A 111,663-nucleotide genomic window follows, 5' to 3' on the forward strand; every position below is an offset into this window, starting at 1 on the left:
GCCGACGAGATCCGCGCCCGCCGCGTACGCGACCGGGGAGCCCTGCTTCCCCCGGAGCACGGCGGCGCGTACGACAACAACTACGGGCCGATCTCCCTCTCCTTCCTCGCGCAGGCCCACCGGATCAGCGGCGAGGAGATCTTCGCCGAGGACGGGGACGCGCTCGCCCGCTACATCGACGCGCGGCTGACCGTCGGCGGCTACGACAACGGCGGCCCCCGCTACAGCGAACAGCACTCCGGCTTCGAGTCCGTCCTCGGCCTGCGCTACTTCGGCCACCGCATCGCCGCCGACCTGGGCCGCTACCGGGGAGACACCCGCTGGGGCCGGCACGCGGTGAACCGGGACGGCGGCATCGACGGCCACTTCGCCTTCATGCTGGTCTGGCAGATCCAGGACACCACGCGCTGGCACCGCACCCCGTCGCAGGACCCCGTACGCCACCAACTCCGCGCGGGCACGGTCTCGGTGGCCTTCGACGACAAGCTGACCCCTTCGCTGGTCGAGGCGGCGGGCACGTACTACCTGCCCGCCGCGGTGGGCCGCCAGCACGGCTTCGGCCCGGTCGTCGACGGCTTCCTGCTCTGCCGCCCCATGGGCGAGACCCGCGTACGCGACCTGCGCACCGACGCGCTGACCGCCAAGCTCGTCACCAAGCCGGTCGTCGGCCGCGACCACGTCCTGCGTCACATCCGCTCTCTGTACGTCACGGACGGCACGCGCCTGTGGATGACGGTCACGGTGGAACGGCTGGACGGAACCCCGTACCTGCTCGCCGGGATGCCGTACGCCACGGACGACGGCGACCGGGTGCGCAGAACCGCGGAGCCGGATGTGACCTCCGCCGGTGCCCTGCGGCTGACGCACCCGCCGGCGGACGGCGTGGACCACTTCGACGCCCGCTCCGAGACGACCCAGGAGCAGGCGGCCTTCGCTCTGGCCGCCGACCCGCGCGGCTATGGCAACCCCGACGAGGGCTGGCGCCACCTCGTCGCCTCCACCGCCCTCGAAGTGGACCCGGCTCCCGGCGCCCCGCAGGACCTGCACGTCTTCGCTGTGCGGTACGGCCCTGGCGGTCCCTTCACCCCCGCTTTCGAGCGGGCCCCGGCAGGACTGACCGTCCGCACCGAGGCGTTCACCGCGCTGATCGGTGATCCGGCGGGCGATGCGCGAGGGGAACCGGAACTGGAGCTCCACCCTCACTGATTGCCGCCTCGACGACCAGGTCGGCGCGGTCCCGTGTCGCGGCGACCAGGTCGGCGTTGCGCTGATCCGTGCCGAGCACCCACGCGACAGCCGTGTCGTGATCCTTGCCGAACTCCTCGTGGCGGGCGACGAGACGGCGTACGCGTTCGGCCTCGTCGAGCTCGCAGAACCAGACCTCGTCCAGCTGAGCCCGCGCGCGAGCCCAGGCGGCGTCCCGAAGGAGCAGGTAGTTGCCCTCGGTGACGACCAGGCGGGCGGTGCGGGGCACGGGGACGGCGCCCGCGAGGGGCTGTTCGAGGGTCCGTTCGAAGCCGGGCGCGTAGACGAGGTCGTCCTCGTCCTCCCGCAGCCGGCGCAGCAGCGCCGCGTACCCCGCCGCGTCGAAGGTGTCCGGAGCCCCCTTGCGGTCGCGGCGACCGAGGCGGTCCAACTCGACGTCCGCGAGATGGAACCCGTCCATCGGCACCTGCGCCACCCAGGCGGGCCCCGCACCGTTCAACCGCCGGACCAGCCGCTCGGCGAGCGTCGTCTTACCCGCCCCGGGGCTGCCGGCGATGCCGAGGAGAGCGCGCCGCCCCGGACGTACGAGCGATGCCGCGCGCTCCAGCAGATCGTCGAAGGTCATACGCGCCCCGTGCCCCCCGACTTCCTGTTCCACTTCCACCGGCGCCGCCCCTACCGATCGGCCCATGGCATACGGATGACCGCCGTCCCGCCGTCCAGATCGACCGTCGTCCGGTTCGGCGGCGCCCCGTCCTCCTCGTCGTCCCGCATCAGCAGCGCCGACTGCCGCTCCTTGAGCTCGTTCTGCTTGCCCGGCGACAGACTCGCGTGCAGCTGTTCGAACCCGGTCGCCGAGATCTGACCCTGCCGCGCACCGTTCCGCCAGGGCAGCACACCTGCCCGCCCCGCCCGCAGCAGCAGCTGATCCGCGAAGGCCACCAAGGTCAGCAGGATGACCAGCCCGGGCAGGGTCATGAAGACGGCGAATTCCATGGCCCAAGTATCCGTGCCGAGCAGCGGTTGAGAAGTCCCGGACGGGACGGGGCATGCATGGACCATGAACAACAATGACCAGGAACAGATCCGTACCCTGATCAAGCGCTGGGCCGCCGCCGTTCACCAGCGCGACCTCGACGGCGTGCTGGTGGACCACACGGACGACATCGTGATGTACGACGTGCCGCCGCCCTACGAGGGGGTTCGCGGCATCGACGCGTACCGCGAGACCTGGCCGCCCTTCTTCGAGTGGCAGGCGCAGGGCGCGTCGTTCGAGATCGAGTCCCTCGACGTCACCGCGGGCGACGACGTGGCGTACGCGCATGCCCTGCTGCGCTGCGGAACCGCGAAGGAGTTCGCCGAACAGCCCGACCTTCGCCTGCGGCTCACGCTCGGACTGCGCAAGGAACAAGGGCGTTGGAGGGTCGCCCACGAGCACCATTCGTACCCGCACGACTGACCTGACGCAATGTGGTGTGGCACTCGCCACCCGCTGGCCGCGAGCCACCGGGGGAACACTGCTCGTATGACAGAGCTCGGTCTTCCGAAAGAAATCGCGGCCTGCCTCTTCGACCTCGACGGGGTCATCACCAAGACCGCCGTCGTCCACGCGGCCGCCTGGAAGCGGACGTTCGACGACTTTCTGCGGCAGCGCGACGGCGACGCGTTCCGTCCGTTCGACGACGTCGTCGACTACGACGAGTACGTGGACGGGCGCCCGCGCGCCGACGGCGTCCGTACCTTTCTCGCCTCGCGCGGGATCGAACTGCCCGAGGGGACACCGGAGGACCCACCGGACGAGAGGAGCGTCCACGGTCTGGGCAACCGCAAGAACGCCCTGCTCCTGGAGATGATCCGCACCGGTGGCGTCGAGGCCTACGACAGCACGCTGCGCTACGTCGAGGCCGTACGCGCCGCCGGCCTGCGGACCGCCGTCGTCTCCTCCAGCGCCAACTGCCGGGACATCCTGCGTGCGGTGGGAGCGGAGGCCCTGTTCGACGTACGGATCGACGGGGTGGTCGCGGCGGAGCGACACCTGCCCGGCAAACCGCGCCCCGACACGTTTCTGGCCGCCGCGAAGGACCTCGGGGTCGAGGCGTCCGAGGCCGCCGTCTTCGAGGACGCGCTGGCCGGCATGGACGCGGGCCGCTCGGGCCACTTCGGCTACGTCGTCGGCGTCGACCGCACAGGACAGGGCGCCGCCCTGCGCGCCCACGGCGCGGACATCGTCGTACGGGATCTGGCGGAACTGGGGGAGCGGGAGTGATCACCCACACGTCGTACGCCGTCGAGCCCTGGGCCCTGCGCGAGAACGTCCTCCACCTCGACGTCCTGCCGCAGAGCGAGTCCGTGTTCGCCCTGTCCAATGGCCATGTCGGCTGGCGCGGAAACCTCGACGAGGGCGAACCCCACGGCCTTCCGGGCTCTTATCTGAACGGCGTCCACGAAGTCCACCCGCTGCCCTACGCCGAGGCGGGATACGGCTACCCGGAGTCCGGCCAGACGGTCATCAACGTCACCAACGGCAAGATCATCCGGCTGCTGGTCGACGACGAGCCGTTCGACCTGCGCTATGGACGGCTGCGCTCCCACGAGCGCGTCCTCGACCTGCGCACCGGCCTGCTCACCCGGACCTGCGAGTGGACCTCCCCGGCCGGCTCCACGATCCGGGTGCGCTCCACCCGGCTGGTGTCGTTCACCCAGCGGGCGATCGCCGCCGTCGCCTACGAGGTGGAGGCCCTCGACACCCGGGCCCGCGTGGTCGTCCAGTCGGAGCTCGTGGCCAACGAGCAGCTGCCCGGCCGAGGCGGCGACCCGCGGGCCGCGATCGCCCTCGAGGCGCCGCTGGAGGCGGAGGAGCACTTCGCGGCGGGCAGGCGGCTGCGGCTCGTGCACCGCACCCGGCGCAGTGGACTGCGGGTCGCCACGGCCGCGGACCATGCCGTCCACGGGCCCGAGCCGACGACCTTGAGCAGCGAGAGCGGCGACGACGTCGCCCGCCTCACCGTCACCTCCGTCCTGGCACCCGGCCAGAAACTGCGCCTGGAAAAGGTCGTCTCCTACGGCTGGTCGAGCACCCGGTCCCTGCCCGCCGTACGCGACCAGGTCGACGCGGCGCTCGCGGCGGCCGAGCACGGCGGCTGGCAGGGGCTCGTCGACGAACAACGCGCCTACCTGGACGACTACTGGGCGCGCGCGGACGTCGAGGTGGACGGCGACGAGGAGATCCAGCAGGCCGTCCGCTTCGCCCTGTTCCACGTCCTGCAGGCCGGTGCCCGCGCCGAACAGCGCGCGATACCCGCGAAGGGGCTCACCGGATCGGGCTACGACGGCCACGCGTTCTGGGACACGGAGACCTTCGTGCTGCCCCTGCTCACCTACACCTCGCCCGGCGCCGTCGCCGAGGCACTGCGCTGGCGGCAGAACACCCTGCCCGCCGCACGCGAGAGGGCCGCCCAACTCGGCCTGCGGGGCGCCGCGTTCCCCTGGCGGACCATCGAGGGCTCGGAGGGTTCGGCGTACTGGCCGGCCGGTACCGCCGCGTTCCACGTCAACGCCGACATCGCCGACGCCGTGGTCCGCTACACCGCCGTCACCGGCGACGAGCACTTCGCACGCGACACCGGGGTCGAACTGCTGGTCGAGACGGCACGGCTGTGGCGCTCGCTGGGCCACCACGACCACCAGGGGACGTTCCACATCGACGGGGTGACCGGGCCCGACGAGTACAGCGCCGTCGCGGACGACAACACGTACACCAACCTCATGGCCCGTACGAACCTCCTCGCCGCCGCGGACATCGTCGAGCGCCACCCCGAGCGGGCCGCGGACCTCGGCGTCGACGACGAGGAGAGCGCGGCCTGGCGCGACGCCGCCGACGCCATGCACATCCCCTACAACGACGAACTCGGCGTCCACGAACAGCACGCCGGGTTCACCCGCTACCAGCGCTGGGACTTCGCCGCCACCCGGCCCGACCAGTACCCGCTGATGCTGCACTTCCCGTACTTCGACATCTACCGCAAGCAGGTCGTCAAACAGGCCGACCTGGTGCTCGCCATGTACAAGTGCAGCCCCTTCTTCGACGAGGAGCACAAGGCCCGCAACTTCGCCTACTACGAGCCCCTCACCGTCCGGGACTCCTCCCTGTCGGCCTGCTGCCAGGCCGTGATCGCGGTCGAGGCCGGGCATCCGGGCCTCGCCTACGACTACTTGGTGGAGGCCGCGCTGATGGATCTGGAGGACCTGGAGCACAACACCCGCGACGGTCTGCACATCGCCTCGCTCGCCGGCACGTGGATGGCCCTGGTCGCCGGGTTCGGGGGCCTGCGGCACCATGGCGACACGCTGGAGTTCGCGCCCCGGCTGCCGGAACGGTTCCACCGCCTGGCCTTCTCCCTGGAGCTCCTCGGCCGCCGCCTGCGCGTGGAGATCGAGCGGGCCACCGCCACGTACACGCTGATGACCGGAGAACCCCTGGAGATCCGCCACTACCGTGAATCCGTCACGGTAGACGGCGACAAGCCCCAGGGCCTCCCCATCCCGGCGCCGAGGCTGCGCCCGGCCCCCGATCAGCCGCCGCACCGGCGGCCGAACCGTCAGGAGTGAGGCGCGGCCCGGGCGCTCAGTCCCGGGCGGTGCCCGGTGCGATGTCCTCGTGCCGCTCCACGGCCGCCACGCTGCGTGGGGCGGCCGTGGTCGCCGGCTTGCCGCAGAACGCGGATTCCAGGGTGCGGTACATGGTGTTCAGCACCGTGGTGTTGTTCGAGGTGTTGGCCAGCGCGGTGAGGCTGCGCTTGCCGTCCTTCGAGGTGAACGCGTAGGTGTAGAAGCCCTGCACGGTGCCCGTGTGCCCGTACACGGAGACCCCGCACGACAGGTCACGGCGGCGCAGACCGAGACCGTACTGCGTGGTGCTGTTGACCGGCGTCCACTTCTGCATCTGTGTCAGCTGGGCGGCGGACATCAGCTTTCCGCGCAGCAGCGCGGAGAAGAAGGTGTCCAGATCGTGCGTGGTGGAGATGATCGCGCCCGCGCTCTGCGCCCAGGAGACCGTCTGCCGGGTGGAGTCCACCAGGGCGGCGCCGGCCTCGTCGGGGGTGAGATAGCCGTGGGCGTGGCGGCCCGGGATCGCGGTGCCCGGGTGGATGTAGAAGGTGTTGGTGAGACTCAGCGGCGTGAAGATGCGGTTCTGGTACTCGGTCGCCACGGGGTGGCCGGTGAGCTTCTCGATGAGCATGCCCGCGACGACGAAATTGGTGTTCGAGTACGCGTAGGCCGCGCCCGGCGCGTTGGTGCGCGGCTTCTTCAGTGACAGCTTCACCAGGTCCCGGTAGCTGAACACCTTGTTGCGGACGGCCTCGAAGCCGGGGACCGTCTTGGCGAACATGTCGTCGGTGTAGTCGTACAGACCGCTGCGGTGGCTCAGCACATGGCGCACGGTGATGCGGTCGTCGGGCAGCAGCCCGGGCAGATAGCTGTTGACCGAGCGGTCCAGCTTCAGCCTGCCCTCGTCGACCAGTTGCAGCAGCACCACGGCGGAGAAGGTCTTGGTGACGCTGCCCACGCGGAACCGGTCGCTGGTGCTGATGGCCCGCCCGGTGGCCCGGTCGGCGAATCCCTCGGACAGCAGGTGCACCGCGCCGTTGTCGTCGATCCGCGCCATCGCGCCCGGGGCTCCCTGCGTCAGTGCCGTGCGCAGCACCTTGCGCAGCCCCGCGTCGTCGGGCGGCGCCAATGCCCCGGCCGCCGCGACCCGTTCGATGCCGGGGCCGCCGGTGGCCGTGGTGGCGGCCTGCGCGGGGGCTGCCAGGAGGGATACCAGGACCACGCCCAGTGCCGTACCCGTGCCCACCGTTCCTGAGACCATCTGATTTCTCTCCCGAGTTCCTTCTGCCGGTGCGCATGCCCGGCACGAACCGCGCCGCGGATGCGGGGCGTTGGCACCATCTGTACGCGCTGGACACGCGGGCGGGTTGCATTGGAACAGGGTGAATTCGAGGGTTGACGAACGAGCGGGCCGTGCGCGGACGTCGGACGAGCGGGCCGTGCGGGGGCTTCAGCCGCCGAAGAGCTGTGTCCAGTAGGTTCCGGCCTTGCCGCCTCCGGCGAGGCCTATGCCTATGTGGGTGAAATCTGGCTTGAGGATGTTGGCGCGATGGCCGGGACTGTTCATCCAGCCACGGACGACCTCGGCGGGGGAGCGCTGCCCGCAGGCGATGTTCTCGCCGATGCTCCCGTGCGTGCAGCCCGCGGCGGCGGCCCTGTCCCAGGGTTGGCTGCCCTCGGGGGAGGTGTGGGAGTAGAAGGCGCGGGCCACCATGTCGGCGCTGTGCGCCTGGGCCGCGGTGGTGAGCAGGGGGTCGACCGACAGGGGACGCAGGCCGGCCGTGGTCCGCTCGGCGTTGGTGAGTGCGACGACCTCGGTGGCGGTCCGCGCCAGGCCGGCTGAGCTGAGGGGCCGCGCCCACAGCGCCGTCCAGTACAGGTCGCCCGAGCGGCCGTCGGCGACGTACGCCAGACCCGCCTGGCTGAACACGGGGTCGCACAGGGTGCGCCGGGACTGCTCGGCGGACAGGCAGTACTCCACGAATTCGGCCGGCGTGCGCGGGCCGGAGACCAGATGCTCGCCGACGGTGAGGTACGGGTATCCGGCCGAGGTGACGCGCTGGTAGACGGAGAAGCCGTCCGGACTCTCGGAGCCGAGAAGTCCCCGAGCGGCCATGGCGGAGGCATGGGCCCGTGCCGCGGCCGCCAGCCGCGCGTCGAGGGACACGGGCGGGGAACCGGCCGCCGCGCGGGCGGAGTTCACCAGGCCGAGGAACCCGTCCGTGTCGGGCACTCCTCCACTCGGAATCGCACCCGGTGTCCCACCTGGCGTCGCACCTCGTATCGCACCCGGCGCGGCAGTCGGCGTCGGGTCGTCCTCGGTGACCTCGACCCCGAAGTCCCGTGCGATGCCGGCCAGTCCGTCCGCGTACCCCTGGCCCAGGGCGCGGAGTTTCCATGTGGTGCCGCGCCGGTACAGCTCGGCGAGCAGCAGCAGGGTCTCCCGCTGCGGACGGGGCGGGGTGAAGCGGGCGAGCGGACGATCGCCGGGTGCGGTGACGTGCAGGGTGGGCGGGGGCAGATGGCCCAGGGGTGTCGCGGGGTCGGCGGGGCTGACGACCACCGTGACGCGGCTGGCTCCGGCCCGCAGCCCCAGGAGATCGATGGTCAGGTGCTCGCCCTGGAGGCGGGCGCCGGGTGCGGTCGGCTGGTTGTAGAACACGAAGTCGCCGTCGCCGCGCACTTTTCCGCTGTCGTCGGTGATGAGCGCGGACACGTCGAAGGGGCCCGGCACCCTGAGGGTCAGGATGCCGCCCGGCAGGGGCATGTTGCCCCCGGGAACCAGCTCGCTCATCGTGCCGCCCGTCGACGTGGTGCTCGGTACAGACGTCAACGTCCTGCCGGGGCACGCGGGTTCCCGCGCGCCGTGGGCAGCGGCTCCTTCGGTACGGCGCGCAGTGAGCGCAGAGCAAGCAGCAGAACGCCGATGTCGTCGAGGTAGACGGGGTCGGGCAGCAGATCGGTCGGGAGCACGAGGTAGACGACGGCGCCCCAGAAAACCCAGCGCGGCCCGGACGGGAGTCCCGCCCGCCGCAGGTCGCGGCGGGCACGGACGAGCCGGACCAGAAGGGCGAGCGCGACTGCGAGGGCGGCGGCACCCAGCACCGCGACGACGAGGATCAGCGTCCACGCTGTGGAATTCATGAGACCGTCCAGTCCGCTCGTCGGGCTGTTCGCTCTCCGTCTTCCCGGCCACGCCGTTTCCTATCGCGCCCGCTTGGGCCATTCGTGTGGGCCCTCAGTCCTAGTCTCCGCCCGGAGTGTCGCGGCGGCAGATCACGAAGTCGTCGAACTCATGGCGTCCGGGCCGGTCGCCGACGGTCTCGATCGCCGCCCGGATGTCACGGAGCTGATCCGTCGTCATCTGCAGGGCCGGCTCGTCGGGCTGATACGTGGTGCGCACCGGGTAGTCCCGGCCCGGCTGCCGGGTCATCTCGATATGACAGCCGAGGACGTGGGTGACCGGCCGGGCGGCACAGAAGGCGATCAGGCGGTCCACGGTGCGGACGAAGGCCGGCCAGTCCTCGACGTACAGGCGGCCGGGATAGACCGTGTCGCCGGTGAGCAGGAACCCGGTCCAGGGGTCGAAGAACGTCACCGCCGCCTCGTGATGCCCCGGCGTCGCCAGGCATTCGAGGACGCGGCCACCCAGGTCGACCCGAGCGACGCCCTCGGGATCGTCACCGAAGCCGAAGAACTCCCAGGCGCTGTCCAGGGCCGCGTCCACCACTCGGGTGTGCGGACGGCCGGTGAACTGAGCGTCCCCCGCGACATGGTCGCCGTGCGGATGCGTGTGCAGCACCAGCAGCTCGTAGCCGTCCCGGGGATGCGCCGCGAGCCAGGTCTCCATCACTTTCTCGACCACGCGACGCAGCGGGAAGTACTCGGCCGAGGCCGTGGCACCGGTGTCGATCAGCACGGCCCATTCCTCGCCGAACAGCAGGAACATGAACGGCGCTTCGTAGTCGATCGCCATGTTCTGCCGAAGGATCACCGTGTGTGCGTCGTACGCGTGGACCTGGATGTCGGGATCGGTGTTGTGCTTGGCCGACGGCGACCCGTGAATCCACCGGACGTCGAGGGTCCCCGCCGGTGCGGATCCCTTCGCTTCGTCCGCTCCACCCCTGACTATCTGCGGCGGCCTGTGCGTGTCCACGACATCTCCTCGGCGACGGTCCTGCCGGGAGCCTCACACAGGCCCCGGGACCTCAGTTTCGCGCGACGGCGTTGTCCGCCAGCGCCTGGGTCACCGCGCGGATGCTGCGGGCGATGTGCTGGAGCTGCAGGACCTCGGCGGCGTACAGCTTGATGGTGTGCTCGATGACCCCCTCGTGCAGGCCGAGGGAGGGCAGCTCGGCCCGGGCGGTCTGCAGGGCGGTCCGGGCGACCCGTATCTCGTGCTGCACCTGGATCTGCGCGTGTCGGCCGAGCAGCACGGGGTGCTTGAGCAGGACGGGGTAGCTCGCGTAGCGGGTGGGCACCAGCTCGCGCAGCCACTTGACCGCCGATCGCTCCCAGTCATAGCTGCCGGGGGTCTTGACCTGGCACGGCCAGTCCGAGGTGATCGGTGAGTATGTCAGGGCCATGTTCATCGCTTCCGGGTTACGTCGGCGGGAAGGGTCGTGGGGGATTCTGGGGCGGCCCCGGTCTAGGGGATGGCCGGGGCCGCCACCACGGGCGCTCGCGCAGGCGGGGCCCGTCTGAACACCCGGGACCCGATGCGGGTAGGAGCGGACGGTCCCGGGTGGTCGTCGGTCGTGACCCGGAGGCCTCCTGGTCACGATCCGCGAGAAGTATTTATATATACCGCCGGATGCGCAAGAACATGAAAACATTCATGCGCGAATTGATGTGAATCATCCCGTGATGCCGTGGTGACAGGCGGTACGGGAAAGGGGTTTCTGCTGGCCTCAGTCCTTGAGGAAGAACTGGTGCTGATCGGCCACCTGCTCGTACTCCTCCAGACGGGCCTGCGTCCGCTCCGGGTCGGCGTCGGTCATGGCCTGAAGCAGCGCCGCCGACATCACGACGGGCGCGGCGTAGGAGTCGAAGACAAGACGGGAACCGGTGCCGGTGGCGAAGGTGACGTCGGCCTCGTCCGCCAGCGGCCCGAGCCCCAGGTCGGTGATCAGGGCCACCCGCAGGCCCGCGCTGTGCGCGACCCGCAGAGCGGTCAGCGTCTCCTGGGCGTGCCGGGGCATCCCGAAGGCCAGCACCCAGGTGCCGCCCGCCTCGCGCGACTGGAGCAGCGCGTCGTAGGCGACGCTGCCGCCCCGGGTCACCAGCCGTACGTCCGGGTGGATGCGGCGCGCGGCGTACGCGAAGTACTCGGCCAGCGACACGGAGATCCGCAGCCCCAGGACCGTCAGGGGTGCCGACTTCGACAGCGCCCGGCCGACGCGGATCACCTCGTCCGGGTCGGCGAAGTCGCGCCGCAGGTTCTCCAGGTTCTCGATCTCGGCGTCCACCGCCGCCTGCAACTCGTTGCTCGTGGCCTCCGCGGGCGTGCCCGGCGCGCTGCCGAGGGTGCTGAGCGCGATCGACTGGAGCTTCTCCCGTAGCGCGGGGTAACCGCTGAAGCCGACCGCCGCGGCGAAACGCGTGACCGAGGGCTGGCTCACGCCCACGCGCTCGGCCAGGTCGGTGATCGACAGGAACGCCGCCTCGGTGATGTGCTCGATCAGGTACTGGGCGATACGCCGCTGCCCCGGGGAGAGCCGCGGCCCGTCGAACAGCTCCCTGAGCTGGGACGTGGGTGCCGCGCCCGCCTCCGGGGCGGTCTTCCCCGAGGTGATCGCAGATGCCTGCGCGCGTGCCTGCTGCGGCGATGGCACCGGAGCGCCTCCTTCGTGTCCCACAAGAACTCAACATAGCTCACGGACCGTGTTGGCCTGGGGCTGTCTCACCACAGGTGGGATGCGCGCGCGGCCGTTTCACCCGTGCCTGCGGGGTACCCGCGACAGTGCGACGACTTGCCTGCTCGAAGGCGAGATTCCCGGGCGTGAGGACTCGGGCAAGAGGATCCCCGGGTGAGAGGGGAGAGGATTTCCATGAGCGAGCATGCACTGCCCGCATCGCAGGTCCAGGTGGTGCTCAGCGACTGCTCCGCGGCGGACGCCGGGCAGCTGTTCGCCGTCCTGTGCGGTCGCTTCGCCTCGGACCGGTGTGCCGAGGACGAGCCCCGGGAGGCCAAGGGGCACCCGACGGTGTGGACCGGCACGTTCGACACGGCCGAGGAGCCCGAGGGCGCGGCCGTTCCGCCAGGCCGACTGTCGGGACCGGTGACGGCGGAAGTGCAGGGCACACCTTTCGCGGTGCAGCGCCTGCGGCACACCCTGGACGAGACCTTCGCCGTGCAGGAACTGGGCAAGGACGCGGGTGATCAGGAGGTCCAGGTCAAGCTGCGACTGGAGGCGCGCCCGGCGCACGTGTCCGGAGCCGTGTGAACGAGTTTTCATGAACGAGTCTTCGTCCCCCTCCCCGGAGAGCCGGGGGTCCCTCCTCTCCGGAGAGCCAGAGGGCCCCTCCTCTCCGGAGCGTCAGGAGTCCGGATTCCGCAACCTGAACAGGGTCCGCTGAGCTGAACTCCTCCCGGTTCGCCCGGTTCGCGACAAGGTGACGACTGACCACGCCGGAAGGTTGCCCGCGCCGCGTACGTGTGGCGCGGGCACCCTTCCGGCATATCGATCAGGGCTGAGCGGTGAGCGTGAAGCTCTGCGCCGCGGAGCCGTCGCAGGAACGCTGGGTGAGCTGGACGCTGTTCGCCGACGAACTCGCCGCGCTCAGACACTTGCCGCTGTGCCGGGCGGTGAAGTGATAGCGCCCGTTGCTCTCCTTCACGGGTTGCCACTGCTGGTTCTGGCCGCCCGAGTAACTCCACAGCTGGAGCGGGGCGTTGTCGGCGGTCGAGCGGTCGGTCACATCGACGACCTGCTGCGGATTGCCACGGATGGCGATCCGCGTGTAGCCACTGTCTGTCGAGCGGAACTGGAACTGCTGGGCCTGAGTGCCGTTGCAGGCGTACTGCTGGATCGCGGTCCCGTTCGCCGTGACGGCGGAACGGGCGTCCACGCAGGTGCCGTTGGCGGCATTCGTCAGCGCGTACCAGGCGGTCTCGGAGATCGGGTCCGCCGGCGGCACGGAACTGCCGCCGCCGCCCAGCCACTTCAGCCCGTCCAGCAGGAACCGGTTCTGTGTCTCACTCGCGAAGGTCGACGACAGGGGGGTGTTCGTCGCGTAGTCCATCGCGTTGTGACCGAAGTTCGCGTACAGCATCTTGTACTTCGTGTTGGTCCACAAGATCGGGTAATAGCCGCTGTACCAGGTCTGGTGGGGATCCGTTCCCAGCGGGAAGCTGCTGGGGTCGATCGAGGCGAGGATCTTGATGTCCGGGTTCTGCCGCAGGTCGTTCGACCAGCTGTACCACTCGCTGACCGACGAGGTGAAGGTCGCGGGCAGGTTCGTGGTGGCGGGGTGGGTGCGGTCCTCGACCTTCAGGACGGCGGTCGTCGGACCCCAGGTGTTGGACTGGAAGGTGCCGCTGCCGAGGAACTGGTTGTGGTACCACGGCCAGCCCTGCGCCTCGGTGGTGAAGGCGGCAACATGGAAGCCCATCCAAGCGCCGCCACCGCGCATGTACTGCTCGAAACCCGCCCGTTGGGCGGCGGTCTGCGGCAAGTCGTCGAGGAACAGCACGACTTGGTACGCGTTCACGCCGCCATTGCTGAGCAGGTCCCAGTTGTTGCTGGCCGTGTACGTGAAGCCGTTCTGCGCGGCCTGCCTGGGGAACCAGTCGTTGGCCTCGTGGACGAAGCTGATGTGCGCGGCGTCCCACGTGCCGTTGTAGAGGGCGAGCACCTTGAACGGGGTCGCCGTGGTGCCCGCGTGGGCAGCTGGTGGTGCCGCCAGGCCGAGCAGGGTCGCCAGCAGTACGAGGACCCGCAGGGCCGCGCGCGCCGGACCGGATCTGCTGAAGCGCATCGGACGTTCCCTTCCGTACGGGTCAGGGGTAGCTGACGAGGTTGGCGACATTGGTGGAGGAGTTGGACGGGCCGCCCCGGTCGTTGATGACGTGCCGGATCGTGCCCGTGCCGCCCAGCGAGACCGTCACCATGTCCTTGAAGCGCACGTTCGCGTTGCCCGGCGCCTCGATGGCATGCTCGGCGGCGACGCTCGGGTTGACGTTGAAGTAGCAGTAGCTGCCGAAGCCGTACACCTGATGCGTCGTCACCGAGTTCGCCACCTTGTAGGCGGCGTAGCCCTGCGTGGAACCGTTCATCCAGGCCGCCTGGTTGGGCGGGTCGTACGGCATCTCGTTCTGGTAGAAGTACGTGCGGCCGCCGTTGCCGTTCCAGAGGGTCTGGTGCTTCTGGTAGTGCTCGACGAACAGGCCGTACATGGTGACGTCGTCGCCGTTCACGACGAGCCCGGTGTCGGCGGTGTTGCTGGTCCAGCCGACGCCGCTGCCGTGGTCGGCGCGCCACAGCCACAGGTGATCGCCGATCACGTCGTCACTGTTGATCGTCAGGCTCGTGGTGGCCTTGCCGACGCCCGCGCCGCCGATGCGGAAGAACACGTCGTGCAGGGAACTCGGGTTGGCGCTGTGGTCCGCCAAGGAGCCGCTCGGGCCCATCTCCAGCAGCTGCGCCGAATTGGTGGTACCCGCGTCGATCAGCAGTCCGGCCAGCTGCACGCCGTCCACGTCGGCGACCGTCATGGCGGTGATGCCGTTGTCGGGGATGAGCGTGGCCAGGCCGAGGCCCAGGACGACGGTGTCGGGCCGAGTCACCCTCAGCGTCTGGTCGAGGTGATAGATGCCCGGTGTGACCAGCAGGTTCTTGCCCTGCGCGAGCGCGTCGTTCAGCTGCGTGGCCGTCGCGCCCGGCTTGACGATGAAGAAGTCCGAGAGGGGCAGGGACGTGCCCGCGGGCGTGCCGCCGCTCCATGTGGTGCCGCTGGAGTTGGTGCGCACGGAGGGCACGAACACCTTCCAGGCGCCCGCCGAGTCGACGTACAGGAAGGGCTTCTCGCGCGATACCGGGGTCTGGTCGACCGTGGTGTACGGCGGGCTCGGGAAGCTGTTCGCGGGAGCGTTCCTGGCGCCGACGAAGACCATGTTCCAGTTGGAACCGGTCCAGCCCGACCACTCGGTGTTCCGCGACAGCCACTGCTGCTGCGAGCCCGACCTGACCTGTCCGTCCACCTTCGTGTCGGCCATGTAGCCGCCGCTGGACCAACCGCCGTCGTCCAGCGCGAGATTGCCGCGCAGATGCATCCGCCGGTACGGCGCCGCCTGCGACACCGCCCAGCGGTCCGTGCCGGAGGCCGGGGTCACCGACAGGTTCTCCGCCGAGCGCCAGAAATTCTGGGTGGCGTTGCCCTGGAACCAGTCGGCCTCCGCGTGCACCGCGCCGCGGATGGTGACGTCGTCGGGGGAGAGGCCGAGCCCCGCGACCTGCGTGTAGAAGCCGACATTGGCATCCGCGTCGTAGGTGCCCGGCTTGAAGAGGAAGGCCTTGCGGGCCGTGCCGAACTGGTTGGTCTCCTGCTGGGAGAAGGCCGAGTTGAGGCTGCTCTGGATGGTGGCGGCCGGCGTCGACGGGTCGAAGACGGTGACGTTCGGGCCCAAGTCCGGTGTACCGGGCGGCTGTTGGGCGTCCACGGCGTTGACGTAGAAGGACTGGGCCGCCGTGCCGTTGCACGTGTACTGCTGCAGCTGCACGCTGTCCGCGGTGGAGGCGCTCGGCACGTCCAGGCACTTGCCGCTGTTGCGGTTCACGAAGTGGTACGCGCCACCGGACTCCGCCACGGCCTGCCACTGCTGGTTGGTGCCGCCGCCGTAGGCCCACAGCTGCACGAGTGCGTTGTCCGCCGTGGAGACGTCGGTGACGTCCCAGGCCTTGGTGGCGTCGGCTCGGTTGTCGACCTGGGCGTATCCGCCGGAGGTGGCGGCGAACCGCCACTGCTGGGCCTGGCTGCTGTTGCACGCGTACTGCTGGACCGCGGTGCCGTTCGCCGTCCCGGCGGCGCGCGCGTCGACGCACTTGCCGCTGCCCGCGTTGACGACGCTGGCCCAGCCGGTGGGCAGCGCGGCGGCCTGCGCGGACGCCTTGTCCTGCGCGGCGATCGCCACGCCTGACACCGTTGTCGCCACGAGGGCGATCGCGGTCAGCGCTTTCGGTATCCGGCGGCGGCCGGACTCTCTGCTGAATCTGGACACGGGGCTCTCCTGCGCTGGTGGGGGTGGGAAGGTCAGCCGGTGTACTGCGTGAACACGCGCGTGTAGTCCCAGTCCTGCTGGCCCACTCCGTGGGGCGGCACGCTCAAAGCATTGGCGGAGAGGGCGAGTACGGCGGTGGGGCGCGCGGGGGATTGTCTGGCCATCAGAGGGATCACAGCCCTTCGCAGGTGGCTGGTGGGGGGGTCACGCGACATCACGCACGTTCACGTCCATGAACATCGAGCGCATTCATGGAGCGCTGGTGATCGGTGAACCTAAAGGTCTGAACCAGACACGTCAAGATGTGAAGCAGTAACGCCCTTCAAACGCTCGGTCAGTACGAGGAGTTGAAGCCATGATCCTGTGACACCGCCCGCTCGGCTCAGGTGAACGGCCTTCGCGAAAGGTCGTTGTCGTACACCCGGTGCGGGTCGAGCCGGTCCAGGATCGCGGCCGTCGCTGCCCAGTCCGGCCCCGATCCGTCGTCGAGCGTGGCCGGCTCTCGCCCTCGGCCGGTACAAGGGTCACGGCCGGCACCCCACTTGTACGGTGGCGGGCTCGGTCGGCTCCCATGACGGACCGGTCAGCCGGGCGGCCGTGTCGACCAGCAGCACGTGGGCGTCGGCCCCGGTCCCGGCGGGGATCGTCAGCGGCAGTGCCCAGCCGTGCGCAGCCCCCTGCGTGAACCGTCCAGCCCTGCCCCAGGTCCAGTTGACCACCTGGGCGACCTGGTCCGCAGCGCGACCAAGCCGGTCGCCCTTCACTTCTTGAATGGTCGGCCATGTGCCGCACGCTTGGGGTAGTTGACACGAATCAATCATTCGTCGAAGCGCTTCACTCTTATGAGTGGCAAAGCCTCACAGAAGGTTCTTTGCGGACGCACAGGCGTGCCGCGGTGGGTGGCGTCCTGCGCGAGGGCGCGGAAGTGTCAGACTGACGGCATGGACGAGCGCGCATTCGGCAGGTCAGGTCAGCAGGCTTCGGTCATCGGTCTCGGCACATGGCAATTGGGAGCCGACTGGGGCGACGTGAGTGATCGGGACGCCCTGGCCGTCCTGGAGACGGCGGCCGAGTCGGGAGTGACCTTCTTCGACACGGCGGACGTGTACGGCGACGGGCGCAGCGAGGAGACCATCGCCACGTTCCTGCGCGGCAGGCCGGACCTGCACGTGCTGGTCGCGACCAAGATGGGCCGTCGCGTCGAGCAGATCCCGGAGAACTACGTTCTCGACAACTTCCGCGCCTGGAACGACCGTTCCCGCCGCAACCTCGGCGTCGACCGCATCGACCTGGTCCAGCTGCACTGCCCGCCGACGCCCGTCTACTCCTCCGACGAGGTGTACGACGCCCTCGACACCCTGGTCGAGGAGGAGCGCATCGCCGCGTACGGCGTGAGCGTGGAAACATGCGACGAGGCGCTGACGGCGATCGCCCGCCCGAACGTGGCGAGCGTCCAGATCATCCTCAACCCCTTCCGCATGAAGCCCCTGCGGCAGGTGCTCCCGGCGGCCCAGGAGGCGGGCGTCGGCATCATCGCCCGCGTGCCGCTGGCCTCCGGCCTGCTCTCCGGCAAGTACACCAAGGACACCGTCTTCGCGGAGAACGACCACCGGACGTACAACCGGCACGGAGAGGCCTTCGACCAGGGCGAGACCTTCTCCGGTGTCGACTTCGCCACGGGCGTGGAGGCGGCGGCCGAGTTCTCCGCCCTCGCCCCGGAAGGCTGCACCCCGGCCCAGCTGGCCCTGCGCTGGATCATCCAGCAGCCCGGCGTGACCACGGTGATCCCGGGCGCCCGCTCACCGGAGCAGGCCCGCGCCAACGCGGCGGCCGCGAAGCTGCCGGAGCTGTCGCAGAAGACGCTGGACGCGATCGACGACCTGTACGAGCGGCGGATCAAGGAGCAGGTGGAAGGGCGCTGGTAAGCGTGTACACCGGGCGGTCCTGGTCGGGCCGTCCCGGTCGGGCCGCGACGGCTGCCCGGCGCTGACGGCTCGAGGACCCGGAGCCGATGCGTGAGGCGCTGGTCGCGTACCTGTCCGCGACCACGCCCCGCGAGGAACAGGCCGCCGACAGCGCGTTCCACCGGGCCGGCGAGGGCCACACGGCCCTGTACGAGGCCATCGCGGCGGGCGAGCCCGAGCGCGCGGAGGAGAGCGCCGGGGAACACTTCATGATCAGCGCCGAGATGATCCGTGACGTACTGGCCCGTGCCCGTGCCGCGGAGCCGACCTGACGGCCGTGCTACCGCAGCAACCGCTTCTCCTGGGCCACCGCCACCGCGCCGGCCCGCGTCTCCACCCCCAACTTGCCGTAGATCCGCCCGAGATGGGTCTTGACCGTGGCCTCGCTGATGAACAGGGCCCGGGCGATCTCCCGGTTTCCCAGGCCGCGGGCAAGCTGCCCGAGGATCTCCTGCTCGCGCGCGGACAGCGCGGGGCGCGGACTGCGCAGCTGGGTCAGCAGCCGGTCGGCCACGGGGGCCGACAGGGTGGTGCGGCCGTACGCCGCGTCGCGGATCGCCGTGAACAGTTCGTCGGGTCGTTCCGCCTTGAGCAGATAGCCGGTGGCACCCGCCTCGATGGCGCGGGTGATGTCGGCGTCGGTGTCGAACATGGTGAGCACCAGGACCCGGGGACTCTCGCCACCGCCGTCGGAGGTCAGGTGCCGGGTGGCCGTCACACCGTCCATGCCGCCGTCGAGCTGGAGGTCCATCAGCACGACGTCGGGGCGCAGACGGGTGGCCATGGCGAGCGCCTCCTCGCCGGTGCCCGCCTCACCGACCACCTCGATGCCGTCGGCGCTCGACAGCAGCGCGCGCAGTCCGGCACGCACCACGGCGTGGTCGTCGCACAGCAGCAGCCGGACGGGGGACGAGGGCGTCGACGTACTCACAGGACGGGCTCCCTGGAGGTGTCCGGAACAGAGAGGAACGAGGGAGCCGGAGGTGCCAGAGGCACGGCCACCGATACGACGGTGCCCTCTCCCGGCGTGGACTCCACGGTGAGCGTGCCGCCCGACTGCCGGGCCCGGATGCGCATGGCCGGCAGCCCGTGTCCGCGTGACCGGCCCGGTTCCCGGGCCGCCGGGTCGGTCCGAGCGGAGGCACCGGGTACGCCGCCCGCCTCGAAACCGCGGCCGTTGTCGGCGACGTCGAGCGAGATCTGGTCGTCCAGACAGGTCAGGGTCACCGCGGCCCGTGTCGCCGCGGCGTGTTCGCGCACATTGGCCAGCGCGCCCTGGGCGATGCGCAGGAGCGCCGCCTCGAGCCGCTCGGGCAGCGGGCCCGGTTCGCCGTCGAGCCGGAACTCCAGGGTCAGGCCCGGGCCGGTCTCCCGCTCGGCGAGTACGGCGAGCGCGTCGGAGAGCGAGCGCTCGGCGAGGTCGGCCGGCGCCAGGTCGTGTACGAACCGGCGGGCCTCCGCGAGGCCTTGGGAGGTGATCTCGGCCGCTCTGCGGACGTGCTCACGGGCCGCGTCCGGGTCCGTCCGCCAGACGCGTTCCGCGGCCTGCAGCAGCATCTGCTGGCTGGAGAGCCCCTGCGCGAGAGTGTCGTGGATCTCCGTGGCCAGCCGCTGGCGTTCGTCCAGGACGCCCGCCCGCCGTTCGGTGGCCGCGAGGTTGCGGCGGGTGCGGACCAGGTCGTCGATCAGGACGCGCTGCCGGGCCCCTTGACGTTGCAGATGGACCAGTACGGCGGTGGCGACCGCGGCGACGGCCGGCGGGGCCACGACCATGTTGGGGTTGAGCGTGCCGTCGGCCACGCGCACTTCGGACGCGACGACCAGCGCCGTGAGCACGGCCGCCAACGGCACCGCCCACCGCGGGGGCAGCGCGTGCATACCGGCGAACAGCAGCGGCATGGCACACCACGTGGCGCTCGGCGCGAGGACGAGGAGGACGACCCAGACCGCGGACACGGCGCCCAGCCAGGCCAGATGACGGGTGGCCGGCGGAGATCCCGGGCGAGGCGCCGGGGCCAGGAAGTGCCCGAGGACGTACAGCAGACAGAAGACCGCGAACAGCGCCGCCACCCCACCGGTCCGAGCTCCGCCGTGGTCACGGGTCAGGAAGCGGGCGAACGAGGAGCCGAGCAACAGGAAGAAGGCGGCATGAACGATCGTGACCAGCCAGCGCTCATCCGGGTCGGTGTGTTCCATCCTCCCGTGTCTAATGCCTCCGACACGGGACCGCATCAACCGATCGGCCGACATGTGCGTCACCACACCGCCTCCGAACCGCATCCTGTTGACCGAGCCGGATGCACCGCCAGTGCACCGAGGCTGACATCAGGTCCCGCACCGCCCGGGACACGGCACTCGGAAAGGCAGGGACCACATGCCCGCCAAGAACCTCATCGCCAACCGGTCCGCCCTCGGCCACCGCCTCGGGTACGCCCTGCGCCACCCCGACCGGGTGCCCCGCCATCTGGCCCGCACCGCCCGGGACATGTGGCTGCGCCACCGCCACCCGGACCACATCTCCTACTACCGCGCGGTCATGCGCTCGGACACCCGGGCCAACCCGGACGCGGCCGTCGGCAGCCGCAGCCGTGAGCGGTGGCTGGCGCTGGGGGCGATGCAGTTCGACTACCTGCTCGGCCACGGCCTGCGCCCCGAGCACCGCATGCTGGAGATCGGGTGCGGCAACCTGCGGGGAGGCTGGCGGTTCATCCGGCACCTGGAGCCCGGCCACTATTACGGCATCGACATCTCACCCGACATCCTCATGGCCGCGCAGGACACCGTCGTGGAGATGGGCCTGCAGCAGCGGCTTCCGGTGCTGACTCCCGTGCGTGACCTGACGCTGCGGTTCCTGCCCGAGGCACACTTCGACGTCGTACACGCGCACAGCGTCTTCTCGCACTCGCCGCTCCCGGTCATCGAGGAGTGCCTGGCCAACGTCGGCCGGGTCCTCGCACCGGGCGGCTGGTTCGACTTCACCTTCGACCGGACCGCGGGCGAGGAACACCACGTACTGAGGGAGGACTTCTACTACCGCACCGAGACGCTGGTCGCCCTCGCCGAGAAGCACGGCCTGCGAGCCCGCTTCATGGAGGACTGGGAGGAACTCCCGCACGGCCAGTCCAAGATTCGCGTCACCCACGGGAACGCGGACCGGCCATGACCTACAGAAAGGGCGTGCCGGCGTCGAGCCCGGACAGGACCCGGCCGTACAGCTCCAGGTTGGTGGCCGGGTTGACGAACGAATGCAGGCTCAGGGCGTGCAGATCACGTACGGTCCGCTGGATGGGCACCTCCCGGTGCAGCGAGGACGCACCGGATGCGGAGCCGATGAGGTCGACGGCCTCCGTGCACAGCCGCGTCACATAACCGCTCTGCGCCCGGATCCGGGCGCGCTCCTCCTGCGTGTACGGATCGCCGGTCCCGGCCCGGGACTCGATCCGCTCGACGAACTCGGCGGTCAGTAACTCGGCGCAGGAGAGCTTCATGGCCGCCTCGGCCGCCTGCAGATGGGTGACGGCCGCCTCATGCTGCCGCTCGTGGAAGGTGTACGTGATGCCCCGTCGATGGACCCGCTCGGTGAACTCCGCCAGGGCCGATCGCGCCAGGCCGAGGGCGTTCGGCGCCGTCCAGGCACAGAACATCAGCAGTACGGGCATCCGGTAGAACGGGTCGTCGGCGTTGGTCTTCGACGGGAAGTCGCCGCCCAGCAAGGGCCCGAGCGGCAGCACGCGGTGAGCGGGTACGACGACGTCGCGGGCGACGACGCTGTTGCTGCCGCTGCCGGCCAGCCCCGAGACGTACCAGTCGTCGAGGATCTCGAGATCGGCCATGGGTACGGCGGTCCACAGCATCTCGGGCGGTCCGTCACCGGATTCGACTCGTACCGTCAGGAGGTGCCAGTCGGCGTCCTGGCAGCCGGTGGCGAAGGCCGAGGTGCCGTTGACGACGTAACCCCCGTCCGTCGCGACCGCCGTGGCATCCGGGATGAGCGTGCCGCCGACCCGTACGTCGGGGCTGGTGAAGATCTCCTCCTGCGCCTCGTCCGGGAAGAGCGCCGCGATGTAGGAACAGCCAGCCTGGATCAGGGTCTTGAAGGCGGTCGAGCCGCCCTCCGGATCCTGCGTTCATCCGTGTCGGCCGACCTCGAGTGACCGCCGCCCCGGGCTCGTACACGGTGGATGCCTTCGCGCCGTACTGAAGGACGTTGGCATGTTCGGCGGCGAGTTCGATCCCGCTTGCGCGGGCGGTCGGCGGCTTGAGGGCGGCGTGGAATTCGAGACGGCTCTGACCCGTCATCCGGCTCGCGGTGACGAACATGTTCGTGCCGTACTTGTTCGTGACGAACATGTTCGTTACCGTGGAGAGGTGACAGCACACCCCACCCCCCGTCCAAGCCGTCGCGAGCGCCCGGCGAAACCGGCCCTGACCAGGGACGGCATCATCGAGACCGCGGTCGCGCTGCTGCGTGCCGAAGGCCTCCAGCGCGTCACCATGCGCCGTCTGGCGCAGGAGCTCGACACCGGTCCGGCCTCGCTCTACGTGTACGTACGCAACACCGCCGAGCTGCATGCGGCGGTGCTCGACGACCTGCTCGGCGCCGTCGACCTGAGCCCGGCGGGCGAGGACGGCGACTGGCGCGAGCGGCTCGTACGGGTTCTGGACTCCTATACGGCCGTGATGTTCGAGTACCCCGGCCTCGCCCGCTCGGCGCTGGTGGCCCGCCCGTCCGGCGAGCACTACCTCGACCTTCTCGAAGCGCTGCTGTCCCTGCTGAGCGACGGAGGTGTTCCTGAGGACCTAGCGGCCTGGGCGGTCGACCTGCTCCTGCAGTTCGCCACCGCGACCGCCGCCGAACACGCCGCCGGGGACAAGAGTCCCGCCGACACCGAGGGGGAGTGGGCCGCGCTCGCCGCCGCGCTGCGCGGCGCATCCGACGAGCGCCATCCGCACATCGCCCAGCTGGGCGCCGAACTGCTCTCCGGACCCGGCGAGGCCCGCCTGAACTGGGGCTTCCACGTGCTCATCAACGGAGTCCTGCACACGCCCAGGCCGCGGACGTCCACGCCGGACGCGCCGGGCACACCCTGACCGTCAACCACCCACGAGGAGTACCCGCCATGTCGACACCCCACCACCACCCCATAGCAGTGATCGGCGCCGGTCTCGGCGGCCTCACACTCGCCCGTGTCCTGCATCTGCAGGGTATCGACGCCGCCGTCTTCGACCTCGACGCCTCACCGACCGCCCGTGCCCAGGGCGGCATGCTGGACATGCACGAGGAGTCCGGCCAGGCCGCGTTGCGGGCCGCCGGCCTCTACGAGGAGTTCCGTGCGAACATCCACGCCGGCGGCGAGGCCCTGCGCATCCTCGACAAGGACGCCGACGTCCGGATGGAGGACGACGGCGAGGGAGGCGAGCGCCCCGAGGTCTCCCGGGGTGCCCTGCGCGACATCCTGCTCGGCTCCCTGCCCGAGGGCGCCGTCCGCTGGGGCGCCAAGGTCACCGGCGTACGGGCGCTCGACGACGGTCGCCACGAGGTGACGCTCGCCGGCGGGGAGACGTTCACCACCGATCTGCTGATCGGCGCCGACGGGGCCTGGTCGAAGGTGCGGCCCCTGGTCTCGAACGCCACCCCGATCTATTCGGGTATCTCCTTCGTCGAGGTGCACCTCCTCGACGCCGACATCCGGCACCCGGAAAGCGCCGCCGTCGTCGGACGCGGCATGCTGTTCGCCCTCGCCGAGGAGAAGGGCTTCCTCGCCCACCGCGACCCCGACGACTCGCTGCACGTCTACATCGCCCTCAAGACGCCCGCCGACTGGGCCACTTCCGGCCCCATCGACTTCGCCGACACCGAAGCGGCCAAGGAGAGCCTCCTGGCGCACTTCGACGGCTGGGACAAACGTCTGCGCGCGCTCATCGCCGGCGCGGACGGCGCACTCGTCCCGCGCCCGATCCACGCCCTGCCCATCGGCCACCGCTGGGACCGCACCCCCGGCGTCACCCTGCTCGGCGACGCCGCCCACCTGATGTCCCCGTTCGCGGGCGAGGGCGCCAACCTCGCCCTGCTCGACGCCGCCGAGCTCGCGACCGCCATCGCCACCCACCCCGACGACATCGAGAAGGCGCTGACCTCGTACGAGGAGGCCCTCTTCCCGCGCGCCGAGGCCGCCGCGACCGGTTCGGCGGTCAATCTCGACATCTGCTTCAGCCCCGACGCCCCGCAGAGCCTGGTCGCCCAGATGAACTCCTACCGCACCGAGTCCCACTGACGTACGGGGCGCACGTCACGGCTGCGCACTGCGGCGATGCATGGGGGGCCGATCGATTACTTCGATGTACATGATCCGGCCGTCCACGACGTCCAGGCACAGCATGCCTTCCGAGGGCAGGAGCGGCACGCACCGATGGCCCGTGCCATACGGCTGCCCCTGCGGATGATCCGCCGTCCGGAGGCTCTGGCAGAAGTCGTCGCCGCAACCGCACTCGCCGACCAGCCGAAGATCCCGCGCGCTGACCGCCAGCTCGCGCTCCCCTTCATCCTCCAGGAGGGTGGTCAACTCGGCGACGAGGTCGGGGAAGACGTCGCGCACGAGGGGGTGGTCCTGCTCCATGGGGGGAGAGTAGCCGGAGCGGCCGGTCACCGTCTGCACACCCGGCGCCGACCTGACGGCCAGGGGCACCACCCTCACCTTCTGGTCCGCCGGACATCCCGACCCCCAGGGCGCCCTACCCGGACAACCCCGCGGCCTCCCGGGAACCAACCGCTCCCGCGAGGCCGCCGGACCCGTCTCACTCCCGCGAAGCCGCCCCGCGCAGCGCCGCGATGGCGGAGCCGATCGCCTGCTGGAGTTCCTCCAGCCGCTGCACCATGTCGTCCTCGTAGATGTCGTCCGCGTCGTCGAAGGTGAGCTCCTCGAAGACTTTCGTGGCCTTCTGGAGGCTGTTGTAGAACTTCGTGCGGCGTTCCTGGACGCGGAGTTCGGGGTCGGCCTCGACGGTCTCGACGACGAGGTTCTTCATGGTGTCGTACGCCTCCGTCGCCCACTCGCCGGAGTCCTCGCCCTCGTCCAGCTCGTCGAGGAGGGAGAGGTGCCGCTCGGCCTCGGAACGGAGCTCGGCCGGAGCGTCCAGGGTCTGCCCGGCCGGCGTCTTGATCTGGCCCTTCTCCGCGATCTGGCGCACATAGCCGATCCGGTCGGCCGCCCTGCTCTCGGTGGCGACGGCCTTCTTCAGCTCGTCGGTACGGGCGATGTCCCGGGCCAACTCGGCCTGCAGCGCCGGGTCTTCCTTCACCCGGTCCAGAAGGGCGGCCCGGGCCGTCTGAGCCGTGGAGGGGTCGGCGAGGATCGCGGCCCGCAGCGCGGTCGGGTTCTCGGCGACCTCCAGGGCCTTGGTGGGGCGGATGCCCTCCGCCTCGGCGGCCTCGGCGATGGCGGCGCCGCGCTCGGAGGCGGCGCTGGAGCGGGAGACGTAGTAGGTGAGCCACACCTCGGCGTCCGGCAGCTCGATGTCCTCACCGGGGACGAGGATTTCGAAGTGCGGGACGAGACCGTCGTCGGCGGCCCTGTCCCACGCCTTGTAGTAGCGCATGACGCGCTCGGGCGAGCATCCGGCCAGCTCGGCGAACTCCTTCGCGGACACCTTGGGCGTCTCGTCCGCGGACTGCCCGCCGGGACGCACACTGCGCGCCACCTTCAGGCCGAAGGCCCAGCCGCCGGTCCGCGCGTAGGCCCCGAAGTCGTGCGCGTCGCGCGTGACGGGGTCCTGCGCGCCCGGGCGAACGGCGGATTCTTCGGATGGGGCGATGGCTACGGTCACCGGGAACTCTCCTGGGATGGTGCGGCGTTGACGTCACGAAGGATGAAGCATTGGCCTAAGCTTCGGCCGGAATCAAGCAGACACACGACCAATACGGCAACAAGCAAACTGGAAACGACGCGATGTGATGACCTTCACCCCGATGTGGCGGAAAGTGATGAATTCCTTACGGTCATGACACGTACGGGTGGGCGTAGAGCATCGTGAGACCAACGGGAGGATCTTTCGTGCGACCGTTCACCCTCAACTACGCCTTTCCCACGGGGCAGTCGGCCGCAGTGCCCCCGTACCACTTCGATGTGTCCTTGCAGTTGAACGTGATGCCCGACGGCCGCCCCGCCGTCAGCGACCGCGCGCTCCTGATGGCCACCGGCACCACGACGTCCACGGCCGGCTCCCAGACGCACTTCGACGACTGACGGCCGCCCGCGCGCATGACGGTACTCATTCTCACGGCCGAGCAGGACGTCACCGCCGACATGGTGGTGGCCAAGCTGCATGAGCGGGGCGTGCCCATGGTGCGCCTCGACCCGGCCGACCTGCCGGGCAAGGCGGTGCTGTCCGCCGACTACGCCCACGGTGACTTCGACGGCTATCTGTCGGTCAACGGCCATGTGCTCAGCATGGGGGGCCTGCGATCCGTGTGGGTGCGCCGGCCGGGCGAGCCGGCCGCTCACGCCGCCGAGCCCTCGCCGTGGCTCACCGCCGAGACCCGGCAGGCCCTGTTCGGCATGCTGTACTCCGCCTCGACCCGCTGGATGAACCATCCGCGCCGCGCCGAGCAGGCCCGGCACAAGCCCTGGCAGTTGCGGGTCGCCCACAGCAGTGACTTCGCGGTGCCGCCCACCATCATCACGACGGCTCCCCGGGTGGCCCAGCAGTTCGTCGAGGAGTACCGGGACGTGGTGGTGAAGGCGGCCTCGGGGCCACCGCCCGGCGAGCCCCCGGTGGCCCTGCCGACCACGCTCATCGGACCGGACGCGGACTTCTCCGGCGTCGCGGCCGGCCCCGCGCTCCTCCAGCAGTACATTCCCAAGCGCGCCGACATCCGGCTGACCAGCATCGGCACCCGCCTGTTCGCCGCCCGGAAGGCCGCCGATCCCGGGCAGGTCGACGGGCGGTTCGGCGACACCGGACACGTCTGGGAGACCGCGGACGTGCCCGACCGTATCGCCCGCTCGGTCCACGAGTACCTCGCCTTCACCGGACTCGCGTACGCCGCCTTCGACTTCGCCGAGGACGAGGACGGCGTCTGGTGGTTCCTGGAGTGCAACCAAGGCGGCCAGTTCGGCTTCGTCGAGCTGGAGACCGGGCAGCCCATCGCCGACGCGGTCGCCGTCTGGCTGTCGCAGCGAAGACCCCGTCACCGCATCCCGGAAGGCCACTGACACTCCTCCAGCACACCCGCGGGACCGGCATGCGGCCGTACCCGATTGGCGTGAATGGCGTTGTTGCTCAAGGGCTTTGCGATGCGTAAGCGTGCTCTGTCATGGAACGTGACAGGAGCAGCACCGCCCTTCCCCTCTCCCGCCGTCAACTGCTCGCCGCGGCAGGCGTCGCGGGGGCCGCCACCGCCCTCGGCGCGGCCCCCGCGACGGCCCGCACCGATGCCGGCCTCTCCCTGTCCTTCACCCAGGCCACCAACGGCTCGGCGACCCTCTCACCCGCGGGCGACCGGCTGATCGCCGAGCTCCAGAACGTCCTGTGGTCGCTCCCGCGCGCCGGCGGCCGTGCCGTCCCCCTCACGCCGGCGGACCTCGAACCGAACCGGCCCACGCACTCCCCGGACGGCAAGCTCATCGCGTTCTGCGCGTACCGGGGCGGCGGCTTCCACGTGTGGACCATGCGTCCCGACGGATCGGACGTACGGCAGCGCACCGACGGCCCCTGGGACGACCGGGGCCCCGCCTGGTCGCCCGACGGCACCCGGATCGCCTTCGCCTCCGAGCGCGGCGGCGACCCGGTCGCGGGCAGCCCGTACCGCATCCACGTCCTGGACCTCGGGAGCGGCGAACTCACCCGCGTCACCGGGCTCTCCGGGCAGGACGGCCCCCTGCAGGACGGTTCCTGGGAGGACTTCGACCCCACCTGGTCACCGGACGGCCGGCGCATCCTGTTCGTGCGGGCCAAGGCGGTCACCACGCCCTCCGGACCCGGTGTGGAGGCCCGGACCCTCGCCGCCGTCCCGGCCGACGGCGCGGGTCCCGTCGCCGTCGAACACACCGAGACCGAGGCCGCGCAGGTCATGACACCGTCCCTCGCCCCGGACGGCCGCCGCCTGGCCTATCTGCGGACCACGGCCTCGCCCAACGGCTCGTGCACCCTCGTGGTCGACGGCAAGCCCGTCGCCGTGTCCGGAGACATCGCGCCCGTACCCCCGCGCTGGACCGCGGCGGGAGAGCTGCTGCTGACGGTGGACGGCCACTTCACCCTCGTACGCCCCGACAGGCCGGGAGAACCGGAGCCGATCCCCTTCGAGGGCGTGCTGCCCGTGGAGCGGCCGCGGTACCAGATCAAGGAGTACGACCTCGGTGACGCGCGTGTGCGCCCGGTACGTGGAATCCACCTGCCCGCGCTGTCCCCCGACGGACGGCGCATCGCCTTCGCCGCCCTGAACTCGCTGTGGCTGGCGGACACTTCGGGCGGACACCCGCCCGAGCGGCTGCGGCAGTCCGCGTCCTCCCGCTACCTCCTCGCACCGGTCTGGGCGCGGGACGGACGGTCGCTCGTGTACGCCGACGACCGCGACGGACTGCTCGGCGTGTACCGGCGGGATCTCGCCACCGGTGAGGAGACCGCGCTCGCGACGGGCGGGCGGGTGTATCCGGCCCTGTCGCCGGACGGCGAGCGGCTCGCCTGTCTCGACATGACGGGGCGGCTCGTCGTTCGCGAGCTGAGGACGGGCGAGGAACGCGTGCTGGTGACGCCGCTCGGCGGGGGCGGGCTGCCCGGCCGTCCGAGCTGGTCACCCGACGGCCGGCACCTCGCGCTGTGCGACCGCAACCGCCTCAACTTCCGCTTCCGCGAGGGCTACAACGTCATCCGGATCGTCGACGCCACGACCGGTGCCGACCGCCTGCACGCCGTCGCACCCCATGTCTCCCTCGCCGACCGCTACGACTCCGGGCCCCTCTGGTCGCCCGACGGGCGCTGGATGGCGATCGTCGTCGAATCCGCGCTGTGCCTGCTGCCCGTCGCCCCCGACGGCACCCCGCGGGGCGAACCGCGCACCCTCACCACCGAACCCGCCGACCACCCCTCCTGGTCCGGCGACTCCAAGACGCTGCTGTATCTGTCGGCCGGCCGCCTCAGACTGACCGGCGTCGACGGCCGGGATGCCCGCACCGTGCGCGTCCCGCTGGACCGGCGAGGGCCCGTTCCCGCCGACACCGTGGTGCACGCCGGGCAGCTGTGGGACGGCACGGGCGAGGCGGTGCGCGACGACGTCGACATCGTCGTACGCGGTGGGCGCATCGCCTCCGTCGAACCGCACCGTGCCCGCCGGGGCGCGCTGCGGAGGATCGACGCCTCGCAGCGCACCGTCGTCCCCGGGCTGTGGGACACGCACACCCACCCGTGGCAGAGCACCTACGGCGGACGCCAGACCGTCGGCCAGCTCACCTACGGGATCACCACCGCCGTGTCCCTCGGCGGCTTCGCGTACGAACAGGCCCGTATTCGCGAGGCGGTGGCGAGCGGCCAACTCGCCGGACCCCGGCTGCTGACGACCGGCGAACTGCTCGACGGATCCCGTGTCGCGTACAGCATGGGGCGCGCCCACCGCACCGAGGAAGGTCTGCGACGCTCCCTCGAACGAGGTGCCGCACTCGACTGGGACTTCGTCAAAACATATGTGCGGGCACCGAGTTGGGTGATGGAGGAGGCGGCGCGGTTCGCTCACGAGCGTCTCGGGGTTCGCTCGGGCAGTCACCTCCTGTCGCCCGGCGTCCAGCTGGGGCAGGATCTGACGACCCATCTGCAGGCCACGCAGCGCGCCGAGTTCGGGCACGCGACCACCGCCACCTGGCACGCCTACTCCGACGTCGTGGAGATCTACAGCGCCCGGGGCGTCAACTTCGCCCTGATCGCCACGCCGTTCGGCGCCGCCCCGCTGATCGGCGCCGATCCCGGACTCGCCGACGACCCCCGCGTCACCGTCGTGATGCCGCCCTGGGACTCCGCCGCCGTACGACAGGCGGCGGGCACAGCGCCGACGGCCGCCCAACTGGCCACGCTGCGCACGGAGACCGACATCTACCGGCGTGTGCTGGCCGCGGGCGGTCTCGTCGCCCTCGGCACGGACCAGCCGCTCGTGCCCGTCGGGCTCGCCCTGCATCTGAGCCTGCGCGCCCTGCACCGCGGCGGGCTGTCCCCGGCGGGGGCCCTGCGCACCGCGACCGTGCTGCCGGCCCGGCTGTTCGGCGTGGACCGGGACCTCGGCACCGTACAGCCGGGGAAGCTCGCAGACCTGACGGTGGTGGACGGCGACCCGTTCACGGACTTCGACACGCTCGTACGGACGGTGTCGGTGCTCAGGGGAGGGACACCCTACGAGACGGCGGACCTGGTGGCCGCGTTCGAGCCGGCGTCGCGGCGCGCGGCGACGCGCGACGACTGGCTCGAGGTGGGGCGGCTCATGCGCAGGGACGGCTGCTGCGACTCGGGGCACGGTGAGGTCGGCTGACGGGAGTGGACTTGGGTTCATTTGAAGTGGGCTGACAGGAGTGAGGGAATCCGGGATCACTCAGACGTCGGCTGGAAGGACTTGAGGAAGACGTCCAGCGCCCGCCGGTTCGCGGAGGCGTCCCAGTCGTCGGCCGGGGTCGTCCACCGCAGTGAGAAGCCCCGCTGGTCGCCGATCAGGAAGCCCCGGCCGAACGTGCGCTCGCGCACCCCGTCGGACACGGAGTACCACTCCATGTCGGCACCCTCATAGCCGCGATAGTCCACCGCACGGATGTCTCCCACCCGCTCGTAGCCGACGGAACCGGCGCGCAGGGACGGCTCCAGCGCGCTCCAGACCGCGACGGGATCCGGGCCCAGCCGCGTGCTGTAGGTGACGGCCAGCGTGCGCGGATCACCGCTCGCGCCGAAGGTCACCCGATAGGACAGGTCCGTGGAGCCCTTGGTCCGCAGGGGTTTCCAGCCCTTGGGGAGGTCGACGGAGAAGCCCTGGGGTGCCTGATAGCGGTAGAAGCCGGACGGCTCCTTCGCGCCGCTCGTGGAGGAGGGGGAAGGGGTGGGCGACGCCGACGGTGTCCGCTGGGGAAGTGTGGCGGGATCGGTGGGGTCGGCGGTGCGGCTGCCGGAAGCGGTCGGTGAGGGAGCCGCGCCGGATGCGGACGTGTCCCCGTCGGGCAGTCCGCCCGCCGCGGTGAGCACGGCGAAACAGACGACGGTGACGGCGAGCGCCCCGCCCAGCAGGACCGGGCGGCTGACGGGCCGCCCGCCCCAGGTCCGCCCCGCGCGCCGGGCGGCGCCGCCCAGGTCGCGGAAAAGCGGCAGGGGCGCCGTGGACGTCGCGTCCTCGAGGTCCTCCTTGAGGATGCGCGTCAGAGCCTCGCGCACGACCGGCTCGGGCACGCGTTCCAAGGGATCCCTGCGCAGGAGCCCCTGAATGGCCGGTGCCAGCGGTCCGGCGCTCATCGGGGCCCGGATGGGCAGCCGGTCCACGGCGCGGAGCGTGGCGTCGAGCCGTCCACGGTCCCGGATGGGCGGCCGGCCCTCGACCATCGCGTACATCATCGCGCCCAGCGCCCACAGGTCCGCCGCCGGTCCCGTGCCCTCGCCACGGGCCTGCTCCGGGGAGGCGTACGACGGCGCGGTGACACGCGGCGAGGCGGTGCTCCCCATGAGGCCGAAACCGTTCACCGTGACATCGCCCCGCTCGTGCACGCACACCTGACCGGGGCTGAGATCGCCGTGCGTCACCCCCGCGCGGCGGGCGGCCGTGAGCACATCGAGAAGGCTGAGCCCGATGCGGGCCGCCCGGACGTAGTTCACCGGACCGCGGCCGAGGAGCTCGGTGAGCGGGATGCCTGGGGACCGCTCCGTGACCGTCCACACGACGTCGTGCTCCTCGATCACGTCGACGACCGTGGCCACCGGGCCGGGACAGACCAATCCCACGCGCTCGGACTCGCGCAGGATCCGGGCGGCGATACGGTGCCCCGCCTCCTCGCGCCGATGCTCCGGAAGCCGCGAGCGGATCAAGGTGACCGGCCGCTCGAAGTCGACGTCCTGACCGTGCCAGCCGACGCGGCCCTCTTCCCGGTGGGCGACTTCGAGCAGTCGGTATCTTCCGGCGACCAACTCGCCCGTGGATTCTTGCACCTTGACCATCGTCATCCCTCGCTGCGCCCGGGCTCTCACCTTTCCCGGAAGTACGGAGGGTGTGACGTTGAGTGCTCAACGGGAGACGGTTCCCGAGGCCTGTTTTTCCTCGACTCCCTGACAGTCGCCCGCACGTGCGAAAGGTTCAGGCCAGCGACCCGCGGCGGTTCAGCGCACGGTGTCCTTGCCGCTGTAGGAGTCCGCGAACGTGGCCGCCGCGACGGGCGAACCCAGCAGCCGCCGCAACCGTGCACCCGCGGACCCCGCCCGGAAGGGATCGCCCGACGACGGCCCGTGCAGCAACTCCGCGAACCACTGCGAGAATTCCTGGTACTCCCACACGCGCCGCAGATAGGCCGCAGAGTAGTCCCGCAGCCCGCTGCCGTCGCCCGACCCGAAGTAGGCGATGAGCGCGTCCGCCAGGAGCAGCGCGTCGTACAGCGCCAGGTTCATGCCCTTCGCGGCGATCGGCGCCACAAGGTGGGCGGAGTCGCCCGCCAGGAACAGCCGCCCGTACGTCATCGGCTCCACGACATAGCTGTGCATGTCGAGCACCCGCTTCTCGACCAGCCGTCCCTCGGTGAGCGGCGGAGCACCCGTCACCGACAGCCGGGCACGCAGCTCCGACCACACCCTGTCGTGCGGCCAGTTCTCCGGGTCGTCGCCGGGCGTCACCTCCAGGTAGTAGCGGGTGACCTGGGGGCTGCGGGCCATGTGGGCGGCGAATCCGCTCGGGTGAATACCGAAGACGACACAGTCGGAGGACGGTGGGGCCTCGGCGAGCAGCGCCAGCCAGCCGACGCCGTAGTCGTAGCGGGCGAGGGAGCCGCGCTCCGGGGGCACATAGGTGCGGGTCACTCCGCGAGCGCGGTCGCAGCCGGCGACGACCTCGCACTCGATGCGCCGGCGCTCGCCCGTCGCCGGGTCCATGTACAGCACCGCGGGCTGGTCCCCTTCGAGGCCGTGCAGGGCGACATCCCGTACGCCGAACCGGATGTCGCCGCCGCGGACATCGGCGTACTCGCGCACCAGGTCGGTCACCAACAGCGGCTGCGGATAGACGAAGTGACGGTCCCCGGTCAGCTCGGCGTACCGGAACCGGTGGCGTTCGCCGTCGATCCGGAACTCGCACTCGCTGTGCGGCTGCGCCCGCTCCACGAGCCGGTCGGCCAGCCCCCGCTCCCGCAGCGCGCGCACCGCCCATTCCTCGATGAACCCGGCCCGGGGCCGCTGTTCGATGAACTCCCGGCTCTCGGTCTCCAGGACCACGCAGTCGACGGACGCGGCGCGCAGGATGTTGCCGAGGGTGAGACCGGCCGGTCCCGCGCCGACGATGACGACGGGGACGCGCTGAGGGGGGGGTGGGGGAGGGGGTGATCACCTCAGCATTATGACGGTGCTCCGTCAACACCGGCCAGCTGCCGGTGGGTTGATGTCATGACACCCCCGAGATACCTCAGCCCCCGGCCGACAGAGCAGTACGTGCGCCTCCCCGCCTCGGCCTCATGCGTGGACAGGCAGGAGCCCGCACGGGAAAGATGCGGTATGCACACGGTGTCCGTCCGCCGTGTCCTGGCCACTGTCCCGAGCCGCCCGGAGGCTGCCCGTATGAGTACCCGTCCCCTGCCTGTCAGCACACCGGGTGAGCAGGGCGTCGACGCGTCGGGCCTTCACTCGTTCCTCGATGCCGTCGAGGCCGCCCCGGACATCGAACCGCACAGCCTGATGATCCTGCGCCACGGTCACGTCGTGGCCTCCGGCTGGTGGGCGCCGTACACACCCGAGCGCCTCCAACTGCTCTACTCGCTGAGCAAAAGCTTCACCTCCACGGCCGCGGGGTTCGCCGCAGCCGAAGGGCTGCTGCGCCTCGACGACCCGGTGATCTCGTACTTCCCCGAGTTCGAGGCCGACATCACCGACCCGCGCAGTCGCGCCATGCTCGTACGGCATGTCGCGTCGATGGCGAGCGGCCACCTCACCGAGACCTACACCGAGGCGTTCCGGCTCGACAAGAAGGAGACCGTACGCGGCTTCCTGCTGATCCCGCCGGACCGCGACCCCGGCACCGTGTTCGCGTACAACCAGCCCGCCACCTACACGCTCGGCGCGATCGTCCAGCGCGTGACCGGCCAGTCGATGACCGCGTATCTGCGGCCCCGGCTGCTCGACCCGCTCGGCATCGGCGAGGTCGCCTGGACGCAGCACCCGGCCGGAGGCGACCTCGGCTTCAGCGGCCTGCACGCCACGACCGACGCGATCGCCCGGTTCGGCCAGCTGTACCTGCAGGACGGTGTGTGGGAGGGGCGCCGGCTGCTCCCGTCCTCGTGGATCGCGGAGGCCACCCGCGCGCACATCTCCACCGCGGACGGTACGGCCGAGGGGGCGCTGTCGGACTGGCAGCAGGGGTATGGATTCCAGTTCTGGAGGTCCCGGCACGGGTACCGCGGCGACGGGGCGTACGGGCAGTTCTGTCTGGTCCTGCCCGAGTACGACGCGGTGATCGCGACGACCGCGGCGACCGAGCAGATGCAGGACCTCCTGAACCTGGTGTGGCGCCACCTGCTGCCCGCGTTCGGCACCACCCCGCTCGTCGGAGCGGAGGACGGCGGATTGCGCCGACGTCTCGCGCGGCTCGCCCTGGCCCCGGTCGAGGCGAAGCCCGAGCCGCCCGCGTCGGGTAACACCTGGGCGGGCGTCGAGTTCGTCCCGCAAGGCGGTGCCTGCGCGGATCAGCGGACACTGACGGGAGTCGCGGTCGCCGCGGGTGAGCAGGGCTGGCGCGTGTCGTTGACCGAGGGGGACAGGCGACTCGACCTGCGGCTCGGCGCGACCGGCTGGAGTGTCGACCCGGGCCCGGTCCCCACGGCGGTGAGCGGGGGATGGACCGACCAGGAGACCCTGCGCGTCGACGTGCTGTTCCTGGAGACCCCTCACCGTATGACCGTCACCTGCTCGCTCCCCGACCGTACGTTCACGGCGCGATGGCACACGAACCCGCTGCACGGCGGCCCACTGCGCTCGCTCCGCGCGCCGTCGCGCCTGCCGTAACCGGCCGACGGAAAACGCCAGGCCGCGCCACCCCTTCCACCACGTAGAAATATCTACCAACATTCATGTGCCGAGGGGTCGATGGGCCGTCGCAGGCCCCGCTGGCTGTGTCGTTCTCCGCGCCTGCCGAGCGGAGTGGAATATATCCGGAGGGCCATGACGAACGCGATGTGGTTGCAAAGTGTGGAGTGGCTCGCCGCGGCCGCCACGGACCCCCGGGCGTGCAAACGGGAGTGGGATCAGGGCAGCGGTGGTGTGCTCCTGGAAGCAGGGCGCTTCTGGGACGTGCTGAGCGTTCCCGAACAACTGGGTCTGCTCGCCCTGGACATCCTGTGGTGCGACCCGCTCCAGGTGCCGGGGCCCACGCTCGTGGACTCCGCGGCCCACCGCGTCGGCTTCTTCCTGCCGCCCGATCCCGCCAGCCTGTGGGTGGGGTCCGGGCTCCGCCACCTCGGCAAGGGCTCGTGGGTCGCCGTACCGCCGCCGTACCGGTCCGCGGGATCCCTGGAGTGGATCATCCCTCCGGACGGGACCGGTGCCCTCCATCCCGCCGCATCCCTGGAACTCGCGCTGCGTCAGGCCAATGGAACGCTCGCCGTCCTGGCCCCCCTCAGCGAGGAGTAGTCCTCACCAGCCGGGGAGACCGCGGGGAACGGGAACCGCCGGCACGGGTTCGGCATCGTCCGCGTCCGGAGCCGGAGCGGGAGCGGGGGCGGGAGCCGCGAAGGAGGCCCACAGCACCTCACGGACATCGCGACGCTCCGGAACCACGCGGCCCTTGGCCCGCCACTCCGCGACGAGTTCGGCGTAGATCGGCGCATTGCTGCGGTAGTCATTGGTCAGTTCGGCGTACGGGCCGCCTGCACGCGTGCGGATCGGCACGCGGCGCAGCGCTGTGCGAGTGATGTCCATGTCGGAGCAACGCTCGCGTGCGCGCCCGTGGTACGCGCGGCTGCCGTCGCCCACCGGGTTGAGTGAGCGCCGCCCCCCGTTCGGAGTAACGGGGAACCCACTCACCGGTGCGCGATCCGGCCCATGATGAGCTTGATCGCGCCGATCGTGAGGTCGGGGTCGTGGACCTGCACATAGTGGTCGCTCCCCGTGGCGAGCAGGTGAGGGGTCTGGGGCGCAAGGTCCACCAGCGTCCGCTGTACCTGCGGCCAGGCTCGTTCCAGTCGTGTCAGGAGCGATTTCGGGGTTCCCTCGGGGGCGGCGAAGGGTTCTGTCTTGCTGAGGACGGCGAGCGGTACCTTCGGCAGCGGACCGGCACGGTCGACCGCCGCGACGGCCCCGTCGATGTCGACGTTCTCGAATGCCGGGTCGTCGTCGAAGGGCGTGCCGGGATGGTTGAGCAGCCGCACGTACCCGGCCCAGTCCGTACCGAAGAGCGGCTTGATGTCCGTACCGAACGAGTCGACGAAGACGAGGCCGCTGGTCCGCTCCGGATGCCGCTGCGCGTACAACCGCGTGATCATTCCGCCGAAGGAGTGGCCCACCAGCAGGTAGGGACCGGGCACATGCCCCGCCGTCAGCACCTTGTCGAGGTCGTCCACCATGTCCGGGAGCGAGCGCGTACCCGTCACCGGGGTGCTCCGCGTGGTGAGGGCCGGCGGGTTGGTGTAGCGGACAGCTCCGGGCCGGTCGTAGGTGCAGACACGGGTGAACTGCGCGACGCCCGGGAAGACCGCGGGCGTCTTCGGCACCGGCGGGCGGGTGTCCGTGATGCTCCAGGTGTCGGACGAGTCGTGGAGCCCCGACGCGAGGACGACGGTCGCGCTGCCGCTTCCCCGGCAGTGCAGATAGATCTTCCGGCCACCGCCGATGTCCACCTGCCGAGCCACGTCACCGGTCGCCGGGGTCGCTTCACCGGTCGTCACGGTCGCCGTCGACACCGCGGCTGCCGCCGTCGCCCGCCCGGCGCCGGCGGCCGGGCCGGCATGACAAGCGGGCAGCAGCATCAGCGCCACCGCGGTCGGACCCAGCGCCCCGATGGCCATACGTCGTCGCATGGGGCCAGCCTGATCGGAGGAGTGGGTGCTCGCCACCGCGTACGGCGGCCACCGCGGGCCGGAGCCCTTGCCAGTCCTCGCCGGGAGATGCGCCAGGGTCCGGTCGCAGTTCACCGGGAGCCGGCATGCCCCCGCACGGAATCGCTACGCGGCCCCGTAGTAGTGCGCCTGACCCCCACGCCACTTCACCCACGCGGGATCGTCCAGGAGATCCTCCGCGTCGGGCAGGCCCGCCCGGCCCAGGAACTCCAGCAGGTCTTCGTCTGAGAACGCCACGCCGAGGTTCTCGCCTCGCGCGGTCACCTCGCGGCCGCCGGTGTCCAAGGTGGGATGCACGACCAAAGGAGCCCGTCCGGACATGTCTCCAGCATCGTCCTGAACGCCCCGCCGCGCATCCCGGACGAGGAAATTTTCACGTCACGAACGCCGCCGGTTCGCGATCTGCATGGCCACGTCGTACGCCATGCAGCCCAAGGTCGGAGTGACGGCCGGCCAGACCCACGCGCTGTCGACGTGAACTGTGTCGTGCCTGGCCAGCACTGAGCTGAGTCCCCAACTGCCGACCGTACCGACCGTGGCGGCGACTCGCACACGGGCGGTACGGGCAGCCGGACGGAGACCACTTTCCGACGCCAGCGGTGCCGCGCGCCATGGTGGGTCGGCGGAAACGGAAGCAAGGGACGGCACGGCGGAGGTTGCGGGAGGTGGCGGCCGGCTGTGGCTGGGCGGCAGGATCGACGCCCACCGCCGACGACCGGTCGGCCGGTTCCACCATCCGGCTGATGATGCGGTCGAGGTCCCGCACGAGTCCGGTTCACGCGGTGGCACCGCCCACGAATCCGGGCCGCACCCGCAGGGCATCGCGCTTGGCGTCGACGAGAGCGAGAGCGAGGGCGCGGCGCGGATAAGTGCGGCCGCCCGACCGATGGGCAGGCGTGCGGGTCCGCGGGATGCTGGGTGGATTCCGGCTCAGGCAGACCTGAACAGGGGGAGAGATGGAGGAGTGGCGGGAGAACGCCGAACGTCGGCGGCTGGCCGATGCCGGCGGTTCCGGGGTGCCCTGGCGCCGCTGGGGTCCCTATCTGAGCGAGCGCCAGTGGGCCACCGTCCGGGAGGACTACAGCCCGGACGGCGATGCCTGGTCGTACTTCACCCACGACCAGGCACGCTCCCGCGCCTACCGCTGGGGCGAGGACGGCATCGCCGGCATCAGCGACGACCAGCAGCGGCTCTGCTTCGCCGTGGCGCTGTGGAACGGCCGCGATCCGATCCTCAAGGAGCGGATGTTCGGCCTGACCAACGCCGAGGGAAACCACGGCGAGGACGTCAAGGAGTACTACTTCCACCTCGACAACACGCCGACCCACGCCTACATGAAGTACCTCTACAAGTACCCGCAGGCGGCCTACCCGTACGCGGACCTTGTGACGACCAACGGCAAACGCGGCCGCCACGACAGCGAGTACGAACTCCTCGACACGGGAGTCTTCGACGACGACCGCTACTTCGACGTGTACGTCGAGTACGCCAAGGCCACCCCGGAAGACCTGCTGATCGAGATCGCCGCGCACAACCGCGGCCCCGACGAGGCGACCCTGCACGTGCTGCCCACCCTGTGGTTCCGGCACACCTGGTCCTGGGCGGGCGGCAGCGCCGTACCGAGCCTGCGGCAGGAGGCGGGCGGCCGGATCCGCGCCGAGCACGAGGAGCTCGGGCGGCGATGGCTCCATGCCGCCACCGGCGCTCCGGCCCTCTTCACCGAGAACGACACCAACAACGCACGCGTCTTCGGCAGCCCCAACCCCTCCCCGTACGTCAAGGACGGCATCGACCGCTACGTCGTCCACGGCGAGACCGGGGCCGTCAACCCCGAACGGATCGGTACCAAAGCGGCTGTTCACCACGTCCTGTCCATCCCCGGCGGGCAGAGCGCCACCGTGCGCCTGCGCCTCAGCGGCACCGAACAGGCCGACTGGGACGCCGAGTTCGACGCGATCATGGACCGGCGCCGGGCCGAGGCCGACGAGTTCTACGACGGAATCGGCGCGCCCGGGATGAAGGACGACGAACGGCTCGTCGTGCGGCAGGCGTTGGCCGGAATGCTGTGGAGCAAGCAGTACTACTCCTATGACGTCGAACGCTGGCTCGAAGGGCACGGCGTCGACCCGCTCGCCGCCGACCCCGAGGTCCGCAACAGCGGCTGGTACCACATGGTGGGCGGCGACATCCTGTCCATGCCGGACACCTGGGAGTATCCGTGGTTCGCCGCCTGGGACCTGGCCTTCCACACCATCGCCCTGTCCATGGTCGACATCGCCTTCGCCAAGGGGCAGTTGGACCTGCTGCTGCGCCGCCTGTACCTGCATCCCAACGGGCAGATCCCCGCGTACGAATGGAACTTCGGCGACGTCAATCCGCCCGTGCACGCCTGGGCGACCCTCTTCGTCTACGAGCTGGAGAAGCAGCGCACCGGCCGCGGCGACCGCGCCTTCCTGGAGAACGCCTTCCAGAAGCTCATGAAGAACTTCACCTGGTGGCTCAACCGCAAGGACCCCGACGGCAACAGCGTCTTCCAGGGCGGCTTCCTCGGCCTCGACAACATCGGCGTCTTCGACCGCAGCGCGCCCCTGCCCGCCGGCGGCCACCTCGACCAGGCCGACGGCACCGCGTGGATGGCGCTGTACTGCCAGAACCTCCTGGAGATCGCCATCGAGCTGGCCCTCGACAACCCCGTCTACGTCGAGCAGGCGCAGGCTCTCTTCGAGCACTTCGCGTGGATCGCCGTGGCCATGAACCGGATCGGTGCCGCCAACGACAGCCTCTGGGACGAGGAGGACGGCTTCTTCTACGACCTGTTGCGGCTGCCCGACGGCACCGCGACCCGGCTCAAGGTGCGCTCCCTCGTCGGTCTGATCCCGCTCGCCGCCACGACCGTCATCGGCGACTGGGCCGACCAGCGATTCCCTCAACTGATCGCGGGCGCCCGCGAGTTCGTCGAACGGCACCCGGCCGTCGAGGCGGTCGTCGCCTCCCACCGGCCCTTCGACGACAGCGCGGGCGGACGGCACCTGTTCGCCCTGTTCGGGGAGGACCGGCTGCGCCGGATCCTGTCCAGGATGCTGGACGAGGAGGAGTTCCTCGGCCCGTACGGCATCCGCTCGCTCTCCCGCCACCACGACCGGCACCCGTACGCATTCGACCTGCACGGCGAAGTCCACCGCGTCGCCTATCTGCCCGCCGAGTCCGACTCCGGCATGTTCGGCGGGAACTCCAACTGGCGCGGACCGGTCTGGTTCCCCGTCAACCTGCTGATCATCCGCGCTCTGCTGAACCTGTACGCCTACCACGGCGACCGTTTCACGATCGAGTGCCCGACGGGATCCGGCCATCAACTCACCCTGTACGAGGTCGCCCGCGAGATCGCCTCCCGGCTCACGGACACCTTCCTCGCCGACGACAGCGGCCGCCGTCCGGTGCACGGAGCGCAGCGAAAGTTCCAGACGGATCCGCACTGGCAGAACCTGCCGCTGTTCTACGAGTACTTCCACGGCGACAACGGCGCCGGCATCGGCGCGAGCCACCAGACGGGCTGGACCGGCCTCGTCGCGGTCACCGCCACGCTGTTCCACCTGGTCGACCCCGAACAGTGGCCGACGCGCAGCCGCGACGGTCTGCGCATGGCGACGGACCAGGAGGAGCCGTTGTCCTGAAAAGACGCCCTTGACCGGGAGGAGGAGAGGTCTAGAGTAGGCACAAAGTGGTTGAATCCAGTACCAACCGTGTGGCTACCGACCCTTCTGAGGAGCTCCCGATGCAACCGGTGGACCTGGCAGCGATCGAGGCGGAGCGTCAGCGGATCCGGGACGCGTATCTGGCCGAGGAGAGACCGGCGAGCTCCGCCCGCGGCGTGCACCATGTCGCGCTGCTCTCCTCGGACGTGGAGCGGACCGTGCGCTTCTACCACGGCGTCCTGGGGTTCCCGCTCACGGAAATGATCGAGAACCGCGACTACAAGGGCTCGACCCACTTCTTCTTCGATCTCGGCAACGGCAACCTGCTGGCCTTCTTCGACTTCCCCGGCCTCGACCTCGGCCCCTACGCCGAGGTACTCGGCGGACTGCACCACCTGGCCATATCGGTCGACCCCACGACCTGGCGGCGACTGCGCGAGCGGCTGGATGCCGCCGGCGTCGAGTACGCGGAGGAGAGTGACTCGTCGATCTACTTCCGCGACCCCGACGGCGCCCGCGTCGAACTGCTCGCCGAGCCGCTCGGGGAGATGTACGGCAGGTCGGTGCGCTGAGGAAGCGCTCCTCAGCGCATGAGGGCGCCGCGCAGCGTCAGCCCGTAGTTGACACGCAGACGTCGTAGTTCCCAGAGGCCCACCGCGTTCACCGACAGCGGGGCGCCGAGCACGAGCACGATCCGCAAGGGTCCCGGGATTCCCTCGTAGGCGCCGGTGAACAGGTCGATGAGTGCCATCTCCCACACCAGTGTCATCGCGAGCAGGGGCGGCACCGTCTCGTGGATGTCGGCGGTGCGGAAGACGTGGACCAGGGACAGGCCGATGCCGTAGATGACGAACGGGAGGATCCAGATGAGCGTGAACAGCGTGACGACAGAGGTGATCACCGTCATCGCGGGATTCGTGGCGAACCGCCCGTCGACGAATCCGGTGAGCACGGAGGCGGGGAACACGGCGACGCCCGCGATGATCGCGAGGATCGAGCCGAAGGGTCTGGCCGCGCGGCGCAGCAGCTCCCGGCGGGCCGGCGGGCGGGCCGCGGCGATCAGCAGCCCCACGATCAGCGGGAAGGTCACCGACAGCACGAGGACGTTGATCCAGGACTGGTTGAGCCGGTCGTCCGCCACATCCCGCACGGACTGGGCCAGTTTGTAGGAGATCGACACTCACACAACGGCACCCAGACCGACGATGGTCCGGATGGTCTGCATCCGGGCGACCAGGGCGTCCTCGACCCGGCCGGGCCGTGACGGCCTGAAGACCTTGCGTCCGATCGCGATGGGGCCAACGGCGCGCCACAGCCGACGGATCGGTCCCACGCGCCGCACGGCCGGACCCGGGTGGGGAGGATACGGGTACGGAGGCTGCGGCGGGTAACCCCCGTTCTGCGGCGGCGTGTGGGGCGGATAGGGGCCCGGCGGCGGAGGAGGCACGGGGCGACCGTAAGGGTCGTAAGGCGGCTGTCCCTGTGGATTCCAGGCGTTCATCTCAGTGGTACCCCGATTGGCGACTGCTGCAACGGCTGTGCCGCCGCAGTGTATTGGGAACCTGTGGAGATGATGTGTCCCCCGCTGCGGGCAGCCCGGTCAGCGGGACGAACCCGCGGTGAACGTCGCGGAACTCGGCGGCGCCGGCAGGTCAGCGCAGCATGCTCGTCCAGTTGGCGGGGACGCGTCCCGCGGGCCCGGGCGTGGGCTGGTCGGCCGGGTGGCTCAGCGGGGGAGCAAGCTCGGGGCCCGATTCGTACAGCTCGGACGTGTCGTAGTTCCAGAACCAGCTCTCGCCCGGTTCGAAGCTGCGGATGATGGGATGCCCGGTGCTCTGCGCGTGCGCGGTCGCGTGCTTGGACGGCGAGTCGTCGCAGCAGCCGATGTGACCGCACTGGGCGCAGCGCCGCAGATGGAACCACCACCCGCCGACGGCATCGCACTCGCTGCAGCCGGTGCCGCTCGGCGAGGCGGAGGGGTCGATTCCGGTGGGCGTGGTCATGACGGCTCCTCGGAGGTGTCCGTGGCGGTCAGCGGAAGGCGTACCTGGAAGCGGGTGTTGCCGGGCACGGACTGCACCTGGAGGCTCCCGTGGTGCTTGTTGACGACGATCCGCCACGAGATGTCCAGGCCGAGCCCCGTACCCTCACCGACCGGCTTGGTGGTGAAGAACGGGTCGAAGATACGGTCGCGGATCTCCGCGGGCACGCCGGTCCCGGTGTCGCGGAACTCGACGAGCAGATGGTCGTGGTCGAGCGCGGTGCGTACCGTCAGCGTCCCCTCGCCGTCCATCGCCGAGACGGCGTTGTCGATGAGGTTCGTCCACACCTGGTTCAACTCGCCCGGGTATGCGGGGATCTTGGGGAGCGTACGGTCGTACTCCTTGACGACCTTGATGCCGGAGCCCATCTTGCCCGAGAGCATCATCAGGGTGCTGTCCAGCAGTTCGTGCACGTCGGCTACCTGGTAGGGCGCCCGGTCGAGCTGCGAGTACTGCTTGGCGGCGTCCACGAGGTGCGAGATACGGGTCGTGGAGTCCTCGATCTCGTTCATGAGGAGCTCGGTCTCCACGGTGTAGTTCAGCCACCGGACCGCGCCTTCGAGGGTCTGCTCGTCCACGGCCGCCGCGACCTGGTCCAGCCAGTCCGTGTCGAGCCCCGCCTGCACGAACGTCGGTGCCAACTGCCAGCCGCCCGCGATGTCGTGGTCGTCGAGCCAGTCGGCGAGGGCGTCCTCCCGGTCGGAGGCTTCGAGCGGGCTGAGCGGCGTGGCCTTGGCGACCTGTTCGGCCGTACGCTCCTGGATCTCGACGAGGGTCTCCAGGGCATCGCGCGCGTACGGGCCCGCCGCGATCATGCCGAGCTTGTGCCGCATTCCGGCCACCCGGTCCCGCAGCGCGGACGTGGCCCGCACCGCCGCGGCGGCGGGGTTGTTGAGCTCGTGCGTCAGCCCCGCGGACAGTGAGCCGAGAGCCAGCAGCCGCTCGCGCTGGCCGATGGCCCGCTGGATGTTCTGGCTGCCGAAGAACAGCCCCTCCAGCAGATGGACGGCCATGGGGAACCAGTCCCGCAGGACCGCCGCGAACGTCTCGGCGGGCAGGATGAAGAACCGCGAGGGCTCGGTGACCCGCAGGGAGCCCTTGTAGAACGCCTGATCCGGTCCGGGGTTCAGATAGGCCTGCATGGCCCCGGCGTACACCCCGCGCTGGGAGGTGCGGCTGATCTCCACGTCGTCGCTGCCGACCCGGCGCGACATCACGACCGTGCCTTCGAGGAGCACGAAGAAGCAGGTGGCCGGCTCCCCCTCCTGGTAGACGAAGCCGGGCTCGAACAGCTCCACCCGGCCTTCCTGACACAGCCGCTCGAGCTGTTCCGTGTTCAGCTTCTCGAACAGGAACAGCGTGCCGAGCTCCGCCATGTCGCACGGCATCGGCCGCCCGCTCACGACTGCTCCAGATAACGGTGGACGAGCATGACGGCCATGGCTCCCTCTCCGACCGCGGACGCGACACGCTTCGCGGACTCGGCGCGTGCGTCCCCGGCCACGAACACGCCGGGCACATTGGTCTCCAGGTGGTACGGCGGCCGGTCCAGCTCCCAGCCCGTGGGCGGCTGCCCGTCGGGCGTCATGTCCGGGCCGGTCAGGATGAATCCGCGCTCGTCCCTCGCCACGGTCCCCTCCAGCCAGTCGGTGAGCGGGGCCGCGCCGATGAACACGAACATCCACTGCGCGTCGACGAGTTCGGTGTGCCCGCTCGTCACATCGCGCAGGGTGAGCTGCTCCAGATGGTCCGAGCCGTGCGCGGCCTCGACGACCGTGCCGGTGCGCACCGTGATGTTGGGCGCGCTCTCGATCTGCTGGATCAGATAGTGCGACATCGACGCCGACAGCGAGGAGCCGCGTACCAGGATGGTGACCGACTTCGCGCCCCTGGCCAGGTACATGGCGGCCTGCCCGGCCGAGTTCGCCCCGCCAACGATGTACACGTCGTGGCCCTGGCAGGCGGCCGCCTCGGTCAGCGCCGAACCGTAGAAGACCCCGCATCCGGTGAGATCCGCCAGACCGGGCGCCTCCAACTGCCGGTAGGACACGCCGGTCGCCAGGATGACCGAGTGCGCGGAGATCGCGGAACCGTCCGAGAAGCGGATGGTGCGCGACGCGCCGGTGACCTCAAGGCCGGTCACCTCGCGCGCGGTGAGGATCTCGGCACCGAACTTCGACGCCTGCCGCCGCGCCCGGTCGGTGAGCTGCGCCCCGGACACGCCGTCGGGGAAGCCGAGGTAGTTCTCGATCCGTGAGCTCTGTCCCGCCTGTCCGCCGGTCGCCGACCGCTCCACGAGGACGGTCCGCAGCCCCTCGGACGCGCCGTACACGGCCGCTCCGAGCCCCGCCGGACCGCCGCCGATGACGACGAGGTCGTAGAACTCCTCCGTCGGCGTCGTGGCCAGCCCCACCCGCGCCGCCAGATCCGGATCCTCGGGCTCCACCAGCGGCGTACCGTCCGGCGTGATCACCAGCGGCAGACGCTGTCCGTTCTGCCCGGCGGCGGCCAGCAGCCGCTGACCCTCCGGGGTGTCGGACGAGTACCAGCGGTAGGGCACCTGGTTGCGGGCCAGGAACTCCCGGACGCCCGAGGAACGCGGCGACCACCGGTGCCCGACCACCTTGCAGGTCGGCACGGGCCGGTAGTCGCTGGCCCGCCACGCGTCCAGCAGATCGTCCACGACCGGATAGAGCTTCTCCTCCGGCGGATCCCACGGCTTGAGCAGGTAGTGGTCCAGATCGATCACATTGATCGCGTCGATCGCCGCGTTCGTGTCCGCGTACGCGGTCAGCAGCACCCGCCGCGCGCCGGGATACACGTCGAGCGCCTGCTCCAGGAACTCGATGCCGTTCATCTGCGGCATCCGGTAGTCGGCGAGGATCACCGCCACCTGGTCACCGCGCAGCTTCAGCTCGCGCAGCGCGTCCAGGGCGGTCTCCCCGGACTCGGCGCGCACGATCCGGTGCGACTCGCCGTAGCGGCGCCTGAGGTCGCGGGCGACGGCGCGCGACACTCCGGGATCGTCATCGACGGTCAGAATGACGGTCCGCGCTGCAGTGGCGGCCTGTGCCATACGTCTCCCACCCCGAGCAGGTCAGTGTCGTGCCGGCCGTAGCGACTCCCAGGGGCGCCGCCGGGCCGGTACGCCCAATCGTATGTACGATCGGTCACCTTTGCTCTGGAACCGGGTACTCATGCGGCGACCCGGGGGAGTCCGCCCGGGGCGGCAGGGCGTCGCGCACCTTGGGGAGGATGTGCGTGACGTAGTCCTCGACGGCCGTGTCCAGGCCGATGTCGTGCTGGGCGCGCTCGGACAGGAACCAGCGGTGTTCGAGGAGCTCGTGATAGAGCTCGGCCGGGTCCATGGAGCCGCGCAGGTCAGGCGGCACGGCCCGGACGGTCGGCCGGAATACGTCCCGTACCCAGCGGTGGGCGAGCACCTCCGGGCGGGCGGCGAGGGGGTCACCGGGCGCGTAGTCGTCCTGGGTGGCCATCCAGCTCTCCAGGTCGTTCAGGAGCCGGCGCGCCTGGTTCTCCTCGGTGTCCAGCCCCGTCAGCCGCAGCAGCTGGCGCTGATGGTGTCCCGCGTCGACGACCTTGGGCACGAAAGTGACGGTGTCACCGTTGGCAGAGTGCGCTATCTGCATCTCGGCGACGTCGAAACCGAGATCGTTGAGGCGGCGTATGCGGCGGTCGATGTAGTGGTACTTGCCCGCCGGGTACACGGAGGTACGGGTCAGCTCCTCCCACAGTCCCCGGTAGCGCGCGCAGATCTCCATGCCGAACTCGATGGGGTCCACCGAGGGGTGCAGGGCTCCGGCCGCCTCCAGGTCCAGCAGTTCGCCGCTGATGTTGACCCGGGCGAGATCGAGGTCGTACTCGCGCTGCCCGTTGCTGAGCTGGGGGTGGAGATCACCGGTCTCGGCGTCCACCAGATACGCCGCGTACGCTCCGGCATCGCGCCGGAACAGCGTGTTGGACAGCGAGCAGTCGCCCCACGCGAACCCCGCCAGATGCAGCCGCACCAGCAGCACGGCCAGCGCGTCCATCAGCCGGTGCATGGTGGCCGGCCGCATCGTCGTCTCGAACATCGACCGGTACGGCATCGAGCCGCCCAGATGCCGGGTGATGAGTACGGGCTCCAGCGGCGCACCCGCCGCGTCGGTGCGCCCCGTCACCACGGCGAGCGGATCGACCGCGGGGATACCGATCCGGTCCAGGCTGCGCAGCAGCTCGTACTCGCGCACGGCGGGCCGCTCGGCGAGCTCCTTGACGGCCACCACCTCGTCCCCGGCGCGCGCGTAGCGCACCACGTGCCGCGAGATGCCGCGCGGCAGCGGTACGAGGTGGTGTTCGGGCCACTCCTCCAGGGGCAACTGCCAGGGCAGTGCGAGCAGGAGCGCGGGATGCTCCGGATTGGTGGCGCTGATCTGCAAAGCCATCGCTGGGCTGCCCTCACCTCAGGGTTGAACGCTGTCCGGGCCTCGGTCTCGACCGATGTCCGGCTCAAGCATCTACGAATGATCCCCGAGGTGGAAGACGCGGCGGGCGTTGCCCGACAGGAACAGTTCGGTGGTCTCCTCGTCCAGGCGCAGGTCGGCGAGGTGTTCCAGCGCCTGACTCGGCGTGATCATGGGGTAGTTGGTGCCGAAGAGGACCTTGCGCCGTCCCCGGCCGCGCAGATACTCCACCAGCTCGGGCGGGTAGCGGCGCGTGGTGTACGCGCTGGTGTCGATGTGGACGTTCGCGTGCTTGTCGGCCACCGCGATCATCTCGGTGGTCCACGGGTAGCCGATGTGCCCGCAGACGATGGTCAGTTCGGGGAAGTCCAGCGCGACCTGGTCGACGTACGGGATGGGCCGGCCGGTCTCGGAGGGGCGCAGCGGACCGGTGTGCCCGACCTGCGTGCAGAAGGGGATGCCGAGTTCGACGCAGGCGGCGTACAGCGGATAGTAGAGCCGGTCGGTGGGCGGCAGCTGCCACAGCCACGGCACGATCCGCAGGGCCACGAAGCCGAGCTCCTCCACGGCCCGCCGCAGCTCTCGCACGGCCGCGACGGGCTTCGTCAGATCGACGCCCGCGACGCCGCGCAGCCGCCCGTCGGACAGGGCGACGAACTCGGCGACCTCGTCGTTGCTGATGAGCGGCCCCTGCGGCCCGTACCAGGCCGCGGACAGCCCGATCTCCACGTCGGCGGCCGCCAGCGCGGCGACGGTGACCTCGACCGGCAGGGGCTCCTCCAGCAGTGCCATGCCCGTCCAGCGGCGCAGCGACTCGAACATCTCGTGGCGGGAGTGACGGAGTGTGGGGTGCTGCATCCACGCGTCGACGACCGGCATGATCCCGTGGCCTCCCTGTGTCCTGGCTAAGCGCTTGCTTATTCAGAGTCTAGGGGTTCCCGCGCTCCCCGGCCAGCTGCCCAGGGCGTCGACGAGAGCCGTCAGCGCCGAGGCGACGCGCGAGAAGCCCGGGCCCGCCGGGCCTCCCGGTTCGGTCATGTACGTGTCCCGCCGGATCTCCACCATCAGAGCGGTCACGCGCGGCTCTCTCTCGTAGTACCGCAGCGGGACGTACGCCCCGGAGAACGGGCTGTCGATCCCCACACCCCCGACGCCCGCGAACGCCTTCTCCGCGAGGGCGACCAGCTCGGGCGGCGTGTGAAAGGCGTCGGTCCCCAGACAGATCGGCGGCCGCGGACCGTCGCCGTGCAGCTCGTAAGGCAGCCGAGCCGTCGGATACGAGTGGACGTCGACGACCACGGCCCGCCCGGTGACGGCCAGCCGGTCGGCCACTGCCGCCGTCATCGCCCCCGCGTACGGGTGGAAGTAACGGTCGATCAGCGGCCGCGGGTCGACGTCCGCGGGACGGAGCGGCGTTCGATCCGTGGTCCGCGTGTAGACCGCGCCCATCCCCACGGCCAGCATTTCCTCCCGTTCGTCCGGAAACCGCTCGGGATCGATCACCAGCCGGGACAGCCGGTTGACGAACCGCCACGGCGTGACCCCGGCCTCCGCGGCCACGACTTTCGCGAACTCCGCGGTGTGCGCGTCCGTGATGTGGTCCAACTCGCGTTCCAGCGCGGCGTCGTCGAGGACGATGCCGTCGCGCACCGGCGTCGGTATCCGCCGCGAGGAGTGCGGGACATGCAGGATCACGGGCGAGTCCACCGCGCCGGGCAGGAGCTCGAAGGAATCCGGGGAATCCAAGGTGTCGTCCATACGAGATTCCTATCCCAGCCGGCTCGCGCATGCGCGAGCCCGGGGGAGCGCCCTCACCCACCCCCGCCGTGGCGCGCATAGTGCTCGATCAGCGCCGCCCGCGTCGTTTCGAGCCGGTGGGCCAGGATGGCGCCGACCGTCCGGGTCAGGGACAGCTCGAGCGTCGGATCCGCATCGAAGAGGGCCCGCACCTGAGCGGCGTCGAACTCGTAGGCGCGTACGGGGCTGAAGGCCTCGGCGCCGAAGTCCCACGTGTGGGGCCGGAACAACCATGACCAGCCGAGCAGATCACCGGGCCCCAGCGTCGCGACGGAGATCCGTCTGTTCGCGATGACCTGCTGGTACAGCGAGACCGTGCCGGAGCGGATCACCCAGAAACGGTCCGCCTTCCCCCCTGCCTCGAAGATCCCCGCGTCCGCGGGGAACGAGACCTCGCGGGCCACGTTCATCAGCCGTTCGCGATGGTCGGGGGAGAGGGCGGGCAGGAGCCGGAGAGCAGTGGGCATCGCGGACCTCCATCGCGCCGCCGCCAGGCCGCGGGTTCGGCGGCACCTGTCGTACCGGTTGTATCCTGTCACCCTCTATTGGAGCCCGATCCGCGGATTCCGTCGCGTCGTGGGCGAGGCGACTTCGTCCGGCCGCGTCCCCACGGGCCACGTCAGCACCGCCAGCGCCCCGAGGGTCAGCACCCCGCCGACCAGGAAGGTGCCGCGCACCCCGACGGCGGACAACAGGGCGCCCCCGGTCAGCGCGCCGGCCGCGACGCCCGCGTTGAAGGCCGCCGAGTTCGCCGCCAGCGCGAGCTCCGTCCGCCCGGGCGCGAAACGGAGCACCTGACTCTGCGTGGCCATGAAAACGGGGCCCACCGAAGCACCGAGCAGCATCAGCAGGGCGATCGCCACCACCTGGCTGCGCCCGCCGCCCGCGTACAGGCCGAGCAGGGCCACGGCCTGGGTCGCCACCGGGACGGTCAGGGTCCCGCGCGGGAAGCGGTCGAGCAGCGGCCCCGCCGCGCTGACGCCGGCGATCCCCGCCACCCCGAACACCAGCAGCAGTGCGCTGACCGAGCCCCGGGAGAAGCCGCTCACCTCGTCGAGGAAGGCGACGACGTACGTGAACCCCGCGAAGGCCCCGGTCACGGACAGCGCGGTGGTCGCCAGCACGACGGCGAACCGGCGGGCGTCGGGAGCGGCCCCGTACGCGGCATGCCCCTCCTCCGGACGCGAGGTCGGCAGCAGAACGGCGATCATCACGAGCGATACGAGACCGAGCGCGCCCAGCACCAGAAAAGGCGTCCGCCAGCCGCTGTGCCCGCCCAGCCAGGTGCCGGCCGGAACCCCGAGCACCGAGGCGAGGGAACCGCCGGCGGACAGCAGACCGATGATCCGGCCGCGCCGCTCGGGCGGGAACAGCCCCACCGCGACCGGGCCCATCACCGCCCAGAACAGTGCCTGGGCGAGCGCCGTCGCGACCCGGGCCGCGAGCAGCGGGCCGTAGGAGAGGGCACCGAGTGCCGAGACCCAGCTGGCCAGCACGAGCAGCCCCAGCAGGCCCGCCAGCACATGACGGCGCGGGACCGACCTGGTGACGTGCGCGACGGGCAGCGAGACGACGGCCACGGTCAGGCCGTAGCCGGTGACCAGCAGGCCGACGGACGCCAGCGACACGCGCAGGTCGTCCGAGATGAGGGAGAGCAGCCCGACGGGGAGGTTCTCCGTGGTGTTGAAGGTGAAGGCGGCCAGCATGAGCGCCGCGACGACGGCGGCCCTGCGCCGGGCGGTGAGACGTACGCTCCCCATCCACGAGCCTTTCTGCGACGGGCCGTTGAGGGTGTGACCGGGTGCGGTCAGGCGGCAAGCGTGCGGGGCTCTGGCGCGGCCTTCTACTGTTTCGGGTGCAGCCGAATCACTCGTGGACGGCGCGTCGAAGACACACCGGAGGCCCTCTTGCCGCTGACCCTGCATCTGGGCACCGACGACCTGACCAGGTGCCGGTTCGCGGTGTCCCCGCTCTGCCAGACGCACGAGGCGCTGCGCATGCTGCGGCGACCGGCACGACACGCCTTCCACCGCGACTGGCTGCGCCGCGTACGCGAGGTCGTGGCGCGCCTGGACCTGTCCGAGCTGTGGCTGTTCATCCCCCGCAAGGGCGGATACACCCCGGACTTCCTGGGACCCCCGCCCGAGACGCCGCACGCCTCCTTCGAGGAGGAACTGGCGCGGATGCGGGCCACCGACCCGGCCATGGCGCATGCGGAGCTGGCGCGTTCACTGGCCTGCACGCCGGGGGCGGCCCGATCGTCGTACGGCCGGCCGGCGTTGGACGATCCCGCGGCCACCGTGCGACGCCTCGCCGACCTCACCGAGCGCGCCTGGCACGCGCTGCTCGCACCCGACTGGCCGCGCCACCGGGCCGTGCTGGAGGCCGATATCGCCCACCGCACACGGCAGTTGGCGGACGGCGGCCTCGAAGCGCTCTTCGGCGACCTGCACCCCGGAATCGACTGGGCGGACGACACGCTCACCCTGCGTATGTACGCCGACCACAAGGAGGCGCAGGGTGCCGACGGCCGGGGCATCCTGCTGATGCCCAGCGTCTTCGTCCGGCCGGACGTGGTCAGCGGCTTCGCCCGGCCCTGGCAGCCGACGGTGATCTATCCGGCGCGGGGCACCGGCGGCCGTCCGCACACCTCCGCCGCCGAGGCGCCCGCGGCTCTGGCCCGTCTGCTGGGCCACCACCGGGCCGCCATCCTCACCGGCCTGCACACCCCCGCCTCGACGACGGCCCTGGCCGACCGGCACGGCCTGGCTCCCTCGTCCGTCTCGGCCCATCTGTCGGTACTGCGCGAGGCGGGGCTGCTGGCCTCGCACCGGCGGGGCCACTACGTCCTCTACGGGCGCACGGCACTGGGCGACGCACTGGCAGCCGGGGCCTGAACTAGACGGCGATCTTGGACGTCACGGTGAAGTGCGCCCCGTCGGGGTCGCTGAGGACCGCCTCCGTCGAGCCGACCCCCTGCTGATGGGCCGTGCCGCCGTGCGCCCGCGCGGCCCGGGCGCAGGCCTCCACGTCGGAGACCGCGAAGTGGATCTGCCAGTGCGGCCTGATGGTCGGATCGGGCGCAGCCTCCACGGCGCCCGAGTGGATCCGGGCCACCACCTCACCCTGGCTGCGCAGCACGACCTCGTTCTCCTCGTAGTCGACTTCGCAGCATCCGGGGGCCGAGGACGCCCAGCCCAGGACCTCTCCGTAGAACATGGCGGCGTCGAAGGCGTCGCGAGTGTGCAGCCGTACGAAGACCGGTGCCGCGCGGCGCCATGCCTCCCAGCCGGCCACCAGCTCGCCCTCCCAGATGCCGAAGACCGCTCCGTCCCGGTCGGCCAGCAGAGCCGCCCGGCCCGGCGGCAACGAGATCGGCCCCACCGCGGTCGTACCGCCGCGTTCCTGACTGCGGGCCACCGTCTCGTCCGCGCTGGCCACGGCGAAATAGGGTGTCCAGGCGACCGCTGTCTGCGCCACGAAGGTCGCCTCGTTGAGCCCCGCGACGGGGACTCCGTCCGCGCGCGCGATCCTGTACTGGTCGCCCATCTTGGTGTCCGAGCGCCATTCCCAGCCCAGCACGGCATGGTAGAAGTCCTCCGCGGCCCGCAGGTCCCGGGTGGTCAGGCTGACCCAGCAGGGGGCGCCGAACACCGAGTGGCTGGTGACGACCTCACTGTGGCGCGTTTCGTCGCTCTTCATCGCCGTACCGTCCTGACCTCACTGGCCGGCAGCGGTCGCGGGCGCTGCCAGGTGCTCTTGGGGGCCTCGGGCACCAGCCCAGCCGTCAGGGGCCTCCCGGGCCGGAAGGCCTCCGACGGCATCAGTAAGACCTGCGGATCCGCTGTCCTTTCAGCTCAAGCATCCCCCGCCTCGGCGTCGCGCGCACCACACGCGCTGGACAGGGCCTAGCGGCGCGGCCGCTCCAGCGTCAGGAGCAGCCCCTCGACCGCGCCGGGACCTATGCGGCCCTTGACGTCGGCGGAGGTGATCGCCTTGAGCTGCCACCCGTCCTCGGCGTGCTTGTTCAGGACCTTCTCCAGCTTGCCGCTGTCCAGCGCGTCGCCGATCAGCGACTCCCGGAAGGTGACGACCTTGTACTCGTACGTGTAGGTGCTGCTCATGGCTGCGAGGTCTCCTGCGGTTCGATGGGCGTGGCCGGGCCCACCCAATCACCTCTCGGCGCCGTGGCACAGGGCAGGGGCCCGTCCTGACGCAGGGCTTTGTTGAAGCTTCAGGGGTTGTTGGGAAAGCCTGTCGCGCGAACCGTCGGGACGGATGATGAGGGCCTGGCGGCAGCCGGTGCGCCGGACCGAGCCGGGACCGTACGGGCGGAGGGGGAACGATGGGCAAGACACGGACCAGCGGGCACACAGGCGACGTCGGCGACACCTCCGGCAGTCACAGGGCGGGCGGCTTCGCCGAGCTGCGGGCCCACGAGTTCGGCTACCTCGACGAGGGCGGGCACACCTACCTCGACCACACGGGAGCCGGACTTCCCCCGCGCTCGCTCGTCACGGGAAGCGCCGCGCGGATCACCGGCGGGTTATTCGGCAACCCGCACTCCGAGAGCCCGGCCTCCCGCGCCTCGGGACTCCTGCTCGCCGAGGCCCGCCGAGCGGTCCTTCGGCACTTCAACGCCGATCCCGCCGAGTACGCCGCGATCTTCACGCCCAACGCGACGGGCGCCCTGCGCCTGGTCGGCGAGGCGTATCCGTTCGCGCGCGGCAGCAGACTGGTGATGTCGCTGGACAACCACAACTCGGTGAACGGGCTGCGCGAGTACGCGCGGGCGCGGGGAGCCGCGACGGCGTACGTCCCGGTGAGCGGGCCCGGCCTGCAGATGGACGAGAAGCGGCTGCGGGCCGCACTGTCAGCGCGCGACAAGGGGCTCGGCGTGCTGAGAGGGCGTGCCGGCGGCTCGCGTGGACTCGTACGGGGGTGTGGGGGCGGCGGCTTGAGCGGACTCGTACGAGGGCGGGTGGACGGCCGGCGCTCGCGTGGACCGGGGCGGGACCAAGGCGGTCGCCCGCGCGGGCTGCTGGCCTACCCGGCGCAGAGCAACTTCACCGGAGTCCAGCACCCGCTGGAGTGGATCGAGCAGGCCCAGGAGCACGGCTACGACGTACTGCTCGACGCCGCCGCCTTCGTACCGACCAATGCCCTGGACCTCAGCCGGTTCCACCCGGACTTCACCGTCGTCAGCTGGTACAAGGTGTTCGGCCACCCCACCGGTGTCGGCAGCCTGATCGCCCGCCGGGAGGCACTCGCCACGCTGCGCCGCCCCTGGTTCTCGGGCGGCACCATCTACGCGGTCAGCGCCCAGGCGCAGTGGCACGTCCTCGCGGACGACGAGGCGGCCTTCGAGGACGGCACGGTGAACTTCCTGTCCATACCGGACGTGACCGCCGGACTGGAGTGGATCGACCGCATCGGCATGGACCATGTGCACGCCCATGTCACCGCCCTGACCGGCCAACTGCTGGCAGGTCTCAGGACGTTGCGCCACAGCGACGGCTCCCCGATGGTCCGGGTGTACGGCCCCGAGGGCGGCGGCGGGGCGGCCCGCGGCGGCACGGTCGCGCTGAACCTGCTCGGCGCGGACGGCAGGATCGTCGACGAACGGATCGTCACACGGGACAGCGCCGCGCGCGGCATCTCCCTGCGCACCGGCTGCTTCTGCAATCCCGGCGCAGGGGAGGCGGCGTTCGCCCTGCCTCTGCGTCGACTGCGCTCCGCCGCGCACAAGCAACTCGGCTCTCTGGAGGACTACTTGGAGCTGCTTCGACTGCCGTCGGCGGGCGCCGTCCGCGTCTCGCTCGGCCTGTCGTCGCAGCCAGGGGACATCGAGACGTTCCTGAGGTTCGTGACGGAGACCTACCGGGACCGGGTGCCGGCGGCGGCGGGACTGGCCGCGCGAGTGGGCTGCTGAGGCGGAACACCAGGGGGACCCCATTTCTGTTCATGCCGGACGTCGACGATCCACGCGAGTGTCGGTGATCCGGATGGCTCTGACGTGGGAGATCTTGTGTCGAGAGCCAGACCTTCATAGGTTGATCCAATGGGCCTCTTCGACAAACTGACCGGCACGAAGCACCCCAGCAGTGGCGTCGCACCGTGTTCCGCCGAGGAGGTCCGGGCGGCACTGCTCGGGCTCAACCAGCCGGACGTGCCCTACGTCGTGCGCGACGGCGCCCCGGAAGGTGCCGAGTTGGTGGCGGAGTGGCGGATCTCGGAGCCGGCCTGGCAGACCTTCTTCGCTCGGACCCAGGTGAGCCGGGTCCTTCAGGTCCGGATGCGCTTGGTCCCGGCGGACCACGAGGTCCGCGCCCTCGACCGGCAGTGGGAGGTCACATGGGTCGGAGGCACGCCGAGACTGTCGCTGTCGGCTGAGTACTCCCGTGGGCCGGCGAAGACGGTGTCCCGGCAGTGGACGGTCGGGCGGGGGGCCGGGGGCGGCCTGGAGGCGACGGAGACGTTCCGCTTCGACAGCTCGGAGATGAAGGATCCCCTGCGGGACGCGGTCCTCGGGGCGGGATGGACATGGCGCGGAGCAGTGTTCGGCAGGCTGTGACCGGCCGGTGAGACACGGGACGGGGCGAAGGGTTCCGCGGCCGTCGGCTCCTGCTCGGTGACCGGCGCCGGCCCCGGCCGGGCCGACGCCCGTCCCCGCTGCCCCGCCTGGCGGGTGTTCAGCGCCCGTCCCGGCTCCGTACCGCCCCCTCCCGGCACTTGCGCACCAGAACCACACACGTCACGGCCAGGAAAACCAGCGCGAAGCCCGCCAGGATCACCCAGCCGCGGCTCGCCGGATGACCGAACGAGTCCCCGTATGCGTCCAGCAGCGGCGGACCCAGCGGCGAGCCACCCCCGCGCCACAGCGACTCCAGGCCGACCCCGCTGCCCAGCGCCTCGAACGCCCAGCGGTTGGTCATCGCCCAGCTGATCGTCTCTCCGGCACCCGTCATCCGGGGCACCGGCACGAAGGCACCCGAGAACAGCACTTGCGGGAAGCAGAGCAGCGGCAGCATGAGAGTCGCCTGCCCCGGCTCGGACACCGCCGCCGATGCCAGCAGCCCCAGCGCCAGTGCGGCCGCCGAGGCCAGCACGCTCGACACGAACAACGAGCCGTACGTGCCCCACCCCGCCGCGGGCAGCCGGTCCAGAGCCCGCAGTACGACCAGCAGCAGTGCGTCCGCGACCGCGAGTACCGGGAGCGTCGTGGTGAGCTTCGAGGCGACGTACGGTCCGATCCGCAGCCCCGCCAGCCATTCGCGACGCAGTACGGGCAGTTCTGTGCAGATCTGCAGCAGCCCGTACGTCAGCCCGAAGAAGAAGGCGCCGAACGCGATCCAGAACATGATCATCGCGGTCGACCCGGGGTCGGGCGCAGCCGGATCGAACGCGCCCGCGCGGAACAGCACCGCGAACATCGCCGCGATCATCACCGGTGAACCGGCCAGGACCGCGACCGAGAGCCGGTTGTGCAGCAGCAGCGCCGCACCCCGCCGGGTCAACAGCGCCCACTGGCGTACGGCACCAACACGCCAACTCGGCGGGGGAGTTGCCGAGGACTCCGATCGGCAGACCTCCTGAGGTGCGGTCCGCTCGACGCGTACGCCGTCGGCCACCGCCTCGTACACCTCCTCGACCGTGCCGACCCCGAACGCGCCGCACAGGGCGTCCGGTTCACCGGCGAAGGCGATCTCGCCGCCGGGGGAGAGGAAGACGACCTGGTCACAGCGGAGCAGATCGGCGAGGACATGGGTGGTGAGCACGACGGTCGTGCCGTCCTCGGCCAGAGCCCGCAGGGTTCGTAGCAGGGCCGCCCCGGTGACCGGGTCGAGCCCGGAGGTCGGCTCGTCGAGGAAGAGCACACGCGGCCGGGAGAGCAACTCGACCGCGATACAGGCCCGTTTACGCTCCCCGCCGCTCAGCGCGCGCACCGGCGTCGCGGCCCGGGCGGACAGGCCCAGGGTGTCCAGGACCCGGTCCACGCTCGCGGCGACGGCCTCGGCCGGCGTACCCGGAGGCATACGCAGGCCCGCCGCGTACACCAGCGTCCGGCGCAGCGGGAGCTCACGGTGGATGATGTCCTCCTGCGGCACGAACCCGAACTCCGGCCCGGGCGGCCCGGGTTGGGCTCCGTCGTGCAGTACCTCACCCTCGGCCGGGGCGCGCAGTCCCGCCAGCGTCTGCAACAGAATCGTCTTGCCCGCACCGCTGCTCCCGGCGATCACGGTGAGCCGCCCGGGAGCGACGTCGAACGACACCTCGCGCAGCACACGTCCCGCCCCGCGCACCTGCTGGCTCACCCGACGCACCTGTACGCGGAGGCCGTTGACCGGGGTGACGGGGCTGTGCGCGGCGGCGGCGGACGGGCTCGGGCGCATGGGAGTCGGCATGGGGGCAGCATGCCAGGGGGACGGTCTGCGTGACCCGGTGTGCCGATGGAACGCGACGAACGCGAATGAGTTCAGGATGAACGCGGTCCTGGAGGCTTCGTGTCCATGACGGGCATCGCTCCGCGGCGCCGTAGCGTTGTGCACTGCAAGGGCGGGATCTCGTGACGGCGGACCCATGGGGACGCGATGTGTTGGAGTGCCACGGCCGATCTGGCAGCCGGTGCCGGGATCGCCGCTGTCGGGGTGGCCTGTGTGACGCAGGTGCGCAGGGCGGGGGATCTCCCGCTGGCCGCGCTGCCGTTGCTGCTCGGCGCCCACCAGATCGTCGAGTCCGTGGTCTGGGACTCTGGCGGAGGGAGGGGCCCCGCGACGGTCGCCTGGGCCGTGATCGCCCTTCCGCTGCTCGCGGTGTGGGTACCGGTGGGTGTGGTGTGCGCGGCGCCGCGGCACGCCCGGCGCCGGTTGGCGCTCCCTCTCGTGCCGGGCCTCGCGACCGCGGCGGCGCTCGCGTACGCCCTCGCCACTCGTCCCGTCACGGCCGACATTCGCGGCCGCACCGTCGGCTACGTCGTCGACCTGTCCCACGCCGAACTGCTCGTCGCGGGCTACCTTCTCGCCACCGTCGGCGCCCTGTTGCTCTCCGGCGACCGCGGACTGCTGCTGCTCGGTGTCCTGGTAGCCGTGGGGGCGCTGATCTGCTGGGCGCTGTGGGAGTTGGAGTTCGTGTCGACGTGGTGTGCGTTCGCGGCGGTGTGCTCCATGGCTCTTTGGGGGTGGGTGCGCGGACGCCCACGGGCAGGGGGCGGCGTCTAGCGGTACCGCCCCGCGAGCATCGCAGGCGAATGTGAGGAAGGTGTCAGGGTGTGGCAAGCCCCTCTCACCCGCGCTTTTCCCGGCCCTGTGCGCCTAGCATCGGCCGCGTGTGCGCATATGTGCTGGTCGCGGAGGACGACGAGAAGCAGGCGGAGCTGATACGCCGCTCGCTGCTGAAGGAGGGACACACCGCCACCGTGGTCCATGACGGCGGGGCCGCGCTCGAGGAGGCCCGGCGCCACCGGCCGGACCTCGTCGTCCTGGACCTGATGCTCCCCGTGGTCGACGGATTCGGGGTGTGCCGGGTGCTGCGGCAGAGCGACGACATTCCCGTCCTCATGCTGACCGCCCGCTCCACGGAGGACGACGTACTGCTCGGCCTGGAGCTCGGCGCGGACGACTACATGACCAAGCCGTACAGCCCGCGCGAGCTGATGGCCCGCGTCCGCACCGTGCTGCGGCGCAGCGGACGCCCCGCCTCCGAGCGGCGCGACGATCCGGTCGTACGGGCCGCGGGAATCGCGGTGGATCCGACGCGGCACGAAGTGGCCTGCGACGGCGTGCCCGTGGACTGCACGCCGGCGGAGTACGAGATCCTGCTGGCCATGGTCGCCGAACCCGAGCGGGTGTTCTCCCGCCGGCAGTTGCTGCACCACACCCGGGGTATCGACCGGGCGTCGACCGAGCGGGCCATCGACGTGCACATCATGAACCTGCGCAAGAAGATCGAGGCGGACCCGCGCAGACCGGTCCGCCTGCTGACGGTCTTCGGCGTGGGATACAAGCTCAAGGGCGACCGGGCGTGAGCCGCGGCATACCCCTGCGCAAGAGCCTCCTGGTGCGGCTGCTGATCACCTCGGTGCTCATCGCCGTGTGTTCCGTGGCGGCGACCGCCTGGCTCGCGGTGCAGACGACCACCCGCGCCCTCCAGCAGGAGCAGGGCCAGGTCCTCGCCGACGACATGGACATCCTCCAGCAGCTCAGCGGCTACGCGGCCACCCATCCCGACTGGTCCGGCGTCGAGAAGACCGTACGGACGCTGTCGGACCGGACCGGCCGTCGTATCGCCCTGACCACCTCCGACCGCAGGACGATCGCGGACTCCGCGGCGCGGCAGACCGCGCTGCCGCCGCGGGCCGCCGCCACGGTCGATCCGCTGCACACCGACACCTTCACGCAGCCCGGAGCACAGCTCAGCGGCATCGATCCGCGTGCGGTCGGTCCGTACCGGCTGACGGCCACCCAGCGGCGCCGCGTGGCCAAGCTGGCCCTCGTGCGCCAGGCGTGCTTCGCACGCAACAAGATCGACATGGACATCACGCTCACGCCCAGCGGCCGTTCCGTCCTCACGAACCCGGACGGGAGCGCCGAGTCCGGCTATCTGCCGACGGAGTGCGCGGACGGGAAGCTCTACGCCTCCACCGCGACGGAGAAGAAGGCGCTGGACGGCCTGACCAGCCGCGTCGCAGCATGCCTGGGCCGCCATGATGTGCACCTCGCCACGCCCCTGCCCCTCACAGTCGACCACACGGCCACGAGCATCAAGTTCCGCTATGTGCTGGGAAAGACCGGAAACGATCAGCGCGACGCGGCGACCGCGACGGTGAGCAGGTGCATCGACAGCGCACGCCGGGACCAGCTCGCGCCCTATGCCGCCCCGGCCGCCGAACTGTTCCTGGGCACGGGGGAGAGCCCCGTCCCGCGCTTCGACATGTCCGCGGCCAACAAGGCCAAGGTCGTGGGTGTCGCCGGTCTCGTCCTCGCTCTGACCGTGGCCGTGACCGCGCTGGTCGCCACCAGGCTCGTACGCCCCCTGCGCGCGCTGACGCAGGCCGCACAACAGCCGCCGGAGCAGCACGTACGGGTGCCCGTCACCACGCAGGACGAGACCGGCATCCTGGCCGTCGCGTTCAACGAACTGACCGAGCGCCGCGAACGCATGGAGGCGCAGCGCAAGGCGATGGTCAGCGACATCGCCCACGAACTGCGCACCCCGCTCACCAACATCCGCGGCTGGCTGGAGGTGACCCGCGACGGCATCGTCGACCCCGACCCGGAACTGCTCGCCTCCCTGCACGAGGAGGCGGTCGTCCTCCAGCGCGTCATCGACGACCTGCAGGACCTCGCGGCCGCCGACGCGGGCGTCCTCGGACTGCACCGCGAGGACGTCCGCGCCGACGAACTGCTCGAACAGGTCGCCGCCGCACACCGCGTGGGGGCGGAGGCGGCGGGCATCCGCCTGCTCACCTCGGTGGACGGCATGCCGTGGCTCGACGCGGACCCGGTGCGGATGCGGCAGGCGCTCGGCAACCTGGTGTCCAACGCGGTACGCCACACCCCGGCCGGCGGCACGATCACCCTGTCCGCCCGCGGCCAGGACGGTCAGGTCGTCTTCGAGGTGGCCGACACCGGCACCGGCATCGCCCCGGAGGACCTGCCCTACGTCTTCGACCGGTTCTGGCGGGCCGAGAAGTCCCGCAGCCGACGCACCGGCGGCAGCGGGCTGGGCCTTCCCATCGTCCGCCAACTCGTCGCCGCCCATGGCGGAACCGTCACCGTGACCAGCGAACCCGGTGCCGGCTCGGTCTTCACTCTGCGGCTACCCTGCACGAAGGCGCCCGCCTCTTCCGCCGCCGAGAACGACTGACAGCGACCGGCGTATTCCCACCGACCGTGGTGGAGTCGGTACCAGGACCAGCAGTCCTGCTCACGGGAGGGATCTGGTTGCCCCGGCTCCCTCGGCGCAAGGTGTACCCATGAACACCACCACCAAGCAGCCGGAAGTCAGGAGCCGCGTGACGCCTCTGAGGTCCCTCCTGGGAGGCACGTACGTCCCGCGTCGCGACGGCGCCCGACCGGGTCACCGGAGGAATACGTTGTCCGAGTCCTCCCAGAGCGAAGGCTCATTGCTCGCGTACTCCCGCGGGACCCGCGACGACGTCTGATACATCGCCTCGATCTCGGCGGCGAACCGCCGGGCAATTGCATCCCGGCGCAACTTCATCGAGGGCGTCAGCAGGCCATTGGCCAGATCGAAGGGCTCCGGGAGGACCCGGAACACCCGAATGGATTCCGAGCGGGACACCGTGCTGTTGGCCGCGGCGACCGCGCGTCTGACTTCCTCCCGCAATTCGTTCTCCTCGCGCGCGTCCCGGACCGGCGTTTCCCCCTTGGCCCGGGACGCGCGCCAATGCCCGACGAATTCGGGATCCAACGTGATGAGGGCACCCACACAAGGCCGGTTGTCACCCACCACCACCGCTTGATGGACGAGCGGGTGGACCCGCAGACGCTCCTCGAGAGCCGCGGGAGCCACACTCTTTCCACCACTCGTGATGATGATGTCCTTCTTGCGGCCGGTGATGGTCAGATACCCCTCGGAGTCCAGACGCCCGATGTCCCCCGTGGCCAGCCAACCGTCCTGGAACGAGTCCTGCGTGGCTCGGGTGTCGTTGATGTATCCCTGGAACACCGAAGGCCCCCAGACGAAAATCTCCCCGTCGTCGGCCACGTGAATGTCCGTACCCGGCAGCGCGCGTCCGACCGTTCCGAACTTCGCACGCCCCACGGGCTGTGCGGTAATTCCTCCGCTGGTCTCCGTCAGCCCGTATCCGTCGTGCACGAAGATCCCGATTCCCGCGTAGAAGAGGGCAAGTTCACGATTGAGCGGCGAGCCGCCCGACACTGCGCCGCACACCCTTCCGCCGAGCGCGGCGCGCAGCTTCCTGTACACCGTCTTCTCGTAGAGGGAGTGCTGCAGTCGCAGATCGAAGCCGGGGCCCGGGCCCGTGCCCAGCCGATGACGTTCTTCGGCCAGGGCGAAATCCTGTGCGGTGCGCACGGCACGCTCGAACAGCGCGCCACGGCCCGTCTGCTGTGCCGTCCGCAGGAAATTCTTGTAGATCTTCTCGAACACGAACGGAACGGCGTACAGAAACGTCGGCCTGAAGGACAGCAGGGCCGCGGTGAGCGCCTCCTCGCGCAGATCAGGTTCGTGCCCCATCAGGACGCCGCCCCGCAGACACAGCCCCTGGATCATCAGGCCGTACACATGGGAGAAGGGGAGGAACGCGAGGATGGCCGGCTGTACTCCCGCAGGGGCCGCCGTGTGTCTCCAGCCTTCGAGCAGCGTGTCGCAGGGGCTCGCCAGATTGCGATGCGTCAGGGCGCAGCCCTTGGGATGTCCCGTCGTGCCGGAGGTGTAGGCGATGACCGCGGTCGAGTCGGGCAGCACGATCCGGCGCAGCGAGTCGACCGTGGTCGCCGGAATCGCCCGGCCCCGCTCGGCCAGGTGCGCCAGCGCCCCGGTGTCCAACTGCCAGACGTGGCGCAGGAACGGGAGCGCGGCACACGCCGAGCCGACGGTCATGACGCCCTGTTCGTCCTCGACCACGACGGCGACGCACTGCGCGTCCTTCAGGATCCACGCGACCTGCTCGTGCGACGACGTCGGGTAGATCGGCACGATCTCGGCGCCCACCGACCACAGCGCGTAGTTGAGCACGGTCCACTCGTAGCGCGTACGCGCCATGATGGCCACACGGTCACCCGGGCGTATGCCGGACGTGACGAGGCCCCGCGCCAGGTCGACCACCTCGTCCCACAGCTCGGCGGCGGTCACCGTTGTCCACTGCGTGGAGGGGGCGTCGGGACGGCGCGCGATCTGCGGAAGGCCAGGGGTGCGGCGTGCCGTTTCGAAGAGACTGTCGGCGAGTCCCCCCTGCATCAGTGCGGTAGCGGGTGGAGAAAGGTCGGACTGGTGCATTCGCCGCTCCGGAATTCTCCTCAACGTGGCCTCACCCCAGAGGCGCCGGTGTCGAGGATTCCCGAATGTAGCCCACACCGGCGACGACCGTGCACGATTCTCCCCGCAGCTCGCTCGCCGCTCGGTCTCCGTTCCACGGGCCGTCGCTTTCGCGGGCCACCCGGCCGGAGAAAGCGGACCGCGAGCCGCGTTCCCGACGGTCATCGGTGGTCACGACAGAGTGGACGTGTGCGTGGCCGGGGGAGCGCCCGCAGCAGCTCCCACAGCGGCTGCGATCCCGCCGCCCAGGTGGCGAGCAGCCGACGGTCGACGAGATGGAGCCGCTGCTGCCTCGCGAAGTCCTGTGCGGGGCCGGTTATGCGGCCGTTGGTCACCATGACCCACACCTGAATTCCCAGGGAAGCCGCTGGTCACGTGCGGGTTCATCGGACCGTGCCCGGCGTACAGTGAAGACACCGGGAGTACTTCGCGCACCGGCTCCCACGTCGATGTCGTTCTCGGCGAGCAACAACACCGGGACATGAAGATATGCCCGGGGACAGGTCCGCGCCATGACCGCGACCATCGACCGTATGACTGTTAGTGAGCGCGTGACCTCACCACCGGCCCGCCTGTGTCTGACCCCGGCGGGGTCGGTTCCAGGTCTGCTGGACGGTGCCTGGTGGCCTCGCTCTCGCGATCTTTCGCGTGAACTCCCCGCCCTCATAGATGTGCTGGACGCGTGCTGGGGCCGGATCACGCGTGTCGCGGTGAACCCGGCCCACTGGCCCGTGATCCCGCACAAGGTGCCCATGGCGGGGCACACGGTGCACGTGGGCTGGTTCGCCGACGAGCAGGACCCGCACAAGCTGATCCTCCTCTCCTACACCGCAGGCCGCTGGGACCTGCTGGTCATCCCGCCGGAGACCGGTGCGGCTGCCGCCGCCCGGCTGATGTCCGCCGCAGCCGCCCCAGGCGAGCTCGCCACCGCCAGCGGTCTGATGGCGAGCGAGGACATCGCCCGTGATGCGAGGGAGACGCTGAATCGGGAAGAGGAGTGGGAGACCGACGGCGGGCACCCCTCAGTGGCGGCCGATAACCCGAACCCGCCCGGACCCATGAGCTCCGCCCGAGGGAAGTGAGGACGTGGAGACCGCCATCACCGTATCCGTCATCGTCGCCGTGATCATGATAGGAGTGCTGCTGATCCATCTGCTCAATGGCCAGCACGACGAGCGGATAGCAGCGTTCCACTATGGCGATGCCATGCCGGGAATCGGCCGACGGAGCCGGAAAGGCCGACGGCCGGCAAGGCTCGCCGGATCACCCGTCGTCCCCTCAACTCAACGCGAGCACGCCAAAGGCGGCCAGGGATGACGCAGACCTACTCCTGACCCGGGGCAGTGGGCGTGGCGCGACGGCGCCCGCCCACCGGCGTGTCGTCCTGATCAACGAGGTCACCATGAAACAACCGGAACCACTCACGGCCGGGCGTGCTGAGGTGCGCAGCGTCGCCGCGTCCCCCTGCGTCGCAAGTCGGGTCGCACAGATACTCCGTCATTGCTTCGCCGCCACCGAACAGCGCAGCTACCCCGCCGGCAGCGACGGCGGAACCCGCCTTCACCTCACCGTGGACACCACGCACATGGCAGAGCGGGCGCGGTCCTGGCTGGCAGCCAGTCGGTCCTCCGGGCGGGACCGCACACAGACACACGAAGTCTGAGACAAGGGCCCTCGTCGGTGCCCGGCACGAGTGGGCGGCAATCATGGCAACACTCCACGAGCGGAAGCACTACCGCGAAGCGATCATGAAGACCCTGTACGAGGCCACGGAAGGCAATCGCCTCCTCGGCGTCACCGGGGCGAAGCTGCGCGACGACCTCCACATGCCTGAGCAGGACCTGGCTGCAGCCTGCGCATATCTTGTCGGCGAGGGGCTCATCACAGTCGACTGGGCACAGGGAAATACACCCGCGATGGTCACGTTGACGCATCAGGGAATCCGGCTCATGGAGGCCGAAGAGGAGGAACGCGGCTGACGCGGCGCTGAGCCTCTCCGGTCAAGGGCCGTATTGCCCAAAAAATCCCTTATGACGGATAAGCGGCACAGGCATAACATGGTGAATGGGCAGGTGCACTCTCACGTGCAACCGGCCCGGAAGGGCGGTCCCGGTGTGTATACGCCGGGACCGTTGCGCACTGTCGGCGCGACTGCAGGGAACGAGCGGATCCTGCGCGTATGGCGGCCGAGGAATGCACCGAAGCCAAGCACGCGGCCGCCCTGTGACCCACTCGTTGGAGACCGCTGGCTCGCCAGGTGAAGGCGAAATCAGGCTGGTCGGGTGAAAGGGCACGGCTATGGCGGAGGGTGATCGGCAGCCTGGCAAGGACACGGTGGACCGGTCGGAGGGGTTCGGTGAGCGGCTGCTGGGGGTGCTGCTGGACCGGGCACACGAGATGCCGCCGCAGCTGATCGCCCCGCTGATCGCGGAAGAGGTGGCCAGGGTCGGTGGCCGGGATATCTCGATCCTCCTGCAGGACTATGCACAGCTGCTGCTGGTGCCGCTGCCGGGTAGGCGTCTGGCCATCGGCGAGCCCGAGCCGATCGGTGACTCCCACGCCGGTACGGCCTTTCTGAACGCGACCCCTGTCGAGGTACCGCAGGCCGACGGCGTCCGGATGTATCTACCGTTGCTGGACGGCAGCGACCAGGTGGGGGTGTTGGCCCTCACCCTGGAATCCGTCGATGACGACGACCGGCGCCTGCTGCGCAGGCTCGCCGGCCTGATCGCCGACATGCTGGTCACCAAGCACAGTTACACCGACCAGTTCTTCCTCACCCGGCGCCGTGAACCCATGAGCGTGGCCGCGGAGATCCAGTGGTCTCTGCTACCGCCGCTGGCGATGTCCGTGCCACAGGTCGCGGTGGCCGGAATCCTGGAGCCCGCCTACAACGTCGCCGGCGACAGCTTCGACTACGCGCTCAACGACGACATCCTGCACGTGGCCGTGGTTGATGCGATGGGCCATGGCTTGAACGCTGCCACGATGGCCACCGTCGCCATCGGCGCCTACCGGCACTCCAGACGTGCCGGCATCGGCCTGTCCAAGAGCTACGCATTCATGGATCGGGCCATCGCCGAGCAGTTCGGGCCCGAACACTTCGTCACCGCGCAGATGATGCGCCTGAACATCGCAACGGGACACCTGCAGTGGGTCAACGCGGGCCACCCCGCACCGCTGCTGATCCGCAACCACCAGGTCCTCCGGCAACTGGAAAGCCCGACCACCTTGCCGGTCGGCTTCGGAGGTGAAGAGCCCCAGGTCAGCGAGCAGATACTCCAACGTGGCGACCGGGTGCTGTGTTTCACCGACGGTCTGATCGAGGAGCACGAAGCCGGCGAAGAGGAGTTCGGCGAGGAACAACTCATCCACTGGGTCAACCGCATCTCGCACATAGAGGAGGGAGTGCGGGCGGTGGTGCGCTCGCTCTCCCACACCCTGAAGGAGGAACGGGGCGGGAGCACCAGTGACGACGCGACGCTCTTCCTGATCGAGTGGCTCGGGGGCGCCGCCGACCACCTCGCCGTTCTGGAGTGAGCCGATACCAGCCCCCATGGTTGACGGAGCCGAGGGGCGCAGGCCCGTGGCTCCCGATCTCAATGCCGGGGTGGCTCTCAGGCCAACCTCTGGTCCCGTCGAGGCATCACTCGGATCGACGGCGAATCGCTGACAGCAGGTGCCGCATGCCCCTCACATGCCCGCCCGTTCCCACCACGAGCCGTCGATACAGGCCGCCGGCCAGGCCGGGAAAGGCGGCCCGGCTCTCGGCCCGCAACCGTGATCGGTCCGGACCGACCTCTTCGAGGCGGAAGATGAGGGCGTACGACGAAAAACGATGGCGCCCTTCGAGGACCAGCTCACGTCCCGGGACCGCGGCCACGACCCGGAAACCGGGAAACGTCGAGCCCTCGGCAAGGGGCCGTGGCCCGGACGCCGTGCGGTCGGCTGTGCCCACCAGCCTCGCGTAGCCGGCGGCACGCGGACGCGAGAAGGATCGATCCAGCGTTTCGCCCAGACCGCGCCAGACGTCGTCGGTCCCCGCCGCGATGACCGTCGCGTGCTCGTCGAGGTACGGCAACGAAGCGATGTGCATCAGTGCCTCCGGGAGGTCCGATCGCGGTCGGCAGGCGGGTTGTTGGGAGCAGTCGGGTGGAGCCCGAAGGGACGGCCGTGTTCGCGACGCCTCCCACCCGATGATGCCACTGTCGCCTTCTGCCGCAGACGACTTGGGGCAGGCATCACAGCCCGACCGCTTCCGCGCACGGAGCCCGGCGGTGACACCTCGGAGCCGCAGCCGCCTCCACGGTTCATGAAAGATCCCCGGTTCACCCTTTCGAGGGAAGGGCTCGGGCTGACAGACTCCGGAGGGTGCCCGACTTCGACATGCTCGTCATCGGATCCGGCCCGGGCGGCCAGAAAGCTGCCATCGCCGCGGCCAAGCTCGGCCGTCGGGTCGCCGTCGTCGACCGCCCCGACATGGTCGGCGGGGTCTCCATCCACACCGGGACCATCCCGTCCAAGACCTTGCGTGAGGCGGTCCTGTATCTCACCGGCCTCACCCAACGCGACCTGTACGGCCAGAGTTACCGCCTCAAGGACGACATCACCGTCGCCGATCTGACCGCGCGCACCGAGCACGTGGTCGGCCGCGAGGTCGATGTGATCCGCAGTCAGCTGTCACGCAACCACGTCTCCCTCTTCGCCGGCACCGGCCGCTTCCTGGACGACCACACGATCGCCCTGCGCGAAGTGACCGGCCATGAACGGCAGTTGAGCGCCGAGCACATCATCATCGCCACCGGCACCCGTCCGGCAAGGCCCGCGAGCGTCGAGTTCGACGGGCGGACCATCATGGACTCGGACAACGTGCTGAACCTGGAGCGGGTGCCGCGCTCCATGGTCATCGTCGGGGCCGGGGTGATCGGCATGGAGTACGCCTCCATGTTCGCCGCCCTCGGCAGCAAGATCACGGTGGTGGAGAAGCGGCCCGGGATGCTCGACTTCTGTGACGTCGAAGTGATCGAGGCGCTCAAGTACCACCTGCGGGATCTGGCCGTCACCTTCCGGTTCGGAGAGACAGTCGCCGCGGTCGAACGTCATCCCCGTGGCACTCTCACGGTCCTGGAGAGCGGCAAGAAGATCCCCGCCGACGCCGTGATGTACTCGGCGGGTCGGCAGGGTCTCACCGACGAACTCGACCTGGACAAGGCGGGCCTGTCCGCCGACCGGCGTGGTCGCATCACGGTCGACGAGCACTACCGCACCGAGGTGCCGCACATCTACGCCGTCGGTGACGTCATCGGCTTCCCCGCGCTGGCGGCGACCTCGATGGAGCAGGGCCGCACGGCGGCATACCACGCCTGCGGCGAGCCGGTGAACCGGATGCACGACCTGCAGCCGATCGGCATCTACACCATCCCGGAGATCAGCTTCATCGGGCGTACCGAGGACCAACTCACGGAAGACTGCGTGCCTTTCGAGGTCGGTATCTCCCGCTATCGCGAACTGGCCCGGGGTCAGATCATCGGTGACTCGCACGGCATGCTCAAGCTGCTGGTCTCCCCTGACGACCGCAAACTGCTCGGCGTCCACTGCTTCGGCACCGGCGCCACCGAACTCATCCACATCGGCCAGTCCGTCATGGGCTGCGGCGGCACGGTCGACTACCTCGTCGACGCCGTCTTCAACTACCCGACGCTCGCCGAGTCCTACAAGGTCGCCGCCCTGGACGCGACCAACAAAATCCGCCAGATCGATCGTCTCAGGGACTGACCGCGACGCCGCTTCCAGCGGGAGGAACCGGACGCGGCGGCGTTCGGCGGGCCTGGCCGGAAGCCGCCGCGAGCCGGCGCCCGCGGCAGCGTCGGCGTGCCGCCTCGCCGATGCGTGGCCGATGGGCTCCGGCCCGGGCCGCATCCCACCGCTCCCCGGAAAGGCCGAGATGAGCAGCACCGCACCGATCGACCTGCGATCCGACACCGTGACACGCCCCGATGCGGAGATGCGCGCCGCCATGGCGGCGGCTGACGTCGGGGACGATGTCCTCGACGGCGACCCCACCATGCGCGCCCTGGAGGAACGAGCTGCTGAACTACTCGGTGTGAAAGCCTCGTTGTGGGTGCCGAGCGGCTCCATGGGAAACCTCGTGGCGCTCTTCCTCGTCCTGCAACGGGGCGACCGTTTCTTCGCTCCCCAACATGCACATGTGCTGGACAGCGAGGTCGGTACGGCGTCCTGGCTCGCCGGAGGCATGCCACAGCCGCTGCCCTGGACGGCCGGCCCGGGCCGGATCACTGCGCAGGCCGTACGGGCCGCGGTGACCGGCGGCGGCTCGTACTTCGCCCTGCGCAACCGGCTCCTGTGCCTGGAGAACACCCACAACACGGCCGGCGGCACGACCACATCGCCTCACGAGCACGCGGAACTGGTCGCCGCGGCAAGGGAGAAAGGGCTGCTCGTCCATCTGGACGGCGCCCGCATCTGGAACGCCGCCGTGGCCCTGAAGACCACCCCCGCTGAGCTCACCCGCGGCGTGGACACCGTCCAGGCGTGCCTGAGCAAAGGGCTGGGCGCACCGGTGGGTTCGGTCGTCGGCGGGAGCGCCGACTTCGTGCGCGAGGCCCGGCGCGTACGCAAGATGCTCGGCGGGCGTCGGAGCCCTCGTCACCGGCCAGCTCGGCCACAAATACGCCGACGAACTGCACGGCATCCACATCGGCTCCGGCCTGAAACTCAGCTTCTTCAACGGCGACCGCGCCTGGGACCTCAGCGGCGGCCAACCGATCCCCGAGGGCCTGCCCGAGCCCGCTCACCAGCAGCTGCTTGCCTTCGAGCGGCGCTTCGCCGTCCACCTCGCCGCCCACGTCCTCGCGCCCAGCACCCTCGCCCACGGGCTCTCCGACTCACCTGTCGGGCTGCTCGCCTGGATCCTGGAGCGCTGGGCGAACTGGAGCGACCACCACGGCGACGTGGAGAACGTCTTCACCAAGGACGACCTCCTCACCCACGCCACGATCTTCTGGGTCAACAACGCCATCGGAACCTCGATGCGCTACTACGCCAACGCCAACCGCTACCCCTGGGCCCCCTCCCACGACCGTTGGCCGGTCATCGAGGCCCCCACCGGCATCACCTTCGTCGGCTACGAAAACCCACCCGGCGTCACCACCACCGAACAGCGACTCGACAACTGGCTCTCCAGCGACCGTGCCGACTGGTACCACCACGTCAACCTCACCGCCCACGACACCGGCGGCCACTTCATCCCCTGGGAGACCCCCGACGCCTGGATAGACGACCTACGCCGCACCTTCCGCAACCGACGCCACACCACACCATCGGTACGGCGACCCGACCCTGCTCGTAAGGACTGCACGGAAGACGGGCAGAATCTGGATGGCTGACATCACCGCAAGCGAGTGGTGGGAACTGCTGCCGGCCGGCATCCGCGAACAGGTCGACGGATACGTCCTGCAGGACGCCCGCCTTCAGGCGATCCGCATCGTTTTCGAAACCGGCCGCTCCCGCGGTCTGGGTCTCAACGACGCCCAACTCGTCGTCCACGACCGATATCTCCACCACAGCGACAGGATCGCCCGCACTCCCGACAGCCCCCTCGACTTGGAGTCCCTGGCCGCCCGTGCCGCCGGAAGGGCCTCAGGTCGCGTCGTGGCGATCGAGGCCGTCTGGAACGGCGACACCGTCCACGACTGGTTCGTGGACCTGCTGGCCGTCACCGCTGACCCCGTCGGCGGGCATCCGCTGGCCACCATCTACCGGGGCACGGCCGTGCGGTACCTCGGTGACGAGGACCCCGCCCCGCTGCACCCGTCAGCGGCCGCGGCCGACCGGGCGGGCAGAGCCCTGGCTGCCCATCTCTCGGTCCCCTTTCACTTCGCGAGCCCGGACGCGCCGGACGATGAAGCCCCCCGCTGGCGGCCTTGAGCGACACCAGTGTCAGGCCGCCGGTCGCCAGCCCAGTGCCGGGCCGAGCTTGGTGGCGATGTCGGTGAGGATCTGGACGTAGTCGTCGTGGTCGAAGGTGAAGGGGAGGGCGAACGCGACCTCGTCGATCTCCTGGAACGCGACGTGGGAGGAGAGCCGTTCGGCGATCTGGTCGGAGGTTCCGACGAGGTCGGGCGCGAACATCATGCGCGCCGGTCCCTGCGGCGTGGTGGTACGCGGCATCCGCTTGCGGGCGAATTCCTCGTACTTGGCCCGCTGCTCGGGCGAGGCGCTGTCCGTGGGAATCACGACGAGCCCCTGGGAGACACGGGCGCGGTCGCCGTCGGGATGGTGAGCGCGGAAGGTCCGTACGTGTGAGAGCTGGATCTCGGCGAAGTTCTCGGACTCCTCCGCCTTGACGACGCTGCTGGTCAGGAAGTTCATGCCATGCTCACCGGCCCACCGCGCCGACCGCAGGCTTCCGCCGCCGTACCACATGCGGCGGCCCAGACCGGGGGAGTGGGGCTGCACGCGGTCGGAGAACACCTCGAAGCCCTCGATCCCGCTGAAGTCGGTGGCCGGTTTGCCGCGTACGAAGTCCAGCAGCCGTTCCACGCGGCCGTAGCCGAAGTCCTCGGCGTCGGCCGTGTCGGGATACAGGGCGTGCTTGACCTGCTCGTAGTGCATCGGTGGGCCGACGCTGACACCCGGATTGAGGCGGCCTCGGGACAGCACGTCGACGGTCGCCAGGTCTTCGGCGAGCCGCAGCGGGTTCTCCCATCCGACCGGGATGACCGCGGTACCCAGTTCGATACGGCTGGTGCGCTGCGAGGCCGCCGCCAGTACGGCGACGGGCGACGAGATGCCGTACTGGAGATGACGGTGGCGCACCCACGCGCTGTCGAACCCCAGCCGTTCGCCCAGCTCGATGATGTCGAGTGTCGACTCGTGGCCGCGGCCGGGGTCGTCCTGCTCGAACAGCCCGATGGTCAGAAAACCCAGCTTTCGCAAGGGGATTGAGGGCATGGGCACGGGAACTCCTCCATCGTTCGCGGCAGGCTCTGCCGAACACCAGCGCTCCACGAATTGTGGCAGGCGATCACGTGGGCGGTCTGAGTAGGTCCTGGAGGGGCGATAGGGATAAATCATCGCTATCTTGACAAAGAAGGACTCAAGTTTTATTGAAGGTATGAGAGAGCTTTCCTGCAATCCGGCAGACACGTGCGGTCACGTCACGGACCGGCCCGGATGGCAAGGAAGGGGAACGAGGAGGGAGAACTGACATGGCACGCGCTGTCGGTATTGACCTCGGTACGACGAACTCGGTCGTGTGTGTTCTGGAGGGCGGCGAGCCGTCGGTCATCGCCAACACGGAGGGGACCCGGACCACGCCGTCGGTGGTGGGTTTCGCCAAGAGCGGGGATGTGCTGGTCGGTGAGGTCGCCAAGCGGCAGGCGGTGACGAATGTGGAGCGGACCGCGAGGTCGGTCAAGCGCCACATGGGTGACGGGCAGTGGCGGTTCCCGGAGAGCGGCAGCATCGACGGCAAGCGGTATACCGCGCAGGAGATCTCGGCACGGGTGCTGCAGAAGCTGAAGCGCGACGCGGAGGCCTATCTGGGCGAGGACGTCACCGACGCCGTCGTCACCGTACCGGCGTACTTCAACGATGCCCAGCGCACCGCCACCAAAGAGGCGGGTGAGATCGCGGGTCTCAACGTGCTGCGGATCATCAACGAGCCGACGGCCGCCGCGCTGGCGTACGGCCTCGACAAGGAGAACGACCAGACCATCCTCGTCTTCGACCTCGGTGGCGGCACCTTCGACGTGTCGCTGCTGGAGATCGGCGAGGGTGTCGTCGAGGTCAAGTCCACCAACGGTGACACTCAGCTGGGCGGTGACGACTGGGACCAGCGGGTCGTCGACCACCTGGTCAAGCAGTTCAAGAACCACTACGGCGTGGATCTGTCCCAGGACAAGATGGCCACCCAGCGGCTGCGTGAGGCTGCCGAGCGCGCCAAGATCGAGCTGTCCGCCGCGACCGAGACCACGATCAACCTCCCGTACATCAGCGCCTCGGCCGAAGGACCGCTGCACCTGGACGAGAAGCTCACCCGATCCCAGTTCCAGCAGCTCACCGCCGACCTGCTGGAACGCTGCGAGACCCCGTTCCACAACGCGGTCAAGGATGCGGGAATCAAGGTTCCGGACATCGATCATGTGATCCTGGTCGGCGGCTCCACGCGGATGCCGGCGGTGACGGACCTCGTGAAGAAGCTCACCGGCAAGGAACCGCACAAGGGTGTGAATCCGGACGAGGTCGTCGCCATTGGCGCCACCCTCCAGGCCGGTGTCCTCAAGGGTGAGGTCAAGGACGTCCTGCTCCTCGACGTGACCCCGCTGTCCCTCGGTATCGAGACCAAGGGCGGCATCATGACGAAGCTCATCGAGCGGAACACGACGATCCCGACCAAGCGGTCCGAGATCTTCACCACCGCCGAGGACAACCAGCCGTCGGTCCAGATCCAGGTCTACCAGGGCGAGCGCGAGATCGCGGGCTACAACAAGAAGCTCGGGATGTTCGAGCTGACCGGTCTGCCGCCGGCCCCGCGCGGTGTCCCGCAGATCGAGGTCGCCTTCGACATCGACGCCAACGGCATCATGCACGTCACGGCCAAGGACCTCGGCACGGGCAAGCAGCAGCGGATGACCGTCACCGGGGGCTCGGCGCTGCCGAAGGACGACATCGACCGGATGGTCCGGGAGGCCGAACAGCACGCCGAGGAGGACCGTCGGCGCCGGGAGGACGCCGAGACCCGCAACCGGGCCGAACAACTCGTCTACCAGACCGAGAGGCTGCTCGCCGACAACCCGGACAAGATCCCCGCCGACGCCAAGTCCGAGACCGAGGCCGCGCTGGCCGAGGTGAAGGAGCGGCTCAAGGGCGAGGACACCGCCGCGATCCGCGCCGCCACCGAGAAGGCGGCGGCCGCCGCACAGAAGATCGGCACCGCCATGTACGCCCAGGCTCAGGCGTCCTCGGGAGCGTCCGGGGCCGGGCCGCAGGCCGAAGGCGGGTCCACTGCCGACGCGAGCGCTACGGAGGAGGACGTCGTCGATGCCGAGATCGTCGACGACGAGCAGGCCCCGAAGGGAGGCACCGGATGAACCGTCAGTCCAAGCGGCAGAAGCCGCTCATCGTCCGGCACAATCGGCGCCCGGACCCGGCCCCCCTCCAGCCCGGCCCGCAGAGTGCCGCCGCCGACAAGCCGGTTGAGCGCGAACCCCGCGCGGACGTCGCGGCGCCGGACGTCAGGACCACCGCCCGGCCACGGAGCCAGAGCCAGCCGGAAGGCGAGGCTCGGCCCACGTCCGACGTCGAGTTGGCGACCTTGCGCGCCCAGCTCCAGGAACGCACGGCGGACCTGCAACGCGTGAAGGCGGAGTACGACAACTACCGCAAGCGGGTGCGGCGCGACCGGCTGGCCGTCGGCGAGATCGCGGTGGCCAACGTACTCGCCGGGCTGCTGCCCGTCCTGGACGCCATCGACCGGGCACGCGACCACGGCGCGGTCAAGGGCGGCTTCCGGCGCGTCGTCGACATCCTGGAGACCCAGCTGACCGCTCTCGGGCTGGAGTCCTTCGGCCGATCGGGTGACTCGTTCGACCCTGCGGTTCATGACGCCTTGTCCCACACCCGCACCGGCCAGGTCGACCGGCCCGTCTGCACCACCGTCCACCGCCCCGGCTACCGCGTCGGAAACCACCTGCTGCGCCCCGCCCAGGTCAGCGTCGCCGCGCCATTCGCAGAACCGCGTGACGAGTCCACCGCCGGGCCGGGCGCCCAAGAAGAATGATCAACACAGCCTGAGATGCAGGTTCCGGATCTGTGGAGAGGGGAGATCGGGGTGGTGGATCTTCCGATCGACGATGCGGACGCGGCGCTGTACACCGTCGGGCAGGTCGCCTCCATGCTGAACGTGCAGGTCGCGTTTCTCAGGCGGCTGGACGAGCAGGGCCTGGTGGTGCCGGACCGCTCGGCAGGCGGGCAGCGGCGCTATTCACGTCGTCAGATCGACCGGGTCGCCGAGGTGGTCCAGCTGGCCGGTGAGGGGGTGACCCTGGCTGGAGTCCGGCACGTGCTGGACCTGCGGGCACGGGTGGACCAGCTGGAGGCGGACCTGGCGGACGCACGCGGCGAGCGGGCGGGATCTGCCGATCGCGCGCCGGGCGGCGAGGGCGGTGTGGGGTGATGGGGGTGCCGCCTGTGCGCGATGACCTGCGTCATTGACGTTCTGTGGCATGTGTGGATGATGGGCCCATTGCGGTCTGGCACGGCACGGTGCCAGGCGTCGTGGCAGGCGAGGCGGTCGACATGGGGCAGCACGTGCATGTACGCGTTCAGCAGGGCCTCGGCGTGAGCGAGGAAGGTGAGCTGGTCGAACACTCCAGCTGCCGCTGTGGCGCGCAGTGGACCAGGACGTACCAGGTGGGTGACGCGGACCCCGATCAGTAGACGGCTCAGCCTCCGTCCGTGACCGGATTCCTGCCATCGGTCCGCCTTCGGGCGAGCACCGCCCGTATGGCGTCCACCGTTGCCTGCGGATCGGGCACGGTGACCGCGATGCGTGCGAACGGCGACGCGGAGCCGAGGTCGGCCACGACGACCGGACGGCCGGGGCGGATCGCGACGAAGTCGTGCCGCCGCTGATAGCGCCGTACGCCTGCCAACAGCGTGTCCGGGATCCAGGTGCCGCTGTCCGCTTCGCCGCGCAGGGCCCGCCACCAGGCCGTTTCGACCGCCACTCGCTGCAGCGCCGCCAGCGGTACGCGCACCTGGCGCCGCCGAGCGGCGAGGCCCTCCGGCCACGACAGCCGCACCACCAGGTCATCGTCGTCCACGAGCAGCCGTGCCATCGCCGCTCCCGCCTCCTTGACCGCCTGCCGTCGATTGTCGCTCGGCCCCGTCACGCGTGCCGAGGCTCGGCCTTCCGGTCGTCTGGGGCGTCGGCGGGCAGGGCGGAACCCGGCGGCGTGTCCAGAGAGGCGACGCCCAACGTCCTCGCCGGTCGCGGCGCACCAGCGGCCTGGGGAAGCGAGCAGAACCGTCGCAGCCCCGGGCCTTTCGCTGCCGTTACGCGGGGCGCGCCTCAGCAGCCCGCGATGCGGCGCCGGTCAGCCGACGAGTTCCTTGTGCTCGCCCCGGCCGATCTCGATCTTGCGTGGCTTGGTCGGCTCGGCGACCGGGATCTTCACCGTCAGCACCCCGCGCGTCGTAGTCGGCCTCGATCTTGTCCACCTCCAGGGTGTCGCCGAGGAAGACCCGCAGTCCTCTCCACGTGGACATCGACTTCCAGAACGTGACGTTCTGCGATGTCTCCAGCCTCACCGCCCTGCTGTGGGCCCGCCGCCAAGCCGCAGGTGCCGGCGCCGCGCTGCGCGTTGTGAGGGTACGGCCGCACACCGCGCTGCTGTTCCGCCACACCCGGGGCGACAGGCTGCTCGACGTGAGCGGGACCTGAGTAAGTCCACACACCACGGCAAGCGGAAGACGAAGGGACAAACGGGACGCGAGGCGTTCTGGCCCGAGCCCGCCGTTCCCCTGTCACGGGCGGCCGAGCGTGCCAAGGCGACCGTCGACGGATCGTCGGGGCGGGCCGTTCAGGAGGTCCGGGCAGCTGAGGAGAGAGCGGGATAGGTGACTCCGGTCAGCTCTTCCGAGGCGTCCCAGAGCCGAGCGGCGGTGTCGAAGTCATGGGCTCGGCGCGGTGCTTTGGCGTCGGTGGGCATGCCGACCATCCCGAAGAGTCCGTCGGGGCCGTAGTAGGCCCCGCCGCGCGCGTCGAGGCTGGTGGCTGCGTACAGCGTGGGGAGCGCGCCCTGCTGCGGCTCCATGGACAGCCGCTTGAAGGACGTCAACCTGGTGAACAGGGTTGCCCGGTCGGGATCGCCCTTGCCCAGGTTGGGGCCGGCCTTCTGCAGATTCGTACGGGTGAGACCCGGGTGCGACGCGTTGCTGAGGATGCCCCAGTTGCCGCGCTCGCTGCGGCGCTGGAGTTCCTTGGCGAAGATGAGGTTGGCCAGTTTGGACTGGGCATAAGCCCGCCACGCTGCGTACCCGCGTTCGCTGTTGAGGTCGTCGAGGCGGATGCGGCCCTGGGCGGAGGCGCTGCTGCTGACATGGACGACTCGGGGTGAGGCCGCCTCGCGCAGCAGGGGCAGCAGGCGGCCGGTGAGGGCGAAGTGGCCAAGGAAGTTGGTGCCGAACTGCAGCTCGAAGCCGTCGGTCGTGGTGCGGCGCTCGGGTACGGCCATGATTCCGGCGTTGTTGATCAACAGGTCGATCGGTCGGCCGCGCTCAGTCATCGCTGCGGCGAATGAGGCGACCGATTCCAGGCTGGACAGGTCGAGTGACTCCGCGGAGACCTGGGCCTGCCGATGCGCGGCGCGGATCCTGGCGACGGCGTCCGCGGCCTTGACGGGGTTGCGTACGGCCAGCACCACCTCGGCGCCGGCGCCAGCCAGTCGCCGCGCGGTCTCGAAGCCGATACCGCTGTTGGCGCCGGTGACAACCGCGAACGCGCCGCTCTGGTCGGGGATGTGGAGGTCGTTGGTCATGTGCCTGCCTTTCCTTGAGAACGCGAGTGAATGACAGCTCGTTCTTCACGCGGTCGGGGCCGGTTCGCGTGCCCTCAAGCCGTCATCCCTGCCGCGACCTCGCCCGCTGAGTTCCTCGACGGCGCCGAACAGGGCGTAGCCGGTCTTGTTGACGACGACGTCCAACTGGCCGAAGTGCGGGACGAACCGGTGACGAACCAGATCTTGCTCATGGGGATGCTCCCGTGTGGGCCTGGTACGAAGTCTGTGGAAGAGACGCTACCTCGTTGTGCGACTCAGTCTCAAGATGAGTCTCTGTGTAGAATTCCGGGTATGGCCGACACACCGAGGACTTCCGCACGCACCGCGGCGCCGTCGACACTGCGCGACCGGACACGCCAGGCGATGCGGGCCGAGGTCAGCGCCGTGGCGTTCCGTCTCTTCGCCGAGCAGGGCTTCGACAAGACGACCGTCGATCAGATCGCCGCGGAGGCAGGACTGTCGCGCGCCACCTTCTTCCGGTACTTCGGGACCAAGGACGACGTCGTTCTCGGCCATCTCGAAGACGTTGGCCGCGACATCGCCGCGCGTTTCGCCGAGCGCCCCGCGGACGAACGGCCCTGGGATTCGCTGCGCCGTGCCTTCGACGTGGTCACCGAGATCAATGCCGACGAACCCGAAAAGGCCCTGGCGTTCGTGCGGATGATGAGCGACACCCCGTCGCTGAAGGCCCGCCACTGGGAGAAGCAGCAGGCCTGGCAGGACCTGCTCGTACCGGAGGTCTCCCGCCGACTCGGCACCGACCCGGCCGCCGCCGGGGACCCCCGCGCCCGCGCGCTCGTCGCGTCCGCGCTCGCCTGCGCGGACGCCGCCATGGAAGCCTGGACGGCCTGCGACGGTACGACTCCCTTTGCTGTGCTCATCGACCGCGCGATGGACGCGCTGACCGCGTAGCCGGCGCTTGCCCTGTCGAACGGCGGGCAGACGCCCGCCTCCCCGCCGTCCGGTGCCGCCGGGCTGCCTGGCACGCCACACTCTGCGCGGCCGGCGCCGCCCGGTCGGGGGCAGTAGCGTTCGGAGCTGCTGCCGTTTGACCGGCCTTGAGGGTGTTTTGGCGAATGCGAGTGAGTGCCGTGCTGTCCCGAGGCGCATGGACGGGCTCCTGGCCCAGGAGAACGGACGTTTGTGTATCGAATGCGTGGCCTTTGCGGGTGGCGCTCGTTGGGTGGGGTGACGGATCTTCGACGCCGGGCCGGGGGTGAAGGATGGGTGTGCTGCGCGAGGTGGGGCGCCGTTTGTGGTGCCTGGTCCCTCGGGGGTGGCGATCCGGGCCCGGCTGCGGGTCTCGGACACGGACGCGTCGGTGCTGCGTGAGGTCGGTGCGTTCCTCGGCTCGCTGGCGTCGCGGGATCTTGCGATGCGCTCTCGGCAGGGGCTGCCTCACGATGCCGCGGCATGGGCAGTCAGGAAGCGGGAGCTGTCCGGCGTCTCCTCGTCACGCTGGGCAGGCAGCATCACCAAGGCCACGCATGATCAGTGGGCCCGCGCTGGCGCGGCGCGGCCAGGCCGCCGAGTTGGCGTGGCTGCGTGGGCAGAGCGCCTCGATCGAGGCCCGGCTGGCCCGTCCGCTGCGCGCTAAAGCAGACAAGCGGGCGGAGCTGCCGTGCGGGTACGGCTCGCGGGCTGAGTGGCATGGCAAGTCCCGTCGCCTGTACGCACTGCGGGAGCGGCTGGTGGACCCGGCCTACACCTCCCAGTGGGGTGCCCAGCACTGGCAGCAGCCCCTCACCAGCAAGAACCGCAAGCTCACTCGCCACGACGCGGCAGCCGCGGCGATCGGAAGGCGCGCCCTCGGACATCCGATCCGGCGACGGACGGCACCGCCCCGCAACGACCAGAGCGATCGTTGCGGGCATCGAACCGCCCAGGCCCAACCGGACACCCGACGGCGTGAGGAAACCCGCCCCCGCGTACCCGGACCACGCACCAGATGTGTGCCGCCCGGACGCGGAGCGAAAGCGGGCCACCAGTGTGCCCAGCACCGTTCGGGGCACGCGGCTGAGCAGCAGTCCTGGCAGCAGGACTCGCTCCCGCTCAGTCTCTAGGAACGGTTCTGGTAGCACACTGGAAAGGTCCCGTCGGTGCTCTCAAGGGGGTGTTGACCGATGGCGACTGCGTGCCGTACGAGGGTGTGGTTGTGGCGGTGGCGGCGGAATCCGCTCCGGCGACGCGGCGACGTCATCGAGGCCTGGATTGTGCTCGCTGCTTGGATTCTCGCCGTACTGGGCGGTCTGGTCGCGGGTCTGGTGACGGCCGGTGCGGTGGAGCGGGGCCTTGATCGGCAACGGGAGGAACGCCGGCCTGTCTCGGCCGTGCTCACGCAGGACGCGCCCGCCAAGGTGCCGACGAGGGTAGTGACCGACCAGCGGGTGTGGGCCACGGTGCGCTGGACCACGCCGGACGGCTCGGAGCGTACGGATCAGACCAGGGTGCCGCCCAAGACCAAGGCGGGGACTCGGATCACGGTGTGGACGGACGGACACGGGCGCCTGACGACGAAGCCCCCCAGCCTCGTGGAAGGGGTTCTGCAATCGGCCATGACGGGTGCTCTGGCCGCAGCGGGCACGGGCGGCCTCGTGGGGGGAAGCGCCTGGATCGTACGCGCTTGTCTGGACCGGCGCCGCATGGAGCAATGGGCCACGGAGTGGGCGAGCATTGACACGCGGCGGGGCTGGAAAACCGGCTGACCCGGGCTGGTCCGCTGTGCCCGGCTGCTCCCGTTGCCCACCTACAACTGCCAGGTGCGGGCGGGCAGAGCGTCGGAGAGGTGGTGAAGTAACGCTGGTCGCGCCAGTGCCAGCAGCGGGCTACTCTACGGGCCCACTCAAGGGAGCGCCGTGGGGTCGGTGGGACCGGGTGGTGGTCCCGCCGTACGGGGGGACAGCGGGACCGCGCTCAGAGTAACGTAAACAACCAGTACCTGTGTGGAAGTTGTGAAAGTTCGCCGATGGGGTGGCGTCGGAATCCCGGGGTCCACACGCGCCGAAAGCCGTCCCCCTGCAGCGGGCTGCGTCGTACTCTCCATTCTGGCTCAACGGTCGGCGGCAGCCCTGCGCCCATCTCACGGTGGTCCGTCACCAGGCGTGGTGCGGTGATGCGCGCCGACGGCGTTGATGATCCGTGCGACGAGCGTGCCGAAGAACGCGGCGGCGGGGAGAAGGCCGATGCGGGCGGCGTCGGAGCGGCCGCGCCAGGTGACTTCGCCCAGTGGGGCGATGAGGAAGCTGTTGAGGAAGAGCCAGCACACGAGGGCGGTTCCGGGGGCCGCGGTGCAGCGGGCGGTTAGGCCCAGCAGCGCGGCGAGTACACACAACGCCGAAAAGGCGAAGGAAGAACCGGACAGCCCACTGACGGCACTCAGCGCCGTCACGAGGAGGACGGAACCGGCGAAGGCACCTGCCTATCGCTGTGCTGCGCGAAGGCCGCGTCCGGCTGGTAGGGGACGCTGGTGACCATGACGCCGGGGCGGCGCCTACGCGGTGAGCACCGACAACCTCGGCCGGATCGCGGCCCCCGCCGGCCGAGGCCAGGATCATCTTCTCGCGCTGGTGGCGCACCGCGCAGCCCGCCCTGCCAACAGCAACCTGGTGAACCGTCCCGGCCACAGCTCTATGTTGGCCTGGGTTTCAACGTCGGTGCGGTGCAGGGAGATTGAGCGCTCTTGCGATCAGGTGGAACGCGCGGAGCGGCCGTGGCCGCTTTGCTCTGCGCCGTCGCCGTGCTGTTCCTCGGCGCCTGCGGGAAATCCTCGCCGTCGTCGGGCAGGCGTTCCGGGTGCACCGGGGTGAGTCCGGGCCACCGCGCGGGTCCGGTTGCCGGAGCCATTGGGCGACCGGGACGTGATCGTCGACCACTACGTGCACTTCACCGCCGACGGTGCCAGGCTGCCCGCGTTGCGGCTGTGCGGGCAGTTGGGCTGCCTGCCACCGGCTGCACTGCCGCCTCCTACGACCAGGCATTGATCGCGGTCGATGCGCCCGCGCACACGTACCGGGACTCGCAGGGCTGCGACGGAACGAACCCCAGAGCCGTACGACGCGCGCAGATGACGATTTTCGTCACGCCGGCGCGGCAGGGCGGCGGCTGGTATCTGACCGGGATCACCTTCAACTGGTGCGTGACGGACTCCCAGTCCATCAAGATCCGGATGTACGGGGCGCCCCCTGCCTCGCGATACCTGGGTCTCCGTCACGGGAACCTGGCGCCCGCAGGGCACCCTCGGCACGAAATCGGCGGCCCCGGTCCTCGACGTCCGCGCCACCAAACGGATTTCCCCACCGGTGAACGCCTATACGGACGCCCTTCCGCTCACACCGTCCTGGCCCCGGCCGGCCGGGGCCAATCCGTCCGGCGGCCTGCCGAGCGGGGTTGTCGGGGGCATGTCCTAGTGTTCGCCAAGATCCGACTCGCGCTCATGTCCTGGAGATTCGTGTGCCTTCGCTCGCTCGGCTGGTTGCCACCCTGGATGCCCCCTTGTCCTCTTCGGGGGCGGCTGCTCCGGCCCTGGTCGGGTCGGCGGAGAGGACGGCGCTGGTGCAACGCGGCGACGATGAGCTGGTCTTCCGGGCGATGGACGGCGCGCTCGGTGCGGCCGGGCAGCCGTTGGTCCGCTTCCCCGCTCCCTGGCCGCGGCGGTTCGGTACGTCCACGGTGGCCGTGGACGGGAGCCTGGCCGTCTTCGCGGGAGTGCACGCCCTGCGGGCCGTGGAGCCGTCCGGCAAGGTGCGCTGGGAGATCCGGCACGGCTGCTGGGACGGGAATTGCCGGACGATGCACCACTCGTTCGACGAGTACGCGGACAGCCGTGACCACCGGTACGCGGACAGCGGCTCGGCCGGGTTCTCGGTCGACGGGCGACACGTATGGGCGCACGTGCGCGGCCCGTTGCTCGAAAGCGAGTCGGACGAGGCGAGGCGGGACGAGTGGCTGGTACTCGATGCCACCAACGGTCAGGTGCTGGCCCGCGCGGACGCCCGGTCCGCGGCCGCCGGCAGCGAGCACATGGCCCACCCGGATCCGCAACTGATGGGCCTGAGTATCGGGGAGGGACAGGACGGGGCGCCGCTGCGGTGGGGGCGCTGGGACGGCGAGAACCTGGCCGTGCGGTACTTCGAGGACCAGGACCTGGTGCTCATCGCCGTAAGCCCGTCGGGCGACCGTTTCCTGACGGTCAGCCACGACCAGGACATCCTGGCGCTGCACACGATCCACGACGGCTCGGTCACCGCGGCGTGGCACGTCGAGGCCACCGTCCCCACGCATCCGGACGCGGAGCCGGACAATGACGAGGCGCTGCCCTACTGGGACTGGGCCGGGGGTTTCCTCGACGAAACGACGGTCATCGCCGCGACCGTCGAGAGCGACGAGGAATGGGGAGATGGCCGACACTGGCTGATCAGTACGACCGCGCGGCACTCACCTCACCGAGTCACCTATCCCTTCCCGGTGTCCGGCCTTCCCATGGCACTGGGGGACGGCACCTGGTACACGGCCACGGCAAGCGCCCTGCACGTGTGGACGCGGCATCCGTGATGTGCAGAGTTGGACTACTTCCTGCAGAGCTACGGATTCCCCGAGAAGTTGTGTGCCGTTTTCGGCTGTCATCTCTGGATGAGCTCCGTGAGAACTCGCGGAGGGTATGCCAGGCGTGCCTTCGTCCTCCGGGTCCAGCCGGTCGGGCCCGGTGGTGGCCATCAAGCGCGCCCTCTCGTCTGGACAAGGATGCCGGTGACGTGGTGGGCGACGAAGTCGTGCAAGCGGCCGCCATGGCGAGGCGTTGGGAGCGCCGGGTCTCGTTGAGCGCGACGCTGCGGCGATGGTCCAGGGTGCGCAGGTAGCCGCCGAGACCGGCGATCACGTCGGCCGGCACCACGAACACGAGCATGGCCTCTGTGGATCAGCCCTTCGCGCGGTAGACGTCGATGACGCTCCTCGTATCGTCGTACACCAGCCCGTACCGGTCGTTGACCATGGACGGGGCGAGACTGATGTTCACGCGGAGGTCTTTTCCCGTGCGGGCGTCGAGAGTCATGGGAGCATCGGCTTCGGCGTAGACCAGGCCGTGCCACGCCGAGGTCACCGTTGGCGCGACACGGTTCGCGGCTTCGTCCGGCAGGCGCCACAGGACGCGGGCGTTTTGCAGGTCCACGGCTGTGACAGTCGCGGAACCGGATCCATCGGTACCGGAGCAGACGGTCGTGGTCCAGCCGTCGTAGTGGCAGTCGTCTGCCCCGTCCTTCATGTCCAGGCTGGTCTTCCCCGTGACCGGGTCGAGCAGCAGGCTGTCGCCCACCCCGATCCCGTTGGCCAGGGTGAGTCCGGGGCCGGGATCACCCGGCAGCGCTTCGCCGACGAGGGCCTGCCGCTTCCACAACTGACGGCCGTCCGAGGTCGACTTACCCACGAATTGGCCGTCGTCACGTGTACCGACGGCCACTGTTTCCTCCAGGTCGAGCCCCTCGAAGTCCGAGTCGGTCCAGACCAGTCGGCCGGTCCGCATGTCGACCAGGGCACTGGAGCCGTCCTCCGCCGAGACGAGGACCCGCTCGTCGGTCGCCCCGACGATGTGAGCTCTGGGAGCCCCCGTGCCTTCGCCCTCCACGACGTCGCGCGTCCAGAGTTCCTCGCCGGTGGCCGCGTCGTAAGCGGCGACCACGACGGCGTGGTGGCCCGCGGAGGTGCCTGTCCCCTCCGTACTCGTGCCGAACACACCCATCACGGCGGTACCGACCAGGTGCGGTGCTTGCTCGACGCCATCCCCGTCCGGCACCGTCGTGTGCCAGGCGACCTCACCGGTGTCCAGCCGGTAGGCGGTGATGCCGACGTCCGCGGTGTCGTAGCTGTACGCCAGACGGTCGCCGAGCGCCAGGAAATCCCGGGGACCGTCACCAAAGAAGGTCTGTGGCCAGCGCCCTTCGTACGAGTCGAACGAGCTGATGGCTTCCGGCTCGAAGTCCTGGGGCGGGCCCTGCGGCTGTGTCCCGCCGCCGCTCGCGGAGCCCGTTGAGGCGCCGTGCGGTCCCTTTCCGCCGATGGGCGCGTGGCCGGCGGCGGGCGCCTGATCGCCGCCACAGCCGGCCAGGGAGCACACCGCGGTGGCCGCAGCCGCCCCCAGGGCTACCCGACCCCACATCTTCCGTATCCTCATGGACGCCAACCGCCGCTGCATGACGTGGACTTCGCACCCCGACTCGTCTTCGTACCGGACAGACACCGCACAACTCTTACGTGCGCGACGGGCCGCGCCGCTGCTCCGCACCGCCACCCCGGACCGTACCGGCCGGCCCGCCTGCCTCTCCTCGAAAGATCGCAAGAGAGCGACATCGACAGCTATGGGCCGAGCCATTGCGCACCGAAAGCTCAGATTGCGCATTCACTTCGGATCTTCAGCCGATTGTGCGCATGGGGCCGAGGCCCCTGCATTCGTTGGCGCTGCCTCCGGCCAGGACGCGTCACACAGCGTGTGAATGTGGCGGTGGGGCGGCATATCTCCGGCGATGCAGCGGCGCATCGATGCAGCCACGCAGTGACGTCAGGGCAGTCGGCCGGCCGGTCAGGTCTCCATGACGGCATCGCAGTCGGGGCAGACCGCGGACGCGTACTCCGCGGGGTACCACGGCGCTTCAGGGTGCTCGGAGGGCTTCCAGCAGCTCGTCTCCATGGCGAAGGTGTCCTTGCCGCAGAGGGTCCGCGGTCCAGCCGCGGTGAGCGTCCCTGGGGCGGCGGGCGCCGCGTGCACCCTACGGACGGGCCGTTCCTCACCGTGCGGTACGCCCGGGGAGGTGCGCTTGGCCACCGATGGGTCGAGCTCGTACACGACGACGATCTCGCTCATGCTTCTACGGTAGGCGGCCGCGCGGCGGTCCCGCCTGTAGCGGCCAGCCGGCTGCCCTGTGCGGCAGGGCCTCGCCCCCCTGCAGAACCACGGCCAGGCAATCCGCAGGCGGCGGACCTGCCGTTGCTGACACCCCCGGACCAGCCGCACCCCAGATCGGCTGCCCTCTCAACCGGCCGCTGGGCCCTCGCAATGGCCCTCCGGCGGCGACTACTCAGGCACGTTCACCGGTTCGAGCCTGGCTACCTCGAACTCCATCCGTACCTCGTCGGCCAGCCGCAATGCGCCCAAGAATGCGGTGTAGGGCTTGATCCCCCAGGTGGATTGCGTGACGGTCGCCCAGCCGCGCAGGAGGCCGTCGCCATTCCCCTTCCCATGCACCGTCACCGGGTGGGTCCGGCCCTTGAGGGTGAGGTCCCCGCTGATCTCGAAGGACTGCGGCGTTCCCGTGACGCGGGTGGAACGGAAGGTGATCGTGGGGTGCTCTGCGGTGTGCAGCAGGGACTTGTCCGCGAGCGTCCGTTTGATCTCGGCCCGGTCGGTATCGGTGAGCGCCTTGAGCCCGCCCATTCCCTCGCGGACCTCCAGCGAGCCCGTCTCGACCGTCACACTCACCGACGACCTGTCCGGGTCGCCGACGACCACCACCGCCTCCCCGGACCATCGGGTGGCCTCGATCGTGAGGTCGTGCCCCGCTCTACGGCCCAGCCCGGCGCGGCCGGTCTTGATCCAGAGGCGGCCGGTCGACGGCCCGAGCCGGTACGTTCCGTCTGTCAGTGTCACAGCACCCGAGGGTAGGGCGCGGATACGGCCGGGCTGTCGAGGCGGCCCGGTCGGCGTGTCCCCGCCCGTGCGCCGGTGAGGGGCGAGCCGCGCGCGGGTCCGTCGACGGTAGGACCCAAGCCACCGCGGCTCAGCGCGGCAGCCTCCGGGCGCATAGGGTTCGGCTTCATCCAACCGGATGGCGGCGGCCCGGACATGCCGTCCACTCTCTCGGCCGTCCAGGTCGCCGGTTTCAAGGAGTTGCAGGAGGACCGCAGGCGGAACAGGTCCATCGCAGCCAGGTTCTGTCCGGGCGATCATGAGCGCAGCGAGATGACGGTCGACACCACAAGAGACAGGGACTCCATCCATGGCCGCCATCGAGATCGATGAGAGCTTGGTGCGATCCCTCCTGCATGAGCAGCATCCGGACCTAGCTGGACTGGGCCTCCGCCCGGTTGCCGGCGGGTGGGACAACCAACTGTGGCGTCTCGGTGACGAGTTGGCCGTGCGGCTGCCGCGCACGCAACGCGCGCCGGGTCTCCTCCGCAAAGAGCATCATTGGCTGCCCGTCCTGGCCCCACGCCTTCCGCTCCCGGTTCCGACCCCCTTGCGGATCGGCGAACCGTCCGCCCTCTTCCCGAAGGCTTGGACCATTGCGGCATGGATTCCCGGCGAGCCGGGCGACCGCGTCTCGATCACGCAGGGCCACCACGCGGCCGACATTTTGGCGGGCTTCCTGAGGGCGCTCCATCTGGACGCGCCCGCCGAGGCGCCGGCCAATCCGATGCGCGGCGTTCCCCTCAGAACGCTCACGCACCATTTCGACAAGCAGTTCCAAGCCGTTGCCTCCCGCGTTTCCGGTGACGTCCGGGACGTCTGGGACGAGGCAGTTTCGGCTCCCGGCTGGGAAGGCCCGCCGGTATGGCTTCACGGTGACCTGCATCCTGCGAATGTCGTCGTCACGGACGGAACGCTCTCAGGCGTGATCGACTTCGGTGACCTCTGCGCCGGCGATCCGGCGACAGATCTCGCAGCCGCGTGGCTGCTTCTTCCCGCAGGTGCCGCCTCACAGTTCTTCGACGCGTACGCGGACGCGGACGCGTCGATGATCCAGCGTGCCCGCGGGTGGGCTGTCCTGCAAAGCCTCTCCCTCGTCGGCATCGGCCAGGCCTGGGAACGGGGACTTCCCGGCGGCAAGCAGACATGGGGACCCGCAGGTCAGGCCGCGCTTGATCGTGTTCTGGCATCCAGCTAGGCCGCGGCTGCCCGATCAGTGGAGGGGCTATGTCTTCCTCGGCACCGTCACCGCCGCAGGGGCCGTGGCGGCTGGGGACCGCCCCTGTTCGCCCATGGCTACCGCTGGGGGACGGCGAGTTCACGGCCGCGGTAGAAGGCTTCTCGCTCCTCGACGACATACGGGGCCATGGCCGCGCGCCGCTGTGCCTCCGGCTCGGAGGCCCGCCAGGTGTCGCACGACTCCTTGGAGTCCCAGAACGACACGCCGGTGATCTCCTGTCCGTCCTCGGACCAGTATGCGAAGGCGCGGCGCAGTCCCTGCGGGTAGGGGGCCGGGCGCCATGCCCGCTCGAACTCCTCCATGGTGTCCGGCTGAAGGCGGCGCGTCGTTACCCAGACGAAGTGCTCCTCCATCGCAGTCTCCTCCGCAGTACCAGTTCGGTTTGCCTGCCTCTCTCAGATCACCGTAGGTCCAAAACACCGCTTCTGCCCGCGCGGCGATCGCGACGCTGTTGAGGATCCCTGGCGTGCCGAGTCTCGTCGACGGTCTGGCCGGGCAACCGCACTGGTAGGCCGGATGCCGCCGTTCCTAGACTGGGAGCGGAAGCCCGGCCTCCGGCGGTGTGTCCGGTACGGGAAGGCGGTGGCGCTCCATGTCGTACGTCGCTGTGAGTGCGCTGAGCCATCCCGGGCTGCTCCGCGAACGGAACGAGGACAGTCTCGTCATCGGGCCGTGGATCCTGTGCGCTGCCGTGACCGCGAATCCGCAGACCCTGGTATTCCCTCTCGGGACGCCCCTCGTCGTCGCCGTCGCCGACGGGCTCGGCGGGCATCCCGGCGGCGACGTGGCCAGCGCCCTGGTCGTGCGCCGGATCGCGTCGATCGGTCCCGCCCTGAGCAGCGAGGACGCCGTCCGTATCGCCCTGAACGCCTGCAACCGCGCCGTGTACGAGGCCGCCGGCGGCGACGAGGGAAGCGAGTTCGCCGCCATGGGGACGACGGTCGCCGGCGTCGTCGTACAGCCCGACTCGCTGCTGGCGTTCAACGTCGGCGACAGCCGGGTCTTCGCGGCCCCCCGCGACGGGCTGCGCCAGGTGAGCGTCGATGACAGCCCCCCGCTCGAACCTGGGCGGCGCACCACGTACCTCGTCACCCAGTGCCTGGGCGGTAGCCCCGTCTACCGCGCCATCCGCCCCCATGTGACGGCCGCGTCCCTGTCGCCCGGCGACCGCTACCTCATCTGCACCGATGGTCTGACCGACCCGGTGATGCCGGACGTGCTCGACGAAGTGATGCGGGAGCACGACGACGGCAGGGCGGCCTTCGAGCTGTGGAGGGCCGCCATCGTGGCGGGCGGCCCCGACAACATCACCCTGGCGGTCGTCCGCATTGCGGACGAGTAGGAGAGGCCCCTGCCGCCCCGCCTACGACCGTACGGCGGCCAGGATCTCCCGGCAGGCGTCGGCCGCCCGGCCGGTGGCCTCGGCACAGATGCGGCAATGCTCGTGGTGCTGTGCGTGCTGCGCGCACAGGTCATGGCTGCGTTGGCAGGCGATGAGGCACGCCTCCAGCTGGGCGGTGATCAGGGCCGGGTCGTGGCTGCTGCCGCGGGTGAGGAAGCGGCGGGTCACGGCGGTGACGTCGGCGCAGTCCAGGTCCTGGCTGATCGCGGTGCGCAGGTCGTCGGTGTCCTTCTCGGCGAGCATGCCCGTCGCGCACGCGGTGACGGCCTCCTCGCACTCGGCGAGCACGTCCACGGCCTTGGCGAGGACCTCGTGGCCCAGGGGGCTGGAGGTGGCGACGCTGTCGATGAGTTCCCGTGTCTGGAGCATGACGTCCTCCAGTGGGTCGGGAGGGCTGATGGGCGGACTCGACGCTAGTACCGGGCGGCTGCGGCGGGAGGGCGCGCGGAGCGACGCCGGAAGATTGTGCCCACTGTCGGGAACTCACCGCCCTCGTCCTCCGACTCCTCTCGGAGAACGGACAGGAGGTGGGATGGACGGTCTGGATGTGCGGATGCGACAGGTCGCCTGTCGGCACGGTCGTGTCGAGGCCGTACGCGGTGTGGATCTCGGCATCGAAGCGGGCGAGCGGGTGGCGCTGACCGGCACCAACGGGTCGGGCAAGACCACGCTGATACGGGCCGTGCTGGGCCTGCACCGCCAGGCCGACGGGCAGATCCTGGTCGGTGGCCGGGGCACCGGGACGGCGGCCGAGTGGGCATGGCGGCGGCGGGCATGTGCCTGGATTCCGCAGAAGCCCGCCGTGGGGCGATTCCCGCTGCTGGCACGCGAGTTGCTGGCGAGTAGTGGTGCGCCCGGAGAGGCCGTGGAGGCGGCGGAGAAGCTGGGGGTCGGGTCGCTGACCGGCCGCCCGCTGCACACGCTGTCCGGCGGCCAGCTCCAGCGCATGTATCTGGCCCGCGCGGTCGGCTGCGTCGCCGCCGGGGCGGGAGTGCTGCTGGCCGACGAGCCCACGGCCGCCCTCGACTTCGCCGGCCAGGAGGAGGCGGCCGACGTGCTGCTGTCCCTGCCGGTGACCGTCGTGGTCGTCACGCACGACCGGGCGCTGGCCGACCGCTGCGACCGGGTGCTGGAGATGGCCGCAGGCCGACTGAGGGAGGTCCGGTGAACAACCTTGCCGCCGCCGACCTCGGGCAACTCCTCCAGCTCATACCCGTCCAACGGGCCGGTTTCGCCCTGCTGTTGGCGGCGGTCGGCCTCCCGGTGATCGGCGTCGTGATCGTCGGCCTCGACATCATGCCGGTGCGGTTCGCGATGATGCACGTCGCGCTGCTCGGCATTGCGATCGGGCTGCTGACGGGGCTGGATCCGATGCTGTGCGCGCTGATCGCCTGCGCCCTCTCGGGTGCCGGCGTCGCGCCACTCGCCCGCACTCCGGACGGCCTGTCGGGCGCGATGGGGCTGCTGATGAGTCTGGCGATCGCCGCCGCGCTGCTGGTGCTGGCCGTGTCCGGGGTCAACGCGCAGGGCGCGTTCGCGCTGCTGTGGGGCTCGATCCTGTCGGTGGGCACGTCCGACCTGTGGCTGCTGGGCGTGCTGGCCGCCGTCGTACCGGCCCTGTTCTGGTGGCGTCGCCGCGATCTCGCGCTGTTGCTCTACGACCGCGAACTCGCCCTCTCCTCAGGGGTGCGCGTCGGCCGGCTCACCCTCCTGCTGCTCGTCCTGGTCGCGGTGTCCGTCGCCGGGGCGATCAAGCTCACCGGCGCGTTGCTCGTCGACGCGTTGACCCTGCTGCCCGCGCTCGCCGCCCGGCGGCTGGGCACCTCCCTGAAGTCCATCACCGCCTGGGCGGTCGGCATTGGCGTCGCCGTGAATGTCACCGGGTTCCTCGTCGCGCTGAAGCTCGACTGGCCGCCCGGTCCTGTGCTCGTCCTGACCGCCGGGGCCCTGGTCCTGGCCGTCCATCTCATCCCCGAACGGAGAATCAGCTCATGGCGCGCATCCGCGTCCGTATCCCTTCCGTCCTCGCACTGAGCCTGAGCGCCGCGCTGGCGCTGACCGCCTGCGGTTCCGACAAGGACTCCGACAGTGCCGGCAGCGGGAACAAGAACGACGACACGCCCGTCGTCGTGGCCACGACCACCTGGGAGGGCGCCCTCGCCAAGGCCGCCGGCGCCAAGGACGTGAAGGTCATCGTCCCGTCGTCCGTGCAGCACGCCCCGGACTACGACCCCAAGCCGTCCGACCTGGCGGCGGTGGCGGGCGCCGACTTCGTGCTCTACGCGCCTTTCGAGCCGTACGCCGCGAAGATCAAGGAGGCGGCCGGGTCGAGCGCGAAACTGGTCCAGGTCAACCTGGACAACGACGCCGACAAGGCGACCGCCGAGGTGACGCGCCTGGGCAAGCTGTTCGGCACCCAGGACGCCGCCGCGAAGTGGGACACATCCTTCAAGAGTGAATACGGCACCCTGCAGAAGGAGTTGAAGGCCGCCTGGCCGGACGGCAAGGCCCCGGCTGTCGTCGCCCAGGTCTACTCCGTGTGGTCGGCGAAGATGGCGGGCGCGGATCTGCGGGGCACGTACGGCCCCCAGGCGGTGACCGCCAAGCAGCTGTCCGACCTGGGGAAGAAGAAGCCCACGTATGTCTTCGACAACGTGCACATGACGACCGGCAAGGTGCTGCCCGACACGGGGGCGCAGCAGGTGGAGATCGTCAGCTACCCGGGCACTGACCTGGACCTGATGACGGTCTACAAGAACGCCGCAGAAACCATCAAGAAGGCCATGACCTCTTCCTGAGCTGATTGCGGGCCGCCCGGAGGTGGCTGTGTCACCTTTCGTGGGCTCTGGCCCAAATTGTGTGGAGCGGTTGCTCTCCGTCGCAGTATTGCCTCGGACAGGCGCTCAGTCGGTGAGATCACCGGTTTCGGACGGTCCACCTGGTGCGCCGTGGTCGACGAGGCGCAGGAGCTTTGGGCTGGCATGTCGGAAGCGGCCAGTAGCCTCAGGCACCATGGGCATTCAGATCGATGTAGTGGTGGGTTACCCGATCAACGATGAGGTGGAGAGGGTGCTCGGGTTGGCCGAGGCGGTCGGCGAGCCCGTCACTGTCACGTTCATGTGGGAGGGGCGTGAAGAGGCGGAACGCGCGGTGCTAGTGCCCGCGGCCACGCTGGCGCTCTGGGAGCATTGGGCCCCCACCGCCTACCCGGCGAGTGGCGCTGGGGAAGAGGACCGGGCTGTGGCGGAGGAGCCGGAACTGGCCCACCCAGCGGAATTCGGCGCGTTCACGCTCTTTCGTCGTCGTGTAGGAGGGCGCACGGCGGTTGCTCGCAACGGCGTGGTGGTCGCCGAGCTACTGGACCCCGACGAGGCGCACTGGCTCCAGGAGAAGGCCCGCAATGTCCGCCAAGGCTTCATGGATCCGAAGCAGAAGGCGGCGTTCGAGGAGTTCCTTGCCCGGCAGGCATCCCTCGATGATCAGTGACGCGCCGACTCATGCTTCGTGGCTTTGTAATTGATCTTCCGGCTCTGGTCCGGTTCGTATGGTGTGGTGACGCTCGGTCACGCCAACAGGACACGTTTGCGGAGGAGTTCGAAGGCTGCGTGGCCGAACATCTGGCGCTTGGTGTGTCCTGACCGCAGAGAGGAGTCGTCGTGTAGGCCGATTTCTTGATGCGTTGCTGTACGGAAGATGAAGGATCTTGGCCCTTCGGAGTCGCCCGGCGGAGGGAGGCTCCAAACCGCCTCATGCTGCGTTGGCTGAAGACCGTCGTGGTGAGCGATGAGGAAAAGGCGCCCGTGAGGCGTCAGGTGGGGACCGGGAAGACGAACGCAAGTGAATCGTCGCTGACGTGTCGAAACAGATACAGACGACATCAAAACCGAGGTGTCAAGCGGATCTCGGGAGGAGCCGGGCGGGTGATCCGCTTACTGGCCAGGCGGTGTCCGGCATGTAGACGACGTGAGCCCGGTCTGCGGCTTCCGTACGGAACAGGAGAAGGCGTGCCCGGATACGCCCCGCTCGCGAGGGCGGGGGATAGGGAGCGCCCCAATGGTGACCCCGTGAGGGACTGAGTACCGTCGCCGGGCCCGCCGGCGGACCGGCTCGTAGTAGCGGCGAGGCTCTTGTAATGGGGCGGAGCGAAGGGGCAGGGTTGTCCGTGGCTGGTTTGTTCGATCAACCGGAAGTTCTCCGGGAGGAGTCGCGTGAACGAGCTGAAAGCGCCAGGCAAGCCGTTTGAGATTTCGCAGCGGTCGGTCTGGGCGTGGGAGAAGGTCAAGGCGAACAAGGGCGCACCGGTGTGGACGGGCAGACGATCGCGGAGTTCGAGGCCGATCTGAAGAACAATCTCTACAAGATCTGGAATCGGATGTCCTCGGGGTCGGTATAGCCGAGGTGAGCCCCAAAGGGGCCATGGGATGATCTTGAAGTCGAACGGCCGGTGGTCGGTCTCGGTGAGCTGGGGATACGGCTGAAGTCCCGCGATCGGGCGTAGGTGTCTGCGCTGCTGGCTAGCGTGATCGTCGTCTGTCTGCCGTACGACGAGAGGACTGCTGGTGCCCGAGCTAGAAACGGGAGTTCGCCGGTGATCTGGGAAGGGGGCGTTCGTGAGGATCGGGTCCGTGAAGCGGCCTGAACGTGTTGCTGTCATCGGAGTGGGCATCCTCGGAGCCAGCGTGGGCTGGAACCTGTCCCGGCACGGCGCCAGGGTGGTCTTCATCGACGCAGGCCAGCCGGGCGAAGGCGTCACCAACTGGTCTTTCTCGTGGGTCAACGCCAGCAACAAGACCGCGCGCAAGTCCTACTTCGACCTGAACGTCGCGGGCATGGCAGCGCACCGTGAGCTCGCCAGGACCATCGGGCCGGACTCATGGTGGTATCCCAGCGGCCACCTGCGCTGGGCAGACGATCCCGCAGCGGAGGCGAAGTTCCTCAAAACAGCCGAACTGCTGGCTAGCTGGGACTACCGGGTCGAGGTGTACACGGGGGCCGAGGTGCGCCGCCGCCTCGAACCTGCTCTCAGGATGCCCGGCGAGGTTCCAGTCCTGTTCTACCCCGACGAAGCCTGGGTGCACGGACGTCATCTCGTCGGCCGCCTGGTCGGCCAGGCCGTTGCATCCGGCGCCGAGCACCGGTCCGGCACCGCGGTCTGTGGCATCGGCACCCGTGCCGACGGGAGCATCCGGACAGTTTCTTTATCCGATGGGAGCTGTCTCGACGTCAACATCGTCGTGAACGCAGCGGGCCCCAGCGCCTCCCACGTCGCCGGGCTCATCGCACGGCACTTGCCGATGCGCCGGGAGCCCGGCGTCGTCACCCGGATCGGCTGTGCTCAGGTCCCGGTTCACCGGGCCATGCACGCGCCTCACATCGAGATCCGTCCTGACGGAGACGCTTCGGTGGTCCTCCACAGCCGCGAGATCGACGCACTCATCGACACAGGCGAAGATCCAGCGCAACTCGCACGGCTGCTCCACGAATCGGCGCGGCACGTCGTTCCCGAGCTCGGCATCTCCCGCATCGCACAGACACGGGTAGCCGACCGGCCCATCCCAGCCGACGGATTCCCCTCGGTGGGAGCGGTGCCGTCTGTGCCGGGCTACTACGAGGCCGTTTCCCACAGCGGCATCACGCTCGGGCCGGTAATCGGCCGGCTGCTTGCTTCGGAGATCCTCAGCGGGAAGAGAGATGAGATGCTTGCGGACTTCCGCCCGGAGCGGTTCCTCCCGTGACAGCCCGGGCAAGCGCCACCACTACCGCGACCAGGCGGGTGCGTCTCCGTGCGCCCGAAACAGGCTCGTAAAGCCGCGCCGCCGCGTCACGCGAGCCGGAAAGCCCGAGGCCGCCAGCGACTAATACTGATATGCACAGCCGCCGACCTCAAGATCACCCCGCGGCGGGTTTCAGGCGTATCTGGGGCACACGCCCAGTTCATTAGTCAAGTCATGTGTCGGCTCGCGACTTCGGGGTGCATGAGGTGGAGCCGGAAGAGGACTTCACGGGCGGCGCCCTGGCCGGTGCGCATTCGCGCCCGATCCGACGGGATCCGGCTGGCACCAGAACCGCTTCGCTGACCGTCATCCCGACGGCAGCCGGATCAATCGCGCCCTTCGGATGATCCAGGGGCGTCAGAATGGTGCGATGGACCATCACTTCCTTGGCATCCCAGAGTTGACCGGCGTTCCCCGTGTTGCTGTCGTCATCGACGTCATGCGCGCCTTCACCGTGGCTGCCTGGGCCTTCTCGCGTGGCGTCGAGAGGATCGTCCTGGCTTCAACGGAGAGTGAGGCACTTGCCTTGAAGGAGAGCCGCTCGGGTTGGCTGGCTTTGAAGGACGGAGCTCCTGCAGCGGGCTTCGACGCGGTGAACTCACCTGGCTTGCTTAGGTCATGCGATTTCGCTGGTCGCACTCTGGTGCAGAAGACGACGGCAGGAACCGTGGGCGCGCTGGCCGTCGCGAACGCGCCGCTGGTCTTGTGCGCGAGCTTCGTGGTGGCCGGCCCGACCGCGCGGTTCGTGCAGGCCAAGGGTTCCGGTCCGGTGACGTTCGTTGTCACCGGCGAGGAAGGCCAGGCCGACGAGGACCTGGCCTGCGCTGAATACATTGGTCAATGTATGGCCGGAGGCGATGTCGAGGCGGCCCCGTATCTCCACCGCGCGAGGACTTCTCGTGCCGCGGCCGATCTTGCCGGTGGGCTGCGGAGCGGATACCACCCAGACGATGTCGATCTCTGCTTGGAAATCGACAGGTTCTCCTTTGCGATGATGGCTCGCCAGGAAGAGTCTCTAACGGTGCTCCGTCCCGTTGCCGTGCCTGACATCCCGTCCAGTATCCGCTGACCTGCTGGAACTTTGGGCTTTCAGGCGGCAGAGCTCACCCGATCAGGGCGGGCTCTGCCGCCCGCGCCCGCGCCCGCGCCAGTCGCGAGGAGCCGATGCCGGCTCCCGGCCACCGTCCGGATCTCACTCTGCTCCGCCGTCACCGGCGCCCCACCTCCACACCTTCGGGAAATCCCGGGCCTTCGACAGCAGTCGGCCCGAACTGGCCGCGAGTTCCGGCCCGTTGCTGTGGCCTGAATCACAAGTCCTGGATTGAGTGGGACACTGGTCCCGTTCCCGTACCCTCCGGTGATCACGGAAACGCGAGTGCAAGGATGAGGCGCCATGACTGCAGGGTGGTGTTCTCGCACAGTACGGGCCGCGGTGTTCGCGGCCGTCTGTGTGCTGCTCGCCTCCCTGGGCCACGTCATGATGTCCGGGACCGCGGTGCCCTGGTGGGCGATGACCGCGGGCGCGGTCGTGACGGGCGGCGCGGCCTGGCGGCTGGCCGACCGGGAACGCGGACCACTACTTGTCGTCTCCGTCGCGGTGGCCGCTCAGGCCGTACTCCACTCGTCGTTCTCGCTTGCCCAGGCTGTCGTACATCCGCAGCCGTCCGGTGGCGGGTCGCTCACCCGGCAGTGGCTGGGCTACCTGCTGGGCGGTTCGGCGTCCGGTCCTGACGCGGAGCATGGCGCCATGTCGATGTCCATGGACGCCATGGACCACGGAGTGGCTGACATGCACTCCATGGGGTCGATGGGCTCCATGGGCTCGATGGACCACATGGGGATCTTGGACTCCCTGAGCCATGTCATGGGCGGCATGTCCTGGACCGGCATGTTCGTCGCCCACCTGCTGGCCGCGCTGCTGTGCGGCCTGTGGCTCGCGTACGGCGAACGCGCCGCGTTCCGCATCCTGCGGGCCCTCGCCGGCTGGCTCGTGGCACCGCTTCGCCTGCCCCTCCGACTGCCCGCGCCGCCGCACCGGCCGCGCGTTCGCGCCCGCCGAGCGGGCTCGGACCGGGCGCCGCGCCGCCTCCTCCTCACCCACGCGATCACTTCTCGGGGTCCGCCCACCGGGGTCGCTGTCGCCTGACGACAGCTGGTTCCCCGAGGCTGTACCCCAAGCCGCCGAGCCGTCGGCTCCCGCCTCGGGCACCGGCCGCGCACTCCCGTGCCCGGCCGTCCACCCCGTCACCGGTTCCGCCGTGCCGCGCGCTGTCCTGCGCACGCCGGTCCGGACACCGGATCCCTGATTCCCGAGAAGGACAGACACCAGGTGATCACTTCTGCCCTGCCTCCATCGCGCGAACAGTCGAAGGACGAGTCGATCACGGCCTGGGCGCTCGCCGCCCGCGGCGGTGACTCCGACGCCGTCGACCTCTTCGTGCGCGCGCTGCAGCGGGACGTCCGCCACTACGTGACGTTCCTCGGCGCCGATCCACAGAGTGCCGACGACCTGACCCAGGACACCTTCCTGCGGGCTCTGGGCAGCCTGCACCGGTTCGAGGGCCGCTCCTCGGCCCGTACCTGGCTGCTCTCCATCGCCCGCTGCGCCGTGATCGACAGCATCCGCTACAGCGCGTCCCGTCCCCGCCTGTCGGACACGGACGACTGGGAGTCGGCCGCCGAACGCACCCAGGCGCGCGATCTGCCCGGCTTCGACGACGGCATCGCCCTCGCCGAGCTGCTGGACGCGCTCCCGGACGATCGCCGCGAGGCATTCGTCCTGACCCAGATGGTGGGACTTCCCTACGCGGAGGCGGCCCTCGTCAGCGCATGCCCGGTGGGCACGGTGCGCTCACGGGTCTCCCGCGCCCGCACCTCGCTGATCGAGTGGCTGGACGACGCCGAGCGCTCGGCGCCGGTGGCCGCGGCGGCCTGAGGGGCGGCACGGCAACGGGCCCGGATCGCTGGGCGATCCGGGCCCGTCGTCTGCTCGGAACAGCCGGGCACGTTTGTGAGGCCGAGGGCGTCGCCGCCCGCTCGCCACGCCGGCTCGGCTGGCGCGCCCCCGGCGGTCAGGCCGCGGCAGGTTCCTCGACGCCGTAACCGGCCTCGACGATGGCGGCCCGTACCAGTGCGTCGTCCAGGCCGGTGCCGTGCACGGTGACGGCGTTCGCGGCGAGGTCGACGACGACCTCGGTGACGCCCGGCACCTCGGAGACCTCTTCGGTGACGCTCGCCACGCAGTGCGCACAGCTCATGCCGGTGACGGTGTACTGCTTCTGGGCCATGAGACAACTCCTGGGTGCCGACGGGGGCTTCTTGGTGGCATACGGATGCACGGATGTGCGTGTTCAGTCGGACGCCTGGCCTGGGCGCGCCGGTGAGGAAGCGCAGCCGAGGTACCGCCGCGCACAGTTCACGCGTGACGGGTCACCTCAGCAGTCGGCCGAACGCACGCCGGAGTTCCGCACCCGGGATGTGACGGAGCGCACCCGCGGAAGCCATGTGGCCGGACAGCCGCCGAGGTTGCGAAAGACAGGGAAGATATGGCGACGGGGCGCCCGGTCGACCGACGGACGCAGCCGTGCACAGCCCAGGTGGACCGCCGACCGGACCCCTCGCTCGAGGCAGCCGGTCGGCGGACGGCGGGCAGGCCTACGAAGCGTCACGCACCTTGCCGGTGAAGACCGGGCCGTTGTGCGGTTCGCCGGAGTCGTCGTAGACGGTTTCCTGGAGGCGGACCGACTCTTCCGGCTCGGTCAGGGTGTCCGCGACGGTGGGGATGGTGACCTCGGCGGTCGACTGGCCGGCGGGGATGGTGGCGAAGAGGGAGAGGCCCCCCACGGTGGACAGCGGCCGCGAGGGCTGAGGCGACTCGCCGGAGTTCTCCCGCAGCCACTGGGGGTTGACATCCGTGGTGGACAATTCGGCGCCGCCGGTGACTGGCAGGATGCTGAAGTAGGCCTGGATGTCCGTGTCGGCGACGGCGGAGAGGGACAGGCGCCAGGTCAGGCTCTGGCCTTCGGTGACCCGGTCGGCGACCGGCGTCACCTTGATGGTGGGCATCGGGTCGTCGTTGAGAGCGGTGACACCGCCGCGATGCGCGCCGACCACCGCGCCGCGGACCGCCTTGACGAAGACGTCGTGCGACACGTCGTAGCCGAATCGGGTGTTGCCCCGCACCTGGACCGGTACGTCGAGGCTGTGGCTGCCGGGCCGCACCGTCACCTCACGGGACGTGGCCTCCTCGGATGCCGGATCGGCGACGAACAGGCGGACCGTACCGCTCCCGTGCCCGGAGACCCGCACCGGCACGCGGTAGGTCCGCTCGCCGGAGTCGCCTTCCTTGACGGTCAGTCGGCCGATGTCGACGCGGGGCAGGTCGGCGGGCCGGACGGCCGCCATGCCGGGGCGCCAGCCCCAGGCGTCCATCAGCCAGGCCCGTCCGGACCGGCTGCGCGGCGTCAGCTCCAGGGCTGTCACTTGGTGGAGGTCAAGTCCGGCGCGGGCGGCGGCGGTCAGCGGTACGCGGATCTCCTGCCCCCAGAAGGAGGCGGTCCGCTCGGTTCCGGGCAGACCGTCGAGGTGGACGCGCTCCAGGGTCGCCCGGCGGCCGGAGGCGTCGGCGAGCGTCACGTCGAACTGGGTGTCCTTGGTGTTCGGCGGCACGATCACCCGCAGTGCCAGGGCCTCGGCCCCGGCCACGGAGACCGCCCGCGCCGGGCGCACCCGCACTGTGGTGCCGGGAGCGGTCCATTTCAGCGCGACGGCGTGCCGGCCCGGCTCCTTGGAGGTCTCCCACTGGGCGAAGTGCGGCGAGACGCCATGCGCGTCGGAGCTCAGGCAGGCGGCGGCCGCGTCGGTGTCCACCTCCGCGCACAGCCGGCCGCCGCCGTCCACGGTGACCGAACCGTCCGGCAGGAACGCCGGCGTCCGGCGTGCGCCGACCGCGTGCGTGAGCACCCGCGCGGGATCGGCCGAGGGCGCGCGCCGGTTCGAGCCGTCCAGCAGCGGACGGACCCGGTCGTCGCCCGCGACGAACAGCCGCGCCGCCGCGGCGATGTAGGTCGCCCCCGCGGCGTGCTGCTGACGGGCCGTCAGCCTGGTCGCGGTGCCCGGCGAGCACACCCGGTCTGGCTGGTCCCCGGCCCAGAAGTCGTCCTCCGCCGGTGCCTGGGCCTGTCCCGGTGTCCACTCGCTGTTGAAGAAGTTGTGGTTGGCTCCGACCACGTAGACGGCGCTGTGCAGGGCGGCGCCGCGGCTGACACCGCGCGTGCCGTCCACGTACATCTCGCCCTGCAGGTCGGACACATCGCCGTCGCAGCCGGGCAGGATCGTCATCGACGGTACGTCGGGAGTCGGGTTCTGCCCGAAGATGGTGGGGCCGATCAGCACCGTGCCGCGGATGTGCCAGCGCACCGGGCCCCGGTAGCCGTCCTGGTCGGCCGGCGGGCGGTACAGGCTGTCCATGGCGGCCCGGTTCACGCCCTCGCCGCCTCGCGAGTGACCCACCAGCAGGACGCGCGACAGATCGGCCGGAGCCGAGTTCCGTACGATCCGCGGGGCCGAGGATCGGTGTGCCGTCCAGTCCGCCCAGCGGGCCAAGTGCTGCCGCACCAGCGACGATCGGGCCTGCGCGCCGCCGTCCTCCGCGGCGAAGTCCTGACCGTTGATGCCGTTGGCGGAGATGGACACGGTCACGTATCCCTGCGAGGCCAGCAGTTTCTGGTCGCGCAGATAGCCGCGATAGCTGGGGATCGGCTTCGAACCCGCGGGGCAGGGCCATTCACCGGTCACGTCGTCACCGTGGCCCGTGAAGCAGGTGGAATGGCGGCCGTGCAGGAACAGCGCCAGCGGGCGATGCCCAGGGGCCGTGGCGGGCGCGACCACCACCGCGCGCATCTCCACGGGGGCGGAAAAACCGGGCAGCCGCACCGATCTGAGCGCGTACTCGCCGGTCACCGTCCGGTACGTGCCCGGCTTTCCGGGGTCAACCGCGTTGGCGGGAAGCTGTGTTGGCGGCTGGGCCGTGAGTCCCGGTCGTCGGCTGGGCTGGTCCTCGGAGGCCCCAGCCGCGTTCAAGCGGCGTCCACCGGTCCGTGCCTGAAGGTCCGACAGCTCCCCGAGCCGGGTACCGCGCAGCGCGAGCCGGAACGTACGGCCGTCCTGGGCGCCGACCGGCCGACCGAGGAACTGGCTTCCGGCGTAGAACTCGACGCCGGAGTCGCTCACGGGCACGGGCTCGTCGGAGCGCCAGACCAGTTGTCTCGCCGCCCCCTCGCCGGTGATCTGCCAGCCCGCCGGCAGCTGTCCGTCTGAATCCGCGGGTGGTGCGGACGGTGCGGAGCCGACTGCCGTCTGCTGCGCATGGGCCATTCCTGGCGATCCCACGACCACTGCGAGTAACGCAGCGGCGGCGACCCCTATTCGCCGGACTCGGATCAAGGTTCCACTCCTCTTGGTCGGCATGCTCCCCGTGCGCCCCGCAGAGATCGCGGAGCACTCCCCGTCCCACGAGGACGGGAGCCGAGCCCGAGGGGTTGCCTGACTCACGCGTGTATCGGTGCCTCAACTGCCGCTGGACCGCGGGGATGTCGGTTGGCACAGGGGGGCGACGCCGTAGCCGAACCCGGGAAGAAAATGCGATGCACCGCCTGAGCGGGATTTCTTACACTCGCCACGGAATCGCGCGCCGCCGGTAAGGGCGGGTGCGCGTCGTGACGAGTGAGGGGAGCCGGGCGTGCGTTACCGCACCGCTGTCGTCGTTCCCCCGTCGCGGTACGAGGTGATCCTCGTGTCTTCGTGTGCCCGGTGCCGGCTGCGCGGCCGGAACCGGATGCCCGTGACGAACACCTGACCCCTGCCCGTTCGGTGCCGAGTCAGCCGGACGAGTACGTCCGGACGCGGTGCGCCGCGTGAGAGGTCTCACCGCCGCCTGACCACAGGCCCTTCGTCCGGGAATCGCGCCGCCCCGTTCTGCATCACTCGAAAGGCCATGGGCCGTGCGTACCGACCTGCACCGTCACCTCACCAGTCCACTCACCGCCGTTCGCAACCTGGGCATCCTCGCCCACGTCGACGCCGGCAAGACCACCGTCACCGAACGGATCCTGTACGTCACCGGGACCACCCACAAGCGTGGCGAGGTCCACGACGGCACGACCGTCACCGACTTCGACTCCCAGGAGCGCGACCGTGGGATCACCATCTTCGCGGCGGCCGTGAGCTGTGCCTGGGACGGCCACCGGATCAATCTGATCGACACTCCCGGCCACGTCGACTTCTCCGACGAGGTGGAGCGCTCGCTGCGGGTCCTGGACGGCGCGATCGCGGTGTTCGACGCCGTGGCGGGCGTGGAGCCGCAGAGCGAGTCGGTGTGGCGGCGGGCCGATCGGCACGGCGTGCCGCGGATCGCCTTCGTCAACAAGCTCGACCGTGCCGGTGCCGACCTCGACACCGCGGTCGAGTCGATCCGGGAGCGGCTTCATCCGGCGCCACTGGTCGTCCAGTTGCCCATCGGCACGGAGGACTCCTTCACCGGGGTGGTGGATCTGCTGCGTATGCGGTCGTTGGTCTGGGCCGACGGCAGCGACACGGTCGAGGAGGGACCGGTGCCGGAAGCCCTGCGGGACGAAGCGCACCGGCGGCGCAGGCTGCTGGAGGAAGCGGTGGCCGAACTCCACTCGGACGCCCTGGAGGAGTTCTGTGCCCGGTCCACGCTCACCGCGGCGACGCTGACCGCCGCGCTGCGCGACCTGGCCCGTACCGGTGACGGCGTGGTGGTGCTGTGCGGCTCGGCCTACCGCAACCGCGGGATCGAGCCGCTGCTGGAGGCCGTCGTGGCCTACCTGCCTTCACCGTTGGACGTGCCCGTCGTACGCGGCACGCACGGCGCCACGTCGCAGGAACGGGTCGCCGACCCGGAAGCGCCGTTCGCGGGGCTGGTGTTCAAGGTGAACGCGACCGCCACGGGGCGGCTGACGTATGTGCGTGTGTACTCGGGAACGATCCACAAGGGAGAGGCGGTGCTGGACGTGGGCGCGCGGCGCACGGAGCGCATCAGCCGGATTCTGCGGGTCCAGGCCGACCGGTACGCGGAGCTGGACCGGGCGGTGGCCGGTGACATCGTCGCGGTCGTGGGGCCGAAGTCCGCCCGCGCCGGGGCGAGTTTGGCCGCCCCCACGGCGCCGCTGCTCCTCGAACCGCCGACGGTCGCCGATCCGGTCGTCTCCGTGGCGGTCGAGGCCCGCAGAAGCACCGATACCGAGCGTCTGGTTGCGGCATTGGCACGTCTGCGGGAGGAGGATCCCTCGCTGGCGGTACGGACGGACCCCGAGACCGGCCAGACGGTGCTGTCGGGGATGGGAGAGCTGCATCTGGAGGTGGCCGTGGAGAAGATCCGGCGCGCCCACGCGCTGGACGTCGGTGTCGGCCGGCCGAGGGTGGCCTACCGGGAGACCGTGACCCGCGGAGTGTCGGGACTGGTGTACCGACACGTCAAACAGGACGGGGGCGCCGGGCAGTTCGCCCATGTCGTCCTCGACGTGGAGCCGCTGGAAGCCGATCCGAGCAGTGTCGACGGGAGCGCGACCGGCTTCGAGTTCCGCTCGACCGTCGTCGGCGGCCGGGTGCCGCAGGAGTACGTCCGCGCGGTGGAGGCCGGTTGCCGGGACGCGCTCGCCGAGGGACCGCTCGGCGGTCACCCGGTGACCGGGCTGCGCGTCACCCTGACCGATGGAGCGACCCATCCGAAGGACTCCTCGGAGATGGCGTTCCGCACGGCCGGCCGGTTCGCACTCCGCGAGGCACTGCGCGCCGGCGCCATGGTGCTCCTGGAACCGGTCGTCGAAGTCACCGTCACGGTGCCCGAGGATGCCGTGGGCGCGGTGCTCGGCGACCTGGCGGCACGGCGCGGCCGGGTCTCGGGCTCGCTCACGCGGGCCGGCGCGGCGGTGATCACGGCCACCGTGCCGCTGGCCGAACTGTTCGGCTACGCCACGCGGTTGCGCAGCCGAACCCAGGGCCGGGGAGTCTTCACCTCCCGCCCCACCGGCTACGCCCCGGCACCGTCCAGGGCGTCCGACGGGGCAGCGTCCCAGTAGCCCGACGACGGCCGCGCTCCAACAGCCGGCTCCGCCCGAACCAGGGCGGGGCCGGCCCGTCCGCCGTCGTCCACGAACAAGCCCGTCTGCGTTGCCCTGAGACGGTGTCCTGATGGGCGATGGCTCGTTGCGCTGGACCGGTGCTTCACGTCGGGGACCAGCCGCGGCATCGCGTTGTCAGTGCCGTGATATTGACTGGACCGCATGGACACCACCGAGCTCCGTGCCCTGCTTGATCTGGCCTTGACCGACCCTCGGCTGCACTGCCCACTGGCTGGGCACGGAGAAGGGCACATATGCATAGTCCGTGACGGATGGGATCTCACCCAGCTGGAGCGGAGCGCCGTGGATGCGCTTCCCTGGACCTGTCAGCCCATCCAGCGGCTGGTCACCGGCGGCGTTCCGCTCCCTGCGTTCGGTGGTCCGCCGACGGGGCCGCGTAGCGGCGAGCTGCTGGAGCTGCGCGGCTGGGCGCTGAACGAGCACTGGGTCGGATGGGGCCTTACGGCCACGGCGGACGGCCCGCGCGGCGTGGTGGTCGTCGCCCACCGGGCTGTTCTCCCGTCCGGCACCGGGTGGGCGCAGCGCCTGGCGGCGGCCACCGGATGGGAGACGCGGCACCAGTCGCGCATCGACTGGACGGCCGCTGAATCCGCACTGGGTACTGCATTGCCCAACGACTACAAGGAGATTGCGGACCTGTTCGGGGCAGGCAGCTTCGATGGGTATCTGGATCTGCTGGTGCCAGGTGCCCTGGCCACGAATCTGGTCACGTGGGGCCTGGAGATGTCGCAGTACGCCGACCTGTACCGGCCCCACCCGGTCCATCCTGCTCCCGGCGGCGTACTGATCTGGGGCGTCTCCGAGCAGGAACTGACGTTTCACTGGCTGACCGGCGCCGACGACCCGGACGACTGGCCGGTACTCGTACAGTCCGACTTCGGCGAGTGGCAGCGCTTCGACTGCGGCACTGGCGAGTTCATCCTGCGCCTTCTCACCGACCGGGAACCGCCGTTCGGGTTCCCTCCCGCAGCCAAGTTGGCCGCCCACTGGTTCGCGGACAATGACGTGCCTGAGCCGTCCTGAGCGGCCACCCATCGCCTACTCGGCCGGCACCGCTGGGTCGTCGAGCGCACGCCGGCCTGGAGGCTCATCCCCCACGTGCCGCCCGGCCCGAGCCGGGATCAACTCCTCGCGTGGGTGGAGGTCCGCGGGCTCCTGCCCTGACCGTGGGGTGCGCCGAAGTGGAAGTGCGTCTCGGTAGTGATCACTTGGACCGTGACCTGATGGTGTCGGAGACCCGCTGAAACGTCTTCGTCAGTTGGTGCAGTGAGTGCCCGTCGTGCTTACGGGGTTCCTCGCGGGCGGGGGATGTCACGCCCCGCAAGTCCTTGTACTCGGCCAACGCAGCGTGGGCGAGTTCGGCCGCCTCGCGGTACAGGTCGCGCGACTTGGTCATGGCGTCGAGCGCTTCGGCGTAGGCAGCCGCGAGCGCGCGTGCGTGGGCGAGTTCCTCCTCGAGCGTCAGCAGATGCCAGTCCTGCCGGAGAGCAGTGACGGCGTCCTCGGCTTCGTCCGGCAGAGGCCAGGGCAGCGCGGCATACCGTACGACCTTGTCCAGGAGCTCCGTTGGCTCCGAGCCGTCGAGGAACACGCTGCGCACGGTGAAGTCCTGCACGTCATACCCGAGTCGGGCCGGTGTGCCGGGCAGAATCACGGCGCCGCCCCGCGGCACCCGAACGCCCAGGTCGTACAGCGCCCAGTTGACGGCCTGGAACTGCTCGGGTGCCGCGCGGTGTTCCACGACGCGGTGCCGCAGTGCGGGCGGCAGCAGGCGGGCCAGCGGAAGGCGACCGCGGTGGTCGGGAGTCATGGCCTCGTGGACGACGACGTTGATGCTCCAGCTGTGCTGCCCGGCGTCCTTGAGCAGGCGGCGGAGGGTTTTGTCGTCCTGGGGCAGCGGGTTGATGTCCCGCAGACGCAGGCCGGCGACGGTGTCGCGGTCCCAGGGAATCTCGCTCGTCTCGGGCCAGAACATGGTCGCGGGGGAGGGCCACGCGGGGTCCCAGGGCCGTTCCGCCTCGGCCGCGAGAGTCCAGCGCCGCTTCGCGTCCACCCGCTCGCGCCCGTCGGTGACGAGCCGTGCCCGTACGGTGACGGCGCCGGCGACCTGCCAGCGGGCCTCGAAGATGTGGCCGTCGGGGTCCGTGGAGTTCTCCGTCTCCAGGAAGTCCTGGATCGTTTCGCCGGCCTTGAGCCTGCGCAGGTTCTCCCGCAGGGACTCTTGCGGGGCGGGCCCGGTGTGGCGCCCGCTGGCCAGCCAGACCGTTTCCGGGGCCGTGGCGCGGACGGTGGGGGACTTGGGCATGGGTCACTTTGCATATGGGGGTCGGCGTGCGGGTCCCAGTATGGGCAGTGCAGGTCGCGGGCCTGGAGGCGAGGTCACGACGGATCACGAACCTCCGTTCTTGGGTGGTTATCGGCAGGTTTGAGCGTTTGCCTGCGAATGGCATGTTCGGGGGCTTGTTTGCCGTCCATTCCGCAAGGTTCACCGGGTGCGGCCTTGGGGAGGGAGTCGCGGCGCAGTGCCTGCCTCGCGCAGCCAGAGGCCCGACATGCCGGAGACCGGCGGCCCGCGGCGTCCGTTCCGTAGTCCTGCCGGATGCCCTGAGCGGCGGTCTCCGCGAAATCCCACCATGCTGGAGGGAGAAGCGGTCATGTCGCCCACATTGGGGAAGTCGAGTCCCATGAGCGAATCAGAGCTTTCGCCGCAACGTCGGCCCGTGGACATGTACCTCGACCTGCTCCGCCTCCGTATGGCCCCGGCGGACTACGCGCTGGTGCTCCGCATGGTGGACCCCGTGCTCAAAGCGATCCAGGAACAGCGCGCGGGGCCGATCGAGCTGAGTCTGGAGGGCGAGGAGGCGGACAGCGTCTCGCAGGAGGTCCGCGACGAGGCGTCCCTCGTCGTCGCGGTCGCCGTCACGGGGCGCCTGGACAACCAGATCGTCGAGATCGAGACCGAGGAGACCGGGCCCGTCAGGGTCGTCACGGATTCGGACACCGCAGCTGACCCCGCCAAGCGCCAGGCGATCGCCGACTTTCTCGGTGAACGGCACCGCCAGGACGAGGAGCTCCGGGGCATCGCGGAGGTAAGTGGCCTGCCCACGGATGTCTGAACCGAGTCGCGATGCCTGTTCAAGCCCATAAAGCCTGATATTTCCGTTCTTCTGCGGTTAGTTCTAGATCGCCCTATGCTGATGTCCGAAGGACTCGGGCTTAGTCGACGGCCGGTCCTGAGCCGGCGGGAAAGCGGGCTTTCATGGCTGAGAGACTCAAAAGGCTGGGGCTGATCGGAGAGCTGTCGGCCGAATTCGTCGGCACCATGGTTCTCATCCTCTTCGGATGCGGCGTGGTGGCCCAAGTGGTCGCCGGTGGTGCGCTGACGACGCCACCGGGTGGCCTCGGGGACCACGACAGCATCGCCTGGGCGTGGGGCATCGGTGTCACCATGGGTATCTATGTGGCGGCCCGGTTGAGCGGTGCGCATCTCAATCCCGCGGTGACCGTGGCCCTGGCCACGTTCAAGGGCTTCCCCTGGATCAAGGTGGCGCCCTATGTGGTGGCCCAGACGCTGGGCGCCTTCGTGGCCGCGCTCCTGGTGCGCTGGAACTACACCGAAGCGCTGGCGAAGGCCGACCCCGGCCACACCATCAAGACGCAGTTCGTGTTCTCCACGCTCCCCGCCAACGGCAACCCGAACCTGCCGGTCCACGAGTGGGGTGCGTTTCGTGACCAGGTGATCGGTACGGCCATCCTGCTGCTGCTGATCCTGGCGATCACGGACATGCTCAACCAGCCCCCCGGCGCCAACATGGGCCCGTTCATCATCGGCCTGGTCGTCGTGGGCATCGGTATGGCCTTCGGCACCGACGCGGGCTACGCGATCAACCCGGCACGTGACTTCGGTCCCCGGCTGGCCAGTTTCTTCACGGGGTACGGCGAAGCGTGGCGAGATCAGTACGGGAACCTCTACTACTGGGTGCCGATCGCCGGTCCGCTGATTGGCGGTCTGGTCGGGGCGGGCTTGTACAAGGCGTTCATCGGCCGGTTCCTGCCGACGGCGGAGCCGGAGCCGACAGGAACCGTCGCGGTTCCTGAGGACTGACCCCCACACCAGAGGCGGCACACGATGGCGGACTTCGTCGGCGCGGTGGACCAAGGGACCACCAGCACCCGATTCATGATCTTCGACCACGACGGCAACGAGGTGGCGAAGCACCAGTTGGAGCACGCGCAGATCCTTCCGCGCTCCGGGTGGGTGGAGCACGATCCGGTGGAGATCTGGGAGCGCACCAACTCGGTGATTCAGAACGCGCTGCGGCACGGGAACCTGTCCCCGGACGACCTGGCGGCGATCGGCATCACCAACCAGCGGGAGACCACGGTGGTCTGGGATCCGCGCAGCGGTCGTCCCTACTACAACGCCATCGTCTGGCAGGACACCCGTACCGACTCGATCGCCGCGGCCCTGGAACGTTCGGGCCAGGGCGATGTGATCCGCCGTAAGGCGGGGCTGCCGCCGGCGACGTACTTCTCGGGCGGCAAGATCCAGTGGATTCTGGAGAACGTCGACGGTGTCCGTGCAGCGGCGGAGCAGGGACACGCCCTCTTCGGCAACACGGACTGCTGGGTCCTGTGGAACCTGACGGGCGGCCCCGACGGCGGCATCCACGCCACCGACGTGACCAACGCCAGCCGCACCATGCTGATGGACCTGGAAACCCTCGACTGGGACGACGAGTTGCTGGGCTTCTTCGGCATCCCCCGGGCGATGCTGCCCACCATCAACCCCTCCTCGCACCGGGAGGCGTACGGTGTGACGCGCACATCCCGGCCACTGCGCGCCGCCATCCCCATCAGCGGGGTGCTCGGCGACCAGCAGGCGGCCACCGTCGGACAGGTCTGCTACGCGCCCGGCGAGGCCAAGAACACCTACGGCACCGGCAACTTCCTGGTACTCAACACCGGAACCGAACTGGTCCGTTCGCAAAACGGCCTGCTCACCACGGTGGCCTACCAGTTCGGCGACAGCCCGGCGGTCTACGCCCTGGAGGGCTCCATCGCGGTCACCGGGTCCGCGGTGCAGTGGCTGCGCGACCAGATGAAGATCATCAGTACCGCGGCCGACAGCGAGACGCTGGCCCGTACGGTCGAGGACAACGGCGGCATCTACTTCGTCCCCGCGTTCTCGGGCCTGTTCGCCCCGTACTGGCGCTCCGACGCCCGCGGCGCGATCGTGGGCCTCGCCCGGTACAACGACAACGGCCACCTGGCCCGCGCGACGCTGGAAGCCATCTGCTACCAGAGCCGCGACGTCGTCGAGGCCATGGAACAGGACTCCGGAGTCCACCTCGACGTGCTCAAGGTCGACGGCGGCGTCACCGCCAACGACCTGTGCATGCAGATCCAGGCCGACGTCCTCGGCGTACCGGTCAGCCGCCCGGTCGTGGCCGAGACCACCGCGCTCGGCGCCGCCTACGCGGCGGGCCTGGCCACCGGCTTCTGGAGGGACACCGACGAACTGCGCACCCACTGGCTGGAGTCCAAGCGCTGGGAGCCCCAGTGGTCGGACGACCAGCGCGCGGAAGGCTACGCGGGCTGGAAGAAGGCCGTGGAGCGCACGCTCGACTGGGCCAAGGTCGAATAGACCGGCCGCATCACGGGCGGCGGAGGACTACTGGGCTGCGCCCACCGGGGCGCGCGCGGTCTGAGCCCTGTGCGAGCGGAGAGGCAGGTGGGGAGGCGGTATGCGGAGAGACAAGTTCAGGACAGCGGTTCTGTTGTGCGCTGCCGCGACGCTCGCGGCAGCAGGCGCACCGGGATCCGCTACCACGGCGTCGCCCTCGCCCGCTCAGGTGGTGGCTGTGGACTGTTTCTCGCATGGGCAGATACGGCCCGGCGACTTCCTGTTGGCTTGCGCGGACGGCAACAACCGCCTCACCGCGCTGCGATGGTCCAGCTGGGGACCGACGTCCGCCGTGGCCCGTGGACGCGACGTGGTGAACGACTGCGACCCCAACTGCGCCGCCGGCACCTTCCACACCTTCCCCGTCGACGTGAGGCTGGACCGTCCGGAGCCCTGGCGGGACCATCCGGGGCAACAGCGTTTCACCCGACTGCGGCTCGTCTACACCGACAACAGGCCACCGCGGATACAGCAGCGCGAAGTGACGTACGAACTCTGGGACTGACGATGACCGCCGCCCGGCGGCGTCGAACCGCGCACGCTGCTGTGCCAACGCCAGGCGGCCTGCGGCAACGGCCTCAGCGGCTCCGCCCCGAGTACCGGGGCGGAGCGCCTCTGAGCGGGTCAGGGCTGGACGGGCTTGCCGCGTCCCCAGCCCCAGGCGAGCCGGTCGGCACCGGACTGGTTGGTGGTGGCCAGCCAGGGCCGGGCGGGGTCGCCGGTCAGGGTCTGCAGCGAGTAGGTGTCGTCGGTGCGCAGGCCGGGCCAGTAGACGGACCCCATCTTGAGCCGGCGGAAGGTGTCAGTGACGGCCTGCACATAGTTGATGTAGTTGTTGGAGGGAGCCGGCTTGTTGTAATTGAGGCCGGTGGTCATCGGAGCGCCGAACTCGTCGGCGACGGTCCGGTTGGCGCAGTCACCGATGCGCTCCTTGAGGTCGGCCACCCACTGGTCGTAGGTGGCGTAGTCCTTCCAGAACCCGTAGTGGTGCAGCGACAGGTAGGTGCCCTCCAGGCGCGGGTCGGCGCACACGGAGGTGACGTGGTCGTTGTAGCCGGCGCCGCTGACGAACACCCGGTTGCGCGGGACCGACGGGTAGGTCGACAGCCACTTCGCGGCTATGTCGGCCCACTCGGTTTCGGTGTAGCCGTGGGGCTCGTTCATCGGCTCGAAGTAGACGTGCGAGTCGTTCTTGTACGCCTTGACGACGGTGTCCCACATGGGCCAGTAGGTGGCCGGGTCGTCGATGAAGCCGTCCTTGCGCTCACCCGTCCCCTCCCAGTAGGAGACGATGACCTTGAAGCCCTTGGCCGACGCCGCGTCGATCACCCCGCGGTAGGACTTCCAGTAACTGCCGTTGACGGTGTATGGGTTGATGGGCAGCCGTACGGTGTTGGCGCCGAGGTTCGCGCGGAATGCCGAGATCACCCGGCTCGCCTTGGCGTAGGTCTGGGCGTAGCTGTCGGAGGTCGAGAGCCCGGACAGTACGACTGGGTCGTCGGCGAAGTTGTCGCGGGGGTCGGCCCAGTTCACGCCCTTGAACTGGGTCGTGTCACCGCTCGGCGCGGCGTAGGCGGGGCTGTTGACCATGGTTGTGCCGCTGCTCGCAGCGATCAGGACCGCCACGAAGGCGGCGCGCAGCCGGGGGGTGAAGCGGGTGCTGGCGGGGATATTGCGCAACAACTTGCCCTTTCAGGAGATGGCGTCTCACCACATGGCGGAGCCTGCGTGGCTGAGAGGCCGTCGGGAGGTGTGCCGGGCCGGACGGGTGGTGTCGGCTCGCCGTCGGTGGGCCCGGTGATGACCGGCGGTGTACCGGTGGGCGGGGCGGGAGAAGGCGCCGCCTTCGATGTGTAGGGCACTGCGGCGCGG

105 protein-coding genes and 6 pseudogenes (1 of these 111 only partly in view) are annotated in these 111,663 nt (G+C 70.0%); 60 read left to right on the forward strand and 51 right to left on the reverse strand.

Annotated features, from left to right (window positions below):
* Positions 1–1,206, forward strand: the 3' portion of a protein-coding gene (locus ACFY0T_RS23135) for a hypothetical protein (RefSeq protein ID WP_388873606.1). 627 nt of this gene lie to the left of the window's left edge; only the last 1,206 of its 1,833 coding nucleotides appear in the window; its start codon lies off the left edge, out of view; its stop codon occupies positions 1,204–1,206.
* Here ACFY0T_RS23135 and ACFY0T_RS23140 read toward each other — a convergent pair.
* Together ACFY0T_RS23140 and ACFY0T_RS23145 are read right to left on the reverse strand one after the other, a co-directional pair.
* Positions 1,136–1,831: a nucleoside/nucleotide kinase family protein gene (locus tag ACFY0T_RS23140; protein ID WP_388873609.1), complete on the reverse strand. Its 696-nt coding sequence runs from the start codon at positions 1,829–1,831 to the stop codon at positions 1,136–1,138. The genes ACFY0T_RS23135 and ACFY0T_RS23140 overlap by 71 nt on opposite strands.
* Positions 1,832–1,881: 50 nt before the next feature.
* A complete protein-coding gene (locus ACFY0T_RS23145; protein WP_388873612.1) occupies positions 1,882–2,202 on the reverse strand; it encodes a DUF6191 domain-containing protein in 321 nt (106 codons plus the stop codon).
* A gap of 64 nt (positions 2,203–2,266) precedes the next feature.
* On the opposite strand from ACFY0T_RS23145, the gene ACFY0T_RS23150 reads away from it, so the two are divergent.
* The 3 genes from ACFY0T_RS23150 (at position 2,267) to ACFY0T_RS23160 (ending at position 5,814) form a co-directional block, all read left to right on the forward strand.
* Positions 2,267–2,665 (forward strand): YybH family protein, encoded by a 399-nt coding sequence (locus ACFY0T_RS23150; RefSeq protein WP_388873614.1) that lies wholly within the window; start codon positions 2,267–2,269, stop codon positions 2,663–2,665.
* A gap of 66 nt (positions 2,666–2,731) precedes the next feature.
* Entirely contained in the window at positions 2,732–3,472 is a 741-nt protein-coding gene (locus ACFY0T_RS23155) for an HAD family hydrolase (protein WP_388873617.1), read from the forward strand.
* On the forward strand, positions 3,469–5,814 hold the full coding sequence (locus ACFY0T_RS23160; RefSeq protein ID WP_388873620.1) for a glycoside hydrolase family 65 protein: 2,346 nt from the start codon (positions 3,469–3,471) through the stop codon (positions 5,812–5,814). The genes ACFY0T_RS23155 and ACFY0T_RS23160 overlap by 4 nt, the downstream gene beginning before the upstream one ends.
* 16 nt (positions 5,815–5,830) lie before the next feature.
* On the opposite strand, the gene ACFY0T_RS23165 is transcribed toward ACFY0T_RS23160, so the two are convergent.
* The 6 genes from ACFY0T_RS23165 to ACFY0T_RS23190 form a co-directional block, all read right to left on the reverse strand.
* On the reverse strand, positions 5,831–7,075 hold the full coding sequence (locus tag ACFY0T_RS23165) for a serine hydrolase domain-containing protein (RefSeq protein WP_388873623.1): 1,245 nt from the start codon (positions 7,073–7,075) through the stop codon (positions 5,831–5,833).
* A gap of 189 nt (positions 7,076–7,264) precedes the next feature.
* A complete protein-coding gene (locus ACFY0T_RS23170) occupies positions 7,265–8,608 on the reverse strand; it encodes a CAP domain-containing protein (protein WP_388873626.1) in 1,344 nt (447 codons plus the stop codon).
* A gap of 35 nt (positions 8,609–8,643) precedes the next feature.
* Entirely contained in the window at positions 8,644–8,958 is a 315-nt protein-coding gene (locus tag ACFY0T_RS23175) for a DUF1232 domain-containing protein (protein WP_388873629.1), read from the reverse strand.
* 100 nt (positions 8,959–9,058) lie between these two features.
* The gene (locus ACFY0T_RS23180) at positions 9,059–9,970 is read right to left on the reverse strand and encodes an MBL fold metallo-hydrolase (protein ID WP_388873632.1); all 912 of its coding nucleotides are present in this window, start codon (positions 9,968–9,970) and stop codon (positions 9,059–9,061) included.
* A 52-nt stretch (positions 9,971–10,022) separates the two neighbouring features.
* Positions 10,023–10,406 carry a hypothetical protein gene (locus tag ACFY0T_RS23185; RefSeq protein ID WP_388873635.1) on the reverse strand — a complete coding sequence of 128 codons (384 nt, stop codon included), beginning with the start codon at positions 10,404–10,406 and terminating at the stop codon, positions 10,023–10,025.
* Positions 10,407–10,724: 318 nt separating this feature from the next.
* Positions 10,725–11,648 carry a MurR/RpiR family transcriptional regulator gene (locus ACFY0T_RS23190; protein WP_388873638.1) on the reverse strand — a complete coding sequence of 308 codons (924 nt, stop codon included), beginning with the start codon at positions 11,646–11,648 and terminating at the stop codon, positions 10,725–10,727.
* Between the two features lie 216 nt (positions 11,649–11,864).
* On the opposite strand from ACFY0T_RS23190, the gene ACFY0T_RS23195 reads away from it, so the two are divergent.
* Positions 11,865–12,260 (forward strand): hypothetical protein, encoded by a 396-nt coding sequence (locus tag ACFY0T_RS23195; RefSeq protein ID WP_388873641.1) that lies wholly within the window; start codon positions 11,865–11,867, stop codon positions 12,258–12,260.
* A 241-nt stretch (positions 12,261–12,501) separates the two neighbouring features.
* On the opposite strand, the gene ACFY0T_RS23200 is transcribed toward ACFY0T_RS23195, so the two are convergent.
* The 4 genes from ACFY0T_RS23200 to ACFY0T_RS23215 form a co-directional block, all read right to left on the reverse strand.
* Positions 12,502–13,794: a ThuA domain-containing protein gene (locus tag ACFY0T_RS23200; RefSeq protein ID WP_388873644.1), complete on the reverse strand. Its 1,293-nt coding sequence runs from the start codon at positions 13,792–13,794 to the stop codon at positions 12,502–12,504.
* A 22-nt stretch (positions 13,795–13,816) separates the two neighbouring features.
* Positions 13,817–16,033 (reverse strand): RICIN domain-containing protein, encoded by a 2,217-nt coding sequence (locus ACFY0T_RS23205; protein WP_388873647.1) that lies wholly within the window; start codon positions 16,031–16,033, stop codon positions 13,817–13,819.
* Positions 16,034–16,065: 32 nt separating this feature from the next.
* On the reverse strand, positions 16,066–16,197 hold the full coding sequence (locus tag ACFY0T_RS23210; RefSeq protein WP_388873650.1) for a hypothetical protein: 132 nt from the start codon (positions 16,195–16,197) through the stop codon (positions 16,066–16,068).
* A gap of 360 nt (positions 16,198–16,557) precedes the next feature.
* Entirely contained in the window at positions 16,558–16,797 is a 240-nt protein-coding gene (locus ACFY0T_RS23215; RefSeq protein ID WP_388873651.1) for a hypothetical protein, read from the reverse strand.
* Positions 16,798–16,974: 177 nt separating this feature from the next.
* On the opposite strand from ACFY0T_RS23215, the gene ACFY0T_RS23220 reads away from it, so the two are divergent.
* Positions 16,975–17,958, forward strand: a complete 984-nt coding sequence (locus ACFY0T_RS23220; protein WP_388873653.1) for an aldo/keto reductase — start codon at positions 16,975–16,977, stop codon at positions 17,956–17,958.
* Positions 17,959–18,044: 86 nt separating this feature from the next.
* Positions 18,045–18,269 carry a hypothetical protein gene (locus ACFY0T_RS23225; protein ID WP_388873656.1) on the forward strand — a complete coding sequence of 75 codons (225 nt, stop codon included), beginning with the start codon at positions 18,045–18,047 and terminating at the stop codon, positions 18,267–18,269.
* 8 nt (positions 18,270–18,277) lie between these two features.
* Here the strand turns inward: ACFY0T_RS23225 and ACFY0T_RS23230 are convergent, their stop codons facing one another.
* Together ACFY0T_RS23230 and ACFY0T_RS23235 are read right to left on the reverse strand one after the other, a co-directional pair.
* Complete coding sequence (locus tag ACFY0T_RS23230; RefSeq protein ID WP_388873659.1) at positions 18,278–18,928, reverse strand: response regulator; 651 nt, start codon at positions 18,926–18,928, stop codon at positions 18,278–18,280.
* Complete coding sequence (locus ACFY0T_RS23235) at positions 18,925–20,193, reverse strand: sensor histidine kinase (RefSeq protein WP_388873662.1); 1,269 nt, start codon at positions 20,191–20,193, stop codon at positions 18,925–18,927. The genes ACFY0T_RS23230 and ACFY0T_RS23235 overlap by 4 nt, the downstream gene beginning before the upstream one ends.
* A 178-nt stretch (positions 20,194–20,371) precedes the next feature.
* On the opposite strand from ACFY0T_RS23235, the gene ACFY0T_RS23240 reads away from it, so the two are divergent.
* On the forward strand, positions 20,372–21,160 hold the full coding sequence (locus ACFY0T_RS23240; RefSeq protein ID WP_388873665.1) for a class I SAM-dependent methyltransferase: 789 nt from the start codon (positions 20,372–20,374) through the stop codon (positions 21,158–21,160).
* 1 nt (position 21,161) lies between these two features.
* Here the strand turns inward: ACFY0T_RS23240 and ACFY0T_RS23245 are convergent, their stop codons facing one another.
* Complete coding sequence (locus ACFY0T_RS23245) at positions 21,162–21,830, reverse strand: acyl-CoA dehydrogenase family protein (protein ID WP_388873668.1); 669 nt, start codon at positions 21,828–21,830, stop codon at positions 21,162–21,164.
* Between the two features lie 535 nt (positions 21,831–22,365).
* On the opposite strand from ACFY0T_RS23245, the gene ACFY0T_RS23250 reads away from it, so the two are divergent.
* Together ACFY0T_RS23250 and ACFY0T_RS23255 are read left to right on the forward strand one after the other, a co-directional pair.
* Positions 22,366–23,088: a TetR/AcrR family transcriptional regulator gene (locus tag ACFY0T_RS23250; RefSeq protein ID WP_388873674.1), complete on the forward strand. Its 723-nt coding sequence runs from the start codon at positions 22,366–22,368 to the stop codon at positions 23,086–23,088.
* A 29-nt stretch (positions 23,089–23,117) separates the two neighbouring features.
* Entirely contained in the window at positions 23,118–24,272 is a 1,155-nt protein-coding gene (locus ACFY0T_RS23255) for an FAD-dependent oxidoreductase (protein ID WP_388873677.1), read from the forward strand.
* Positions 24,273–24,287: 15 nt separating this feature from the next.
* Here the strand turns inward: ACFY0T_RS23255 and ACFY0T_RS23260 are convergent, their stop codons facing one another.
* Together ACFY0T_RS23260 and ACFY0T_RS23265 are read right to left on the reverse strand one after the other, a co-directional pair.
* Positions 24,288–24,614, reverse strand: coding sequence for a hypothetical protein (locus tag ACFY0T_RS23260; RefSeq protein WP_388873680.1), 327 nt, complete (start codon positions 24,612–24,614; stop codon positions 24,288–24,290).
* 178 nt (positions 24,615–24,792) lie between these two features.
* Positions 24,793–25,821 carry a hypothetical protein gene (locus ACFY0T_RS23265; protein ID WP_388873683.1) on the reverse strand — a complete coding sequence of 343 codons (1,029 nt, stop codon included), beginning with the start codon at positions 25,819–25,821 and terminating at the stop codon, positions 24,793–24,795.
* Between the two features lie 227 nt (positions 25,822–26,048).
* Between ACFY0T_RS23265 and tgmA the strand changes: the two genes are divergently transcribed.
* The 3 genes from tgmA (at position 26,049) to ACFY0T_RS23280 (ending at position 30,505) form a co-directional block, all read left to right on the forward strand.
* Positions 26,049–26,240: a putative ATP-grasp-modified RiPP gene (gene tgmA / locus ACFY0T_RS23270; RefSeq protein WP_388873686.1), complete on the forward strand. Its 192-nt coding sequence runs from the start codon at positions 26,049–26,051 to the stop codon at positions 26,238–26,240.
* A gap of 15 nt (positions 26,241–26,255) precedes the next feature.
* Positions 26,256–27,209, forward strand: coding sequence for an ATP-grasp ribosomal peptide maturase (gene tgmB, locus ACFY0T_RS23275; protein WP_388873688.1), 954 nt, complete (start codon positions 26,256–26,258; stop codon positions 27,207–27,209).
* Between the two features lie 101 nt (positions 27,210–27,310).
* Positions 27,311–30,505, forward strand: a complete 3,195-nt coding sequence (locus tag ACFY0T_RS23280; protein WP_388873691.1) for an amidohydrolase family protein — start codon at positions 27,311–27,313, stop codon at positions 30,503–30,505.
* Positions 30,506–30,561: 56 nt separating this feature from the next.
* Here the strand turns inward: ACFY0T_RS23280 and ACFY0T_RS23285 are convergent, their stop codons facing one another.
* Entirely contained in the window at positions 30,562–32,163 is a 1,602-nt protein-coding gene (locus ACFY0T_RS23285; RefSeq protein WP_388873694.1) for a serine/threonine protein kinase, read from the reverse strand.
* A 159-nt stretch (positions 32,164–32,322) separates the two neighbouring features.
* Positions 32,323–33,510 (reverse strand): annotated as a pseudogene (locus ACFY0T_RS23290) (4-hydroxybenzoate 3-monooxygenase); the annotation flags it as partial.
* A 252-nt stretch (positions 33,511–33,762) separates the two neighbouring features.
* On the opposite strand from ACFY0T_RS23290, the gene ACFY0T_RS23295 reads away from it, so the two are divergent.
* Positions 33,763–35,202, forward strand: a complete 1,440-nt coding sequence (locus ACFY0T_RS23295) for a serine hydrolase domain-containing protein (RefSeq protein WP_388873697.1) — start codon at positions 33,763–33,765, stop codon at positions 35,200–35,202.
* 156 nt (positions 35,203–35,358) lie between these two features.
* Entirely contained in the window at positions 35,359–35,826 is a 468-nt protein-coding gene (locus ACFY0T_RS23300) for a hypothetical protein (RefSeq protein WP_388873699.1), read from the forward strand.
* A gap of 3 nt (positions 35,827–35,829) precedes the next feature.
* Here the strand turns inward: ACFY0T_RS23300 and ACFY0T_RS23305 are convergent, their stop codons facing one another.
* The 3 genes from ACFY0T_RS23305 to ACFY0T_RS23315 form a co-directional block, all read right to left on the reverse strand.
* Complete coding sequence (locus tag ACFY0T_RS23305; protein WP_388873702.1) at positions 35,830–36,114, reverse strand: hypothetical protein; 285 nt, start codon at positions 36,112–36,114, stop codon at positions 35,830–35,832.
* Between the two features lie 101 nt (positions 36,115–36,215).
* Complete coding sequence (locus tag ACFY0T_RS23310) at positions 36,216–37,211, reverse strand: alpha/beta fold hydrolase (protein WP_388873705.1); 996 nt, start codon at positions 37,209–37,211, stop codon at positions 36,216–36,218.
* A gap of 144 nt (positions 37,212–37,355) precedes the next feature.
* Positions 37,356–37,571, reverse strand: a complete 216-nt coding sequence (locus ACFY0T_RS23315) for a hypothetical protein (protein WP_388873708.1) — start codon at positions 37,569–37,571, stop codon at positions 37,356–37,358.
* Between the two features lie 635 nt (positions 37,572–38,206).
* On the opposite strand from ACFY0T_RS23315, the gene ACFY0T_RS23320 reads away from it, so the two are divergent.
* Together ACFY0T_RS23320 and ACFY0T_RS23325 are read left to right on the forward strand one after the other, a co-directional pair.
* Positions 38,207–40,921 (forward strand): glucosidase, encoded by a 2,715-nt coding sequence (locus ACFY0T_RS23320; protein WP_388873711.1) that lies wholly within the window; start codon positions 38,207–38,209, stop codon positions 40,919–40,921.
* A gap of 101 nt (positions 40,922–41,022) precedes the next feature.
* Positions 41,023–41,514 (forward strand): VOC family protein, encoded by a 492-nt coding sequence (locus ACFY0T_RS23325; protein WP_388873714.1) that lies wholly within the window; start codon positions 41,023–41,025, stop codon positions 41,512–41,514.
* An 11-nt stretch (positions 41,515–41,525) separates the two neighbouring features.
* Here the strand turns inward: ACFY0T_RS23325 and ACFY0T_RS23330 are convergent, their stop codons facing one another.
* The 10 genes from ACFY0T_RS23330 to ACFY0T_RS23375 form a co-directional block, all read right to left on the reverse strand.
* On the reverse strand, positions 41,526–42,122 hold the full coding sequence (locus tag ACFY0T_RS23330) for a hypothetical protein (protein ID WP_388873717.1): 597 nt from the start codon (positions 42,120–42,122) through the stop codon (positions 41,526–41,528).
* Positions 42,123–42,275, reverse strand: coding sequence for a hypothetical protein (locus ACFY0T_RS23335; protein WP_388873720.1), 153 nt, complete (start codon positions 42,273–42,275; stop codon positions 42,123–42,125). It abuts the gene before it with no gap.
* Between the two features lie 319 nt (positions 42,276–42,594).
* On the reverse strand, positions 42,595–42,945 hold the full coding sequence (locus ACFY0T_RS23340) for a UBP-type zinc finger domain-containing protein (RefSeq protein WP_388873722.1): 351 nt from the start codon (positions 42,943–42,945) through the stop codon (positions 42,595–42,597).
* On the reverse strand, positions 42,942–44,387 hold the full coding sequence (locus ACFY0T_RS23345) for an ATP-binding protein (protein ID WP_388873725.1): 1,446 nt from the start codon (positions 44,385–44,387) through the stop codon (positions 42,942–42,944). Before ACFY0T_RS23345 ends, ACFY0T_RS23340 begins: the two co-directional genes overlap by 4 nt.
* Entirely contained in the window at positions 44,384–46,060 is a 1,677-nt protein-coding gene (locus tag ACFY0T_RS23350; protein WP_388873728.1) for an FAD-dependent oxidoreductase, read from the reverse strand. The genes ACFY0T_RS23345 and ACFY0T_RS23350 overlap by 4 nt, the downstream gene beginning before the upstream one ends.
* 94 nt (positions 46,061–46,154) lie before the next feature.
* Positions 46,155–47,429, reverse strand: coding sequence for a DUF4032 domain-containing protein (locus ACFY0T_RS23355; protein WP_388873731.1), 1,275 nt, complete (start codon positions 47,427–47,429; stop codon positions 46,155–46,157).
* A 72-nt stretch (positions 47,430–47,501) separates the two neighbouring features.
* Complete coding sequence (locus ACFY0T_RS23360) at positions 47,502–48,326, reverse strand: amidohydrolase family protein (protein WP_388873734.1); 825 nt, start codon at positions 48,324–48,326, stop codon at positions 47,502–47,504.
* A 42-nt stretch (positions 48,327–48,368) separates the two neighbouring features.
* Complete coding sequence (locus ACFY0T_RS23365; RefSeq protein ID WP_388873737.1) at positions 48,369–49,205, reverse strand: N-formylglutamate amidohydrolase; 837 nt, start codon at positions 49,203–49,205, stop codon at positions 48,369–48,371.
* A gap of 53 nt (positions 49,206–49,258) precedes the next feature.
* Positions 49,259–49,711, reverse strand: a complete 453-nt coding sequence (locus tag ACFY0T_RS23370) for a cyclic nucleotide-binding domain-containing protein (RefSeq protein WP_388873740.1) — start codon at positions 49,709–49,711, stop codon at positions 49,259–49,261.
* A gap of 75 nt (positions 49,712–49,786) precedes the next feature.
* Positions 49,787–51,004, reverse strand: a complete 1,218-nt coding sequence (locus ACFY0T_RS23375) for an MFS transporter (RefSeq protein ID WP_388873742.1) — start codon at positions 51,002–51,004, stop codon at positions 49,787–49,789.
* Between the two features lie 147 nt (positions 51,005–51,151).
* Between ACFY0T_RS23375 and ACFY0T_RS23380 the strand changes: the two genes are divergently transcribed.
* Complete coding sequence (locus tag ACFY0T_RS23380; RefSeq protein WP_388873745.1) at positions 51,152–52,141, forward strand: DUF5937 family protein; 990 nt, start codon at positions 51,152–51,154, stop codon at positions 52,139–52,141.
* 1 nt (position 52,142) lies between these two features.
* Here the strand turns inward: ACFY0T_RS23380 and ACFY0T_RS23385 are convergent, their stop codons facing one another.
* Together ACFY0T_RS23385 and ACFY0T_RS23390 are read right to left on the reverse strand one after the other, a co-directional pair.
* Positions 52,143–52,946: a VOC family protein gene (locus ACFY0T_RS23385; protein ID WP_388873748.1), complete on the reverse strand. Its 804-nt coding sequence runs from the start codon at positions 52,944–52,946 to the stop codon at positions 52,143–52,145.
* A 206-nt stretch (positions 52,947–53,152) separates the two neighbouring features.
* Positions 53,153–53,368 carry a DUF4177 domain-containing protein gene (locus ACFY0T_RS23390; RefSeq protein ID WP_388873751.1) on the reverse strand — a complete coding sequence of 72 codons (216 nt, stop codon included), beginning with the start codon at positions 53,366–53,368 and terminating at the stop codon, positions 53,153–53,155.
* A 221-nt stretch (positions 53,369–53,589) separates the two neighbouring features.
* On the opposite strand from ACFY0T_RS23390, the gene ACFY0T_RS23395 reads away from it, so the two are divergent.
* Both ACFY0T_RS23395 and ACFY0T_RS23400 read left to right on the forward strand, forming a co-directional pair.
* Positions 53,590–55,176, forward strand: a complete 1,587-nt coding sequence (locus ACFY0T_RS23395; RefSeq protein ID WP_388873754.1) for an aminotransferase class V-fold PLP-dependent enzyme — start codon at positions 53,590–53,592, stop codon at positions 55,174–55,176.
* 129 nt (positions 55,177–55,305) lie between these two features.
* Positions 55,306–55,818 carry a hypothetical protein gene (locus ACFY0T_RS23400; RefSeq protein WP_388873757.1) on the forward strand — a complete coding sequence of 171 codons (513 nt, stop codon included), beginning with the start codon at positions 55,306–55,308 and terminating at the stop codon, positions 55,816–55,818.
* 118 nt (positions 55,819–55,936) lie between these two features.
* Here ACFY0T_RS23400 and ACFY0T_RS23405 read toward each other — a convergent pair whose 3' ends face one another.
* Positions 55,937–57,649: an ATP-binding cassette domain-containing protein gene (locus ACFY0T_RS23405; protein ID WP_388873759.1), complete on the reverse strand. Its 1,713-nt coding sequence runs from the start codon at positions 57,647–57,649 to the stop codon at positions 55,937–55,939.
* A 186-nt stretch (positions 57,650–57,835) separates the two neighbouring features.
* On the opposite strand from ACFY0T_RS23405, the gene ACFY0T_RS23410 reads away from it, so the two are divergent.
* The 3 genes from ACFY0T_RS23410 to ACFY0T_RS23420 all read left to right on the forward strand — a co-directional run bounded on the left by ACFY0T_RS23410 (position 57,836) and on the right by ACFY0T_RS23420 (position 61,109).
* Complete coding sequence (locus ACFY0T_RS23410) at positions 57,836–58,462, forward strand: DUF6629 family protein (RefSeq protein WP_388873762.1); 627 nt, start codon at positions 57,836–57,838, stop codon at positions 58,460–58,462.
* Between the two features lie 107 nt (positions 58,463–58,569).
* On the forward strand, positions 58,570–59,268 hold the full coding sequence (locus tag ACFY0T_RS23415) for a response regulator transcription factor (RefSeq protein ID WP_388873765.1): 699 nt from the start codon (positions 58,570–58,572) through the stop codon (positions 59,266–59,268).
* Positions 59,265–61,109 carry a sensor histidine kinase gene (locus ACFY0T_RS23420; RefSeq protein ID WP_388873768.1) on the forward strand — a complete coding sequence of 615 codons (1,845 nt, stop codon included), beginning with the start codon at positions 59,265–59,267 and terminating at the stop codon, positions 61,107–61,109. The genes ACFY0T_RS23415 and ACFY0T_RS23420 overlap by 4 nt, the downstream gene beginning before the upstream one ends.
* Positions 61,110–61,322: 213 nt before the next feature.
* Here ACFY0T_RS23420 and ACFY0T_RS23425 read toward each other — a convergent pair whose 3' ends face one another.
* A complete protein-coding gene (locus ACFY0T_RS23425) occupies positions 61,323–63,227 on the reverse strand; it encodes an AMP-dependent synthetase/ligase (RefSeq protein ID WP_388873771.1) in 1,905 nt (634 codons plus the stop codon).
* A gap of 200 nt (positions 63,228–63,427) precedes the next feature.
* Positions 63,428–63,613, reverse strand: a pseudogene (locus ACFY0T_RS23430) (restriction endonuclease); the annotation flags it as partial.
* 165 nt (positions 63,614–63,778) lie between these two features.
* Between ACFY0T_RS23430 and ACFY0T_RS23435 the strand changes: the two are divergent.
* The 5 genes from ACFY0T_RS23435 to ACFY0T_RS23455 all read left to right on the forward strand — a co-directional run bounded on the left by ACFY0T_RS23435 (position 63,779) and on the right by ACFY0T_RS23455 (position 66,806).
* Positions 63,779–64,348, forward strand: coding sequence for a DUF5994 family protein (locus ACFY0T_RS23435; protein WP_388873773.1), 570 nt, complete (start codon positions 63,779–63,781; stop codon positions 64,346–64,348).
* A gap of 4 nt (positions 64,349–64,352) precedes the next feature.
* Positions 64,353–64,583: a hypothetical protein gene (locus ACFY0T_RS23440; RefSeq protein ID WP_388873775.1), complete on the forward strand. Its 231-nt coding sequence runs from the start codon at positions 64,353–64,355 to the stop codon at positions 64,581–64,583.
* An 85-nt stretch (positions 64,584–64,668) separates the two neighbouring features.
* The gene (locus ACFY0T_RS23445) at positions 64,669–64,929 is read left to right on the forward strand and encodes a hypothetical protein (protein WP_388873777.1); all 261 of its coding nucleotides are present in this window, start codon (positions 64,669–64,671) and stop codon (positions 64,927–64,929) included.
* 43 nt (positions 64,930–64,972) lie between these two features.
* Positions 64,973–65,245 carry a hypothetical protein gene (locus tag ACFY0T_RS23450; protein ID WP_388873780.1) on the forward strand — a complete coding sequence of 91 codons (273 nt, stop codon included), beginning with the start codon at positions 64,973–64,975 and terminating at the stop codon, positions 65,243–65,245.
* A 319-nt stretch (positions 65,246–65,564) separates the two neighbouring features.
* Positions 65,565–66,806 carry a PP2C family protein-serine/threonine phosphatase gene (locus ACFY0T_RS23455; protein WP_388873783.1) on the forward strand — a complete coding sequence of 414 codons (1,242 nt, stop codon included), beginning with the start codon at positions 65,565–65,567 and terminating at the stop codon, positions 66,804–66,806.
* A 106-nt stretch (positions 66,807–66,912) separates the two neighbouring features.
* Here ACFY0T_RS23455 and ACFY0T_RS23460 read toward each other — a convergent pair whose 3' ends face one another.
* The gene (locus ACFY0T_RS23460) at positions 66,913–67,362 is read right to left on the reverse strand and encodes a hypothetical protein (protein ID WP_388873786.1); all 450 of its coding nucleotides are present in this window, start codon (positions 67,360–67,362) and stop codon (positions 66,913–66,915) included.
* A 275-nt stretch (positions 67,363–67,637) separates the two neighbouring features.
* Between ACFY0T_RS23460 and sthA the strand changes: the two genes are divergently transcribed.
* The 4 genes and pseudogenes from sthA to ACFY0T_RS23480 all read left to right on the forward strand — a co-directional run bounded on the left by sthA (position 67,638) and on the right by ACFY0T_RS23480 (position 71,213).
* Positions 67,638–69,041, forward strand: coding sequence for a Si-specific NAD(P)(+) transhydrogenase (gene sthA, locus ACFY0T_RS23465; protein WP_388873789.1), 1,404 nt, complete (start codon positions 67,638–67,640; stop codon positions 69,039–69,041).
* Positions 69,042–69,210: 169 nt separating this feature from the next.
* Positions 69,211–69,909: pseudogene (locus ACFY0T_RS23470) on the forward strand (threonine aldolase family protein); the annotation flags it as partial.
* A 196-nt stretch (positions 69,910–70,105) separates the two neighbouring features.
* Positions 70,106–70,594 (forward strand): annotated as a pseudogene (locus ACFY0T_RS23475) (epoxide hydrolase); the annotation flags it as partial.
* Positions 70,595–70,664: 70 nt separating this feature from the next.
* Positions 70,665–71,213, forward strand: a complete 549-nt coding sequence (locus tag ACFY0T_RS23480) for a hypothetical protein (protein WP_388873792.1) — start codon at positions 70,665–70,667, stop codon at positions 71,211–71,213.
* 12 nt (positions 71,214–71,225) lie between these two features.
* Here ACFY0T_RS23480 and ACFY0T_RS23485 read toward each other — a convergent pair whose 3' ends face one another.
* A complete protein-coding gene (locus ACFY0T_RS23485) occupies positions 71,226–72,239 on the reverse strand; it encodes an LLM class flavin-dependent oxidoreductase (RefSeq protein WP_388873795.1) in 1,014 nt (337 codons plus the stop codon).
* Between the two features lie 257 nt (positions 72,240–72,496).
* On the opposite strand from ACFY0T_RS23485, the gene dnaK reads away from it, so the two are divergent.
* The 4 genes from dnaK (at position 72,497) to ACFY0T_RS23505 (ending at position 75,728) form a co-directional block, all read left to right on the forward strand.
* Complete coding sequence (gene dnaK / locus ACFY0T_RS23490; protein ID WP_388873798.1) at positions 72,497–74,380, forward strand: molecular chaperone DnaK; 1,884 nt, start codon at positions 72,497–72,499, stop codon at positions 74,378–74,380.
* A complete protein-coding gene (gene grpE, locus ACFY0T_RS23495; protein ID WP_388873801.1) occupies positions 74,377–75,069 on the forward strand; it encodes a nucleotide exchange factor GrpE in 693 nt (230 codons plus the stop codon). The genes dnaK and grpE overlap by 4 nt, the downstream gene beginning before the upstream one ends.
* 51 nt (positions 75,070–75,120) lie before the next feature.
* Positions 75,121–75,465, forward strand: coding sequence for a MerR family transcriptional regulator (locus ACFY0T_RS23500; RefSeq protein ID WP_388873804.1), 345 nt, complete (start codon positions 75,121–75,123; stop codon positions 75,463–75,465).
* 122 nt (positions 75,466–75,587) lie between these two features.
* Complete coding sequence (locus ACFY0T_RS23505; protein ID WP_388873806.1) at positions 75,588–75,728, forward strand: hypothetical protein; 141 nt, start codon at positions 75,588–75,590, stop codon at positions 75,726–75,728.
* 5 nt (positions 75,729–75,733) lie between these two features.
* Here the strand turns inward: ACFY0T_RS23505 and ACFY0T_RS23510 are convergent, their stop codons facing one another.
* The gene (locus ACFY0T_RS23510; protein WP_388873809.1) at positions 75,734–76,183 is read right to left on the reverse strand and encodes a hypothetical protein; all 450 of its coding nucleotides are present in this window, start codon (positions 76,181–76,183) and stop codon (positions 75,734–75,736) included.
* A 368-nt stretch (positions 76,184–76,551) separates the two neighbouring features.
* Here ACFY0T_RS23510 and ACFY0T_RS23515 point away from each other — a divergent pair, with 368 nt between their 5' ends.
* Positions 76,552–76,734 carry an STAS domain-containing protein gene (locus ACFY0T_RS23515; protein WP_388873812.1) on the forward strand — a complete coding sequence of 61 codons (183 nt, stop codon included), beginning with the start codon at positions 76,552–76,554 and terminating at the stop codon, positions 76,732–76,734.
* A 139-nt stretch (positions 76,735–76,873) separates the two neighbouring features.
* Here ACFY0T_RS23515 and ACFY0T_RS23520 read toward each other — a convergent pair whose 3' ends face one another.
* Entirely contained in the window at positions 76,874–77,830 is a 957-nt protein-coding gene (locus ACFY0T_RS23520; protein WP_388873815.1) for an SDR family oxidoreductase, read from the reverse strand.
* Positions 77,831–78,142: 312 nt separating this feature from the next.
* Here ACFY0T_RS23520 and ACFY0T_RS23525 point away from each other — a divergent pair, with 312 nt between their 5' ends.
* The 3 genes and pseudogenes from ACFY0T_RS23525 (at position 78,143) to ACFY0T_RS23535 (ending at position 80,556) form a co-directional block, all read left to right on the forward strand.
* Complete coding sequence (locus ACFY0T_RS23525) at positions 78,143–78,763, forward strand: TetR family transcriptional regulator (RefSeq protein WP_388873818.1); 621 nt, start codon at positions 78,143–78,145, stop codon at positions 78,761–78,763.
* A gap of 311 nt (positions 78,764–79,074) precedes the next feature.
* Positions 79,075–79,914: pseudogene (locus tag ACFY0T_RS23530) on the forward strand (hypothetical protein).
* Between the two features lie 60 nt (positions 79,915–79,974).
* On the forward strand, positions 79,975–80,556 hold the full coding sequence (locus tag ACFY0T_RS23535) for a hypothetical protein (RefSeq protein ID WP_388873820.1): 582 nt from the start codon (positions 79,975–79,977) through the stop codon (positions 80,554–80,556).
* Positions 80,557–80,930: 374 nt separating this feature from the next.
* On the opposite strand, the gene ACFY0T_RS23540 is transcribed toward ACFY0T_RS23535, so the two are convergent.
* Complete coding sequence (locus tag ACFY0T_RS23540; RefSeq protein WP_388873823.1) at positions 80,931–81,239, reverse strand: hypothetical protein; 309 nt, start codon at positions 81,237–81,239, stop codon at positions 80,931–80,933.
* A 378-nt stretch (positions 81,240–81,617) separates the two neighbouring features.
* On the opposite strand from ACFY0T_RS23540, the pseudogene ACFY0T_RS23545 reads away from it, so the two are divergent.
* A pseudogene (locus ACFY0T_RS23545) lies at positions 81,618–81,884 on the forward strand (hypothetical protein); the annotation flags it as partial.
* A 416-nt stretch (positions 81,885–82,300) separates the two neighbouring features.
* Positions 82,301–83,401 carry a hypothetical protein gene (locus tag ACFY0T_RS23550; protein WP_388873826.1) on the forward strand — a complete coding sequence of 367 codons (1,101 nt, stop codon included), beginning with the start codon at positions 82,301–82,303 and terminating at the stop codon, positions 83,399–83,401.
* A gap of 364 nt (positions 83,402–83,765) precedes the next feature.
* Here ACFY0T_RS23550 and ACFY0T_RS23555 read toward each other — a convergent pair whose 3' ends face one another.
* The 3 genes from ACFY0T_RS23555 to ACFY0T_RS23565 all read right to left on the reverse strand — a co-directional run bounded on the left by ACFY0T_RS23555 (position 83,766) and on the right by ACFY0T_RS23565 (position 86,486).
* Complete coding sequence (locus ACFY0T_RS23555; protein WP_388873829.1) at positions 83,766–85,001, reverse strand: PQQ-binding-like beta-propeller repeat protein; 1,236 nt, start codon at positions 84,999–85,001, stop codon at positions 83,766–83,768.
* Between the two features lie 420 nt (positions 85,002–85,421).
* Positions 85,422–85,703, reverse strand: coding sequence for a hypothetical protein (locus ACFY0T_RS23560; RefSeq protein WP_388873832.1), 282 nt, complete (start codon positions 85,701–85,703; stop codon positions 85,422–85,424).
* A 210-nt stretch (positions 85,704–85,913) separates the two neighbouring features.
* On the reverse strand, positions 85,914–86,486 hold the full coding sequence (locus ACFY0T_RS23565; protein ID WP_388873834.1) for a YceI family protein: 573 nt from the start codon (positions 86,484–86,486) through the stop codon (positions 85,914–85,916).
* Positions 86,487–86,639: 153 nt separating this feature from the next.
* Here ACFY0T_RS23565 and ACFY0T_RS23570 point away from each other — a divergent pair, with 153 nt between their 5' ends.
* Positions 86,640–86,858: a hypothetical protein gene (locus ACFY0T_RS23570; protein ID WP_388874344.1), complete on the forward strand. Its 219-nt coding sequence runs from the start codon at positions 86,640–86,642 to the stop codon at positions 86,856–86,858.
* Complete coding sequence (locus ACFY0T_RS23575) at positions 86,836–87,723, forward strand: aminoglycoside phosphotransferase family protein (protein WP_388873836.1); 888 nt, start codon at positions 86,836–86,838, stop codon at positions 87,721–87,723. The genes ACFY0T_RS23570 and ACFY0T_RS23575 overlap by 23 nt, the downstream gene beginning before the upstream one ends.
* Before the next feature lie 98 nt (positions 87,724–87,821).
* Here the strand turns inward: ACFY0T_RS23575 and ACFY0T_RS23580 are convergent, their stop codons facing one another.
* Entirely contained in the window at positions 87,822–88,118 is a 297-nt protein-coding gene (locus ACFY0T_RS23580; RefSeq protein WP_388873839.1) for a hypothetical protein, read from the reverse strand.
* Positions 88,119–88,357: 239 nt separating this feature from the next.
* Here ACFY0T_RS23580 and ACFY0T_RS23585 point away from each other — a divergent pair, with 239 nt between their 5' ends.
* On the forward strand, positions 88,358–89,107 hold the full coding sequence (locus ACFY0T_RS23585) for a PP2C family protein-serine/threonine phosphatase (protein ID WP_388873842.1): 750 nt from the start codon (positions 88,358–88,360) through the stop codon (positions 89,105–89,107).
* A 21-nt stretch (positions 89,108–89,128) separates the two neighbouring features.
* Here ACFY0T_RS23585 and ACFY0T_RS23590 read toward each other — a convergent pair whose 3' ends face one another.
* Positions 89,129–89,536 carry a hypothetical protein gene (locus tag ACFY0T_RS23590; protein WP_388873845.1) on the reverse strand — a complete coding sequence of 136 codons (408 nt, stop codon included), beginning with the start codon at positions 89,534–89,536 and terminating at the stop codon, positions 89,129–89,131.
* A gap of 163 nt (positions 89,537–89,699) precedes the next feature.
* Between ACFY0T_RS23590 and ACFY0T_RS23595 the strand changes: the two genes are divergently transcribed.
* From ACFY0T_RS23595 to ACFY0T_RS23635, 9 genes are all read left to right on the forward strand, one after another.
* A complete protein-coding gene (locus ACFY0T_RS23595; RefSeq protein WP_388873848.1) occupies positions 89,700–90,335 on the forward strand; it encodes a metal ABC transporter ATP-binding protein in 636 nt (211 codons plus the stop codon).
* Positions 90,332–91,201 (forward strand): metal ABC transporter permease, encoded by an 870-nt coding sequence (locus ACFY0T_RS23600; RefSeq protein WP_388873851.1) that lies wholly within the window; start codon positions 90,332–90,334, stop codon positions 91,199–91,201. Before ACFY0T_RS23595 ends, ACFY0T_RS23600 begins: the two co-directional genes overlap by 4 nt.
* Entirely contained in the window at positions 91,159–91,965 is an 807-nt protein-coding gene (locus ACFY0T_RS23605; protein WP_388873854.1) for an ABC transporter substrate-binding protein, read from the forward strand. The genes ACFY0T_RS23600 and ACFY0T_RS23605 overlap by 43 nt, the downstream gene beginning before the upstream one ends.
* A gap of 214 nt (positions 91,966–92,179) precedes the next feature.
* Positions 92,180–92,653 carry a hypothetical protein gene (locus tag ACFY0T_RS23610; protein WP_388873857.1) on the forward strand — a complete coding sequence of 158 codons (474 nt, stop codon included), beginning with the start codon at positions 92,180–92,182 and terminating at the stop codon, positions 92,651–92,653.
* A gap of 781 nt (positions 92,654–93,434) precedes the next feature.
* Complete coding sequence (locus ACFY0T_RS23615) at positions 93,435–93,560, forward strand: hypothetical protein (protein ID WP_388873860.1); 126 nt, start codon at positions 93,435–93,437, stop codon at positions 93,558–93,560.
* Between the two features lie 232 nt (positions 93,561–93,792).
* Complete coding sequence (locus tag ACFY0T_RS23620; RefSeq protein WP_388873863.1) at positions 93,793–94,902, forward strand: NAD(P)/FAD-dependent oxidoreductase; 1,110 nt, start codon at positions 93,793–93,795, stop codon at positions 94,900–94,902.
* Positions 94,903–95,311: 409 nt separating this feature from the next.
* Positions 95,312–96,010, forward strand: a complete 699-nt coding sequence (locus tag ACFY0T_RS23625) for a 2-phosphosulfolactate phosphatase (protein ID WP_388873866.1) — start codon at positions 95,312–95,314, stop codon at positions 96,008–96,010.
* Positions 96,011–96,334: 324 nt separating this feature from the next.
* Complete coding sequence (locus ACFY0T_RS23630; protein ID WP_388873869.1) at positions 96,335–97,087, forward strand: hypothetical protein; 753 nt, start codon at positions 96,335–96,337, stop codon at positions 97,085–97,087.
* A 183-nt stretch (positions 97,088–97,270) separates the two neighbouring features.
* Positions 97,271–97,876 (forward strand): sigma-70 family RNA polymerase sigma factor, encoded by a 606-nt coding sequence (locus tag ACFY0T_RS23635; protein WP_388873872.1) that lies wholly within the window; start codon positions 97,271–97,273, stop codon positions 97,874–97,876.
* Between the two features lie 136 nt (positions 97,877–98,012).
* Here the strand turns inward: ACFY0T_RS23635 and ACFY0T_RS23640 are convergent, their stop codons facing one another.
* Positions 98,013–98,228: a heavy-metal-associated domain-containing protein gene (locus ACFY0T_RS23640; protein WP_388873875.1), complete on the reverse strand. Its 216-nt coding sequence runs from the start codon at positions 98,226–98,228 to the stop codon at positions 98,013–98,015.
* Between the two features lie 367 nt (positions 98,229–98,595).
* Positions 98,596–101,385 carry an alpha/beta hydrolase family protein gene (locus ACFY0T_RS23645; RefSeq protein ID WP_388873878.1) on the reverse strand — a complete coding sequence of 930 codons (2,790 nt, stop codon included), beginning with the start codon at positions 101,383–101,385 and terminating at the stop codon, positions 98,596–98,598.
* 557 nt (positions 101,386–101,942) lie between these two features.
* Between ACFY0T_RS23645 and fusA the strand changes: the two genes are divergently transcribed.
* Both fusA and ACFY0T_RS23655 read left to right on the forward strand, forming a co-directional pair.
* On the forward strand, positions 101,943–104,042 hold the full coding sequence (gene fusA / locus ACFY0T_RS23650) for an elongation factor G (RefSeq protein ID WP_388873881.1): 2,100 nt from the start codon (positions 101,943–101,945) through the stop codon (positions 104,040–104,042).
* Between the two features lie 345 nt (positions 104,043–104,387).
* Positions 104,388–105,128: a hypothetical protein gene (locus ACFY0T_RS23655; protein ID WP_388873884.1), complete on the forward strand. Its 741-nt coding sequence runs from the start codon at positions 104,388–104,390 to the stop codon at positions 105,126–105,128.
* 181 nt (positions 105,129–105,309) lie between these two features.
* Here the strand turns inward: ACFY0T_RS23655 and ACFY0T_RS23660 are convergent, their stop codons facing one another.
* Entirely contained in the window at positions 105,310–106,410 is a 1,101-nt protein-coding gene (locus ACFY0T_RS23660) for a hypothetical protein (RefSeq protein WP_388873887.1), read from the reverse strand.
* A gap of 379 nt (positions 106,411–106,789) precedes the next feature.
* On the opposite strand from ACFY0T_RS23660, the gene ACFY0T_RS23665 reads away from it, so the two are divergent.
* The 4 genes from ACFY0T_RS23665 to ACFY0T_RS23680 all read left to right on the forward strand — a co-directional run bounded on the left by ACFY0T_RS23665 (position 106,790) and on the right by ACFY0T_RS23680 (position 110,296).
* Positions 106,790–107,221 (forward strand): hypothetical protein, encoded by a 432-nt coding sequence (locus tag ACFY0T_RS23665; protein WP_388873890.1) that lies wholly within the window; start codon positions 106,790–106,792, stop codon positions 107,219–107,221.
* A gap of 143 nt (positions 107,222–107,364) precedes the next feature.
* Positions 107,365–108,210: an MIP/aquaporin family protein gene (locus ACFY0T_RS23670; protein WP_388873893.1), complete on the forward strand. Its 846-nt coding sequence runs from the start codon at positions 107,365–107,367 to the stop codon at positions 108,208–108,210.
* A gap of 24 nt (positions 108,211–108,234) precedes the next feature.
* Positions 108,235–109,752 carry a glycerol kinase GlpK gene (gene glpK, locus ACFY0T_RS23675; protein ID WP_388873896.1) on the forward strand — a complete coding sequence of 506 codons (1,518 nt, stop codon included), beginning with the start codon at positions 108,235–108,237 and terminating at the stop codon, positions 109,750–109,752.
* Between the two features lie 217 nt (positions 109,753–109,969).
* Positions 109,970–110,296 (forward strand): hypothetical protein, encoded by a 327-nt coding sequence (locus ACFY0T_RS23680; protein ID WP_388873899.1) that lies wholly within the window; start codon positions 109,970–109,972, stop codon positions 110,294–110,296.
* A 119-nt stretch (positions 110,297–110,415) separates the two neighbouring features.
* Here the strand turns inward: ACFY0T_RS23680 and ACFY0T_RS23685 are convergent, their stop codons facing one another.
* Positions 110,416–111,471, reverse strand: a complete 1,056-nt coding sequence (locus ACFY0T_RS23685) for a glycoside hydrolase family 5 protein (RefSeq protein WP_388873902.1) — start codon at positions 111,469–111,471, stop codon at positions 110,416–110,418.
* Positions 111,472–111,663: the final 192 nt, after the last annotated feature.

The sequence above is a fragment of the Streptomyces sp. NPDC001530 genome, assembly GCF_042894545.1.
In the GTDB taxonomy this organism is placed as follows: Bacteria; Actinomycetota; Actinomycetes; order Streptomycetales; family Streptomycetaceae; genus Streptomyces.

Excerpts from the sequence above, each read along its gene's own strand:
- ACFY0T_RS23220 (WP_388873653.1), top strand. The coding sequence starts at position 16,975 with ATGGACGAGCGCGCATTCGGCAGGTCAGGTCAGCAGGCTTCGGTCATC.
- ACFY0T_RS23365 (WP_388873737.1), bottom strand. The coding sequence starts at position 49,205 with ATGGACGACACCTTGGATTCCCCGGATTCCTTCGAGCTCCTGCCCGGC.
- ACFY0T_RS23575 (WP_388873836.1), top strand. The coding sequence starts at position 86,836 with ATGGCCGCCATCGAGATCGATGAGAGCTTGGTGCGATCCCTCCTGCAT.
- ACFY0T_RS23525 (WP_388873818.1), top strand. The coding sequence starts at position 78,143 with ATGGCCGACACACCGAGGACTTCCGCACGCACCGCGGCGCCGTCGACA.
- ACFY0T_RS23195 (WP_388873641.1), top strand. The coding sequence starts at position 11,865 with ATGAGCGAGCATGCACTGCCCGCATCGCAGGTCCAGGTGGTGCTCAGC.
- ACFY0T_RS23485 (WP_388873795.1), bottom strand. The coding sequence starts at position 72,239 with ATGCCCTCAATCCCCTTGCGAAAGCTGGGTTTTCTGACCATCGGGCTG.
- ACFY0T_RS23405 (WP_388873759.1), bottom strand. The coding sequence starts at position 57,649 with ATGCCGACTCCCATGCGCCCGAGCCCGTCCGCCGCCGCCGCGCACAGC.
- ACFY0T_RS23255 (WP_388873677.1), top strand. The coding sequence starts at position 23,118 with ATGTCGACACCCCACCACCACCCCATAGCAGTGATCGGCGCCGGTCTC.
- ACFY0T_RS23455 (WP_388873783.1), top strand. The coding sequence starts at position 65,565 with ATGGCGGAGGGTGATCGGCAGCCTGGCAAGGACACGGTGGACCGGTCG.
- ACFY0T_RS23355 (WP_388873731.1), bottom strand. The coding sequence starts at position 47,429 with ATGGCTTTGCAGATCAGCGCCACCAATCCGGAGCATCCCGCGCTCCTG.
- ACFY0T_RS23605 (WP_388873854.1), top strand. The coding sequence starts at position 91,159 with ATGGCGCGCATCCGCGTCCGTATCCCTTCCGTCCTCGCACTGAGCCTG.
- ACFY0T_RS23340 (WP_388873722.1), bottom strand. The coding sequence starts at position 42,945 with ATGACCACGCCCACCGGAATCGACCCCTCCGCCTCGCCGAGCGGCACC.
- ACFY0T_RS23660 (WP_388873887.1), bottom strand. The coding sequence starts at position 106,410 with ATGCCCAAGTCCCCCACCGTCCGCGCCACGGCCCCGGAAACGGTCTGG.
- ACFY0T_RS23480 (WP_388873792.1), top strand. The coding sequence starts at position 70,665 with ATGGCTGACATCACCGCAAGCGAGTGGTGGGAACTGCTGCCGGCCGGC.
- ACFY0T_RS23315 (WP_388873708.1), bottom strand. The coding sequence starts at position 37,571 with ATGTCCGGACGGGCTCCTTTGGTCGTGCATCCCACCTTGGACACCGGC.
- ACFY0T_RS23460 (WP_388873786.1), bottom strand. The coding sequence starts at position 67,362 with ATGCACATCGCTTCGTTGCCGTACCTCGACGAGCACGCGACGGTCATC.
- glpK (WP_388873896.1), top strand. The coding sequence starts at position 108,235 with ATGGCGGACTTCGTCGGCGCGGTGGACCAAGGGACCACCAGCACCCGA.
- ACFY0T_RS23235 (WP_388873662.1), bottom strand. The coding sequence starts at position 20,193 with ATGGAACACACCGACCCGGATGAGCGCTGGCTGGTCACGATCGTTCAT.
- dnaK (WP_388873798.1), top strand. The coding sequence starts at position 72,497 with ATGGCACGCGCTGTCGGTATTGACCTCGGTACGACGAACTCGGTCGTG.
- ACFY0T_RS23165 (WP_388873623.1), bottom strand. The coding sequence starts at position 7,075 with ATGGTCTCAGGAACGGTGGGCACGGGTACGGCACTGGGCGTGGTCCTG.
- ACFY0T_RS23145 (WP_388873612.1), bottom strand. The coding sequence starts at position 2,202 with ATGGAATTCGCCGTCTTCATGACCCTGCCCGGGCTGGTCATCCTGCTG.
- ACFY0T_RS23240 (WP_388873665.1), top strand. The coding sequence starts at position 20,372 with ATGCCCGCCAAGAACCTCATCGCCAACCGGTCCGCCCTCGGCCACCGC.
- ACFY0T_RS23610 (WP_388873857.1), top strand. The coding sequence starts at position 92,180 with ATGGGCATTCAGATCGATGTAGTGGTGGGTTACCCGATCAACGATGAG.
- ACFY0T_RS23580 (WP_388873839.1), bottom strand. The coding sequence starts at position 88,118 with ATGGAGGAGCACTTCGTCTGGGTAACGACGCGCCGCCTTCAGCCGGAC.
- ACFY0T_RS23595 (WP_388873848.1), top strand. The coding sequence starts at position 89,700 with ATGGACGGTCTGGATGTGCGGATGCGACAGGTCGCCTGTCGGCACGGT.
- ACFY0T_RS23350 (WP_388873728.1), bottom strand. The coding sequence starts at position 46,060 with ATGGCACAGGCCGCCACTGCAGCGCGGACCGTCATTCTGACCGTCGAT.
- ACFY0T_RS23560 (WP_388873832.1), bottom strand. The coding sequence starts at position 85,703 with ATGAGCGAGATCGTCGTCGTGTACGAGCTCGACCCATCGGTGGCCAAG.
- ACFY0T_RS23520 (WP_388873815.1), bottom strand. The coding sequence starts at position 77,830 with ATGACCAACGACCTCCACATCCCCGACCAGAGCGGCGCGTTCGCGGTT.
- ACFY0T_RS23280 (WP_388873691.1), top strand. The coding sequence starts at position 27,311 with ATGGAACGTGACAGGAGCAGCACCGCCCTTCCCCTCTCCCGCCGTCAA.
- ACFY0T_RS23640 (WP_388873875.1), bottom strand. The coding sequence starts at position 98,228 with ATGGCCCAGAAGCAGTACACCGTCACCGGCATGAGCTGTGCGCACTGC.
- ACFY0T_RS23210 (WP_388873650.1), bottom strand. The coding sequence starts at position 16,197 with ATGGCCAGACAATCCCCCGCGCGCCCCACCGCCGTACTCGCCCTCTCC.
- ACFY0T_RS23200 (WP_388873644.1), bottom strand. The coding sequence starts at position 13,794 with ATGCGCTTCAGCAGATCCGGTCCGGCGCGCGCGGCCCTGCGGGTCCTC.
- ACFY0T_RS23260 (WP_388873680.1), bottom strand. The coding sequence starts at position 24,614 with ATGGAGCAGGACCACCCCCTCGTGCGCGACGTCTTCCCCGACCTCGTC.
- ACFY0T_RS23285 (WP_388873694.1), bottom strand. The coding sequence starts at position 32,163 with ATGGTCAAGGTGCAAGAATCCACGGGCGAGTTGGTCGCCGGAAGATAC.
- ACFY0T_RS23435 (WP_388873773.1), top strand. The coding sequence starts at position 63,779 with ATGACCGCGACCATCGACCGTATGACTGTTAGTGAGCGCGTGACCTCA.
- grpE (WP_388873801.1), top strand. The coding sequence starts at position 74,377 with ATGAACCGTCAGTCCAAGCGGCAGAAGCCGCTCATCGTCCGGCACAAT.
- ACFY0T_RS23370 (WP_388873740.1), bottom strand. The coding sequence starts at position 49,711 with ATGCCCACTGCTCTCCGGCTCCTGCCCGCCCTCTCCCCCGACCATCGC.
- ACFY0T_RS23295 (WP_388873697.1), top strand. The coding sequence starts at position 33,763 with ATGAGTACCCGTCCCCTGCCTGTCAGCACACCGGGTGAGCAGGGCGTC.
- ACFY0T_RS23305 (WP_388873702.1), bottom strand. The coding sequence starts at position 36,114 with ATGGACATCACTCGCACAGCGCTGCGCCGCGTGCCGATCCGCACGCGT.
- ACFY0T_RS23535 (WP_388873820.1), top strand. The coding sequence starts at position 79,975 with ATGGCGACTGCGTGCCGTACGAGGGTGTGGTTGTGGCGGTGGCGGCGG.
- ACFY0T_RS23140 (WP_388873609.1), bottom strand. The coding sequence starts at position 1,831 with ATGACCTTCGACGATCTGCTGGAGCGCGCGGCATCGCTCGTACGTCCG.
- ACFY0T_RS23360 (WP_388873734.1), bottom strand. The coding sequence starts at position 48,326 with ATGCCGGTCGTCGACGCGTGGATGCAGCACCCCACACTCCGTCACTCC.
- ACFY0T_RS23375 (WP_388873742.1), bottom strand. The coding sequence starts at position 51,004 with ATGGGGAGCGTACGTCTCACCGCCCGGCGCAGGGCCGCCGTCGTCGCG.
- ACFY0T_RS23590 (WP_388873845.1), bottom strand. The coding sequence starts at position 89,536 with ATGCTCCAGACACGGGAACTCATCGACAGCGTCGCCACCTCCAGCCCC.
- ACFY0T_RS23630 (WP_388873869.1), top strand. The coding sequence starts at position 96,335 with ATGACTGCAGGGTGGTGTTCTCGCACAGTACGGGCCGCGGTGTTCGCG.
- ACFY0T_RS23425 (WP_388873771.1), bottom strand. The coding sequence starts at position 63,227 with ATGCACCAGTCCGACCTTTCTCCACCCGCTACCGCACTGATGCAGGGG.
- ACFY0T_RS23385 (WP_388873748.1), bottom strand. The coding sequence starts at position 52,946 with ATGAAGAGCGACGAAACGCGCCACAGTGAGGTCGTCACCAGCCACTCG.
- ACFY0T_RS23225 (WP_388873656.1), top strand. The coding sequence starts at position 18,045 with ATGCGTGAGGCGCTGGTCGCGTACCTGTCCGCGACCACGCCCCGCGAG.
- ACFY0T_RS23450 (WP_388873780.1), top strand. The coding sequence starts at position 64,973 with ATGGCAACACTCCACGAGCGGAAGCACTACCGCGAAGCGATCATGAAG.
- ACFY0T_RS23310 (WP_388873705.1), bottom strand. The coding sequence starts at position 37,211 with ATGCGACGACGTATGGCCATCGGGGCGCTGGGTCCGACCGCGGTGGCG.
- ACFY0T_RS23410 (WP_388873762.1), top strand. The coding sequence starts at position 57,836 with ATGTGTTGGAGTGCCACGGCCGATCTGGCAGCCGGTGCCGGGATCGCC.
- ACFY0T_RS23300 (WP_388873699.1), top strand. The coding sequence starts at position 35,359 with ATGACGAACGCGATGTGGTTGCAAAGTGTGGAGTGGCTCGCCGCGGCC.
- ACFY0T_RS23445 (WP_388873777.1), top strand. The coding sequence starts at position 64,669 with ATGAAACAACCGGAACCACTCACGGCCGGGCGTGCTGAGGTGCGCAGC.
- ACFY0T_RS23185 (WP_388873635.1), bottom strand. The coding sequence starts at position 10,406 with ATGAACATGGCCCTGACATACTCACCGATCACCTCGGACTGGCCGTGC.
- ACFY0T_RS23390 (WP_388873751.1), bottom strand. The coding sequence starts at position 53,368 with ATGAGCAGCACCTACACGTACGAGTACAAGGTCGTCACCTTCCGGGAG.
- ACFY0T_RS23150 (WP_388873614.1), top strand. The coding sequence starts at position 2,267 with ATGAACAACAATGACCAGGAACAGATCCGTACCCTGATCAAGCGCTGG.
- tgmB (WP_388873688.1), top strand. The coding sequence starts at position 26,256 with ATGACGGTACTCATTCTCACGGCCGAGCAGGACGTCACCGCCGACATG.
- ACFY0T_RS23555 (WP_388873829.1), bottom strand. The coding sequence starts at position 85,001 with ATGTGGGGTCGGGTAGCCCTGGGGGCGGCTGCGGCCACCGCGGTGTGC.
- ACFY0T_RS23170 (WP_388873626.1), bottom strand. The coding sequence starts at position 8,608 with ATGAGCGAGCTGGTTCCCGGGGGCAACATGCCCCTGCCGGGCGGCATC.
- ACFY0T_RS23245 (WP_388873668.1), bottom strand. The coding sequence starts at position 21,830 with ATGGCCGATCTCGAGATCCTCGACGACTGGTACGTCTCGGGGCTGGCC.
- ACFY0T_RS23585 (WP_388873842.1), top strand. The coding sequence starts at position 88,358 with ATGTCGTACGTCGCTGTGAGTGCGCTGAGCCATCCCGGGCTGCTCCGC.
- ACFY0T_RS23325 (WP_388873714.1), top strand. The coding sequence starts at position 41,023 with ATGCAACCGGTGGACCTGGCAGCGATCGAGGCGGAGCGTCAGCGGATC.
- ACFY0T_RS23320 (WP_388873711.1), top strand. The coding sequence starts at position 38,207 with ATGGAGGAGTGGCGGGAGAACGCCGAACGTCGGCGGCTGGCCGATGCC.
- ACFY0T_RS23155 (WP_388873617.1), top strand. The coding sequence starts at position 2,732 with ATGACAGAGCTCGGTCTTCCGAAAGAAATCGCGGCCTGCCTCTTCGAC.
- ACFY0T_RS23505 (WP_388873806.1), top strand. The coding sequence starts at position 75,588 with ATGGGGCAGCACGTGCATGTACGCGTTCAGCAGGGCCTCGGCGTGAGC.
- ACFY0T_RS23665 (WP_388873890.1), top strand. The coding sequence starts at position 106,790 with ATGAGCGAATCAGAGCTTTCGCCGCAACGTCGGCCCGTGGACATGTAC.
- ACFY0T_RS23175 (WP_388873629.1), bottom strand. The coding sequence starts at position 8,958 with ATGAATTCCACAGCGTGGACGCTGATCCTCGTCGTCGCGGTGCTGGGT.
- ACFY0T_RS23395 (WP_388873754.1), top strand. The coding sequence starts at position 53,590 with ATGGGCAAGACACGGACCAGCGGGCACACAGGCGACGTCGGCGACACC.
- ACFY0T_RS23670 (WP_388873893.1), top strand. The coding sequence starts at position 107,365 with ATGGCTGAGAGACTCAAAAGGCTGGGGCTGATCGGAGAGCTGTCGGCC.
- ACFY0T_RS23400 (WP_388873757.1), top strand. The coding sequence starts at position 55,306 with ATGGGCCTCTTCGACAAACTGACCGGCACGAAGCACCCCAGCAGTGGC.
- ACFY0T_RS23625 (WP_388873866.1), top strand. The coding sequence starts at position 95,312 with ATGGACCATCACTTCCTTGGCATCCCAGAGTTGACCGGCGTTCCCCGT.